This is a genomic window from Chelativorans sp. AA-79 (assembly GCF_029457495.1).
Lineage (GTDB): Bacteria > Pseudomonadota > Alphaproteobacteria > Rhizobiales > Rhizobiaceae > Chelativorans.
This window is the reverse complement of the sequence record NZ_CP120361.1, coordinates 2,175,605-2,288,728: the sequence shown is the minus strand read 5'-3', so window position 1 is coordinate 2,288,728 and position 113,124 is coordinate 2,175,605. Positions and strand designations below refer to the sequence as shown.

At 65.5% G+C, this 113,124-nt stretch carries 100 protein-coding genes, 1 tRNA gene, 2 other RNA genes and 3 pseudogenes (1 of these 106 running past the window's edge); 39 read left to right on the top strand and 67 right to left on the bottom strand.

Translation table 11 applies throughout. The annotated features are described in order from the left end of the window. Positions 1 to 88: 88 nt before the first annotated feature. Positions 89 to 799, bottom strand: a complete 711-nt coding sequence (locus PVE73_RS11045; protein WP_277366979.1) for a nitroreductase — start codon at positions 797 to 799, stop codon at positions 89 to 91. Positions 800 to 926: 127 nt separating this feature from the next. On the opposite strand from PVE73_RS11045, the gene PVE73_RS11040 reads away from it, so the two are divergent. Together PVE73_RS11040 and PVE73_RS11035 are read left to right on the top strand one after the other, a co-directional pair. Then, positions 927 to 1,526, top strand: a complete 600-nt coding sequence (locus PVE73_RS11040; RefSeq protein ID WP_277366978.1) for a helix-turn-helix domain-containing protein — start codon at positions 927 to 929, stop codon at positions 1,524 to 1,526. 108 nt (positions 1,527 to 1,634) lie between these two features. After that, positions 1,635 to 2,828 carry an aminotransferase class I/II-fold pyridoxal phosphate-dependent enzyme gene (locus PVE73_RS11035; RefSeq protein ID WP_277366977.1) on the top strand — a complete coding sequence of 398 codons (1,194 nt, stop codon included), beginning with the start codon at positions 1,635 to 1,637 and terminating at the stop codon, positions 2,826 to 2,828. A gap of 12 nt (positions 2,829 to 2,840) precedes the next feature. Here the strand turns inward: PVE73_RS11035 and PVE73_RS11030 are convergent, their stop codons facing one another. Then, positions 2,841 to 3,173: a hypothetical protein gene (locus PVE73_RS11030; RefSeq protein WP_277366976.1), complete on the bottom strand. Its 333-nt coding sequence runs from the start codon at positions 3,171 to 3,173 to the stop codon at positions 2,841 to 2,843. A gap of 107 nt (positions 3,174 to 3,280) precedes the next feature. Here PVE73_RS11030 and otsB point away from each other — a divergent pair, with 107 nt between their 5' ends. From otsB to PVE73_RS11010, 4 genes are all read left to right on the top strand, one after another. Continuing rightward, a complete protein-coding gene (gene otsB, locus PVE73_RS11025; RefSeq protein WP_277366975.1) occupies positions 3,281 to 4,099 on the top strand; it encodes a trehalose-phosphatase in 819 nt (272 codons plus the stop codon). Positions 4,100 to 4,116: 17 nt separating this feature from the next. Then, the gene (locus tag PVE73_RS11020; protein ID WP_277366974.1) at positions 4,117 to 5,898 is read left to right on the top strand and encodes a glycoside hydrolase family 15 protein; all 1,782 of its coding nucleotides are present in this window, start codon (positions 4,117 to 4,119) and stop codon (positions 5,896 to 5,898) included. After that, complete coding sequence (gene otsA / locus PVE73_RS11015; protein ID WP_277366973.1) at positions 5,895 to 7,289, top strand: alpha,alpha-trehalose-phosphate synthase (UDP-forming); 1,395 nt, start codon at positions 5,895 to 5,897, stop codon at positions 7,287 to 7,289. Before PVE73_RS11020 ends, otsA begins: the two co-directional genes overlap by 4 nt. A 91-nt stretch (positions 7,290 to 7,380) precedes the next feature. Next, positions 7,381 to 8,327 (top strand): IS630 family transposase gene (locus PVE73_RS11010; protein ID WP_277362644.1). Its coding sequence is split into 2 segments (ribosomal slippage): positions 7,381 to 7,717 and positions 7,717 to 8,327, totalling 948 coding nucleotides; the frame shifts between segments, so codons are not numbered across the junction. A gap of 97 nt (positions 8,328 to 8,424) precedes the next feature. Here the strand turns inward: PVE73_RS11010 and PVE73_RS11005 are convergent. Next, the gene (locus tag PVE73_RS11005) at positions 8,425 to 8,607 is read right to left on the bottom strand and encodes a DUF3008 family protein (protein WP_277366972.1); all 183 of its coding nucleotides are present in this window, start codon (positions 8,605 to 8,607) and stop codon (positions 8,425 to 8,427) included. Between the two features lie 120 nt (positions 8,608 to 8,727). On the opposite strand from PVE73_RS11005, the gene PVE73_RS11000 reads away from it, so the two are divergent. Further along, positions 8,728 to 9,579, top strand: a complete 852-nt coding sequence (locus tag PVE73_RS11000; RefSeq protein WP_277366971.1) for an SDR family oxidoreductase — start codon at positions 8,728 to 8,730, stop codon at positions 9,577 to 9,579. 66 nt (positions 9,580 to 9,645) lie between these two features. On the opposite strand, the gene PVE73_RS10995 is transcribed toward PVE73_RS11000, so the two are convergent. Beyond that, positions 9,646 to 11,772 carry a 3-hydroxyacyl-CoA dehydrogenase NAD-binding domain-containing protein gene (locus PVE73_RS10995; RefSeq protein ID WP_277366970.1) on the bottom strand — a complete coding sequence of 709 codons (2,127 nt, stop codon included), beginning with the start codon at positions 11,770 to 11,772 and terminating at the stop codon, positions 9,646 to 9,648. Continuing rightward, on the bottom strand, positions 11,772 to 13,160 hold the full coding sequence (locus PVE73_RS10990; RefSeq protein ID WP_277366969.1) for an acetyl-CoA C-acetyltransferase: 1,389 nt from the start codon (positions 13,158 to 13,160) through the stop codon (positions 11,772 to 11,774). Before PVE73_RS10990 ends, PVE73_RS10995 begins: the two co-directional genes overlap by 1 nt. Before the next feature lie 174 nt (positions 13,161 to 13,334). Between PVE73_RS10990 and PVE73_RS10985 the strand changes: the two genes are divergently transcribed. The 6 genes from PVE73_RS10985 (at position 13,335) to PVE73_RS10960 (ending at position 22,487) form a co-directional block, all read left to right on the top strand. Next, positions 13,335 to 13,592, top strand: coding sequence for a hypothetical protein (locus PVE73_RS10985; protein WP_277366968.1), 258 nt, complete (start codon positions 13,335 to 13,337; stop codon positions 13,590 to 13,592). After that, positions 13,589 to 14,101, top strand: coding sequence for a hypothetical protein (locus tag PVE73_RS10980; RefSeq protein WP_277366967.1), 513 nt, complete (start codon positions 13,589 to 13,591; stop codon positions 14,099 to 14,101). Before PVE73_RS10985 ends, PVE73_RS10980 begins: the two co-directional genes overlap by 4 nt. A 279-nt stretch (positions 14,102 to 14,380) precedes the next feature. After that, complete coding sequence (locus PVE73_RS10975; RefSeq protein WP_277367419.1) at positions 14,381 to 16,228, top strand: autotransporter assembly complex family protein; 1,848 nt, start codon at positions 14,381 to 14,383, stop codon at positions 16,226 to 16,228. After that, positions 16,228 to 20,841, top strand: coding sequence for a translocation/assembly module TamB domain-containing protein (locus tag PVE73_RS10970; RefSeq protein WP_277366966.1), 4,614 nt, complete (start codon positions 16,228 to 16,230; stop codon positions 20,839 to 20,841). Before PVE73_RS10975 ends, PVE73_RS10970 begins: the two co-directional genes overlap by 1 nt. Before the next feature lie 254 nt (positions 20,842 to 21,095). After that, on the top strand, positions 21,096 to 21,425 hold the full coding sequence (locus PVE73_RS10965) for a hypothetical protein (RefSeq protein ID WP_277366965.1): 330 nt from the start codon (positions 21,096 to 21,098) through the stop codon (positions 21,423 to 21,425). 204 nt (positions 21,426 to 21,629) lie between these two features. Next, entirely contained in the window at positions 21,630 to 22,487 is an 858-nt protein-coding gene (locus PVE73_RS10960; protein ID WP_277366964.1) for a lytic transglycosylase domain-containing protein, read from the top strand. 545 nt (positions 22,488 to 23,032) lie between these two features. Here the strand turns inward: PVE73_RS10960 and PVE73_RS10955 are convergent. From PVE73_RS10955 to PVE73_RS10945, 3 genes are all read right to left on the bottom strand, one after another. Beyond that, positions 23,033 to 23,108: transfer RNA gene (locus PVE73_RS10955), tRNA-Lys, on the bottom strand. Positions 23,109 to 23,305: 197 nt separating this feature from the next. Beyond that, the gene (locus PVE73_RS10950; protein ID WP_277366963.1) at positions 23,306 to 24,223 is read right to left on the bottom strand and encodes a PhzF family phenazine biosynthesis protein; all 918 of its coding nucleotides are present in this window, start codon (positions 24,221 to 24,223) and stop codon (positions 23,306 to 23,308) included. Positions 24,224 to 24,304: 81 nt separating this feature from the next. Further along, entirely contained in the window at positions 24,305 to 25,417 is a 1,113-nt protein-coding gene (locus PVE73_RS10945) for an endonuclease/exonuclease/phosphatase family protein (RefSeq protein WP_277366962.1), read from the bottom strand. A gap of 173 nt (positions 25,418 to 25,590) precedes the next feature. Here PVE73_RS10945 and PVE73_RS10940 point away from each other — a divergent pair, with 173 nt between their 5' ends. Next, positions 25,591 to 26,067 (top strand): BA14K family protein, encoded by a 477-nt coding sequence (locus tag PVE73_RS10940; protein ID WP_277366961.1) that lies wholly within the window; start codon positions 25,591 to 25,593, stop codon positions 26,065 to 26,067. A gap of 59 nt (positions 26,068 to 26,126) precedes the next feature. Here PVE73_RS10940 and ilvC read toward each other — a convergent pair whose 3' ends face one another. Next, a complete protein-coding gene (gene ilvC, locus PVE73_RS10935) occupies positions 26,127 to 27,146 on the bottom strand; it encodes a ketol-acid reductoisomerase (RefSeq protein ID WP_277366960.1) in 1,020 nt (339 codons plus the stop codon). 19 nt (positions 27,147 to 27,165) lie between these two features. Then, positions 27,166 to 27,837 (bottom strand): TetR/AcrR family transcriptional regulator C-terminal domain-containing protein, encoded by a 672-nt coding sequence (locus PVE73_RS10930; RefSeq protein ID WP_277367418.1) that lies wholly within the window; start codon positions 27,835 to 27,837, stop codon positions 27,166 to 27,168. A 267-nt stretch (positions 27,838 to 28,104) separates the two neighbouring features. On the opposite strand from PVE73_RS10930, the gene PVE73_RS10925 reads away from it, so the two are divergent. Further along, a complete protein-coding gene (locus PVE73_RS10925) occupies positions 28,105 to 28,758 on the top strand; it encodes a glutathione S-transferase family protein (protein ID WP_277366959.1) in 654 nt (217 codons plus the stop codon). 26 nt (positions 28,759 to 28,784) lie between these two features. Here the strand turns inward: PVE73_RS10925 and PVE73_RS10920 are convergent, their stop codons facing one another. Next, positions 28,785 to 29,198 (bottom strand): helix-turn-helix domain-containing protein, encoded by a 414-nt coding sequence (locus tag PVE73_RS10920; protein ID WP_277366958.1) that lies wholly within the window; start codon positions 29,196 to 29,198, stop codon positions 28,785 to 28,787. 139 nt (positions 29,199 to 29,337) lie between these two features. On the opposite strand from PVE73_RS10920, the gene PVE73_RS10915 reads away from it, so the two are divergent. Then, entirely contained in the window at positions 29,338 to 30,228 is an 891-nt protein-coding gene (locus PVE73_RS10915) for an SDR family oxidoreductase (RefSeq protein ID WP_277366957.1), read from the top strand. A gap of 30 nt (positions 30,229 to 30,258) precedes the next feature. Here PVE73_RS10915 and PVE73_RS10910 read toward each other — a convergent pair whose 3' ends face one another. Then, positions 30,259 to 31,011, bottom strand: a complete 753-nt coding sequence (locus tag PVE73_RS10910) for a pyridoxine 5'-phosphate synthase (RefSeq protein ID WP_277366956.1) — start codon at positions 31,009 to 31,011, stop codon at positions 30,259 to 30,261. Between the two features lie 108 nt (positions 31,012 to 31,119). Here PVE73_RS10910 and PVE73_RS10905 point away from each other — a divergent pair, with 108 nt between their 5' ends. Then, positions 31,120 to 31,530, top strand: a complete 411-nt coding sequence (locus tag PVE73_RS10905) for an STAS/SEC14 domain-containing protein (protein ID WP_277366955.1) — start codon at positions 31,120 to 31,122, stop codon at positions 31,528 to 31,530. Positions 31,531 to 31,539: 9 nt separating this feature from the next. On the opposite strand, the gene PVE73_RS10900 is transcribed toward PVE73_RS10905, so the two are convergent. The 4 genes from PVE73_RS10900 to PVE73_RS10885 all read right to left on the bottom strand — a co-directional run bounded on the left by PVE73_RS10900 (position 31,540) and on the right by PVE73_RS10885 (position 35,957). Next, positions 31,540 to 32,667, bottom strand: a complete 1,128-nt coding sequence (locus PVE73_RS10900; protein ID WP_277366954.1) for an ATP-dependent RecD-like DNA helicase — start codon at positions 32,665 to 32,667, stop codon at positions 31,540 to 31,542. 89 nt (positions 32,668 to 32,756) lie between these two features. Continuing rightward, positions 32,757 to 33,353, bottom strand: coding sequence for a LysE family translocator (locus PVE73_RS10895; RefSeq protein WP_277366953.1), 597 nt, complete (start codon positions 33,351 to 33,353; stop codon positions 32,757 to 32,759). Positions 33,354 to 33,521: 168 nt separating this feature from the next. Then, entirely contained in the window at positions 33,522 to 34,094 is a 573-nt protein-coding gene (ilvN, locus tag PVE73_RS10890) for an acetolactate synthase small subunit (RefSeq protein ID WP_277366952.1), read from the bottom strand. A gap of 60 nt (positions 34,095 to 34,154) precedes the next feature. Further along, positions 34,155 to 35,957 carry an acetolactate synthase 3 large subunit gene (locus PVE73_RS10885; protein WP_346772411.1) on the bottom strand — a complete coding sequence of 601 codons (1,803 nt, stop codon included), beginning with the start codon at positions 35,955 to 35,957 and terminating at the stop codon, positions 34,155 to 34,157. 262 nt (positions 35,958 to 36,219) lie between these two features. Here PVE73_RS10885 and PVE73_RS10880 point away from each other — a divergent pair, with 262 nt between their 5' ends. Then, positions 36,220 to 36,774 (top strand): GNAT family N-acetyltransferase, encoded by a 555-nt coding sequence (locus tag PVE73_RS10880; RefSeq protein WP_277366951.1) that lies wholly within the window; start codon positions 36,220 to 36,222, stop codon positions 36,772 to 36,774. Between the two features lie 9 nt (positions 36,775 to 36,783). On the opposite strand, the gene PVE73_RS10875 is transcribed toward PVE73_RS10880, so the two are convergent. Next, positions 36,784 to 37,464 (bottom strand): DUF924 family protein, encoded by a 681-nt coding sequence (locus PVE73_RS10875; protein ID WP_277366950.1) that lies wholly within the window; start codon positions 37,462 to 37,464, stop codon positions 36,784 to 36,786. A 157-nt stretch (positions 37,465 to 37,621) separates the two neighbouring features. Here PVE73_RS10875 and PVE73_RS10870 point away from each other — a divergent pair, with 157 nt between their 5' ends. Then, positions 37,622 to 39,403, top strand: coding sequence for a DUF87 domain-containing protein (locus tag PVE73_RS10870; protein ID WP_277366949.1), 1,782 nt, complete (start codon positions 37,622 to 37,624; stop codon positions 39,401 to 39,403). 16 nt (positions 39,404 to 39,419) lie between these two features. Here PVE73_RS10870 and PVE73_RS10865 read toward each other — a convergent pair whose 3' ends face one another. From PVE73_RS10865 to miaA, 3 genes are all read right to left on the bottom strand, one after another. Beyond that, positions 39,420 to 39,773 (bottom strand): ArsC family reductase, encoded by a 354-nt coding sequence (locus PVE73_RS10865; RefSeq protein WP_277366948.1) that lies wholly within the window; start codon positions 39,771 to 39,773, stop codon positions 39,420 to 39,422. A gap of 86 nt (positions 39,774 to 39,859) precedes the next feature. Beyond that, positions 39,860 to 40,639, bottom strand: a complete 780-nt coding sequence (locus PVE73_RS10860; protein WP_277366947.1) for a GGDEF domain-containing protein — start codon at positions 40,637 to 40,639, stop codon at positions 39,860 to 39,862. Positions 40,640 to 40,763: 124 nt separating this feature from the next. Further along, positions 40,764 to 41,642 (bottom strand): tRNA (adenosine(37)-N6)-dimethylallyltransferase MiaA, encoded by an 879-nt coding sequence (miaA, locus tag PVE73_RS10855; RefSeq protein ID WP_277366946.1) that lies wholly within the window; start codon positions 41,640 to 41,642, stop codon positions 40,764 to 40,766. Positions 41,643 to 41,669: 27 nt separating this feature from the next. On the opposite strand from miaA, the gene serB reads away from it, so the two are divergent. Beyond that, positions 41,670 to 42,557: a phosphoserine phosphatase SerB gene (serB, locus tag PVE73_RS10850; protein WP_277366945.1), complete on the top strand. Its 888-nt coding sequence runs from the start codon at positions 41,670 to 41,672 to the stop codon at positions 42,555 to 42,557. Positions 42,558 to 42,655: 98 nt separating this feature from the next. Here the strand turns inward: serB and PVE73_RS10845 are convergent, their stop codons facing one another. The 7 genes from PVE73_RS10845 to PVE73_RS10815 all read right to left on the bottom strand — a co-directional run bounded on the left by PVE73_RS10845 (position 42,656) and on the right by PVE73_RS10815 (position 48,681). Then, complete coding sequence (locus PVE73_RS10845) at positions 42,656 to 44,071, bottom strand: DegQ family serine endoprotease (protein WP_277367416.1); 1,416 nt, start codon at positions 44,069 to 44,071, stop codon at positions 42,656 to 42,658. A 393-nt stretch (positions 44,072 to 44,464) separates the two neighbouring features. After that, the gene (locus PVE73_RS10840; RefSeq protein ID WP_277366944.1) at positions 44,465 to 44,650 is read right to left on the bottom strand and encodes a DUF2065 family protein; all 186 of its coding nucleotides are present in this window, start codon (positions 44,648 to 44,650) and stop codon (positions 44,465 to 44,467) included. A 54-nt stretch (positions 44,651 to 44,704) separates the two neighbouring features. Further along, entirely contained in the window at positions 44,705 to 45,691 is a 987-nt protein-coding gene (locus PVE73_RS10835; RefSeq protein WP_277366943.1) for a protease modulator HflC, read from the bottom strand. After that, the gene (hflK, locus tag PVE73_RS10830; protein WP_277366942.1) at positions 45,691 to 46,815 is read right to left on the bottom strand and encodes an FtsH protease activity modulator HflK; all 1,125 of its coding nucleotides are present in this window, start codon (positions 46,813 to 46,815) and stop codon (positions 45,691 to 45,693) included. The genes PVE73_RS10835 and hflK overlap by 1 nt, the downstream gene beginning before the upstream one ends. Positions 46,816 to 46,961: 146 nt before the next feature. Further along, positions 46,962 to 47,465, bottom strand: coding sequence for a dihydrofolate reductase (locus PVE73_RS10825; RefSeq protein ID WP_277366941.1), 504 nt, complete (start codon positions 47,463 to 47,465; stop codon positions 46,962 to 46,964). Between the two features lie 29 nt (positions 47,466 to 47,494). Continuing rightward, positions 47,495 to 48,289, bottom strand: a complete 795-nt coding sequence (locus PVE73_RS10820; protein WP_277367415.1) for a thymidylate synthase — start codon at positions 48,287 to 48,289, stop codon at positions 47,495 to 47,497. A gap of 80 nt (positions 48,290 to 48,369) precedes the next feature. Further along, on the bottom strand, positions 48,370 to 48,681 hold the full coding sequence (locus PVE73_RS10815; protein WP_277366940.1) for a DUF2853 family protein: 312 nt from the start codon (positions 48,679 to 48,681) through the stop codon (positions 48,370 to 48,372). A gap of 122 nt (positions 48,682 to 48,803) precedes the next feature. On the opposite strand from PVE73_RS10815, the gene ssrA reads away from it, so the two are divergent. Beyond that, positions 48,804 to 49,185, top strand: a transfer-messenger RNA (tmRNA) gene (gene ssrA, locus PVE73_RS10810). A 105-nt stretch (positions 49,186 to 49,290) separates the two neighbouring features. After that, complete coding sequence (locus PVE73_RS10805) at positions 49,291 to 49,851, top strand: AAA family ATPase (protein WP_277366939.1); 561 nt, start codon at positions 49,291 to 49,293, stop codon at positions 49,849 to 49,851. A 50-nt stretch (positions 49,852 to 49,901) separates the two neighbouring features. Here the strand turns inward: PVE73_RS10805 and PVE73_RS10800 are convergent, their stop codons facing one another. After that, positions 49,902 to 51,110: a multidrug effflux MFS transporter gene (locus PVE73_RS10800; RefSeq protein WP_277366938.1), complete on the bottom strand. Its 1,209-nt coding sequence runs from the start codon at positions 51,108 to 51,110 to the stop codon at positions 49,902 to 49,904. A 154-nt stretch (positions 51,111 to 51,264) separates the two neighbouring features. Here PVE73_RS10800 and PVE73_RS10795 point away from each other — a divergent pair, with 154 nt between their 5' ends. From PVE73_RS10795 to PVE73_RS10780, 4 genes are all read left to right on the top strand, one after another. Further along, on the top strand, positions 51,265 to 51,948 hold the full coding sequence (locus PVE73_RS10795; protein ID WP_277366937.1) for a TetR/AcrR family transcriptional regulator: 684 nt from the start codon (positions 51,265 to 51,267) through the stop codon (positions 51,946 to 51,948). 136 nt (positions 51,949 to 52,084) lie between these two features. Beyond that, on the top strand, positions 52,085 to 52,615 hold the full coding sequence (locus PVE73_RS10790; protein WP_277366936.1) for an SspB family protein: 531 nt from the start codon (positions 52,085 to 52,087) through the stop codon (positions 52,613 to 52,615). A gap of 21 nt (positions 52,616 to 52,636) precedes the next feature. Further along, positions 52,637 to 52,825 carry a DUF4169 family protein gene (locus PVE73_RS10785; protein WP_277366935.1) on the top strand — a complete coding sequence of 63 codons (189 nt, stop codon included), beginning with the start codon at positions 52,637 to 52,639 and terminating at the stop codon, positions 52,823 to 52,825. Beyond that, the gene (locus PVE73_RS10780; RefSeq protein ID WP_277366934.1) at positions 52,822 to 53,061 is read left to right on the top strand and encodes a ribbon-helix-helix domain-containing protein; all 240 of its coding nucleotides are present in this window, start codon (positions 52,822 to 52,824) and stop codon (positions 53,059 to 53,061) included. Before PVE73_RS10785 ends, PVE73_RS10780 begins: the two co-directional genes overlap by 4 nt. A 2-nt stretch (positions 53,062 to 53,063) precedes the next feature. Here the strand turns inward: PVE73_RS10780 and PVE73_RS10775 are convergent, their stop codons facing one another. Both PVE73_RS10775 and PVE73_RS10770 read right to left on the bottom strand, forming a co-directional pair. Beyond that, positions 53,064 to 56,987, bottom strand: a complete 3,924-nt coding sequence (locus PVE73_RS10775; protein ID WP_277366933.1) for an AsmA family protein — start codon at positions 56,985 to 56,987, stop codon at positions 53,064 to 53,066. Between the two features lie 69 nt (positions 56,988 to 57,056). Continuing rightward, on the bottom strand, positions 57,057 to 58,469 hold the full coding sequence (locus tag PVE73_RS10770; protein ID WP_277366932.1) for an FAD-linked oxidase C-terminal domain-containing protein: 1,413 nt from the start codon (positions 58,467 to 58,469) through the stop codon (positions 57,057 to 57,059). Between the two features lie 237 nt (positions 58,470 to 58,706). Between PVE73_RS10770 and PVE73_RS10765 the strand changes: the two genes are divergently transcribed. Then, entirely contained in the window at positions 58,707 to 58,901 is a 195-nt protein-coding gene (locus PVE73_RS10765; protein WP_277366931.1) for a hypothetical protein, read from the top strand. A 21-nt stretch (positions 58,902 to 58,922) separates the two neighbouring features. Here the strand turns inward: PVE73_RS10765 and PVE73_RS10760 are convergent, their stop codons facing one another. Together PVE73_RS10760 and PVE73_RS10755 are read right to left on the bottom strand one after the other, a co-directional pair. Then, positions 58,923 to 59,798 carry a dienelactone hydrolase family protein gene (locus tag PVE73_RS10760; RefSeq protein WP_277367414.1) on the bottom strand — a complete coding sequence of 292 codons (876 nt, stop codon included), beginning with the start codon at positions 59,796 to 59,798 and terminating at the stop codon, positions 58,923 to 58,925. Positions 59,799 to 59,966: 168 nt separating this feature from the next. Next, positions 59,967 to 60,059, bottom strand: a pseudogene (locus tag PVE73_RS10755) (glyoxalase superfamily protein); the annotation flags it as partial. Positions 60,060 to 60,158: 99 nt separating this feature from the next. Here PVE73_RS10755 and PVE73_RS10750 point away from each other — a divergent pair. Then, on the top strand, positions 60,159 to 62,756 hold the full coding sequence (locus PVE73_RS10750; RefSeq protein WP_277366930.1) for a UvrD-helicase domain-containing protein: 2,598 nt from the start codon (positions 60,159 to 60,161) through the stop codon (positions 62,754 to 62,756). Positions 62,757 to 62,874: 118 nt separating this feature from the next. Here PVE73_RS10750 and PVE73_RS10745 read toward each other — a convergent pair whose 3' ends face one another. From PVE73_RS10745 to PVE73_RS10735, 3 genes are all read right to left on the bottom strand, one after another. After that, complete coding sequence (locus PVE73_RS10745) at positions 62,875 to 63,345, bottom strand: hypothetical protein (RefSeq protein WP_277366929.1); 471 nt, start codon at positions 63,343 to 63,345, stop codon at positions 62,875 to 62,877. 173 nt (positions 63,346 to 63,518) lie between these two features. Then, positions 63,519 to 63,977: a hypothetical protein gene (locus PVE73_RS10740; protein ID WP_277366928.1), complete on the bottom strand. Its 459-nt coding sequence runs from the start codon at positions 63,975 to 63,977 to the stop codon at positions 63,519 to 63,521. Between the two features lie 53 nt (positions 63,978 to 64,030). After that, positions 64,031 to 64,675 (bottom strand): DapH/DapD/GlmU-related protein, encoded by a 645-nt coding sequence (locus PVE73_RS10735; protein WP_277366927.1) that lies wholly within the window; start codon positions 64,673 to 64,675, stop codon positions 64,031 to 64,033. Positions 64,676 to 64,748: 73 nt separating this feature from the next. Here PVE73_RS10735 and PVE73_RS10730 point away from each other — a divergent pair, with 73 nt between their 5' ends. The 3 genes from PVE73_RS10730 to PVE73_RS10720 are packed head-to-tail and all read left to right on the top strand — an operon-like array spanning position 64,749 to position 66,439. Continuing rightward, positions 64,749 to 64,937 (top strand): hypothetical protein, encoded by a 189-nt coding sequence (locus PVE73_RS10730; protein WP_277366926.1) that lies wholly within the window; start codon positions 64,749 to 64,751, stop codon positions 64,935 to 64,937. Positions 64,938 to 64,970: 33 nt separating this feature from the next. After that, on the top strand, positions 64,971 to 65,549 hold the full coding sequence (locus PVE73_RS10725; RefSeq protein ID WP_277366925.1) for an SCO family protein: 579 nt from the start codon (positions 64,971 to 64,973) through the stop codon (positions 65,547 to 65,549). A gap of 17 nt (positions 65,550 to 65,566) precedes the next feature. After that, a complete protein-coding gene (locus tag PVE73_RS10720) occupies positions 65,567 to 66,439 on the top strand; it encodes a 50S ribosomal protein L11 methyltransferase (protein WP_277366924.1) in 873 nt (290 codons plus the stop codon). 50 nt (positions 66,440 to 66,489) lie between these two features. Here PVE73_RS10720 and PVE73_RS10715 read toward each other — a convergent pair whose 3' ends face one another. Beyond that, a complete protein-coding gene (locus PVE73_RS10715; protein ID WP_277366923.1) occupies positions 66,490 to 66,672 on the bottom strand; it encodes a hypothetical protein in 183 nt (60 codons plus the stop codon). 230 nt (positions 66,673 to 66,902) lie between these two features. Here PVE73_RS10715 and PVE73_RS10710 point away from each other — a divergent pair, with 230 nt between their 5' ends. Further along, complete coding sequence (locus PVE73_RS10710) at positions 66,903 to 68,726, top strand: aminopeptidase P family protein (RefSeq protein ID WP_277366922.1); 1,824 nt, start codon at positions 66,903 to 66,905, stop codon at positions 68,724 to 68,726. On the opposite strand, the gene PVE73_RS10705 is transcribed toward PVE73_RS10710, so the two are convergent. The 28 genes and pseudogenes from PVE73_RS10705 to PVE73_RS10570 form a co-directional block, all read right to left on the bottom strand. After that, positions 68,723 to 69,028, bottom strand: a complete 306-nt coding sequence (locus PVE73_RS10705) for an AzlD domain-containing protein (protein ID WP_277366921.1) — start codon at positions 69,026 to 69,028, stop codon at positions 68,723 to 68,725. The two genes, PVE73_RS10710 and PVE73_RS10705, sit on opposite strands and share 4 nt — an antisense overlap. Further along, positions 69,025 to 69,750 (bottom strand): AzlC family ABC transporter permease, encoded by a 726-nt coding sequence (locus PVE73_RS10700; RefSeq protein WP_277366920.1) that lies wholly within the window; start codon positions 69,748 to 69,750, stop codon positions 69,025 to 69,027. The genes PVE73_RS10705 and PVE73_RS10700 overlap by 4 nt, the downstream gene beginning before the upstream one ends. Positions 69,751 to 69,843: 93 nt before the next feature. Then, on the bottom strand, positions 69,844 to 71,955 hold the full coding sequence (gene ligA, locus PVE73_RS10695) for an NAD-dependent DNA ligase LigA (RefSeq protein ID WP_277366919.1): 2,112 nt from the start codon (positions 71,953 to 71,955) through the stop codon (positions 69,844 to 69,846). Between the two features lie 389 nt (positions 71,956 to 72,344). Next, a pseudogene (locus PVE73_RS10690) lies at positions 72,345 to 72,606 on the bottom strand (GIY-YIG nuclease family protein). A gap of 28 nt (positions 72,607 to 72,634) precedes the next feature. Beyond that, positions 72,635 to 74,308 (bottom strand): DNA repair protein RecN, encoded by a 1,674-nt coding sequence (recN, locus tag PVE73_RS10685; protein WP_277366918.1) that lies wholly within the window; start codon positions 74,306 to 74,308, stop codon positions 72,635 to 72,637. A 15-nt stretch (positions 74,309 to 74,323) separates the two neighbouring features. Further along, positions 74,324 to 75,190, bottom strand: a complete 867-nt coding sequence (locus PVE73_RS10680; protein ID WP_277366917.1) for an outer membrane protein assembly factor BamD — start codon at positions 75,188 to 75,190, stop codon at positions 74,324 to 74,326. A 184-nt stretch (positions 75,191 to 75,374) separates the two neighbouring features. Further along, positions 75,375 to 76,325 (bottom strand): UDP-3-O-acyl-N-acetylglucosamine deacetylase, encoded by a 951-nt coding sequence (gene lpxC / locus PVE73_RS10675; RefSeq protein WP_277367413.1) that lies wholly within the window; start codon positions 76,323 to 76,325, stop codon positions 75,375 to 75,377. Between the two features lie 314 nt (positions 76,326 to 76,639). Next, positions 76,640 to 78,285 (bottom strand): annotated as a pseudogene (ftsZ, locus tag PVE73_RS10670) (cell division protein FtsZ). A gap of 69 nt (positions 78,286 to 78,354) precedes the next feature. Beyond that, positions 78,355 to 79,668, bottom strand: coding sequence for a cell division protein FtsA (gene ftsA, locus PVE73_RS10665; RefSeq protein WP_277366916.1), 1,314 nt, complete (start codon positions 79,666 to 79,668; stop codon positions 78,355 to 78,357). Further along, the gene (locus PVE73_RS10660) at positions 79,665 to 80,564 is read right to left on the bottom strand and encodes a cell division protein FtsQ/DivIB (RefSeq protein WP_277366915.1); all 900 of its coding nucleotides are present in this window, start codon (positions 80,562 to 80,564) and stop codon (positions 79,665 to 79,667) included. Before PVE73_RS10660 ends, ftsA begins: the two co-directional genes overlap by 4 nt. Continuing rightward, positions 80,552 to 81,478, bottom strand: a complete 927-nt coding sequence (locus tag PVE73_RS10655) for a D-alanine--D-alanine ligase (protein ID WP_277366914.1) — start codon at positions 81,476 to 81,478, stop codon at positions 80,552 to 80,554. The genes PVE73_RS10660 and PVE73_RS10655 overlap by 13 nt, the downstream gene beginning before the upstream one ends. Positions 81,479 to 81,766: 288 nt before the next feature. Further along, positions 81,767 to 82,732 carry a UDP-N-acetylmuramate dehydrogenase gene (gene murB, locus PVE73_RS10650; RefSeq protein WP_277366913.1) on the bottom strand — a complete coding sequence of 322 codons (966 nt, stop codon included), beginning with the start codon at positions 82,730 to 82,732 and terminating at the stop codon, positions 81,767 to 81,769. Then, positions 82,729 to 84,126 carry a UDP-N-acetylmuramate--L-alanine ligase gene (murC, locus tag PVE73_RS10645; protein WP_277366912.1) on the bottom strand — a complete coding sequence of 466 codons (1,398 nt, stop codon included), beginning with the start codon at positions 84,124 to 84,126 and terminating at the stop codon, positions 82,729 to 82,731. The genes murB and murC overlap by 4 nt, the downstream gene beginning before the upstream one ends. Next, positions 84,123 to 85,250 carry an undecaprenyldiphospho-muramoylpentapeptide beta-N-acetylglucosaminyltransferase gene (gene murG, locus PVE73_RS10640; RefSeq protein WP_277366911.1) on the bottom strand — a complete coding sequence of 376 codons (1,128 nt, stop codon included), beginning with the start codon at positions 85,248 to 85,250 and terminating at the stop codon, positions 84,123 to 84,125. The genes murC and murG overlap by 4 nt, the downstream gene beginning before the upstream one ends. A 1-nt stretch (position 85,251) precedes the next feature. Then, entirely contained in the window at positions 85,252 to 86,406 is a 1,155-nt protein-coding gene (gene ftsW / locus PVE73_RS10635; protein ID WP_277366910.1) for a putative lipid II flippase FtsW, read from the bottom strand. Continuing rightward, the gene (gene murD / locus PVE73_RS10630) at positions 86,403 to 87,806 is read right to left on the bottom strand and encodes a UDP-N-acetylmuramoyl-L-alanine--D-glutamate ligase (protein WP_277366909.1); all 1,404 of its coding nucleotides are present in this window, start codon (positions 87,804 to 87,806) and stop codon (positions 86,403 to 86,405) included. Before murD ends, ftsW begins: the two co-directional genes overlap by 4 nt. Before the next feature lie 202 nt (positions 87,807 to 88,008). Further along, positions 88,009 to 89,091: a phospho-N-acetylmuramoyl-pentapeptide-transferase gene (mraY, locus tag PVE73_RS10625; RefSeq protein WP_277366908.1), complete on the bottom strand. Its 1,083-nt coding sequence runs from the start codon at positions 89,089 to 89,091 to the stop codon at positions 88,009 to 88,011. Positions 89,092 to 89,124: 33 nt separating this feature from the next. Beyond that, positions 89,125 to 90,558 (bottom strand): UDP-N-acetylmuramoylalanyl-D-glutamyl-2,6-diaminopimelate--D-alanyl-D-alanine ligase, encoded by a 1,434-nt coding sequence (locus PVE73_RS10620; RefSeq protein ID WP_277366907.1) that lies wholly within the window; start codon positions 90,556 to 90,558, stop codon positions 89,125 to 89,127. After that, entirely contained in the window at positions 90,555 to 92,006 is a 1,452-nt protein-coding gene (locus PVE73_RS10615; protein ID WP_277367412.1) for a UDP-N-acetylmuramoyl-L-alanyl-D-glutamate--2,6-diaminopimelate ligase, read from the bottom strand. The genes PVE73_RS10620 and PVE73_RS10615 overlap by 4 nt, the downstream gene beginning before the upstream one ends. A gap of 46 nt (positions 92,007 to 92,052) precedes the next feature. Continuing rightward, positions 92,053 to 93,783, bottom strand: a complete 1,731-nt coding sequence (locus PVE73_RS10610) for a penicillin-binding protein 2 (RefSeq protein WP_277366906.1) — start codon at positions 93,781 to 93,783, stop codon at positions 92,053 to 92,055. Beyond that, entirely contained in the window at positions 93,783 to 94,163 is a 381-nt protein-coding gene (locus PVE73_RS10605; protein ID WP_277366905.1) for a hypothetical protein, read from the bottom strand. Before PVE73_RS10605 ends, PVE73_RS10610 begins: the two co-directional genes overlap by 1 nt. Before the next feature lie 3 nt (positions 94,164 to 94,166). After that, on the bottom strand, positions 94,167 to 95,189 hold the full coding sequence (rsmH, locus tag PVE73_RS10600; protein WP_277366904.1) for a 16S rRNA (cytosine(1402)-N(4))-methyltransferase RsmH: 1,023 nt from the start codon (positions 95,187 to 95,189) through the stop codon (positions 94,167 to 94,169). Then, on the bottom strand, positions 95,186 to 95,653 hold the full coding sequence (mraZ, locus tag PVE73_RS10595) for a division/cell wall cluster transcriptional repressor MraZ (RefSeq protein ID WP_277366903.1): 468 nt from the start codon (positions 95,651 to 95,653) through the stop codon (positions 95,186 to 95,188). Before mraZ ends, rsmH begins: the two co-directional genes overlap by 4 nt. A 713-nt stretch (positions 95,654 to 96,366) precedes the next feature. Further along, positions 96,367 to 96,810: RNase P RNA component class A (rnpB, locus tag PVE73_RS10590), an RNA gene on the bottom strand. Positions 96,811 to 96,856: 46 nt separating this feature from the next. Next, entirely contained in the window at positions 96,857 to 97,516 is a 660-nt protein-coding gene (locus PVE73_RS10585) for a transglycosylase SLT domain-containing protein (RefSeq protein WP_277366902.1), read from the bottom strand. A 177-nt stretch (positions 97,517 to 97,693) separates the two neighbouring features. Beyond that, positions 97,694 to 98,458, bottom strand: coding sequence for an N-acetylmuramoyl-L-alanine amidase (locus tag PVE73_RS10580; RefSeq protein WP_277366901.1), 765 nt, complete (start codon positions 98,456 to 98,458; stop codon positions 97,694 to 97,696). Further along, a complete protein-coding gene (locus tag PVE73_RS10575; RefSeq protein WP_277366900.1) occupies positions 98,455 to 99,165 on the bottom strand; it encodes a DnaJ family molecular chaperone in 711 nt (236 codons plus the stop codon). Before PVE73_RS10575 ends, PVE73_RS10580 begins: the two co-directional genes overlap by 4 nt. Before the next feature lie 232 nt (positions 99,166 to 99,397). Next, positions 99,398 to 99,604 carry a hypothetical protein gene (locus tag PVE73_RS10570; RefSeq protein WP_277366899.1) on the bottom strand — a complete coding sequence of 69 codons (207 nt, stop codon included), beginning with the start codon at positions 99,602 to 99,604 and terminating at the stop codon, positions 99,398 to 99,400. A 253-nt stretch (positions 99,605 to 99,857) separates the two neighbouring features. On the opposite strand from PVE73_RS10570, the gene PVE73_RS10565 reads away from it, so the two are divergent. From PVE73_RS10565 to PVE73_RS10550, 4 genes are all read left to right on the top strand, one after another. Continuing rightward, positions 99,858 to 103,490, top strand: a complete 3,633-nt coding sequence (locus PVE73_RS10565) for a hydantoinase B/oxoprolinase family protein (protein WP_277366898.1) — start codon at positions 99,858 to 99,860, stop codon at positions 103,488 to 103,490. 91 nt (positions 103,491 to 103,581) lie between these two features. Continuing rightward, positions 103,582 to 104,829, top strand: coding sequence for a DUF3419 family protein (locus PVE73_RS10560; protein WP_277366897.1), 1,248 nt, complete (start codon positions 103,582 to 103,584; stop codon positions 104,827 to 104,829). After that, positions 104,826 to 105,488, top strand: a complete 663-nt coding sequence (locus PVE73_RS10555; RefSeq protein WP_277366896.1) for a class I SAM-dependent methyltransferase — start codon at positions 104,826 to 104,828, stop codon at positions 105,486 to 105,488. The genes PVE73_RS10560 and PVE73_RS10555 overlap by 4 nt, the downstream gene beginning before the upstream one ends. Positions 105,489 to 105,609: 121 nt before the next feature. After that, the gene (locus tag PVE73_RS10550) at positions 105,610 to 105,996 is read left to right on the top strand and encodes an ester cyclase (RefSeq protein WP_277366895.1); all 387 of its coding nucleotides are present in this window, start codon (positions 105,610 to 105,612) and stop codon (positions 105,994 to 105,996) included. A gap of 54 nt (positions 105,997 to 106,050) precedes the next feature. Here the strand turns inward: PVE73_RS10550 and PVE73_RS10545 are convergent, their stop codons facing one another. Then, positions 106,051 to 107,490: a serine hydrolase gene (locus tag PVE73_RS10545; protein WP_277366894.1), complete on the bottom strand. Its 1,440-nt coding sequence runs from the start codon at positions 107,488 to 107,490 to the stop codon at positions 106,051 to 106,053. 61 nt (positions 107,491 to 107,551) lie between these two features. Between PVE73_RS10545 and PVE73_RS10540 the strand changes: the two genes are divergently transcribed. Continuing rightward, positions 107,552 to 108,346 carry a GH25 family lysozyme gene (locus PVE73_RS10540; protein ID WP_277366893.1) on the top strand — a complete coding sequence of 265 codons (795 nt, stop codon included), beginning with the start codon at positions 107,552 to 107,554 and terminating at the stop codon, positions 108,344 to 108,346. 27 nt (positions 108,347 to 108,373) lie between these two features. After that, on the top strand, positions 108,374 to 109,552 hold the full coding sequence (locus PVE73_RS10535) for a lytic murein transglycosylase (RefSeq protein ID WP_277366892.1): 1,179 nt from the start codon (positions 108,374 to 108,376) through the stop codon (positions 109,550 to 109,552). Positions 109,553 to 109,609: 57 nt separating this feature from the next. Here PVE73_RS10535 and PVE73_RS10530 read toward each other — a convergent pair whose 3' ends face one another. After that, a complete protein-coding gene (locus tag PVE73_RS10530) occupies positions 109,610 to 110,830 on the bottom strand; it encodes an alanine racemase (RefSeq protein WP_277366891.1) in 1,221 nt (406 codons plus the stop codon). Positions 110,831 to 110,984: 154 nt separating this feature from the next. Here PVE73_RS10530 and PVE73_RS10525 point away from each other — a divergent pair, with 154 nt between their 5' ends. After that, positions 110,985 to 111,902 (top strand): DMT family transporter, encoded by a 918-nt coding sequence (locus PVE73_RS10525; RefSeq protein WP_277366890.1) that lies wholly within the window; start codon positions 110,985 to 110,987, stop codon positions 111,900 to 111,902. A gap of 367 nt (positions 111,903 to 112,269) precedes the next feature. On the opposite strand, the gene metF is transcribed toward PVE73_RS10525, so the two are convergent. Next, positions 112,270 to 113,124, bottom strand: partial view of a methylenetetrahydrofolate reductase [NAD(P)H] gene (gene metF, locus PVE73_RS10520; RefSeq protein WP_277366889.1) — the 3' portion only. It continues 63 nt past the right edge of the window; only the last 855 of its 918 coding nucleotides appear in the window; the start codon falls outside the window, past its right edge; the stop codon is at positions 112,270 to 112,272.

Below are 113,124 nucleotides of genomic sequence, written 5' to 3'. Positions count from 1 at the left end.
CAGGGAACGCATCTTTTCTGCCACGCAGCACATTACGGCATGCTTTCGGCAGAATTACATTTTGGTAAGGTGGACGGCGAACCGCCGTTCAGCGGAAGAATGCAGCCCATTCCTCAAGCGGCGCGCGCTCGGTCCGGAGCCGGTTCTCGGGCTTGGAGGTGTCCTCGTAGCCGAGCGCCATCCCGCACACCACCACCTCCTCCTCCGGGATGCCGAGGATCGGCCGGATGAAGCGGTGATAGGGGGCGAATGCAGCCTGCGGGCAGGTGTGCAGCCCCCTCGCCCGCGCCGCGACCATGATCGACTGCAGGAACATGCCGTGGTCGATCCACGAGCCCTTGTTGAGCCGGCGGTCGACGGTGAAGATCATGCCGACGGGCGCGTCGAAGAAGACGAAGTTGCGGTCGTGCTGGGCGCGCATCCGGTCGACCTCGCGCCGGCCGATGCCGAGCAGGCCGTAAAGCGCGTAGCCGACCGCACGGCGGCGCGAGAGATAGGGCTCGAAGAAGCTGTCGGGATAATACTTGTACTCGTCCCAGTCCGCTTTCTCGGCGCGGATGCCGGAGGAAAGGATGGCCTCCCCCATCCTGCGCTTGGTTTCTCCGGCCGTCACATAGACCTTCCAGGGCTGCATGTTCGTGCCGGAAGGCGCCCGTGAAGCGACGCGAAGAATGTCGCCGATCGTCTCCTCGTCCACTGGATCGGGCAGGAAGGCCCGCACGGAACGGCGCGAGGTGATGGCGTGATCGACCGCGGCTATGGCGTCCGCATCCGCTGATTTCTGGTCCGGTGCCAACATTTCGCCGTCCTTCGGAGGCTGGGATCGACCGGTCGCCGGAGGCTGTCGTCGTGGCCGGCGCGCGTGAAATTTAACTTGATTTTTTCATACAGGCAGGTTTGATGAATTTCCAGAGGAAAATTTCACGATGTCCACGTCTCCGTCCGAAAGCGCGGAAACCGACCTGAAAACGAAGGCGCTGCGGCTTCTGGCCGGCGATATCCGCCAGTTGCGCAAGGCGCGCGGGCTCACGCTCGCCGGCCTTGCCTCGCAGCTTGGAAGGTCCGTCGGCTGGCTGAGCCAGGTCGAGCGTGGGATATCCCTGCCGAGCCTCGCCGACCTGCGCGCGCTTGCCAATCATTTCAAGGTGCCGGTGAGCTTCTTCCTCAGCCCGGCCGCGCCGGACGAGAAGGAATCGCAGGTGGTCGTGCGCGCCGAGCAGCGCCGCAAGCTCGCAGCGACCCAGATGGGCGTGCAGGAAGAACTTCTCTCACCCGATCTCGGCGGTCGCTTCGAGATGATCCGCTGCGAGCTCGCCGGCGGCACCTCCCTCCCCCAGCCGAGAAGGCGCGCGGCGGAGGAGGCGGGCTATGTGGTCTCCGGCACGTTTGAAGTGGAAATCGCGGGCAAGTGGTACAGCCTCGCCGCGGGCGACAGTTTCTGTGTGCGGGGCGAGACCTTCCGATGGCGCAATCCGGAAGATGAAACCGCGGTCGTTCTGTGGGTCATTTCACCGCCGGTCTGCTGACACAAGCGTGACGGCAATGCGGTCGCGCGGGGCTTGACAATTTCCGCCGTGGAGACGACGCCTTGGCCGAGAAAACGGCGCAGGCGCCGCGCGGGAAAGAGAAGTTCCATGCCCAAGACCTCAGAACGCATCCTCGGAATCATGCCCTCCGGCAAGGACGGATGGGAGGTCCATTTCGCAGCCATGACGCGCAAGCAGGCGGGCGAGGACATCCTGATGCTCTCGGTGGGGGACCACGATTTCGACACGCCCGTCGAGACCGTCGCGGCCTGCGTGGAGGCGGTGCAGAACGGCTATCACCATTACATCCAGCTTCCCGGCCTGCCGCGGCTTCGCGAAGGTCTCGCCGGCCTTTCGACGGCTTGCACGGGCATCGACACCGCGCCCGAAGAGGTGATCGTCACGCAAGGCGGCCAAGGGGCGCTCTTCGCCGCCTGCCAGGCGGTGCTCGACCCCGGAAGCCACGCGATCATCATCTCGCCCTATTACGCCACCTATCCCGGCACCGTCCGCGCGGCGGGCGGGCGCTTCACCGAGATCGAGACGCGGTCACGAAACGGCTTCGAGCCGGATGTGGAGGCGATCGCGGAGGCCATCCGCCCCGAGACGCGGATGATCCTCGTCAACTCGCCGAACAATCCCACCGGTGCGGTCTATTCGCGTGCGACGATGGAGGCGATCGCGGAGATCTGCCGCCGGCACGATCTGTGGCTCCTTTCCGACGAGGTCTACTGGACCCTGCGCGCCGATCGCGCGCATGTCTCGCCGCGCTCCCTGTCCGGCATGAAGGAGCGCACGCTGGTCGTCAATTCGCTGTCCAAGAGCCATGGGATGACGGGATGGCGCGTCGGCTGGCTCACCGCCCCCACCGAGATCGTGCGGCACCTCGTCAGCCTCAACATCGTCTCGAGCTACGGCATGGTCGATTTCGTCTCCCGCGCCGCGATCGCGGCGGTGGAGAACGGCTTCGGCGTGGCGGATATCGCAGCGCGCTACGCCGGGCGCAGGAAGGCCTTTCTGGACGCGATCCGAGGTCTCGACGGCGCCGTGGTGCGCGGCTCGGAGGGCGGGATGTATGTAATGCTCGACATCTCGCAGGTGAGCCCGGATGCCGAGGCCTTCGCCTGGGGTCTGCTAGAAGCGGAGAAGGTGGCCGTCATGCCGGGGCCGAGCTTCGGCACCGCGGCCGAGGGCCATATCCGCGTCTCCATGTGCCAGGACGAGCCGGTGCTGCGTGAGGCGGCCGGGCGCATCCGCCGCTACATCGCCGCGCAGACCGAGAAGCAGCAGGCGGCCGAATGACCGCCCGTTGCCTCAGCGGTGCATGCGCCACCGGGGCTCGTCGTCCCAGGGTTTGAGCACGCATTTATAGCCGACATTGCAGGATTCGGTATCCGTGGTCGGGATCCATGCATCCTCGACGATGTGCCCGATCGGACAAAAACGTTCGCCCGCCACGTAGCGGTCATAGGTGTAGCGGCCCGTGGTGAAGACGACCGCGCCATTCTGCGCCACGATTGCGCGCGCCTCGCCGCAGGAAAGCCTGCGCGCATCGATACGCCCCTGCGCGAGCGCCGGGCCGGCCGTAAACGCCAGCAGAGCAAATGCCGCCGCCGCGCCGGCGATATATCTGTCAGGTCCTTGCATGTCCTGTCCTCAACCTTGTCGAACCGCCAAAATCCCTTTATCTGCCTCGCAGCGTGGCTGTCCGGCGTCCTGCCGGCAGCCGCTTACGAATCTGCGGCCACGATGGCATGATAGTGGCCGCCTTCCGCACTCTGATCCACCGTGACACCATGGCCGGCGAAGCAGCACCTCTCTCCTCCCTTGACTACGCCGGATTGAAACCGGCGGCTACGGCGATTTTCCTGGACTTCGACGGCACCCTGGCCGATCTGGCCGAGCGGCCCGACGAGGTTTCCGTCCCCGCCGCTACGCGCGCCGCGCTGGAGCGGCTCGTGGAGGCGACCCAAGGGGCGCTCGCCATCGTCACCGGGCGCCCGATCGATGACATCGACCACTATCTGGCGCCGTTGCGCCTGCCGGTGGCGGGGGTGCACGGGCTGGAGCGGCGGACGGCCGCAGGTGCGCGCATGACGGCTGCGGTGGATGAGGAGAAATTCGCCTCGGTCCGCGGCAGGCTCCAGGCCTTCGTCGATGCCCATCCGGGGCTGCTGCTGGAGACCAAGCGAGGCTCGATGGCGCTTCACTACCGCCAGCGGCCGGAACTCGGCGACGCCTCGATCGCCGCCGTGCACGAGGCCGTGAACGGATCGAAGGGCTTTCACCTCCTTCACGGCAAGATGGTGATCGAAGTGAAGGGTGGGAAAGCCACGAAGGCAGACGCGCTTGCGGCCTTCATGCAGGAGGAGCCGTTCTGCGGCCGCGTGCCGGTCTTTGCCGGCGACGACGTCACGGACGAGGATGCTTTTCGCCGAATTGCGGTTATAAAAGGGATTTCGATCAAGATCGGCGGCGGCTCGACCGCCGCCCTGTTTCGAACGGAAGGGACTGCGAGTTTTCGCGAATGGCTGGGGCAGTTGGCCGACAGCTTCGATTCCCGGGACTATTGAAGATAAGGATTTTTATCGTGACCACACTCAATCTCGGCGTTGTCGGCAATTGCACATTCTCCGCGCTGATCGATCCCAGGGGTCGGGTCGTCTGGTGCTGCCTGCCCCGTTTCGATGGCGATCCGGTGTTCAACGCGCTCCTGGCGGGGGAGGACGAGCCGACCGAAGGGCTCTTCTCGATCGAGCTCGAAGGCCTGGTGGAAACCGAGCAGAGCTATGACCAGAACACCGCCGTCCTGACCACACGGCTGCATGGCACGTCGGGCTCTCTCGAAATCACCGATTCCGCGCCGCGGTTCTTCTGGCGCGACCGCATCTTCCGTCCGCAGACCCTGGTCCGCCGCATCCGCCCGATCTCCGGCACGCCGCGCGTTTCCATTCGCGTGCGGCCCACCTTCAGCAACGGCACCGTGCGCCCGCAGATCACGCGCGGTTCGAATCACGTGCGCTATGTGGGTCCAGAGATGACGCTGCGGCTCACCACCGGCGCGCCGATCGACTACGTGCTCGACGAGACCTTCTTCAATCTCTCCGCCCCGATGGATTTCATTCTGGGGCCGGACGAGACGATCGATGGGGGTCTGGCGCACACAGCCCGCGAGTTCGAGGAGCGAACCGCGTCCTACTGGCGCCAGTGGGTGGCCAATCTCGCTTTGCCCTTCGAATGGCAGGACGCCGTGATCCGCGCCGCCATCACGCTGAAGCTGTGCACCTACGAGCCCACGGGCGCGATCATCGCCGCCATCACCACGAGCATCCCCGAAGCGCCTGACAGCGGACGGAACTGGGACTACCGCTTCTGCTGGCTGAGGGACGCCTTCTTCGTCGTGCGGGCGATCAACAGCCTCGGCACCGTGCAGACGATGGAGAACTATTTCCGCTATTTGATGGATATCGTCGCAGATGCGGACGGAGGCCATCTGCAACCCGTCTTCGGCATCGGCCGGGAGAGGCATCTGACCGAAGAGATCCTCGACAACTTCGCCGGCTATCGCGGCATGGGGCCGGTGCGATGCGGCAATCAAGCGTATGAGCATTATCAGCACGACGTCTACGGCAATGTGATCCTCGGCGCCGCGCAGATCTTCTTCGACCGCCGCATCGAGATGAAACCCTCCATCACGCATTTCCGGCTTCTCGAGCAGGCGGGCGAGCAGGCCTACCGGCTGCACAACACTCCGGATGCCGGCATGTGGGAACTCCGTTCCCGTTCGCGCGTTCATACATCTTCCAGCCTCATGTGTTGGGCGGCTTGCGACAGGCTGGCCCATATCGCCGCGCAACTGGGAGAAAGTGCGCGTGTTCGGCATTGGAGAGAACGTGCAGACGAGATCAAGGAGCGCATCCTCGCGGAAGCTTGGTCGGAAAAGCGGAAGGCTTTCGTGGAGAGTTTCGGAGGCGAGACGCTCGATGCGAGCGTACTTCTGATGGCCGAGGTGGGCTTCATCGATCCGCGGGATCCGCGCTTTGTCAGCACCGTGGACCAACTCGAGAAAGCCTTGGCGATCGGCGCCCACATGATGCGCTACGAGGCGGCCGACGATTTCGGCAAGCCCGAAGTGGCCTTCAATATCTGCGCCTTCTGGCGACTCGACGCGCTTGCCCGCATCGGCAGGCGCGACGAAGCCCGCGAGATCTTCGAGGCGCTGCTCAAGGCGCGCAACCCGCTCGGCCTCCTTTCGGAGGACACGCACCCCGTGACCGGCGAGATGTGGGGCAACTATCCGCAGACCTATTCGATGGTGGGCATCATCAACGGCGCCCGCCGGCTTTCCAAACCATGGGAGACAGTGGTGTGAACAGGCTTGTCGTCGTCTCCAACCGCGTCGCCGATCTGACGAGGACTTCCCAGGCCGGCGGCCTGGCCGTCGGCCTCGCCGATTCGCTGCGCCAGCGGGGCGGCGTATGGATGGGCTGGGACGGCCAGACGCTGAAATACGAGGAAGAGCCCGAGCCGCGCATCCGCAAGATCGGCGAGGTGACCCAGGCGACCATCCCGCTGACCGAACAGGACTATACCGAATATTACCTGGGCTTCGCCAACAGCGTGCTGTGGCCGCTCTTCCACTATCGGCTGGACCTGGTGGAATACAAGACCGCATTCCTGGACGGCTATCGGCGCGTCAATGCGAAATTCGCCAACGCGCTGGTCTCGGTCCTCAAGCCCGACGACATCATTTGGATCCACGACTATCACCTGATCCCGCTCGCGGCGGAACTGCGCGAGCGCGGCTGCAAGCAGCGCATCGGCTTCTTCCTCCACATCCCCTTCCCGCCGCCCGAAATCCTCGCCGCGGTGCCACGCCACCGTTGGCTGGTGGAGTGCCTCCTGAAGTTCGACGTCATCGGCTTCCAGACGCTTACCGACCTGAACAACCTGCTGCGCTATGTGGAGGACCATCTGGGCTGCGAACTGAAGCCCGATGGCCGCATCAAGACGCGCGAGCGGGAGGTGATCGCCGGCTGTTACCCGATCGGTATCGATGTCGACGCCTTCGTCGCCATGGCCGAGAAGCCCAACGACGAGGTGCAGATCGAGACCAAGCGGCGCGAGATCCTGGGCCGGCGGCAGATCATCGGCGTCGACCGGCTGGACTACACCAAGGGATTGCCCGACCGTCTGCGCGCCTTCGCCCGCCTCCTGGAGCTCTACCCGGAGATGCGCAAGTCCGTGGCGTTGATGCAGATCGCCACGCCGACGCGCGAGGAGGTGGAGGCCTATGTGGACATCCGCAAGGAGCTCGAAGCACTCTCGGGCGCCATCAACGGCCGCTTCGCCGATTTCAACTGGACGCCGGTGCGCTATATCCACGGTACGGTGCCGCGCGATGCTCTGGCCGCCCTCTACCGTGCGAGCCAAGTGGGGTTCGTGACCCCGCTGCGCGACGGCATGAATCTCGTTGCCAAGGAATATGTGGCGGCGCAATCCATGGACGATCCCGGCGTGCTCGTCCTTTCCAAGTTCGCCGGCGCTGCCGAAGATCTGCACGAGGCGCTGATCGTCAATCCCTATGATGTGGACGACATGGCGCGCAATCTGTGCCGGGCGCTGACGATGTCGCTGGACGAGCGGCAGGAGCGGCAACAGGCTCTCATGGCGCGCATCCGCAAGCACGACGCCGCCCATTGGCTGAACTCCTTCATGGCCGCGCTCGAAAAGGGCGAGGCGAAGAAGGAGGAGGAGCACTAGAGCGGTTCCGGTTGTGTCTGAATCGAAGGGGGATTCCGATTTCGGAGGTTTTGTGATTCAAGATGCTGGCTGGAGTGGAGGCCAGCATGGGATGACGCGACCTCTTTCGAATGATCTGCGTGAACGTGTTGTTGGGGCGGTCGAGGCCGGCGAGAGCTGCCGGTCGGTGGCGGCTCGTTTCGGCGTTGCCGTCTCGTCGGCGGTGAAGTGGTCTCAGCGCTACCGTGCGAGCGGGTCTGTGGCGCCGGGCAAGATGGGCGGGCACCGCAAGCGCGTGCTGGAGCCGCACCGTGCCTTCATCGCCGAGCGGATCAGCCAGACGCCGCATCTGTCGCTGCACAAGCTGAAGGAAGAGCTGGCGGCGCGCGGCGTGAAGGTGTCGCACGATACGGTGTGGCGGTTCCTGCGCCGCGAGGGGCTTCGGTTCAAAAAACGCTGTTCGCCCTTGAGCAGGCTCGTGCCGACATCGCCCGCCGGCGGCAACGCTGGCGTTCTTGGCAGTCCGGTCTCGATCCGACACGGCTGGTGTTCATCGACGAGACCTGGATCAAGACCAACATGGCGCCGCTGCGGGGCTGGGGACCACGCGGCAAGCGCCTGCGCGGCTTTGCCCCGCACGGCCACTGGCGCACGCTGACCTTCCTCGGCGCTTTGCGCCATGACCGGCTGACGGCGCCTTGCGTCTTCGATGGACCGATCAACGGCCAGTGCTTCCGCGCCTATGTCGAGCAGCAGCTCGTGCCGGTGCTTGAACCGGGCGACATCGTCGTCATGGACAATCTCGGCTCGCACAAGTCGGCCGCCGTCCGGCAGATGATCAAAGCCGCCGGCGCAAGGCTCTGGTATCTGCCCCCATACTCGCCCGACCTCAATCCGATCGAGCAGGCCTTCGCCAAGATCAAGCATTGGATGCGCGCGGCTCAGAAGCGGACCATCGAGGAGACATGGCGGCACATCGGCGGCCTCGTCTCCTTAATCCAGCCCAGTGAATGCAGCAACTACTTCGTCAATGCAGGATACGCTTCCGTCAAAACCTGAAAGGCTCTAGCAGGGGCCGTCGTCAGCCGCGCGCCCCGAGCCAAGGGCGGCACGCTCAGGACGGCCGCTTTCCCGAACCTTCTCGAAAGAGACGGCGTCAATCCTTCTTCTTCGGCAGGTTCTTCCGCTTCGTTTCGGCAAGCTCCTCGAGTTCCTTCTCGCTCATGGATCCCTCCATGTCGCGCGAGGCGCCCTTCAACTTGGACTTCGGCATGTCGCCGTGCTTGGCCGCAAGGGCCGCGCCGGCGGCCTTCTGCTGCGCTTTGGATTTCGCAGGCATGTTCGCCTCCATTGCTGATCTTCTTTGAATTCGCCCGGCCGCGCGAAAGTTCCACCTGGGCCGGGAACATGCGGCCGCGTCCGATGTTCTTTGGCCGAACGAGAACAGCGAGGCAGAACCATGTCCGAACACGCACTTCCCAAGCAGCACCAGGAGCACCAGCCGGGCAAGGAGCACGAGATGCGCCCGCGCCCCGAGCACACGCCGCGCTACAAGGGCTCGGACCGCCTCAAGGGCAAAGTGGCAGTGATCACCGGCGGTGATTCCGGGATCGGCCGGGCAACGGCGGTGCTGTTCGCCCGGGAGGGGGCGAAGATTGCCTTCCTCTACAAGGATGAAGAGCAGGACGCCGCCGAGACCGAGCGCCTGGTGGAGGAAGAAGGCGCGGAGGTGTTCTCCAGGGCGGGCGACATCGGCGACCACAAGGTCGCAGAGGATTTCATCAACACCGTCATCGAGCGGTTCGGGCAGATCGACGTGCTGGTCAACAATGCGGGAGAGCAGCACTATCAGAAGGAGTTGACGGACATCTCAGACGAGCAGCTCTACCGCACCTACCAGACCAACATCTTCGGCATGTTCCACGTCACGCGCGCCGCCCTGCCTCACCTGAAGAAAGGCGCCTCGATCATCTGCACGACCTCGATCACCGCCTTCAAGGGGCAGGAGGTGCTGATGGACTACGCTTCCACCAAGGGAGCCATCCTCGCCTTCGTGCGTGCGCTGTCGGGCAATCTCGCCTCCAAGGGCATCCGCGTGAACGCGGTGGCGCCCGGTCCGATCTGGACGCCGCTGATCCCGGCTTCCTTCCCCGCCGACAGCGTGGAGAGCTTCGGCGCGAATGTGCCGCTCGGCCGCCCCGGACAGCCGAACGAGGTGGCGCCCTGCATGCTGTTCCTCGCCTGCGAGGACTCCTCCTACATGACCGGCCAGACGCTGCATCCGAACGGCGGAACGCTGGTGGGTGGATGAATTTCTACGTCGTCCCGGCCGCCCGAAGGGAGAGCCGGGATGACGATCGTAGGCAGGCGCTGAACATCAACGTTTCAGAGCCTCCCACCCTTCATCCGGCGTGAACCGTTCGCCATGCTTCTCCTCGAACTGCCGCAGCTTGGCGACGATCCCATCGACGCCGCGCTCCCGGGCATAAAGAAGCGGGCCGCCCCGGAAGGGTGCAAAGCCGGTGCCGAAGATCATGGCGCCGTCTGCGACCTCCTCCTCCGCCACGATCCCCTCGCGCAGGCAGCGCACCAGCGTGTTCAGCATGGGCAGGATCAGCCGGTCGGCCATGTCGGCATCGGCGCGGGGAGCTTCGGCCCCCTCGGCCACCTTCACCTCGTCCTCCTTCTTAAGCTTTCCCTTCTCGTCATAGACGTAGAAGCCCCTGCCCGCCTTTCGGCCGGTCTCTCCGGCCTCCACCTTCTGCACGAGCCAGGACGGCACGTCCGGCATCGGATCGGACGACCCTTCCTGCAGCATCCGCGCCACCTCCAGACAGATGTCGAGGCCCACCCGGTCCGCGAGCTCGAGCGGCCCCATCGGCATGCCGAAATCCCTGGCCGCCCGGTCGATGACCTCCTTCGGAGCACCCTCGTCGAACATGATGAAGGCTTCCACCAGATATGGCGTGAGCGCCCGGTTGACGAGGAAGCCCGGCGCGCTTTTCACCGGCGCCGGCAGGCGGGAGATGTCGCCGCAGAAGGCGCGCGCCCGGGCCAGCGTCTCCTCGCTCGCGCCGTCGTGGGCGACGATCTCGACGAGTTCCATCCGCGTGACCGGGTTGAAGAAATGCAGGCCCAGGAAACGGTCGGGGAAAGGCAGCCCCTCGCGCAGGGTTTCCAGGGGAATGCTGGACGTGTTCGTGGCGAGGATCGCCCCCGGCTTCATACGCGGCGCGATCGTCCCGTAGACTTTCTGCTTTATATCCTCCGTCTCCGCGACCGCCTCGATGACGAGGTCGGCCTTGGCCACGCCCGCGCCGTCGAAATCGGGCATCAGCCGGTCGAGCGCGTCGCGGCGCTCCAGGCTGGAATGGAGCCGCTTGTCGAAGAAGGCCGAGGCGCGACCGACGGCACGAGCGATCGCTTTGGGATCGAGATCCGTCAGCGTCACCCGCATGCCGCGCGCCGCGCACCAAGCGGCGATATCGCCGCCCATCGTGCCCGCACCGATCACATGCACGCGTGAAATGCCGCTTTCGCCCTTGGCAAGCGACTTCAGGCGCTCACGCAGGAAGAAGACGCGGATCAGATGCTGCGCCGTGTCGCCGACCAGAAGTTCGGAGAAAGAGCGGATCTCTGCCCGCTGCATCGCCCGCGGGTCGCCGCCATGCTGCTCCCACAGGTCGATCAGGCGATACGGCGCCGGATAGTGCTTCTTCGGCGCATTCCTCTCCGCTTCCGCCCGCATCCGGCCAGCCGCCACGCGCCGCGCCGGGCCGAGGCCGAGGACACCGGCCTTCCAGCCGCCGCCGGAGGAGCGCTCTAGCTCTCCGGCCACTGCCGCCTTGACCGCCCCGCGCACATGCCGCTCCTCCACCACTTGATCGACGAGCCCGAGTGCTTTCGCCTTCCTGGTGTGCACCGTGCGACCCGTGAGCATCATGGTCATGGCCTCGACGGGATCGATGAGCGAGGTGAGCCGGAAAGTGCCGCCAAGCCCCGGATGGAGCCCCAGCAGGATTTCCGGTAAGCCGAAGCTCGCGCCGTCGACTGCGATGCGGTACTTGCAGGCGAGCGCCAGTTCCAGGCCGCCGCCCAGGCAATGACCGTGGATGACGGCGACGGTGGGCATGGAAAGCGCGGCCAGCCGGTCGATGATGTCATGCGCGCGCTGGATGCGTTTTTCCACTTCGCCCGCATCGCGGCTTCCCCGGAAATCACGGATATCCGCGCCGGCGGCGAAGCCGCCCTTCTTGGCGGAACGAATGACCAGGCCCTTCGCGTTGAGGGTCCGGAGATCCTCGAGCACGGTATAGAGCTCCGTCATCACCACTTCCGACAGCGTGTTGGCGCTCTCGCCCGCCCGGTCGAGGATGAGCCAGACGATGCCGTCCTCGTCCTTGGTGTAGCGCCAGTTGGCGAGAACCCGCGTCGGCTCCCCACCGGGGCCGAAGTCGTCATTGCGGTGCTCCAGCACCTGCCAGACCTTGCGTGAGATACCCATCACTCCACCTCCAGAAGCATGGCGCCGCCCTGCCCGCCGCCGATGCATTCGGTGGCGATGCCGCGCTTCAGGCCGAGCCGGCGCATGGCGTTGGCGAGGTGGAGCACGATGCGGTTGCCGCTGGAACCCACCGGGTGCCCCAGGCTGATCGCCCCGCCGTCGACATTGAGGCGGTCACGGTCGAGCGCGCCGAAAGGCGCCTCGAGCCCGAGCACCTCGCGGCAATACTCCTCGTCCTGCCACGCGGCGAGGCAGGCCAGGATCTGCGCCGCAAAGGCCTCGTTGATCTCCCAGAGATCGATGTCCTTCCGCGCCAGCCCGCGGCGCTGCAAGAGTTCCGTCGAGCAGATCGTGGGACCGAGCCCCATGACAGAGGGATCAAGCGCGGCCCACTCGCTGTCGACGATGCGCGCCATCGGCTCGAGCCCGTGCTTCCTGACGGCTTCCTCCGAGGCGATCACGACCCAGCTCGCGCCGTCGGTGATCTGCGAGGAGTTGCCAGGCGTCACCTTCCCGTGCGGGCGCTCGAAAGCGGGCTTGAGCTTGGCGAGCTTCTCCATGGAGGTATCGGGCCGCACGCCGTCGTCATGGTCGTAAAGCGTGCCGTCGCGCGCAACGGAGGCGATGACCTCGCCCTTGAGGAATCCTTCCGTCTGGGCGCGCGCGAGCCTTTGATGGCTTTCCAGCGCATAGGCGTCGGCCGCCTCGCGGGTGATGCCGAAGGCGTGGCCGATGATCTCGGCGGTCTGTCCCATGCTGAGATCCGTCACCGGATCGGTGAGCCCGCGTTCGAGGCCGATCACGGGCCTGACCATATCCGGGCGGAACGCGCCGAGCGCGGCCGCCCGGTCCCAGGCGGTCTTCGCCGTGGCGAACCGGGCGAACCATCCGGCGGCCTTTTGCGACAGCACGAGCGGCGCGTGCGAGAGTGCCTCCGCCCCGCCGGCCAGGATCAGGTCGGCCTCGCCTCCCTCGATCAGGCGGAAGCCCGTATCGATCGACTGCATGCCCGAGCCGCAATTGATCTGCACGGTGAAAGCGCGCATGGCCTCGCCCATGCCGAGCCGGAGAGCCGCCACCCGTGCCGGGTTCATCTCGTCGGCGATCACATTGACGCAGCCGAGGATGACGAGGTCGAACGCCTCGGGCGCGAAGGGCAGCCGGTCGAGAAGCGGCCGGCCGCATTGCACGGCAAGGTCCACAGGCGTGAACGGACCGGGCTTCCCCCTCGCCCGCAGGAAGGGCGTACGCGCGCCGTCCACGAGGTAGACCGGTCTCCTCGCGCCCTGCGCCGGCGGGCGGCTGCGCGGAGTGGCCGCGGAGGACGGCCGACGGCCGGTGCCGCGCCGCGGGGTCGGCTTTATGGTCTTCTTGGCTGGTTCAGGCATTCTTCACCCGTTTATCGTTGCGACAGGGCCCTCAGACAAAAAGAATAGAGACCTTTGCCGCGTTTGCCCACCGCCGAGCAGTGCAGACGCCTCTCCTCAAGGAAAATCCCTCGTCCAGGAAACCAGTTGGCCGCCCGGCGGTTAGGAAAAGACCTCGCAGAAAAGGAGAACGAGATGCCGGCAGAGAAAGCCAGCCAGGGCCAGGGGCGCAAGCCCAACGATTCCACCAAGGTGAAGGAGACGGATCTCGCCAACGACCGTATGGGCAGGAACAGCCTGCAGGGCGACGACCAGGAAAGCGTCCGCAACGAGCGGCACGCCCAGCCCGACAACCGGACGCACCCCGACGAGGTGATGGAGAGCTTCACCAAGATGGACAAGGACAAGCGCGCCCGCAGCGATCTCGGCAAGGGCAACAGGAGCGGAAAATGAAGCCGGCCGCCTTCGCGCTTTCGCTCGTCCTGGGCCTCGCCCTGCCCATCCTCCCCGGCCTTGCGCAGGACGAGGACGACCGCGGCGGTGCGCTGGGGCGCGCCGAGGACATCGATGAGGACGAATCCCCGGTGATCATCGAGCGCACTCCCGGTGCCGGCCCGGTGGAGGACCGGCAGATTCTCGAATCGGAGCGGGACGCCTTCGCCCAGATCCAGGGAGCCTGGGCCAGCGACCGGGCGGCCTGCGCTTCCGTCGACGACGACGGCGGCAGCGGGCTCTACCTCACCGACACCCTCATCCGCTGGGAAGGCACCACCTGCAGCATTCGCGACATCGAGGTCTTTGACGGAGAGGCCAAGATATACGCCCATTGCACGGTCGGCGGGGGGCGCGAGGACCGCACTTTTGAGCTTCGCGAAACGGGGGAAGACACCCTCGCCCTCACCGTCACCGCCGGGAGCCAGCCGACCGAGGTAGCGCTGAACCGCTGCCCGACCGGACAGTGACCTTATGGCAACCACGCCGGAAAAACCTCGGCAGAACTGCATCTTACCCGCTTGATGGCCTCCCATCTCTTGAGATAGAGCTTGCCCTGCCTGCCATTTGCAGCCAGCTTGTCGCTGTTGCTGCATGTGGCGGTGCGGCAGGCGGGGATTTCGAGGGAACTTGGACAGCGCGGTGTCTTCGCGCGGTCGGGAGGGATGTTGAGCAACCGCACTGCCGAGACCTGGCGACGATCACTGCGCCTGAAGACCGCGCTTCTTCTTTGCGCGGCGGCTCTTGCCATGCCGGCGCCGGCCGCTGCGCTGGAGATCTTCGGGCTGCGCCTTTTCGAGCGCGACAGGCCCGAGGAGGAGGTGATCGGCACACCGCAGCCCTACACGGTGGATTTTGTGGTGGCGGGCGGCGATGCGGATATCGAGCGCACGCTGCAGCGCGCTTCCCAGCTCTGGGGTGACCGTGAGGAGCCCGCTTCGGGAGCCGCCGGCCTCATCGCCAAGGCGCGCGGTGACTATCGGCGCCTGCTCAACGCCCTTTACGCGCAGGCGCGTTACGGAGGCACGATCTCCATCACCATCGACGGGCGCGAGGCAGCAAGCCTGCTTCCCGACGCGGAACTGGCGAGCCCGGCCGCGGTGCGCGTCGCGATCGATCCCGGCCCTCTTTTCCACTTCGCGGAAGCCGAAGTCGTCAATCAGGCGCCGCCGGCCACGAACCGCCGCGACGTGGTGGAAAGCCCGGCGCATGCGGGCTTCCGCCCCGGCGAACCGGCGCGCAGCGGTGTCATCATCGAGGCCGGCCGGCTTGCCGAGGAGGCGTGGCGGCACCAGGGCTATGCCAAGGCGGAGGTGATCGAACGGCGCGTGATCGCCGCCCACACCACGAACACGATCGATGCGGAGCTGACCGTGGAGCCGGGGCGCCACGCGGTGTTCGGACCGGTCACCGTTACCGGCACCGAGCGCATGGACGCGGCCTTCGTCGCCCGTCAGACCGGGATCGAGCCGGGTGTGGAGTACGATCCCGACGAGATTCAGGAGGCGCGCGACAACCTTTCGAGGCTGGACGTCTTCCGCTCGGCCCGCATCCAGGAGGCCGAGACGATCGGCCCCGACGGAAGCCTGCCCATCCAGGTGATCGTGCAGGAGCGCCTGCCGCGGCGCTTCGGGGTCGGGGGGTCCTATTCGACCGTCGACGGGCTGGGGCTCGACGCCTTCTGGCTGCACCGCAATCTGTTCGGCCGCGCCGAGCGTCTGCGCATCGAAGGCAAGGTGGCGGGCATCGGGGAAACGATCGATCCCGCGGACCTCACCTATCGCGCAGGCGTGACCTTCACGAAGCCCGGCATCTATACGCCGCGGACCGACTTCGTGGCATCGCTCATCGGCGACCGCGAAGTGCTGGATATCTACACAAGGACGGGCGTGACGGCACAGGCGGGCTTCACTCACCGCTTCACCGACCGCATCACGGGCCGGCTTTTCGCCAGTGGAGGCTATGCCGAATTCGAGGACGATTTCGGCACCCGTGACTTCGTCACCGCCGGCTTCCTGGGTGGAATCGCCTATGATTCCCGTGACAATCCCGCCGATGCCACCGAGGGCGTCTTCGCCGAGCTGGTCGTGGAACCTTTCTACGAGTTCAACTACGGCAATGCCGCCGCGCGGGTCACGGCCGAGGGCAGGGCCTATTACGGCTTCGACGAGGAGAACCGTTTCGTGGTCGCCGGGCGCCTGAAGCTCGGAGCCATCGTCGACCCGCCCCTGGAGGAGACAGCTCCCGACAAGCTGTTCTTCGCCGGCGGAGGGGGCTCGGTGCGCGGCTACGCCTATCGCAGCATCGGCGTGGAAACGCCGGAAGGCACGGCGGGCGGACGCTCGCTCATCGAAGGCTCGGCGGAGTTGCGCGTGCGCGTCACCCCGACGATCGGCCTCGTCGGCTTTGTGGACGCGGGCTATGTGAGCGAAAATGCGGTGCCCGATTTCTCGGAAGACTTGCGGATCGGCGTGGGCGCGGGGCTGCGCTATCTTACCGGCTTCGGCCCGATCCGGCTCGACGTGGCCGTGCCGCTCGACCCGCGCGAGGAGGATCCGGACGTGGCCTTCTATGTCGGCATAGGACAGGCATTCTGATGCGCTTTCTGGTCGCTCTCTTGCTGCTTCTCACCGCGCTGCCGGCACTTGCACAGGGCCCGGCGCAGCAGACGCCGGAAGAGGAACAATCGTTCTTCCTGTCCTTCATCGAGAACCGGCTCTCCACGCCCAACCGGCAGATCCGTATCAGCGGCATAGAAGGCGTGCTTTCATCCGAGGCGACGATCCGCGAGATCACGGTGGCCGACCGTGAGGGCGTGTGGCTGCGGATCACAAACGCCACGATCGACTGGAGCCGCTCGACTCTGATCCTGCGCCAGAGGCTGGAGATCTCCCGGCTGGCGGCGGATTCGATCGAGGTGCTCCGGCGGCCGCTGCCTGACGAAAACGCCCTGCCCTCGCCGGAAGCGCGCTCCTTCTCCATTCCCGAACTGCCGATTGCCATCGATCTCGGCAGTCTCGAGGTGCCGTCGGTTTCCTTCGCGCAGGAGGTGTTCGGTCTCGAGTCGGTTCTTTCCGTCGAGGGCCGGCTGCGGCTGGAAGGCGGCTCGCTCGACACCGCGCTCGACATCACCCGCCTGGACGGCCCCGGTGGTCAGTTGTCCCTCCAGGCCGCCTACGAGAACGCGACAGACCAACTCGATCTCGAATTCGCTCTTTCCGAGCCGCAAGACGGCGTCGTGGCCAACCTTCTCAATATCGAGGGGCGCCCGCCGCTCTCGCTGACGCTTTCCGGTTCCGGGCCGATCGACAATCTGGACCTGGCGATGGAACTCGCCGCGGCCGGCGAGCCGGCCCTTTCGGGCACGGCGCGTTTCCGCCAGAGGCAGGAGGGGATCGGCTTCACCGTGGATGTGGGCGGCCCCATCGCGCGGCTGATCCCGGCCCGCTTCCGTGGCTTTTTCGGCGAAGAGACCAGCCTGCAGGCGGCGGGCGTGGCGAAAAGCGGCGGCGGCCTGCTGCTCGACAATTTGAGCCTTTCCAGCGCGGCTCTGTCTCTCGAGGCGAGCGCGGAAACGTCTTCGGACGGCTTCCTGACCGCTCTCTCCCTCGACGCGGACATTTCCGAGGCGGCGGGCGGCCAGGTGCTTCTGCCCGTGAGCGGCGGCGAGACCTCGGTGCGCAGCGCCCAACTCACCGCGCAATACGGCGAAGCCGGCGGAGAGACGTGGAACGCCTCGCTCGACGTGGAGAACCTGCAGACCGGCAGCTTCGCCGCCGGGAACGCGACCCTGACGATGGGCGGCATCGCGGCCAATCTTTCCATGCCCGACCAGCGCCGCATCACCTATGAAGTCGACGGCGCCGTGACGGACATCACCGCGGAGCGGGCCGATGTCGCCCAGGCGCTGGGCGAGTCGCTCCGCTTCACCGCCAACGGCGGCTGGGAAGCGGGTGAGCCGCTCGCCATCGACAACGCGGAGCTTGTCGGAAACGATCTTGCGGCAACCCTGTCCGGCACCGTCCGCGACTATGCCTTCCGCGGCGATATCGGCCTCAGGGCAGCGAACATCGCGCCCTTTTCCGGGCTGGCGCAGCGCGAACTCGGCGGTAGCGTGGACCTCACCGCCAATGGCGAGGTGAGGCCGATCAGCGGCGCCTTCGACCTCACGCTCGATGGCACGGCGCAGGACCTCAGCCTCGGGATCGAGGCACTGGACCCGCTGCTTGCCGGCACGACCCGGTTGACGGGCGGGGTAGCGCGCACGACTGAGGGCTTCTCGGCCGACGATTTCCGCATCGCCAGCGACCAGATGCAGTTCACGGCCGGCGGCATGTTCTCCAGCGAGGCGGCCGATTTCCGCTTCGACACCGCCATCGAGGATCTGTCGCTCGTCACCGACCGCGCCGAGGGACGGCTGACGGCGAACGGCCGCGCCTTCGGCAGCGCCGGCGATCTGAGCCTGTCCCTGCTGGCACAGGTGCCGAATGGCAGCGTCCTGGAGAAGCAGCTCAACGACGCCCGCGTCAGCTTCGACGGCACGCTGCAGGACGAAAGACTGACGGGGCGTGTCTCGGGCGAGGCGTTCATCGAGGGCGCGCGGGCGGACCTGCAGGCCGAGATCGCCGTCGCGGACGGCGAAAGGCGGGTGAGCGATCTGGAATTCTCCACGCAGGGCGTCCGTCTCACGGGCGGGATCGCCTCGGACCGCGACGGGCTTCTGACCGGTGACATCACCCTCGACGCATCCGACATTTCAACCGCCGCGGCGCTGTTCCTGGTCGAGGCCCAAGGCGCAGTGAACGCCCGGCTTTCGCTGGAGCCCCGCGAGGACGAACAGCATGCGAGCCTGAACGCCACCGCTTCCGGCCTTTCGACCGATCAATTCTCGCTGGAAAGCGGCGAGGCGCGGGCGGAGGTCGACGACCTGTTCGGCGTGCCGGCGGTCGAGGGCACCCTGCAGGCAAGCGGCGTGAGCGCGGCCGGCATCGAGGTGGCGACGCTTGCCGCACGCGCGCAGACGCAGGGCGAAGCGACCTCCTTCTCGGGGGAAGCGACGCTGAGGAACCGCACCGACATCGTCACGCGCGGCTCGCTCGCCCCGCAGGAGGGCGGCGGCTATTCCCTCACACTGGAGGAAGCGTCCCTCACCCAGGCGGGCGTTTCGGCGCGGCTTTTACAGCCCGCGACGATTTCGGTGCGCGGCGACACGATCGATTTCGAGCCGGTGCGGCTCGACGTGGGCGGCGGGCAGATCACCGCCGAGGGAGAAATCGGCCAGACATTGGACGTGACGGCGGAGTTGCAGCGCGTTCCCCTTTCGATCGCCAACACGATCCGGCCAGACCTCGCCCTGGGCGGGGTGCTGGACGGGCAGGCGAGGATAACCGGCACGCGGCAGACGCCGCAGGCGAATTTCAGCCTCACCGGCCGTGACATCACTGCCACGGCCCTGCGGGAGGCGGGGATCGCCTCGCTCGCCGTCGAAGCGACCGGCGTGACGCGCGGCGAGACGCTGAATGTCGATGCCCGCGTGACGAGCCCCGGCGGCCTCAGCGCCACGGTTCAAGGCGACATACCTCTTGGCCAGGGGCAGATGGATGTCACCGTCGACCTCGGGTCCTTCCCGCTTTCCCTTCTGAACGCGCGCGTTCCGGGCCAGGATCTCGGCGGCACGCTCACGGGCTCGGCCCGCGTGACCGGCACACCGGCCGATTCGGCAGTGACGTTCACGGCGCAAGCCACGGGCCTCACCGCCAGCGCACTCGCTTCCGTCGGTGCCGGGCCGCTCAATGTCACCGCGTCCGGAAACTATGCCGGGCGCGCCGTCATGCTGCGCTCCCTGGAGGCCACGGGTCCCTCCGGCCTGTCCGTCACCGCAAGCGGGCAGATCCCGCTGGCCGGCAGCGGTCTGGCGCTGGATATCCGCGGCAGCGCGCCCCTTTCGCTCGCAAACCGGCTCCTCGCCGGTCGCGGCGCGCAGCTTGCCGGCACGGCCGTTGCGGACCTGCGGGTCACCGGCAGCCTAGCCAACCCGGCCGTCTCGGGAAGCCTTTCGACGTCGGGGGCCACCTTCATCGATCCGATGTCGAACCTGCGGCTCACCAACATCAATGTCGATGCCGCGCTGTCGGCCGACACCATCACGATCCGCTCGGCATCCGCGGCCTTCGCCGAGGGTGGCTCCGTCTCGCTCTCGGGAACGGTCTCCACCAGTCCGGCGGCGGGCTTTCCCGCCGATCTGGCGATCCGCCTGAACGAAGCGCGGTATGCCGATGGCGAGATGGTGACCGCCACCGTGAGCGGCAACCTGCGCCTGACGGGACCGGTCACCCGCGACCCGCTGCTATCGGGCACCGTCGAGATCAGCCGGGCCGAGATCCTGGTTCCCGACAGCCTCGGCGGCGGCGCGGCCGCCATCAACGTGCAGCACGTGGCGCCACCGCCGGCGGTGGAAAGGACGCTCGAGCGCGCCCGCGCGGATGACGGCACCCCCATGCCCAGCCAGCGGCCGAGCGTCATGCGCCTCGACGTGACCGTCAACGCCCCTGCCCGCATCTTCGTGCGCGGCCGGGGGCTCGACGCGGAGCTCGGCGGTTCGGTGACGGTCACCGGGCCGGTGACCTCCGTCCAGCCGGTCGGCGCCTTCCGCCTGATCCGCGGGCGCCTGTCCATTCTCGGCCAGCGCATCACGTTCGACGAGGGCACGGTGAGCCTTGTCGGCGACCTCGATCCGTTCCTCGACTTCATCGCCCGGTCGGAGGGCACCGACATCACGGTCTTCATCACCGTCCGCGGCCGGGTTTCGGATCTCGCGATCAATTTCTCCTCCCAGCCCGAGCTTCCGGAGGACGAGGTGCTCGCGCGGCTGATCTTCAACCGCGGCGTCGAGGAGCTGTCGCCGCTTCAGCTGGCGCAGCTTGCAGCGGCAGCCGCCGAGCTTGCCGGCGGCGACACCTCTCTGCTCGGCTCGCTCAGGAATGCGACGGGGCTCGACGAGCTCGACATCATCACGAATGAGGAGGGCAATGCCGCCGTGCGCGCCGGGCGCTATATTCAGGAAAACGTCTATCTCGGCGTCGAGGCCGGTGCCGGCGGGACGACGCGCGGCACCATCAATCTCGACATCACCGACAATCTGAAGGTGCGCGGCGGCGTGGGATCTGGAGGAGAGTCCGATCTCGGCATCTTCTATGAGAGAGATTACTGAGCCTCCGGCAACGGAGCTCTCCACCCTGCGGACAAAAAAATGCCGGCGCGTTAACGCCGGCAAACGACACGCAATTGTGGGGTTGGGGGGCGGGGGGAGTGCGTGTCGTCGACGGTACTAATGTCCCGCACGCCCGAAGGTTCCCGCAAGGTCGGAAAAAAACGTCCTCGAAGCGAAAATATTTTGCCCCGTCACGGCGGGGGAACCGCCCTGCCCCGTCGCGTGTTCGAAGACATGCGAGACGGAGAACATAAATGCCTGAGGAGCCATTGAAAATCTTCCGCCTGGTTCCCGATGCGGCGGCGACCGATCCCAATTGGGATCTGGCGCAGCCCGCGGGCGAAGTGGTGGTCCGTGCCCGATCGGCCGCCGATGCGCGTATCGTGGCAGCGGAAGCCGAGGTCGACTTCCTCGATACCGCGGCCAAGCCCGGCGACGGCGTGTCGACCAGCTTTGCAAGCGCCTTCCGGGACGAGAAGCTTTATCGCGTGATCGAGGAGGACGGCGCGGCATTTCCGGCGGAAGGGCCGCGGGCGATCCTGAGCGGCCTCGCGCGCCCGGACCCGGTGAAGCACGGCGGATGAGAAAGACGGCGCCGCATTCCTGCAGGTTGGTCAGTTCCTGACCGTTTAACGGCGGAACGAGAAGCCGGCAGAATTCATCAACGCTCCGCTATCCACCGGAGGAAGCAGCAGCCCTGACGGATGGCCAAGGCCGCAAAATGCGGTAGACTGGCAGGCGGTCCGGGTGGAGGCCGCTTGGGCTGAATGGTGCGATCCAGAGAGCAGATGGGCATTCACCGAGCCAGGGCCGTCGGCGCTTTGATGATTGTGCTGCCGGTTTTCAACGCATTTCCGGGCCACGCGGAGCCGGATGCGAAGGCGGATCACCTCGAGACGATCTGCCGGCTCATCGAGCAGCACGGCACCACTAACGGGCTTTCCCCCCATTTTCTCGCGCGCCTTCTATGGAAGGAAAGCCGGTTCGACCCGAACGCGGTGAGCCCGAAAGGAGCCGAAGGCGTGGCGCAGTTCATGCCGGCGACGGCATCCCTACGCGGCCTGGACGATGCTTTCGACGTGGAAAAAGCCATTCCCGCCTCCGCGAAGTATCTCTCGGACCTGAAAAGGAAATTCGGTAATCTCGGGCTGGCGGCGGCTGCCTACAATGCGGGAGAGGGGCGGATATCGCGCTGGCTTTCGAGAGGCGGTTTCCTGCCTCTGGAGACCGAGAACTACGTCCTCGACATTCTCGGCGCTCCGGTGGACGAATTCATCGAGAAGGGCCGCGAGGTCACCATACCGCCCCTAGAACCCGGAAAGCCCTTCGGCAGCGCATGCCGCAACCTGCCCGTCTCCGCCGCGGCCACGCTCGCCATGGCGCGTGTTCCGATCAAGCCATGGGGCATCCAGGTTGCCGGGCATTTCCAACGCAGCGTGGCAATCCGCAAATGGGAGCGCATCCGCAAGCAGGTGGGGGATGTCGTTGCGGGTGAGAAGCCCGTGGTCTCGCGCGTGCGCTCGCCGCGCGGGCGCCGTGGCCTCTACGCCGTCCGACTGGGCGCAGACACGCGGGAGCAGGCGGACCGGATCTGCCAGAAGCTGAAAAGCGCCGGCGCCGCCTGTATCGTGCTGCGCAACGGGTGAGCCCACACGGCCCTGAAACGAAAAAGCCCGCTGCCGGGAGGAGGAGAGGCAGCGGGCTGATTCGACATGCAGAGCGGGAGGAGGTGCTCCGCATTCGGCGTCGGCATCGCATCTGGGAGGAGTAGATGGCCGACAATTCAAAAGGTAAGACGTGCTGACCTAAAGCGCAATGTCGATTTGCGCATACCTGACCTGCGTTTGCTGCATTGCACAATCGCTGCGTCACAGCTTGGGTCGGCAGCGCGCGGGTTTTCATCCGCACAAAAAAAAGCGGGCCTGTGCGCCCGCTTCTCCTTCGCTACCGAGACACTCTCGCACTGCCAGTACATCCGTGGTCAGCGCAGCATCAATCGGCCAAATACAGCCCGCCTGCCGGTGGAGCCTCACAAACCATCTGAAAGGACGCCCTCACCGCCATGGCGGCTGATGGATACACATATGGGGCGCTTGAAATGAAAAGCAATGGCCGACGGGACAGATATATGCGGCCGCGGTAACTCACGTTAACCGCCCTGCCCTGCGTCTTTCACTAAGCCCTGAAATGCTGGTGGGTGATACAGGGCTCGAACCTGTGACCCGCTGATTAAGAGTCAGCTGCTCTACCAACTGAGCTAATCACCCGACCCGAAGTGAATTCAGGACTCTGCGTCCGCTTAGGGAAGCGGATCCCGGAACCCCTAGGCGATCACCTTCGGAATGCGGCGCTCATTAGCCTGTTTGACACGGGCATGCAACCCCTTCGAAGTCAGGAATGAAGGATGCCGCCACCACAGATCGCCGTTTCGCAATATCGGAGATGGGACCCGCTTGTGCGATTTTCAAAGAAGGAGCCTGCCCTCGGCGAGCTTCACCGCTGCGCCGCCTATACGGGCTGCCTCGATGGCGCCGCCCGCCGCCTCGATCTCGAGCCGGATGCGCGATGGCCTTCCCATCTCGATTCCCTGCTCGATCCAGTAGCTGTGCACGCCGTCCACCGGCTCGTCATGGGTCAGGATCGCGCCGGCGAAGGCCGCCGCGGCGGAGCCGGTGGCCGGGTCTTCGGGGATGCCCTGGCCGGGCGCGAACATGCGCGTGTGGAACGAGCAATCGTGGTTCACCGTCTCACGGCAATAGACATAGGGATCGCCGATCGCCGCCTCGTTCTGCAGGACGATCTCGTCCCAGAGCCCCGCATCGAGCCGCACCCGGCCGGCGACATCCAGATTGGCGACGGGAACGCAGGCGAAGGGCACGCCGGCCGACCAGGCGCTGACGAGATGATTCTCGAAACCGATCTCGTGATGCGAGATGCCGAGCGCGGCCGCCACGGCTTCCGCGGGTGCTTCGAAGGGGATCCGCTTGGGCAGACGCGGCAGGTCGAATTCGGCGAAGACCGAGCCCCTGTTCACCGAGACGGCGCAGCGTACCGGGCCGACATCCTCCTCCAGGACCACGATCGAGGCGCTGCCTCTGCCGCCGATCTCTCCCGTCCGCTCCAACAGGGCGATGGCGGTGCCCACCGTCGGATGGCCGGCAAAGGGCAGTTCGCGACCGGGGGTGAAAATCCGCACGCGTGCCGTGTGCAGGGGATTTTCCGGCGGCAGCACGAAGACCGTCTCGGACAGGTTGAACTCGCCGGCAATCTTCTGCATGCGTGTCTGGTCGAGACCATCCGCATCGAGGACGATGGCAAGCGGATTTCCCGCAAGGCCGGTCTCCGTGAAGACGTCATAGATGAGATATCGCCTTCCGTTCATCGCTGCGTTCTCCCGGTTTTCGGTGGAGTCGGCGCCGAGGCGCTCCGAAGCTCCTCATGATAGCGTATTGCGGCCGGGCGCTCAGACAAGGTCGAGCGATACCGCCACCGGGCAGTGGTCCGACGCCTTGGGCCGGTCCCAGCCCGTGCGCGGATACCGCTCCACCTCCTGGCCGGGCGGAAAGATCGTCCGCCAGGGCTGTCCGTTGCGGACGATCTCCGGCACCGCCTTTGTGTTCCCCTGCGCGAGCGCCGGCGAAAGCAGTATATAGTCGAGCTGGCAGAGATGCCTCTCCTCCGGCCCGCGCGTGTGATAGAGGGTCCAGCGGTCGAGTTCCGGCCGGCGCTCCACGACATTCTCGCAGAAGCCGCCGTTCGTGAGAACATCGACGCTCGACTGTGCCTCGCGGACGGGCTTGAAGTGATAGCCGGCATGGGCGTCGCCCGCGATGATCACCCGCTCCCTGTAGTCGTTGAGGTCCCCGCAGACGGCCCAGCGCTTTCGCGGCGCGCCCTGCGCCCCGAAACGGTCCGTGATGATCCGCCTGACGGCGGCAGCCTCGGCCGCGCGGATCGGCATGGAGGCAAGCCGCCCGTCGCGCCCGTTGCGCGGAGAGGTCATCGCCTTGAAATGCACGGTGTAGAGCGTGAGCGGCTTGCCGCCCACGAGAACGTCGATCTCCAGGCAGTCGCGCCGGAAGATCCGCTCGTCCGGCCCCACGCCCAATTCCGCCAGTTCCGGCGTGTGGAGCCCGAAATCCCTGAATGTGACGTGCGCATGCGTGGTCATGCGCTGAAATTCGATCGGCTCCCCGTCGGCCGTTTCGCGCCGCATCATGACCGCCACGTCGATGCCGCGCACGTCGTTGCCGGCGGAGGAGTATTTGTCGCGGTAGCCGGCCCCGACCATCTTGTAGAGATAACCGTATTCGAAGGCGTTCAGCGCCGCCTGGTTGTCCACTTCCTGAAGGCACAGGATGTCCGCGCGGGCGGCCGCGATGGCCAGCGCCGTGAGCTGGCGCGTGTCATCGGTATGGGCGATGGTGCGCGCCCGTTCCAGCTCCTGATACTCCTCCTCGCCCTTGATCTCGAAGAGCGCCAGCGAGCGATCCTGCTGCAACTGGTTGCGGAAACCGGAGAAATCGAACCGGTTCATGAGGTTCTCGACGTTGAACGTGGCGATCCGGATCGACATGGCGTTCTTTTGCCCCGCATAGGCGGTAAACACAAGCGGTCTCACGCGCAAGTGACGTCAGTTGCGGGGAACGCCCCCGTTCATGCCGCATTCATGCGCGATGAAGCACTATTTTCACCATCCAAGCTCGGCCGCATCTCGGCTTGCTTGTCTGAAGTACTGGAGTTGCACTGATGAAACGAGCACTCACCACCCTCGCCTTCTGCGCCTTCGCCGCCTTGGGCCTGAGCGCAACGGCACCTGCCGCCCAAGCCGCCGCCCTTTCGGCCGGCGCCGCCGCGAACGCGGCCCCCGTGACCACGGCACAGCCGGCGGATCTGGTCCAGGTGGATCACCGTGACCGCCGCCATTGGCGTCGCGGCCATGATCGCCGTCACTGGCGTCACCACCGCAACTGGGACCGGCGCCATCATTGGCGCCGCGCGCCCAGATCCGGCTTTACCTTGGAATTCGGCACGGGCGGCTACCGCTACGGCCCGCCGCCCTATTACGCACGGCCCCGCTATGTGGTGCCGCGCCGGGCCTACGGCCTGCCGGCAGCCCATGTGAACTGGTGTCATGCCAAATACCGGTCCTACCGGGCCTCGGACAACAGCTTCCAGCCCTATCACGGACCACGCCGGGCCTGCATCTCGCCCTACTGGCGCTAGGAAGTCCGGCAACGGCGGCGCCAGCCAGCGCCGCCGTTTCTTTTCGGGAAGACCCGGCTTCAGTTCTTGGCCTTGTCCACCAGCTTGTTCTTGGAAATCCACGGCATCATGCCGCGCAGCTTCTCGCCAACTTCCTCGATCTGATGCGAATCGTGGAGGCGGCGCGTCGCCTTGAAGCGAGCCGCCCCCGAATGCCACTCCTGCATCCACTCGGCGGTGAACCTGCCGGTCTGGATATCCTTGAGCACACGCTTCATCTCGGCCTTGGTCTCAGGCGTTATGATGCGCGGACCGGAGACATACTCGCCCCACTCGGCGGTATTCGAGATCGAATAGTTCATGTTGGCGATCCCGCCCTCATAAATGAGGTCGACGATGAGCTTCACCTCGTGCAGGCACTCGAAATAGGCCATTTCCGGCGCGTAGCCCGCCTCCACCAGCGTCTCGAAGCCGGCGCGGATGAGCTCGACCAGTCCGCCGCACAGCACCACCTGCTCGCCGAAGAGATCCGTCTCGCATTCCTCGCGGAAGGTCGTCTCGATGATACCGGAGCGCCCGCCGCCGACGCCGCAGGCATAGGAGAGCGCCAGGTCGAGCGCATTGCCCGACGCATCGTGATGGACCGCCACCAGGCAGGGCACGCCGCCGCCGCGCTGGTATTCGCTCCGCACCGTGTGGCCGGGGCCTTTCGGCGCGATCATCAGCACGTCCACCGTCTTCTTGGGCTCGATGAGGCCGAAATGCACGTTGAGGCCGTGGGCGAAGGCGATGGCCGCGCCGTCGCGGATATTGGGCGCGATCTCGTTGCTGTAGATGCCGGCCTGCAGTTCGTCGGGCGTGGCCATCATCATGAGGTCGGCCCAGCCGGCCGCCTCCGCCACGCTCATCACCTTGAAGCCGTCGGCTTCAGCCTTCTTGGCCGTGGCCGAACCCTCGCGCAGCGCGATCGAAACGTCCTTGGCACCCGAATCCTTGAGGTTCAGCGCATGCGCCCGCCCTTGGCTGCCATAGCCGATGATGGCGACCTTCTTCGACTTGATCAGGTTCAGATCGGCGTCGCGATCGTAATAGACACGCATTTCGTTTCCTTCCTTTGGCTCACACGGCCCGCACGCGGGGGGCCGCCTTCTCCTTCTCCCGTGCTCCGTAGAGCACGAAGAACTGCTCCACCGCCCGTTCCGCGCGAGCAGCAAAATCTTCCGGCTTCAGCGCGTCTTCCTCGCCCAGCAGCATGCGCACGTGCAGATCCTGCACGATGAGGCCGTAGAACGTCCGGTAAGCCTCGTCCCGGTCGCTGAAATCGATGTGGCCACGCCGCTTTCCCGCATCGAGAAGCGCGCCGGCGGCCTGGTCGATGCGCCGCCGCCCCTGCTCCACCAGAAGCCGTCCGAGCCGGCTTCCCTCGCGGCTGGCCTGCCCGATGGCGAGCCGGTTTAGCGCCAGCGACACATCGCCCGCCAGCACCTGCAGCAAGTCCTGCGCGAAGCCCACGAGATGCGCGCGAAACCGCTCGCCGTCCATCGGCCCGCCGTCATCGGAAAAGCCGCGAACCTTGCTGGCCTGGTGGGCGATCATCGCCGCCAGCAGCCCATCGCGGTCACCGAACCACTTGTAGAGGCTCTCCTTCGAGCAGTTCGCCGCCCTGGCGACTCCAGCCGTCGTCAACGCGCGTTCACCGCCCGCCACGAGCAGCTCAAGCGCCCGCTCCAGAACGGCGTGCTGCCTCGGCGTGAACTCCTGTTCGCGGCTTTGCTGCAATTCCTGCCCCATCAGTACCGTACGGTACGGTTCTGTCACGAGCGCCGACTTTTTTCAAGCTATCGTTCTCGCAAGGTTGCGATTTCGGCGGCGGTGCCTGCCGGATCAGGGGCAGCCAGAGGAACGAAGTCGCCAAAAGGAAACGAGGTGGATTGTCGGGAGACGCGCCGGTCATCCGTCCTGGAAGCAAAACGCAAGCTGGAGAGAGACCGTGAGACGGTTTATCGCAATTTCTCAAGTCCCGCTGAACGGCGTCACGCGATCACCCGGAGCCATCCAATGACCCCAACCATTACCGCCTTTGAACGGTCGCCCGATCGCGGCAAGGGTCTGGCGCGTGACATGCGCATTCGCTGGGCGCTCGAAGAAGTGCGCCAGCCCTACGACGTTCGTCTTCTTTCGTTCAAAGCGATGAAGGAGCCCGCGCATCTCGCGCTCAACCCTTTCGGGCAGATTCCGACGTATGAAGAAGGCGATCTCGCCCTGTTCGAGTCGGGGGCGATCGTGTTCCATATCGCGGAGCGTCACACTGGCCTGCTGCCGGACGACGCGAATGCCCGGGCGCGCGCGGTCGCGTGGATGTTTGCCGCGCTCAATACTGTGGAGCCGCCGATCTTCGACCGCAGCCTCGCCAAGATCCTTGAGCGCGACGAGCCTTGGTACGAGCAGCGCCTGCGTTTCCTCGAGGACAGCATCCGGAAACGGCTGGGCGCCCTTTCCGCTCGCCTCGGCGATGCCGAGTGGCTCGACGGCGGGTTCAGCGCCGGTGACCTTCTGATGGTGTCGGTACTGCTCAGGTTGAAAGCATCATCGGAAATTCTGGACGAGTATCCGAACCTCTCCGTCTATGTTGCCCGCGGCGAAGCACGGCCCGCATACAAGCGCGCTTTCGACGCTCAGTTGGCGGTTTTCACCGCCGCATCGAAGGGCTGATCCGCCCTAGGCTCAAATGGCGCAAATCACATCTCGCCGTCATCAAATCTTTGCCGCGCCTCGCGCACGGCCGGGTGGTTGCGCTCCGCCCAGCCTAAGAGATGGTTCAGCGCCTCGAACATGGAGCGGCCGAGATCGGTCAGGCTGTATTCCACACTCGGCGGCTTGGTGGGAAACACCTCGCGGTGCACATAGCCGTCACGCTGCAGGTCGCGCAGGGTCTGGGTCAGCATGCGCTGGGAGATGTCGGGCATCATGCGCCGCAATTCCCCAAAACGGTGCGGCCGTTCCGCCAGCGCAATCATCATCAGCGAGTTCCACTTGCCGTTGATGTTGGCGATCACGTCGCGCACCGGGCAGTCGGCCAGATTTCTGCCCTCGCCGCCCGCGGCACGGTAGATCTCGAGCTTGCGCCTCAGATCGATGGGCCGCACATCCATGATGTCGTCTCCCTGGTGGTTCCCTTTGCGTAACCAGCGGCTGAAAAACTGCCTTCTTTACGCATGTCGGTCAATTCCTATTTTAGCGCTGGTCTCATTTTGAGAGCATATTTCCGGCAGAATTTAGGGATTGAAATCAATGACCGACAAGATTCTCGTCACCGGCGCCTCGGGACATCTCGGCCGCCGCGTGCTCCATCACCTCCTCGAAACGGAAAAAGTGCCGGCGGGACGCCTTGTTGCGACCACTCGCGAGCCCTCGAAGCTCGATGATCTGTCGGCCAAGGGCGTAGCCATACGTGCGGCGAGTTTCGATGACGAAGCAGCACTCGCAAAGGCTTTCGAAGGCGCGGACCGCGTGCTGGTCATCTCCACCGACTCCACGGACGTGCCGGGCAAGCGCATCCGCCAGCACGAAACGGCGGTGTCGGCGGCGGTGAAAGCCGGCGCCGGGCACGTGGCATACACCTCCATGCCGAAGCCCGAACCGGGCAATCCTGTCCTCTTCTCCCCCGATCACTACCGCACCGAACAGGCGATCGAGGAGAGCGGGCTTGCCCACACGATCTTCCGCAACAACTGGTACCAGGAAAACCTGATGATGGCGCTGCCTCAGGCGCTGAAGACGGGCAAGTGGTACACGTCGGCAGGCAGCGGGCGCACGGCACATATCGCGCGCGACGACGTCGCCCGCGCCATAGCGGCTTCGCTCGCCTCGGGAACCGGCGAAAGCGCCACCTACACCCTGACGGGCCCGGAGGCACTGACCAATGGCGAAATCGCTGCTCTCGCCAGCGAAATCACCGGCAAGCCGATCGAGGTGATAGACCTTTCGGACGATGCGCTTGCGGAGGGAATGAAGGCCGCCGCCGTGCCGGAGTCGGTCGTCCCGCTCCTCGTTTCCTTCGATGCGAATACCCGTGCCGGCGGCCTCGCGGAGGTGACCGGTGACGTGGAAAGGCTCACGGGGCGCATGCCGCAGCCGCTCGGGGCCTTCCTGGAGGCGAACAAGGCAGCGCTCCTCGGCTGAGCCGACGAAGCGAGGCGAATGGAGCCTGCGTCAGGCCGGCCGCCCGAGCGCGGCCAGATAACGCCGCACGGTCTCGGCCATACCGAACTCCAGGGCATCGGCCGTCAGCGCATGGCCGATGGAGACTTCCGCGAGCGCCGGGATGCTCGCCGCGACGGCGCGCAGATTGGCGACCGTCAGATCGTGGCCGGCATTCACACCGAGCCCGAGGCGGGCTGCACATTCGGCGGTCTTCTTGAGCTTTTCCAGCTCCTTGGCGGCTTTTTCGGAATCGTCGTGGCAAGCGCCGTAGGGACCGGTATAAAGCTCCACCCGGTCGGCCCCCACATCCCCGGCGATCGCAAGCGCTGCCTCGTCCGCATCCGGATCCGCAAAGAGCGATACGCGTGTGCCGAGCCGCTTCAGGCGCGCAACGACTGCGGTCAGGAAATGCACGTGCTCCTCGAACCGCCATCCGTGGTCGGACGTGGCCTGGGACGGGTCGTCGGGCACGAGCGTCACCTGCTCCGGCTCGGCCTCCTCCACCAGCCGCAGGAAGGCCTCGGACGGGTAGCCTTCGATGTTGAACTCGCGGTCGGGGAACTCGTCGTCGAGCAGCGCACGCAGGTCCGGCAGGTCGGAAAAGCGGATGTGCCGCTGGTCGGGCCTTGGATGGACGGTAAGCCCGTGCGCGCCGGCAGCAAGGGCGATGCGCCCGAGCCCGGTGACGCTCGGCCACGGCAGGTCCCGCCTGTTGCGCAGCATTGCGATGGCGTTCAGGTTGACGGAGAGCTCGGCCGGCATGTTGATACCCTGCGACGACTTGCACCTGACTTTCCCTATATGCTTTCGCCGGGAACCGACAGGGCCAATCGGTGTTGTCGTGATGAACAGCCATGACGGGCAAGAAAAATGCTCATCAATGAGACACCGCCCAGCGTTCGCCGTATCGACACGGATCGCGCCGACGCCCTCGCCTTCGAGATTACCGGGCACATCGCAAGCGCCGATATCGAGAACATGTACGGGCTCCTGGAAGGCGCTTACGCGTTGCATGACAAAATCGACGTGATCGTTCTCATCCATGATTACGAAGGCGCCGACTGGAGCGCAGCGCTACGCGGGCAGAACCTCCTCGGCAGAACGCGTACGCTCAAGCATATCCGCAAATATGCCGTTGTGGGCGCTCCCACCTGGATGAAAGCGACGATCAGCCTCGCGAAGCCGTTCTTCTTCTCGGTGCAGATGAAACATTTCGACCTGGAGGAGGCGGATGCCGCGTGGACCTGGATCGGCGCACGGCCCCTGCCCGGCCCCGCCTAAGCGAAACCTTCAGCGGACGATGGTGAGCCGCTCGGCCGCTCGCGTGATGGCGGTATAGAGCCAGCGCTGGCGCGTGTCGCGGAAGGCGTAGCTTTCGTCGAACAGGACGATCTCGTTCCATTGCGAGCCCTGCGCCTTGTGCACGGTGAGCGCATAGCCGAAATCGAAGTCGTCGTATCGCTTCTTCGTCTGCCAGGGGATTTCGGTCTCCGGATCCTCGAAGGCGGCCTTCAGGAGCTTGATCTTGGCCACGCCCCGGTCGGGATCGTCCTCCTCGGGCGAGACGAGGAGATTGATGCCGGGCTTCACCGTCTCGCGCGACGAGGTCATCACCTTCCACAGCGAACCGTTGAGCAGGCCCTTGGCCGGATCGTTGCGCAGGCACACGAGCTTGTCGCCGGCCTGCGGAAAGAGCGCCTCGAACCCCTTCAGTTCCCGCAGGCGCTGATTGTAGCGCCGCCGGGTGCGGTTCACGCCCAGGAGAACCTGATCGGCGGCCAGGACCATATCGCTGTTCACCTCGCCTTTCGAGATCACCTTGGCCGTGCCGTAATCGCCATAGATGAATTCCCGGCCCTCCCGCACGTCGAGCGCGAGGCGGACGATCGGGTTGTCGCGGGCCTGCCGGTGAATTTCGGTGAGCAGGAAGTCCGGCTCATGCTCCGTGAAGAAGCCGCCTCCGGAGATCGGCGGAAGCTGGCCGGGATCGCCCAGCACGAGGATCGGCGTGCCGAACGACATGAGGTCGCGGCCAAGCTCCTCGTCCACCATCGAGCATTCGTCGATGATGACGAGCTTCGCCTTGGCGATCGGGCTCTGCCGGTTGATAGAGAAGGTGGGGGAGATGAGCGTCTTGCCGGTCGCCTCGTCCTCCACCTGCTCCTCGCCGCGCGGACGGTAGATGAGCGAATGGATGGTGCGCGCGTTGGACGCCCCCTTGGAGCGCAGGACCTGCGCCGCCTTGCCGGTGAAGGCGGCGAACTGCACGTCGCCGTCCACATGCTCGGCGAAGTGCCGGGCAAGCGTCGTCTTGCCGGTTCCGGCATAGCCGAAGAGACGGAAAAGCGGCGAGTGGCCGCTCTTCAGCCAGCGCGCGACGGCCTTCAGGGCCTCGTCCTGTTGCGGTGAAAACTCCATGCGCCCAGAAACCAGATTCTGGGCGGGCTGAACAGAGCCGCTTCGTCCATTCCCGTCAAAGCACGATGCCGCCGGCACCTGCCGGAAGGTCAACGCATCATCGGCCAGAGCGTGACGGCGAGCGCCAGCCCCATCGCGATGTTGAACCATTTGAGCCGCACCGGATCGGCCAGGAAACTGCGTAGCGCCACGCCGAAGCCGGCCCAGGCCGAAACGCTGGGAAGGTTCACCAGGGCAAAGGCGAACGCCACCAGCAGGACGGAGAGAAACGGAGAACGCGGGTCCGTGTAGACCGCCATGGCCGTGACCGCCATGACCCAGCCCTTGGGGTTGACCCATTGGAAGAGCGCGGCCTGCACGAAGCTCATGGGCCTTGCGCCGTCCTCCCGGTCGTCCGCCAGGGCGCGCGACGTGGCGATTTTCCAGGCGAGATAAAGAAGATAGGCGCCACCCAGGATTTTAAGGGCGAAGCCCAGTTGCGGATAGGCGGTCAGCAGAGCGCCGAGGCCAAATCCCACCGCGAGCAGGAGTGAAACGAAGCCCGCGCCGATGCCCAGCATGTGCGGGATCGTGCGCACGAAGCCGAAATTCACGCCCGAAGCGAGCAGCATGAAATTGTTCGGCCCCGGCGTGATCGAGGACACGAAGGAAAAGACCAGGAGGGCGGCAAAGACGTCGAGCGGCATGGCTCAACTCCATTCGAAACATCTTAGGTCAATAAGATTGACCTATATAGCGCCGCTTCCAAGAGCCAGGATGTGCCGGCGACTGGCTCAGCCGATCTGCAGGAGTGCGGGCGCTATCCCGCCTCCGTACACGAAGTATATCGCCGCGGACACCACTTCAAGGGGAGCCTACATCCCCTCCGGCCCGCGATTCATCGCGGCAGCGCCCGTGCGGCAGACCTCCACCAGCCCGAGCGGTTTCATGATGGCGATGAATTGCTCGATCTTCGACACGCGCCCGGTGATCTCGAAGATGAAGTGCTCGGTATTGGCGTCGATCACCTGCGCGCGGAAGGCATCCGCAAGGCGGAGGGCCTCGACGCGGTTATTGCCCGTTCCGCGCACCTTCACCATGGCAAGCTCACGCTCCAGCGGGCGCTCCTGGCCGCGTTCATGCGCCGTCGTGGTCAGGTCCACTACCCGGTGAACCGGCACGATGCGCTCGACCTGATGCTTGATCTGTTCGAGCACATGCGGCGTGCCGCGCGTGACGATGGTGATGCGCGAGAGATGCCGCTCGTGCTCCGTTTCCGAGACGGTGAGACTGTCGATATTGTAGCCGCGGCCGGAGAACAGGCCGATGACGCGGGCGAGTACCCCCGGCTCGTTGTCGACGAGCACCGCGAGCGTGCGCGTCTCGGCCTTTTCCGTTTCCTTGGTGATGAAATAGGCCGAACCGGTCGGCTGAAGCTGGGCGTTCATGGATGAATCTCTTTGCGAACTCTTTTGTCTTAAACTCTGATTGCAAACAGGTTCTGCAACCTACACCAGCGCCCTTCCCTTCGCGTCGATGGCGTTCGCCACCGCCTCGTCGGTCGCCTCGTCCGGAAGCAGCATCTCGTTGTGCGCCTTCCCCGACGGGATCATGGGGAAGCAATTGGCGAGATTGGCGACCCGGCAGTCGAAGATGACGGGCTGCTTCACCTCGATCATCTCGCGGATCGCATCATCCAGATCGCCCGGCTTCTCGCAGCGTATGCCGTGGCAGCCGTAGGCTTCCGCCAGCTTCACGAAATCCGGCAGCGCCTCGGTGTAGGAATGCGACAGCCGGTTGCCGTGCAGAAGCTGCTGCCACTGGCGCACCATGCCCATATACTGGTTGTTGAGAATGAAGATCTTGATCGGCGCATTGTGCTGCACCGCCGAGCTCATCTCCTGCATCGTCATGAGCACCGAAGCGTCCCCGGCAATGTCGATGACCAGCGCGTCCGGATGCGCGATCTGCACGCCAAGGGCGGCCGGCAGGCCATATCCCATCGTGCCGAGGCCGCCGGAGGTCATCCAGCGGTTGGGCTCCTCGAAGCCGAAATGCTGGGCCGCCCACATCTGGTGCTGCCCCACCTCGGTGGTGATGTAGACATCGCGGTCCCTGGTCAGCTCGTAGAGCCTGTGGATCGCATATTGCGGCATGATCACGTCGTTGCTGGGCTTGTAGGCCAGCGAATGGCGCGCGCGCCACTTCTCGATCTGCCCCCACCAGGGTGCAAGCGCGGCCTTGTCCGTCCTGGCGTTCGCGCGCCACAGCCGCACCATATCCTCCAGCACGCGGCCGGCATCGCCGATGATAGGGATGTCCACATGCACGTTCTTGTTGATCGAGGACGGGTCGACATCGACATGGATCTTGCGCGAGTCAGGCGAGAAGGCATCGAGCCGGCCGGTGATGCGGTCGTCGAAACGCGCGCCGATGCAGACCATCACGTCGCAGTCGTGCATGGCCATGTTGGCCTCGTAGGTGCCGTGCATCCCCAGCATGCCGAGCCAGTTCTTGCCCGAAGCGGGATAAGCACCGAGCCCCATCAGCGTGGACGTGATCGGAAAGCCGGTGAGTTCCACCAGTTCGCGCAGCAAGTGGCTGGCCTCCGGCCCGGCATTGACGACCCCGCCGCCCGAGTAGATGACGGGCCGCTTCGCGCCGGCCATCAGGGCGATCGCCGCGCGGATCTTCTCCTGGTCGCCGGCGACGGCCGGATGATAGCTCGTGCGGGGCGCCGTCTGTGGCGGCGTGTAGATGCCCTTGGCGAACTGGACATCCTTCGGGATGTCGACCACCACCGGCCCCGGCCGCCCGGTCTGGGCGATGTGGAATGCCTCGTGCAGGACGGCGGCGAGCTCGTTCACGTCCCGCACCAGCCAGTTGTGCTTGGTGCAGGGCCGCGTGATGCCGACCGTATCGCACTCCTGGAACGCATCGGAGCCGATCAGCGACGTCGGCACCTGACCGGTGATGCAGACGAGCGGGATGGAATCCATGAGCGCGTCCTGCAGCGGCGTGACGGCGTTGGTGGCGCCCGGACCGGAGGTCACCAGCATGACGCCCGCCTTGCCGGTGGAGCGCGCATAGCCCTCCGCCGCATGGCCGGCGCCCTGCTCGTGGCGAACGAGGATGTGCTGGACCTCCTCCTGCTGGAACAGTTCGTCATAGATGGGAAGCACCGCACCGCCCGGATAGCCGAAAATGTGCTCGACGCCGTTGTCCTTCAGCGCCTGCACCACCATCTCGGCACCCGTCATCTCCTGCCTGCCCGCTTCGCGTGCCTTCGGCTCTGCCGCCCGCTGTTCCATCGTTCTTTTCCCGTGCTGCTGTATCGTTTCCGGCCAATAAAAAAGGCCCCCGGAGGGAGCCTGACATTCGCACATGAGTGGCTGTCGCCCGGCGGCTACGCCGCCCTGCCCATGTGCCTTCCTACTACGAGAATGATCCTGATCATCATGGGCGCGGACAATAAGGGGGTATGGTAGCCGGTGTCAACGCCATTCTCTCAAGCGGCTGGCCTTCCTCCGCCTCCGCGTCTAATAAACTTTCCGCAATTCGGAGATGAGGCCGATGAAGATCGTCACGGAACGTCTGATCCTGCGCCCCTGGGAGGACCGCGACCGCGCGCCGATGGCCAGGATCCACGGCGATCCCCACGTGCGGCGCTTCTATCCCAGGGTGCTGACGCCGCAGGAGGTGAACGCGGATATCGACCTTGCGATCGAGCGTGCCCGCACCAACGGCTTTCATTTCCAGGCGGCCGAACTGAAGGAGGACGGCAGGCTCATCGGCCTGATCGGAACGGGCTTCGCGCCCGATGTGATCCGAGCGGCCATCCTAAGCAATCCCGAGGTCGAGATCGGCTGGGTGATCGGCAAGGAGTTCTGGGGGCGCGGACTGGCGCCCGAGGGTGCACGGGCATGGCTCGATTATGCCTGGTCCATCGGCCTGCCTGAAGTGGTCGCCTTCACCGCGCGCCTCAATCTTCCCAGCCAGCGTGTGATGCAGAAGATCGGGATGACCTACGATCCGGACGACGACTATCGCCATCCAAGGATTCCGGAAGGCCACCCGCTGCGCCCGCACGTGGTCTACCGCATTCGGAATCCATCGCTCCGTGGGTGACCGTCGCCCTTAGGATAGGGCCTGCGGCATGCGGAGATGGGGAAAGCGACCTTTAGCGATATAAGCCGCTTCCTCAGGGGTAGACTCCCTGCCGAGCACCGCGTTGCGGTGCGGATGACGACCGAAGGCGGCAATCACCTTGCCCGCTTCCACCGGCTGTTCGGCAGCGAATTGGTAGCCCGGCTTGAGATGCGCCGGGGCGTCGGAAAGAATTTCCTGCGCAAGCCCGATCGCCCTGGCGACTCGCTCCAGATGATCCGGCCCTTCGCAATGGACCAGAGGCAGGTTGTAGACCGTCTTGTGCCAGGGCGTCTCCAGCGCGCCGTAGTGGCCGTTTTCATATCCCTCCAAGGCCAAGGTGAGCGCCTTCCCGTCCTGTGCGAAGGCGCGCGGCGTATCGCGCCAGAGCGAGCGAGGAAACTGGTCCAGCACGATAATGAGGGCGAGCCTGCCGTAGGGATCGTCCGCCCAGTGTTCGAAATCTCCACGTACCGCACTCTCCGTGACTTCCGGAAAGCGAGCGATGATCTCGGCATCCGCGCCGCCGCGCATCCTCCACATCCAGTATTCGTTATGGATCGTGGCATCGATGCTAAGGTCGCGCCCCTCCGGAAACCAGAAATCCAGCACCACATCCCATTCGCGCAGGGCGGCCGATGCGCCGTCCGTCGAGGCATCCATAGGGGACATAACCGCTCTCCCACCTGAAGCGGGGATTTTAGCAGGTTTCACCGCCACCGGCATCGTCGACGTGGAATCCGTTAACCGTTCCTCAACCCTCCCATCTCACCCCCCCTTAACTCCACCCGCGATAGCGTGCATCGCTGCGGCAATGGGGGTCTTTGACATGTATGCTGGCGGAAACAGCGTTCCGGGTGAGACGACGCCGCAGGAGCGGCGGGCGGCGGAGCAGCCGCGGTCCCGCGCGCTCGGCCATGTCGTCCAGTGCGACGGCGCCCGTGCCGTCATCGCCGCCAGGATCGGCAAGGAGGAAGCCTCCCTCGCCGGGACTTGGACCGTCGGGAAGCTGATCTCCATCAATCTCGGAGCCATCCGGACCGTGGGCCTCGTCTATGCCATCGAGCGTCCGCAGCGCCGCTGGGAGGAACAGGAGGACAATCCCCTCGCGATCTCCGTCGAGCTCATCGGCGAGGTGCGCGACCAGGAGGGCGGCTCGGTTTTCGATCGCGGCATCACCGAATATCCGCATGTGGGCGCGATCGCCCATCGTATCCGCGCCAGTGACCTGCGCGCCATCTACGATCTCGGCGGCCGCCGCTCCGCCGCCATCGGGCGCCTGTCGCAGGACAGTTCCATAGAAGCCTGCCTGGCGGTGGACGAGACGCTCAACCGCCACTTCGCCGTGGTGGGCACCACGGGCGTGGGCAAGTCGACCGCGGTCTCCCTGTTGCTGCGCAAGATGATCGCGGTCCGCCCGGACCTGCGCGTTCTCATCCTCGACCCGCACAACGAGTTCGCTCCGTCCCTGCCGGAATATTCCGTACGCATCGATACGAACGCGCTCGACCTGCCTTTCTGGCTTTTCCGGCTGGAAGAGCTCGTGGAGGTGCTCTATCGCGGGCGCGAGGCGGTGGCGGAAGAGGTGGACCTCCTGCGGGATCTGGTCGCCTCGGCCAAGCATCTTTACCGCAATCCCGGCGGCGGCGTTCTGAAACGGGCAGCCGATGCCGGCGGCATCACGGCCGACACGCCGGTCCCCTACCGCGTGGCCGATGTTATCCGCGAGATCGACGACCGCATGGGCCAGCTCGAAGCCAAGAACGAGCGCCCTTTCTACCGCCAGCTGCGCGCGCGCATCGACGCAGCCGTCAACGACCCGCGCTATCGCTTCATGTTCGCCTCGCGCCTGATCGAGGATTCGATCCACGAGACCATCGGCCGCATCTTCCGGATCCCCAGCGAAGGCCGGCCGGTGACCTGCTTCGAGATGGCCGGACTGCCTTCGGAAGTGGTCAATTCCGTCTGCTCCGTTCTCGCCCGCCTTGCCTTCGACCTGGCGCTGTGGAGCGAGGGAAAGCTCAAGCTGCTCCTCCTCTGCGAGGAGGCGCACCGCTACATGCCGGCCGATCCCCGGCTGGGCTTCGCACCGACCCGTCACGCCCTTTCACGCATCGCCAAGGAAGGCCGCAAATATGGCTGCTATCTCGGCGTGGTCACGCAGCGCCCGGGCGACCTCGACCCGACCGTGCTGTCACAGTGTTCGACCGTCTTCGCCATGCGGCTTGCCAACGAGCAGGATCAGGCAATCATCCGCTCGGCCATCCCCGATTCCTCCGCTTCCATCCTCAATTTCCTCTCGGCCATCGGCCAGCGCGAGGCGATCGCCTTCGGCGACGGCGTCGCCACCACCATGCGCATGAAATTCGAGCAATTGCCGAGCGAGCTTCTTCCAGGCCTCAAGGAGGACGCCGGCTGGGGCGGCGATGCCGGGGCTTCCGCCGGCGACGTCGATCTTGCCTCGGTCGTGGATCGCATGCGGGATACCGGCCGCCGCGGCCGGGCATCCTCCCTGTTCGGTACGGCAAGCAGCATACCGGGCGAGGCGCTCAGCCCCATACGGGAGAGCGATACCTCCTCGGCCACGCCCGCCAGCCGCCTTTTCCGCTGAGCGAACCCGCCGCGGCTCAGTGCGCGCCCAGCCGGGCCTCGTATTCGGCCGGCTTGAAGCCGACGAGAAGGATGCCTTCCGCTTCGAGCACGGGCCGTTTGATCGCGGTCGGGTGTGCGAGCATCAAGGCGATCACCCTGCTTTCCGTGAGGCCGTCCTTCTCGCCCTCCGGAAGCTTGCGGAAGGTCGTGCCCGCCCGGTTCAGCAGGACCTCCCAGCCGACTTTGCGCGCCCAGCCTTCCAGCCGGGTGCGATCGATGCCCTCCGCCTTGTAGTCATGGAACGCGTAGGCGACCCCCTGCGTGTCCAGCCAGGCGCGGGCCTTCTTCATCGTATCGCAGTTCTTGATGCCGTAGATCGTGACCGCCATCACTCCCATCCGTCCATGATGCTTCCGGCCCCGCTATCGCATCCGACGGGATGTCTCAAGGGCGAATGCAAACCGGTTCTGCCGGCCTAGGCACAAACGCGGTTCCGCCCCATCCGCTTCGCCCGGTACAACATGCGGTCGGCACGGCGGTAGAATGCCTCCGCGTTTTCTTCGCCGTCCCATATGGCAACCCCCACGCTCGTGGAGACGCCGACCCGCAGATCGCCGATATCGAGGACAAGCGCGGAAACGGCAGCCCGGACGCGCTCGCCCAAGAATGCGAGCCCGTGCTCCGTCATGTTTGGCGCGATGATGGCGAATTCCTCTCCGCCCAGCCGCGCGACCACATCGTGATGACGCATCAGCTCCTGCAGGCAAGCGGCCACCTGGCGCAACACCTCGTCGCCCACATCGTGGCCATATCCGTCATTGATTTGCTTGAAATGGTCGAGGTCGAGCACGATCAGCCCCACCGGCCTTTGGATGCGGCCGAACTCGCGCAGATACTCCTCGAGTGCATCATCGAAATAGCGGCGATTATGCGTGCCGGTCAGGCTGTCCGTATAGGCGGCATATTCCAGCGTTTCCGACCGTGCGCTGAGCGATTCCGTCATCGCCCTGAGCTTCCCCTCCTCCTCGACCTGCGTGCGAATGAGCGGGTAGATGAAGAACATCCCGAACGTGATGGCGGTGGCGAGCAGGACACCGGTTACGAACAGGAGCAGGGTGAATTCATCGAACCCGCCGGAATGCAGGAGATGCGTGTTCCTGCGCATGACGCCATAGGATGCAAGGAGTGTCACCCCCGCCCCGAAAACCATTGCAATAAAGACGAAGAAAGCGGATTCCGCTTTATGAAAACGCATGCCCCCACCACGCAATTTACATCCGCTAGTTGTTCCATAGGCTCCTTACAGGAGGTTAATCGAAAGCGGAAGATTGCCCGCGTCCTGCACAATTCCACAGGACTGAATCCGCCCGGCCTCGCAATCACGATGTCTTGTGTTCCCAATCCGGGCCCAATTGATGACGGAACCAGGTCATCTGCCTCTTCGCATATTGGCGCGTGGCCGCCTTGGCGCGCAAAACCGCGTCTTCCATGCCGATCTCGCCGGCGATCGCCGCCGCCAGTTCGCGCACGCCGATGGCCTTCATGGCAGGCATGGAAGGGGCGAGGTCGAGCTTTAGCAAGGCCCTCACCTCCTCGACGGCGCCAAGCGCGATCATGCGATCGAACCGCTCCTCGATCCGGCGAACGAGCGTTGCCCGCTCCGGCGTCAGCACCATCTTGCGCGTGGAAGCGATATCAACCAGGGGGCGTGACGCTTCCGCTTGCCATGCGCTGATCGGTGCGCCGGAGGCGTCAATCACTTCGAGCGCCCGCACGATGCGCTGCCCGTCGGACCGGCGGATGCGGGCGGCCGAGATCGGATCGAGCTTCGCGAGACGTTCATGCAGCGCCACCGCCCCCTCCTCCGCGAGGCGGCCGCGCCAATGCGCGCGCACCGGACCGGGAATGTCGGGCATGGGCGCGAGCCCCTCGGTCAGCGCCCGGAAATACAGCCCGGTCCCGCCGACGAAGATCACCGGCTTCCCCTCCATCTCCTTCGCCTGGATCAGATGCTCCACATCCTGCAGCCATCGCCCGGTGGAATAGGCTTCGTCCGGTGGCACATATCCGTAAAGGCGATGCGGGGCAGCCGCGAGTTCCGCCGGGCCGGGCCGCGCGGTCAAAAGCGAGAGCACCTCGTAGACCTGCATGGAATCCGCGTTGACGATGACGGCGCCGCTCCTTCGCGCGAGATCGAGCGCCAGAGCCGACTTGCCGCTGGCGGTCGGCCCCGCTATCAGAGTGGCGCCCTTCAGCATTGGTCCTTCACCTCCAGCGGATGTTCCATGGCCCTCGTTGCAACGCTCATCTCCGATCCGCGGTCACCCGCGCTGAGCCCGTCCATTGCGAATATGGCGAGCCGCGCCGTCGGCGCAAGCGGGACCGCATGGCTGGCCGAAGGGATCGCATGCGATCTGGCGCTCGCCGACGGGATTGCGCAGGATGAGGCCGAAAAAGCTTTGCGTGCGGCAGTGGCCGATGCTCCCGTCGATGTCGCGATCCAGCCGGCCGAAGGCCGGCGCAAGAAGATGCTGATCGCCGACATGGATTCGACCATGATCGACCAGGAGTGCATCGACGAGCTGGCGGACGAGATCGGCGTCAAGGAGCATGTCGCCGACATCACCGCCCGGGCGATGAATGGCGAAATCGCCTTCGAACCGGCGTTGCGCGAGCGCGTCGCGCTCCTCGAAGGGCTGGAACTGGCGGTGATCGAGCGGGTGATCACCGGCCGCATCACCCTTGCCGCCGGCGGGCGCGAGCTCATCGCGACCATGCGCAACGCTGGCGCCTATACGGCGCTGGTGTCGGGCGGCTTCGATCTCTTCACCGGCCGCATCGCCGCGGAGCTCGGTTTCCACGAGCATCGCGCGAACCGCCTGATCGAAAAGCAAGGCAAACTCGCCGGTACGGTGGTGGAGCCCATCCTGGGCCGTCAGGCGAAGGCAGACGCGCTTCTGGAGATCGCGGCGCGGCTGAAGCTCGACCCGAGCGAGGTCATGGCGGTAGGCGACGGGGCGAACGATCTCGGCATGCTGAACCTCGCGGGCGCCGGCGTGGCGATCCACGCCAAGCCTTCCGTTGCCGCCCAGGCCCGCATCCGCATCGACCACGGCGACCTCACGGCGCTGCTTTATGTGCAGGGCTATCGACGCGAGGAGTTTGCTGTTTAGGGTCGCAGGGCAACAGCAAGAAGCCGATGGGGCCTGTCGATCGTCTAGACAAATAGACAACAAGGCGGCAGGGGGAACCTGAACCCAGTCCCGATTCCCTAGCTCATCCTCAGCGTCACGAACCGCAATTCCCCCGATTTGGAGGCGAGCATGAGGAGAGCGTTCTTGCGCCCCTGCTCCTTGAGCTGCCCCACCTGGTCGAGCACATCCTGCGGTGTGGAGACCGACTTCAGCGCGATCTCCACGATGACGTCACCCGGTTGGACACCCTGCTCCGCCGCCACGGAATTCGCCTCGACTTCGGTGACCAGAACGCCGTTCACATCCTCCGGGATTTCGAACTGGCTGCGGCTTTCCTCGTCGAGCTCCTCGATGGTCATGCCGAGCACCTGCGCGCTCGCCACCGGCGCCTGCTCGTCTTCCCCGGTCGCATCTCCGGAAGCGGCCGTGCTCTCCCCTTCCTCAAGGCGCCCGAGCGTCACCCTTACCGTTTCGCGATCGCCCTTGCGCAGGATCTCGAGCTCGACCTCCTTGCCGACGCCGCTTTCGGCGACGATGCGGCGAAGCTGGCGGTCGTCGGTGATCCTGGTCCCGTCGAAACCGACGATGATATCGCCGGCCTGCAGACGGCCGTTGTCTGCCGGCCCGCCCTTCTCGATACCGCTCACCAGCACGCCGGCGGTCTCGTCCAGGCCGAGACTCTCTGCGATCTGGTCGGTGACCGGCTGGATGCGGACGCCGAGCCAGCCGCGGCGCGTCTCGCCGAACTCGCGCAACTGGCCCACCACGTTGAGCGCAAGGTTGGAGGGGATGGCGAAGCCGATACCGATCGAGCCGCCGGAGGGAGAGATGATGGCGGTGTTGATGCCGATGACCTCACCAGCCATGTTGAACAGCGGCCCGCCGGAATTGCCCCTGTTGATGGCGGCATCCGTCTGGATGTAGTCGTCATAGGGCCCGGAGCCGATCTGCCGGTTGCGCGCCGAAACGATGCCGACCGTGAGAGACCCGCCGAAGCCGAAGGGATTGCCGATGGCCATCACCCAGTCGCCGATTCGCATGGCATCGGAATCGCCGAAATGAACCTCCGGCAATGTCTCGCCCTCGGGGTCCACCTTGAGGACGGCGAGGTCCGTCTTGGTGTCGACGCCGATGAGTTCGGCCTTGCGCGCGGTTCCGTCGGCGAAATTGGCCGTGATCTCGTCCGCATCCGTGATGACGTGGTTGTTGGTGACGATGATGCCTTCCTCGCCATCGATCACGAAACCGGAGCCGAGCGAAGAGCCCGGACCCGGCATGCGCGGCTGGCGCTCATCCTCGTTAAAGAACTCGCCGAAATACTCCTCGAACGGAGAGCCTTCGGGCAGTTGCGGCATCGGCACGCGCCCGCCGGTCCCGGCTTCGCCATTCTGGGAAGTGGAAATATTGACCACGGCATCGAGCAGGTTCTCCGCCATGTCCGCGACCGATTCCGGGCCGCGCTGCGGCTGGATGCCCCTCCGCGGCGCGCGCATTCCCTGGGTCCCCAAGTCGGGGACAGGCAGAAGCTCCGTCTCCGGTCCCGGCTCCGCTGGCTGCCCGGGCTCTGCCTCCGGTCCGCCCTGGCCGGTATCCGGCTGCGCGGGCTGTTCGGGCACGGGCAGCGGTTCCTGCGGAGCGGGCGATTGCTGCTGGCCCGGCTCGATGACCGTATCGCCGTCCGATTGCGCCCATCCGGTCGCGGGCATCGCCGCGATGGCAACCGGCAGGGCCACGGCCATCAGGATTCGGCAGGTGGCGCGAGGGAGGTCGAGGGGCATGGCAATGTCTCCGGTGGCCAGATGCTGGCACGCATGATCGGGCGCGAATGAGGCACGTTTGCGGCCAGTTATATAGCCTGGCGCAGCCATCGCGCCAGCCCAAGAAGATCAGCTCCGCACGAGCCACACGATGAACACGCCGACGGCCATGACCGCGAGCCCGACGGCCCGCATCAGGCCCTCGGGCATCTCGATCACATCGGCCGCCATTCTCTTGGCAAGCCGCGGCAGGCCGCCATAGAGGAGGCCTTCGAAGACGAGAACGAGGCCGAGCGCGGCGAGAAAATCACTCACCGCGACCGGCGCCCCTTGGAGGAAAGCGATGCATGAAGCGCGACGATCCCCAGCCTACTGCGCCGGTTCCGGCGCAGTCACGCGCGGCCCCGGCTGGCTCTCCTGCTCAGGGGTGACCGCCCCGGTCAGCGGCCCGGACTCGCCGCCGCCATTGCCGCGCGTCGTTCCTCCAGCATCGTTGAAGAAGCGGAAGAACTCCGAGTTGGGCGTCAGGAGCATGGTCGTGCCCGAAGGATCCAGCGCCTGACGATAAGCGGCCATCGAGCGGTAGAACTCGAAGAAGTCCTCGTCCCGCTGGAAGGCGTCGGCGAAGATTGCGTTGCGCTCCGCCTCGCCTTCACCGCGCAGGATCTCCGCCTCACGCTGGGCGGCGGCGAGAATCTCGACCACCTCGCGATCCGCGCGGGCCCGGATGCGGGCCGCGGCCTCGCGTCCGCGGGCACGCAGGCGCTCGGCCTCGGCAAGGCGCTCGGCCTTCATGCGGTCATAGGTCTGCTGCGAGACCTCTGCCGTCAGGTCCGTGCGCCGGATGCGCACATCCCTGATCTCGATTCCGAGCGAGGCGGCATCGGGACGCAACTGCTCGGCCACTTCGCGCATCATCGATCCCCGCTCTTCAGACAATGCGGCCTCGAAGCCGCGCAGACCGTAGACGCGGCGCAGGGCGGCGTCGAGGCGCGTGCGCAGACGCTGTTCGGCGAGCGGAATGCTGCCGGAAACGGCCTGGCGGAAGCGGCTCGGATCACTGATCGAGTAGGCGACGAAAGCATCCACCTCGTAGAATTTGCCGCCGGAGACCTGCACGCGGATGTCGTCGAGATCGAAGCGCAGGATACGGTCCTCGATGATCTGTACGTTGTCCGCCTCCACGAAGGCGAAGGGCAGCTTGAAATACAACCCCGGATCCCGTTCGACACGGACGATCTCGCCGAACCGCAACACGATCGCCTGCTGCCGCTCGTTCACCACGAAGACGGACGAGTAGAGGAGGAAGAGAACGATAGCGGCGAGAATAACGAAAAAGGGAAGACGGTTCGACATCAGTTATTTCCCCCTTGCGTCTGCGCGCCGAGCTGGTTCGGGTTCTGGGTACCGGCGGGCGCGTTGCGCCGCAGTTCCGGGAGGGGCAGATAAGGCAGCACGTCTTGTCCCGCGCCCTGCTCCAGGATCACCTTGTTGGAGCCGCGCAACACGTTTTCCATCGTTTCCAGGAAGAGACGCTTGCGGGTCACCTCGGGCGCCTTGGCATATTCCTCGTAGACGGAGATGAAGCGTTGCGCCTCACCTTCGGCCTCCTGCACGACGCGGTTCTTGTAGGCGGCCGCCTCCTCACGGATCTGCGCAGCCTCGCCGCGCGCCTGGCCGAGCTGCTGGTTCGAATACTGGTTGGATTCCTCGACGAAGCGGTCTTCGTCCTGTTCGGCCCGCTGCACTTCGTCAAACGCGTCGGCGACCTCCCGCGGCGGCGCCGCATCCTCGATCGAAAGCGCGTTGATGCGCATTCCCGCGCCGTACTCGTCAAGCGTATCCTGGATGATGCTCTGCACGTCCTGCGCGATGCCCTGGCGGTCGTCGCGGAAGATGTCCTGGGCGGGGCGCCGGCCGACCACCTCGCGCATGGCACTCTCGGCCACCTGACGCACCATTCCGTCCGGATCCTCCACATTGAAGAGATAGGGCGCCGGCTCGGCGACCTGATAGGCCACCGAAAACTTCACATCGACGATGTTCTGGTCACCGGACAACATCAGACCGGACGAACTGCCGCCGCGTATCTCGCCGATATCCACGAGCCTTTCCGCGATGGACACGGTGTCCACGGTCTCGATCGGCCACCAATGGAAGTGAAGCCCGGGCTCGGAAAGCTCCTGCTTCGGCTCGCCGAAGCGCAGTTCCACGGCGATCTGGTCGGGCTGCACCGTATAGATGGACTTGAAGAGCCAGAACCCCACCAGAGCGACGATGATGATGGCGATGATCGCGGGATTTCCGCCACCACCGCCGGGCAGAGCACGCCGCAGCCTGTCCTGGCCGCGCCGGATGATCTCCTCCAGATCGGGGGGCGAGGATTGCGGCCCGTTCGGACCACGTGGACCCTGGTCCCAAGGCCCCCCACTGTTTCCTCCGCCCCAAGGGCCACCGCCACCTTGATTGTTCCAGGGCATTATTGTTCCTTTTCCTGAGCCGCCAACCGACCGGCCGCCGACATTGCCTTACGGCCTGTTATAGGTGTCGGGAAGCGCGCTTTCAACGCGAAGCCGTGCGAACTTGCCGCCGCACCCGTCAAACGCCTGCGTCGCTCGCCGCCCACTCAGCCCGACTGCCGCCGTTCGTAAATGAGATACTGCGTGGGATAAACATCCTTTTCGCCGGCAGGAACGCTTTCCCTGGTGACAACCTTCCAGGCATCGTCATCGATTTCGGGGAAATAGGTATCCCCCTCGATTTCGGCCTCGACATGGGTGACATGGAGGCGGGTCGCTCGCGGCAGCGCCTGGCGGTAAACCTCACCGCCCCCGATGACGCAGATCTCGTCACCCGCGCCTTGCCCCTGGGCAGTCCTTATCGCCTCGTCGAGGCTGCCGGCCACCGCCGCACCTTCCGCCGGATAGGCCGGATCGCGGGAAATCACGATGTTGAACCGCCCGGGCAGGGGCTTGCCGATGCTTTCCCAGGTTTTCCGGCCCATAACCACGGGCTTTCCCATCGTTATGGCCTTGAAGCGTTTCATGTCCGTCGACAAACGCCACGGCAAGCCGCCCGCGCGGCCGATGACCCCATTCTTCGCCATGGCGACGACGAGGGAGAGTTCCATGTCACGCTCCTCGGCTCTCTGGAAGGGTCTCAAACCGCGATAGGCGCGCGGATCGTGGGATCGGCAGCATAGCCTTCCAGCCGGAAATCGTCGTAGCGGAAGGCGAAGAGATCGCGCACATCCGGATTGATCCACATCGTGGGCAGCGGCTTCGGCGTCCGGGTGAGTTGCTCGCGCGCCTGCTCGAAGTGGTTCCTGTATAGATGCGCGTCACCCAGCGTGTGGACGAAATCGCCGGGCCTGAGCCCGGTCACCTGCGCAACCATCATGGTGAGCAGCGCGTAGGAGGCAATATTGAAGGGGACGCCCAGGAAGATATCCGCCGAGCGCTGGTAAAGCTGGCAGGAAAGCCGCCCCTCGGCCACAAAGAACTGGAAGAGGCAGTGGCAGGGCGGCAACGCCATTTCATCGATCTCGGCCGGATTCCACGCCGTCACGATGTGACGTCGCGAATTAGGGTTTTCCTTCAGCCCCTTGAGAAGATTCGCGATCTGATCGATGTGCCGTCCGTCCGGCGCGGGCCAGGAGCGCCACTGCGCACCGTAGACAGGCCCCAGATCGCCGTTTTCATCGGCCCATTCGTCCCAGATAGTGACACCGTTCTCCCTGAGATAGCGGATATTGGTGTCGCCCTTGAGGAACCAGAGGAGCTCATGGATGATCGACTTCAGATGCAGCTTCTTCGTGGTCAGCACCGGAAAGCCGGCACCCAGATCGAACCGCATCTGATAGCCGAAGACGCCACGCGTGCCCGTGCCGGTACGGTCGTCGCGATCGACGCCGTTTTCGAGGACATGGGCAAGGAGGTCGAGATATTGGCGCATGGGCAGGCCGAATCGGAACTTCTTGTGGCCGGGACAGATCGCACCGGCGGGCGGCAAAATGCCCACCGGTGCGTTGGCTCTCAGAGAGCCGCGACTTTTCCGAGATGCTTGGCGACCAGATAGTAGAAGGTCACCCGGGCCTTGGTGTTGTCCGCGGACATGGTCTCGCAAACCTTTTCGATGACCGAATCGCAACGCGCCGCGTCGGTCTCGCCGAGCTTCTTCATGCACCACTTCTCGCGCACGCGCTCGAGTTCTTCCGGGTCGCTGCAGGATACCAGCGACGCATCGCGGCTGCGCAGCGCGATGCCCAAATGCTTGACGATCTTGTCCACCGCAGCCGCGTCGGCTGTCGCATCGTATTTCTGCACGTCTGCGAGATAGTCGGTCATCTGTTCCTTCCTCTCCTTGCTGCATGCCCGTCAGCACCATAGCCGAGCGCTACGGAGCCCCGCTCGAACTTCGGCGCAAGGCCGCGGCAAGTCAACGAAAAATGCCGCGAAGTTCGCTCCATCCCCTTTCATTGCGAAACCGTCGCCCCTATATTGAGCGCGTCGGTTTCGGCCGACTATGGCGATAAACGGCCGATGCAATAAGCCATTCGGACCCGGGGGCGGTACCCGGCGCCTCCACCAGAAACCGCCGGCCAGCCCTCGATTGGGAGGGCGACACGAAGGGCGGCTTCTGATGGGGGCGAAACAGGATCGACGAGGGTGTAAAGATCGGACTTTCGCTCGGCATGGTACCACCGTTATCGGGCTAATCTTATAGTTGCCAACGACAACTATGCGGAAGCACGTCTCGCCGCGTAAGCGGTGCGACAGCTTCAATTAAAGCCTCAGGCCGTCGCAGGTCTGAGCGGGGTTCGGAGGCACCTGGCAACAGAAGCCTCCACTTCTCCCCCCAATTTCCCAATTCTCTCAACATCTCGACCATGTGGCGCAATGCATGCCGCCGACGCGGCGCATTGCCCGCGGGCGACGTTTACATGGAGCTCTTTCATGCTGCCTGAACGGCCGAAATCCCCTTGCCGCCTGTTCGTCGTCACCGGAGGTCCCGGTGCCGGCAAGACGACGCTTCTCGAAAGCCTTGAGGAAACGGGGGCGGCAATCGCGCCGGAAGCGGGGCGCGCCATCATCCGCACCCAGCGCGCGATCGGCGGCGCTGCCGTGCCCGACCGCGATGCGGCGCTTTACGCCGAGTTGATGCTTTGCTGGGATCTGCGCTCCTACCATGCGGCGGAGCCGTCCAGGACCACCTTCTTCGATCGCGGCATTCCCGACACGGTCGGTTATCTCCGGCTCATCGGCCGGCCCGTTCCCGCTCACATGCAGAAGGCGGCTGAGACGTTCCGCTATGCGGATACGGCCTTTATCCTCCCGCCCTGGCCGGATATCTTTACCGGAGACGCCGAACGCAGCCAGACGCTCGAAGAGGCTGAGCGAACATTCGAGGCGATCCGGGCGGTCTACCGGGAACTCGGCTACACCTTGCTTCCGGTCCCACGCCTTTCGGTGGAGGCGCGCCGCGACTGGGTGCTGAAAGCGATCGACCGCGCATGAAAAGAGGGCGCGGCCATGCCGCGCCCTCGGCCATTCTTGGGCTGCTACCGCTACTCCGCCGCAGCCCGCGAAGCCAGTTCACGGCCGCGCCCAAGCGTGAGCTGCGTCAGCCCGAAGGCGATGACGGCGCACGCCGCGATCGCGGTGACCATCGAGAGCGGCTTGCCGTCGAAAAACAGCCCCGCCACCGCCATGGCCCCGGCACCGGCGGCGAAATGGAGGGTGCCCATCAGCGCCGATGCGGTTCCGGCGATCTCGCCGTGATCGTCCATGGCGAGCACCGATGTCGTGGGGATCACCAGCCCCAGGAAGCCGTAGCCGACCAGAAGCAGCACGGCCAGCACCCATAGCGGCTGGAACCCGGAGGCCATGACACCGAGCAGGGCGATCATGGCGGTGGTGAAGCCGAAAACGGCCACGCGCACCACGCGCCTCAACCCGTACTGCTCCACCAGCGTACCCGTAAGCTGCGACATCGCGAAGAAGGCCACCGCGTTGATGGAGAAGAACACACTGTAGAGCGATGGCGACAGGCCGTAATGGTCGATCAGCACGAACGGCGAGTTCATCAGATAGACGAAGAAGCTCGATATCCCGAACCCGCCGATGAAGGTGAGGCCCAGGAATTTCCCGTCGCCCAGGAGATAGCGGTAACCGGCGAGCGCGGTGCGGAAGGAACTGCCCACGCGCTGCTCGGCCGGCCGCGTCTCCGAGAGCGAGGTGGAGATGAGCACCAGCCCGACCAGGGCCGCGACCGTCACGGCCCAGAAGACGGCACGCCATCCGAATGCCGCGATGACGATGCTCCCGGTGAGTGGCGCCAGGATCGGCGAGATGGAAAAGACGAGCATCAGCAGGGACATGAGCCGTGCGGCCTCGTTTCCGGTGTGCAGATCACGCACCACCGCGCGCGGCACGACCATCCCCGCCGAGGCGCCGAGCCCTTGCATGACGCGGAAAGCGATGAGCCATTCCACGCTCGGCGCCAGCGCCGAGCCGATGCTGCCCGCGATGAAGAGCAGGAGCCCGAAATAGAGAGGCGCCTTGCGTCCCACCATGTCCGAGATCGGTCCGACTGCGAGCTGAGCAAAGCCCATCGAAAGGAAGAAGACCAGAAGGCTCAGTTGAACGGCAGTGGTTCCCGCGTTCAGGTCGGCGCCGATGGTGGGCAGCGCCGGCAGATACATGTCAATGGCGAAGGGACCTATGGCCGACAGAAGTCCGAGCACGACCGCGGTGCGGAAAAAAGCAGCTGACATCAGTTGTTCTTTCGAAAAAATGGAGGACGCCGGAACGGCGACCGTCTGAACGACGTTTCATCCGAAAGGAATCCGACACTCCTCCAATCGGATTCCCCGGCCACTATTTTTGACAACCTTGTCTAATTCGTCAATCAGTTTTATATAGGAGTCGATGAGACACCGTAACTGTCCTGACATTCTCCCGCCACGCGGCCACGCCGCCAAACGCCGGTCGATTATCGACGCGGCTGCGGCCGTGTTCTGCCGCGAAGGATTTGCAGGCGCCAACATCGACATCATCGCGGCGGAAGCCGGCGTTTCCCGCCAGACGATCTACAACCATCACGGCGACAAGGACAAGCTTTTCGCCACGGTGCTGCGCGAGATCACCGAGCGGACGAACGAGCGCGCCTTCGCCATCCTCGACACCTTCCCGGACCAGCCGGACGATCTGGAAGCGGATTTGGTGGCTTTCGCGCTGCGCTTCAACAAGAACTGCATCTGGGGCCGCGAAGGAACGGTCCTGCGCAAGATGCTTATGGCCGAAGGCGAGCGGTATCCGGAGCTCTATGAAGTCTGGCGCCGCGAAGGGCCGGGGAAGATCGAGTCCGCCCTCGCCTCCCGCCTGGCGCGGCTGGCGCATGCCGGCTACCTCGATATCGACGACCCGGACATCGCGGCACGCCAGTTCATGGCGCTCAACAACGCCGAAATCAACATGCCCTCCATGTTCGGAAGGTCGCTGTCGGACGACGAACTGTTGACCGCGGCGCGCCGCGCGGTCCGCACTTTCCTGCGCGCCTTCGGCCGCCGGACTCCCCGCGCAGACCGCGCCCAAGCGGTGCAGGAAGCCTAGAGCGGGCCTGACCTTCTCCTGACGCCGCGAATGGCCGCCTTTTTGCGCCGCTCTGTCTTTAACTGATTTACGACGGCGCCAAGCTTCATTAGAGCTAGGCACAGGACTGCCGTCGATTCAGGATTTTGCAATACCCATGCCCGAGGACCGCATTCGCTACGACATTCTCGTCCAGGAAGCCCTGCGCGGTGTCGTGCGCAAGGTGCTTCAGGAGGTCGCCCAGGCCGGGCTGCCCGGCAACCACCATTTCTTCATCCGCTTTCTGACAAATGCCCCGGGCGTCAGGATTTCGAGCCGCCTGAAGGAGCGTTATCCGGAGGAGATGACGATCGTCATCCAGTACCAGTACTGGGATCTGAAGGTGAGCGAGAAGGGTTTCGAGGTCGTCCTGTCCTTCTCCGACATTCCCGAGAAGCTGGAAATCCCCTTCTCCGCGATTCGCGGCTTCTACGACCCCTCGGCGAGCTTCGAGGTGGAATTCGAGGTGAAGGCCGATGTCCAGGCGGAGCCGGCCGAGCCGACGCCTTTGAAGGAGGAGAGCGCCCCCGCGGCAGCCAAGCGCAAGCCGGCGGGCAAAAGCAAGGCCGCGGACGAGGAAGACGCGGAAGAGAAAGCCGATGGCAAGGGCGCCGAGGTGGTCTCGCTCGACGCTTTCCGAAAGAAATAACGTGGGCCGCAAGAAGTAGCGATGGGCGAGGTCGTCAATCTGCGCCTCATGCGCAAGCGCAAGGTGCGGGCCGACAAGGAGCGGCTTGCGGAAGAGAACCGTGCCCGCCACGGCCGCACGCGCGCCGACCGCGAGGCGGAGCGTCTGAACAAGGCTTTCGGTACCGCCCGGCTGGAGGCACATCGCCGGGCCGACAAGGACGAAGGATGAGCGCGCCGAAGAAGCGCTCCGTCACCATCCGCGGCCACCGAACGAGCTTTTCCCTCGAAGACGCTTTCTACGCGGAGCTGGAAAGCATGGCGGCAGCACGGGGAAAGCCGGTCGCGGCCCTGATCGCTGAAATCGATGCCTCCCGCCCGCCGGAAACCAACCTCTCTTCCGCTCTCCGCCTTTATGTGTTGGAAGAGCTGAAACGGCTGAGGGCCGGGTCGCGCACCGGGAACTGAGCCTACTGCTCGGACCGATCGAGCATCTCGAGCAGTCTTTCGACCGTCAGTTCATGGGGCTGCAGGACCGGTTGCAGGTCGAGCCCGGGAGGATCAGGCAGATCTCCCTGCGTCCTGGGTGCCGTGGGCGTGGCAGGCTCCATTCCCTGCGCGGGCGGCGGCGGCAGGGACCGGCGTTCGATGGGCGAGCCCGCCCCCTCCTCCTCCGCCGCCGGCCGGTCCGCGGGAGACTCCGCCGGAGCGGTCTCGCCCGGCCGCACGTCCGAAGGAGCCGTCTCTTCCGGCGGTCTTCCCGCCTCCTGCCCAAGCGCTTCTTCCTCGGCCCGACGCCGCGCCGCCTCTTCTGCAGCCTGGCGCGCCGCCTCTTCCGCGGCCTGCCGTCTGGCCTCCGCCTCCTGCCTGCGGCGCTCCTCCTCCGCTTGGCGCTGGCGTTCGGCTTCGGCCTCGAGCCGGACGCGCTCCGCTTCCGCCGCGGCTCGTTCCTGCGCTTTCGCCTCGAAGTAATTCGTCTCCCGGCGCAGCCGCTGACGTTCGAGCAGCAGGGCCTGCATATGCTCCACGCGCGCCTGCTCGCGTTCGAGCGCCCTCTGTGTGAGGAACTGCGCCAGCGGGTCGGTGTCGAGTGTCAGCGCCTCCCGCCCCAGACCGCCGCGATAGGCGAAACGCACCACAGGCTCCGATCCCGTCACCGCCTCCCGCCCCGCATCATAGGTGATGCCTCCGGTGGCGGAGACGGTGCGGTCCTCGAGGTCGGCTGCCGCCTCCACGCTCATCCGGGCGGCCCGGCTTTCGAGTTGCACGGGTGGCATCCGCGCCACGCCGTTCGCCACCGTGAAGGCGAAGTCGACATCGCCGGCATGAAAGCGCCCGTCGCGCACGAGACCGGGCGCGAAGGAGGCCACCTTCTGCGCGTCGATGTCCACTCCGAACTCGTCGGCCGCAGCAATGATGGGGGTGATGGCGGACGGGCTGATGCCCGCGATCTCCAGCCCTTGCACGGAGGCTGATCCGGAACCTGCAAGTGCGGCCACCATGGCGTTCATCGACTTACCGCTCGCCGTCACGCCGGCGCTGACATCGGACCGGCCGGAAAGGCCGCTTTCCGGCAGCAGCGACTGGAGCGGTGCATCGCGCAATGAAAGCTGCGCCGAGAACAGCCCCGTGCCGTCGTCGTTGCGAAACTCAGCCAGGCCCTCGACAGTACCGCCATAGATCCGCCCGGCGAGCTCGGAAATGGCAAGACCGCGCGCATCGAGCTTCAGCCTCAGGCGGGCGTCCTCGACAGTGGCGGCGTTTCCGAGCCACAGGCGGTCCGCGCTGAGTTCCACATCGGCGGAAAAGGGGGCGGCGGCGCTCTCGCGGAACGGCGCTCGCGGCCAGGCGCCTGCTTCAGCCGCCTCGAACGCCTCACTTCCCGCCACCATCTCCGCCGCCAGTGCCGGATCGAGACCGCTGAGGGCGAGTGAACCGGTGAAATGCGGTAACCCGTCGCGAAGCTCTGCGTTGAGATCGCCGCGCACATCGCTGCCTGCGACAGTCCCCTCCAGATTGCTGACGACAACAGGACCGCCGCCCGCATCGACCGCCGCCGAAAGCCTTGCCGGCAGGCCGTAGCCGAAGCCGGGCAGCGAGATGCCGGCGGTGGCGAGCCAGGGTTCCAGGTCATCGCTCTCGAGCCACGCATTTCCCTTGAGCGTGAAGGTCTCCCCCGCGCGCACGAGTTGCCCGTCGAAGGTGGAGGCAAGCCCCTCCCCGAAGAAGCGGAAATGCGTGTTCATGCCCTGCGCGAGGGATCCTTCCGCGGAAAGCTCGGCATCGGCCGTCCCGGTAAGACCCAGTGGCAACGCAGGGAGGCCGAACAGGGCATAGAGCGCGGACGCATCTTCGTTGTGGGCGGAAAACGTGGTGTTGAGCCGGGCCTCGGCAAGATCGGCGAAAGATCCCTCGCCCGAAATGGAAAGATTCAACGCCGTACCGCCCGCCGTACCGCCGAGACTGGCGGACAGACCGCCCTGGCTGCTGGCCACGACGTCGAACGCGCTGTCGGCGAGGAGGCCCGGATAGGCGGCAGCGTTCCGGTCGAGCGCCGTCAACGGCGCGACATCCGGAAAGCGCTCGGCGAGAAGATGCACCAGCGGAGCCAGATCGACGGCCACCACCGAGGCATCGAGGCTTCCGGACGGCTCCCCGCCGATATCGCTGATCGTGCCCGTGGCGCTGACATTGGCATCGGCAAGCCCAGTCACCGTCAGCCGGTCGATTTCCAGCGTGCCCTCGCGCAGGCGCATGGCGGTGTCCAGGCCCTCCGCCGTCAACCCTTCCGCCGAGACAGGACCGGCGGTGACGTCCAGGTCCACGTCATGGCCGGCGAATCTGTTGCGTCCCGCGTCGTTGACGAACAGCGAGGCAAATGCCCTCATCCCGTCGAGGTCGAGCCGGTCGCCGTTCAAGCTCAGCATCAGCGAGGGCCGTGCGCCGGCGGGGCTGCGCCGGTCGATCGCGCCGCGGAAGCGAGCGTCACCCAGGACGAGTTCCAGATTATCGAAGCGCTGCCGCTCCTCCGACAGCGCCACGTCGGCGCTGAAGCCGGCCGCGGGGAGCCTGCGGATCGCCTCGTCCACGTCCCGCGCGAGCCAGGCCGCGAAGCCCGAAGGCTGGCTCACCGCGAGGAGTATCTTCCCGTCGAAGGAAAGGGCGTCGCCGGTGGCGAGCATACCCCCGCCCTCGAAACGGGTGCGGCCGGGCAAAGTCGCGGCGATGGAGGCGACGTTCCAGCCCTCCTCCGCCGGCTGCGCCTCGACATGGATGTCGCGGATCGTCGTGTCACCCACGATGATGGCGGGCAGGTTCACGGCGATCGTGCCGGGAATGGAGGGTTTGGGCAGTTCGGTGATGAACGCCGTCAGCGCCGCCAGCCGTTTGTCCGCCGAAAGGCCCGATATCGCGCCGCCATCTGCCTCGTCGTCGAGCCGGATCTGCGCGCCGTCGGCGGTGATGGAGAAGGAGGGATCGGCACCGAGTTCGATCACCGCGCTCCCGTCCGCCCTGTAGGGGTCCCGCTCCGGCCCGGTCTCGAACCGGAATTCGTCGATAGCGAGCCGCTCATGGTTGAGCGTGAAATGTCCGGCCACCCGATTGCCCGGATTCTCCGGCTTCGCCGCCGCCGGCTCCGCCTCGCCATCTGCCGTGGGCTCGACGGCCGCGAAACGGAACGTTCCCGTATATATGCCTTCTTCATCCTCCAGGCGGGCACTGCCGTCCGTTTCGATCACGAGGGGATAATCGCGCGGCCGGGCGGATATCCGCACGCGCATCGCCCCGTCGGCCACGGCACCCGTGGCAGCGGTGAGATCTATCGGGATGCCGTCGATATCGAGCGATCCCGCCACGCGCCACGGACCGGCCAGGCTGCGGGCCGATATATCGGTATCGATATCGTCAAGCGTGATCGTGCGGCCGCTCGCCTGCTGGTGGATCGTGATCGCGCCGTCGGAAATCGTCATTTTCTCAAGCGTCACCTGGCGCGGATCGAATGGGGAGGACGGCCGCACGGCCCAATCGATCCGGCCCGACGGGCCGATCTCGATCTGCATGCTCGGCCGCACGAGACGCATGTCGAAGATGAGCAGTTCTCCGCTCAAGAAGGGCGCAAGCTCCGCATCCATGGAGAATTCGTCAACCGTCATGGCGGGCTGGCCCGGGTCCGCACCGGCCACCACGACATCCGTGAAGGTGACCGATGGGAAAGGGAGAAGCCGGGCACGCGCCGTGCCCTGCACCTGCACGTCACGGCCGAGAACGCGTCCCGCCTCCCGCTCGAAGGAGGAGCGGTAGGACGTCCAGTCGATGAAATAGGGCGCCACCAGTGCCGCCGTCAGCACCAGAACCACAAGTCCCCCGACGATGACGAAGAGTCGCGCCAGCATTACCTCCTTTTGCGCATCGAATGCTCCGGCAAAGGAGCCTCACTATCCCTATGATCCATGGTCCGCACGCTATGTATCAGCCGGAACAAGGATTTTCCCAGGATTCATGATCCCCTGTGGATCGAGCGCCTGCTTGATGGTGCGCATGACGTCAACCCCTGCGCCATGCTCCTGTTCCAGATAGCGCATCTTCCCCTGGCCGATGCCGTGCTCGCCCGTGCAGGTGCCTTCCATGGCCAGGGCCCGTCCATTGAGCCGGGAAACGAAAGCTTCCGCCCGCGCGATTTCGGCCGGGTTTCCGGTGTCCATCATCACCGCCACGTGGAAATTGCCGTCGCCCACATGGCCGACGATAGGAGCGACGAGACCGCTTTCCTCGATGTCGGCTTCGGTCTCCATGATACATTCGGCCAAGCGCGAGATGGGCACGCACACATCCGTCGACAAGGCCTTGGAACCCGGACGGAGGACGAAGCTTGCCCAATAGAAATCGTGCCGCGCCTTCCACAGCTTCTGTCGCTCCTCGCCGGCCGCCGTCCAGACGAAGGGGCCGCCGGAGAACTCCGCCGCGATCTCGCCGAACATCTCCGCCTGCTCGGCCACGCCCGCCTCGCTGCCGTGGAATTCGAGGAAAAGGCACGGGCTTTCGGGATAATCGAGCTTGGAATAGGTGTTGATGGCGCGCATGCCCAGCGTGTTCACGAGCTCGATGCGCGCCACCGGAATGCCCATCTGGATGGTCATGATGACGGCATTGCAGGCGGCCTCGACGGTCGGGAATGGGCAGACGCCGCCGGAGATCGCGGGCGGGATGCCATGCAGCTTCAGCGTCAGCGAGGTGATCACGCCGAGCGTGCCTTCCGAACCGACAAGAAGCCGTGTGAGGTCGTAGCCGGCGGAGGATTTGCGCGCCCGCCGCGCCGTCGTGATGGCTCGTCCGTCGGCAAGCACCGCCGTCAGCGAAAGCACGTTCTCGCGCATCGTGCCGTAGCGGACCGCATTGGTGCCGGAGGCGCGCGTGGCCGCCATGCCGCCGAGACTCGCATTTGCGCCGGGATCGATCGGGAAGAACAACCCCGTGTCGCGCAGATACTGGTTCAGTTCCTCCCGCGTGAGACCGGCCTCGACGGTGCAGTCGAGGTCCTCCTGGTTTACGGCGATGACCCGCTTCATCCGCGACATGTCGAAAGAAATGCCCCCCGCAGGCGCGTTTACATGGCCCTCGAGGGACGAGCCCGTGCCGAAGGGGATGACGGGCACGCCAAATTCGGCGCAAAGCCGCACGGCCTCCTGCACCTCTTGCAGCGCTTCGGGATAGAAAACGCCGTCGGGCGCCTGATTGCGGATGTAGGTCGTGGTATGGCCGTGCTGCTCGCGAAGCGCCCTGCCCGTCTGCAATCGTTCGCCAAACCGCGCGCCGAGCCTTTCCAGCACGGCCACGATCCCGGCTTCGTTGCGCTGCGCCGCTGCGGCAATATTCATCTCTCTCCTCCGGAAAGCGCTCCTCAAGGGGACCGAAGCGTCCCCTCAGCCCCAATGTTCAGCAATTCGCCGCCTTGTCCAGTGGCCGAGCGCGCTTAACCTTTGGTTTACCATAAGGGTCTTTGCACAGTTTACCCATCCCCTCTTCCTTGAAGCTTCCGGGAGGAGCTTCAGAATTTCCCCGACTCCGATGATGATTCGTCGGCCAGGGGCCGACGTCACCGCAGGGAGGCCCGGTTGAGGGTCGACGTGAAGCAGATGTCCGAAAGGCTGGCCCGGGACCCGGGCATCAGCGACTACGACTTCTGGCGCGCATTGAAGTCGGTGGACGATGAGCTCTTCCGCATCAGGAGTTCGGACGACCCCATTCCCATCGATCTCGTCTTCGCGCGCGCCATCCTGCGGCGCGCGCAACAGGAGCGGGAGCGGTGACGCCGCCCCCTTGATCCCGCCTCAGGCAAGATTCTCCTTGAGGAAGTCCACCGTCCGCTGCCACGCGAGATCGGCCGCCTCCTTGTCGTAGCGCGCTTCCGAGGTATCGTTGTTGAAGGCGTGATTGACGCCTTCGTAGACGTGGATGGTGTATTCCTTTCCGGCAGCATCGAGCGCGTCGCGATAGTCCTCGATGCCCGCATTGATGCGCTCGTCGAGCCCTGCATAGTGCAGAAGCAGCGGCGCGCTGATCTGGTCCACCTCCTCCGCATCGGGCTGCGCGCCGTAATAGGCCACCGCCGCATCGAGTGCGGGCGCGTTGACGGCCAACTGGTTGACCATGCCGCCGCCCCAGCAGAAGCCGACCGCGCCCACCCTGCCGTTCGTGCCGTCATGATCCTCGAGGAATGCGACCGTGGCCACGCCGTTCGCCACTGTCTGGTCCCTGTCGAGCTGACGGAACATCTGCCGCGCCTGGTCCTCGTCTTCCGGCGTGCCGCCCAGCGGCGAAAGGAAGTCGGGCGCGAGCGCCACGAAGCCTTCGAGCGCCATGCGGCGCGCCACATCGCGGATATGCGCGTTGAGCCCGCGGTTTTCGTGGATGACGATGACCGCACCGAGCGGTCCCTGGGCGTCGGCGGGGCGCGCGAGATAGCCCTTCATCTCCGCATTCTCGCCGGGATAGGTGATGTCTTCGGTGTGAAGCCGGGTGTCGTCCTCCGGCACGATCGCCGCCCGGGCGCTGTTTGCAGCAAGCAGCGGTGCGATGGCGGCGGCCGCGGCGCTGGTGCCGGCAAGCTTTGTCAGCTTCTCCATGAAGCCGCGGCGGTCGAGGGTGAGGTGGGTGTATTCGTCATAGGCGTCGATCATCGCCTGGGTGATCTGCGGTCGTGACATAGGCTCGCTCCCAAGTTTGATTTCGGCGACCCCCTTCCCCATGGGAAGCATGACGGAGACGCCGGCCCCGGTCCAATCAAGCCGCCGTGAAAACAAGGCGGCCGATCGTTGCAGGCCGGCGCGCGAAACCTGGAAATAGAGGGGGAAGTTGTCCCCGAAGCGACGCTCCCAGTCGATCGTGAAGCCGAGAAAGCCCAGATAGAACTCGCGGGCCTTCTCGACATCGAAGATGCGCAGCCGATGGGACGAAAAGGTCAACACGCTGTTTCCCCACAGGCTGGCCCTTGGCCCACGAGCCGCAAACCGGTACAAACAGAAAACGCTTGGGCCCAAGGCCGCGAATCACCATATGCGAAGGCAATGCCAGGTTCCCCGGACGATCTGCCGTTCTTCGGCGACGATGAAGCACCCCGCCCCGCCCAGCCGCGCGAGGGCGGGATCGCCGCGCGCGCCATGGCCGCGCGGCAGACGCAGGCACCGCGTTATCTGGATGCGCTGAATCCGGAGCAGCGCCTCGCGGTGGAGACCACCGAAGGGCCGGTCCTCGTGCTTGCGGGCGCCGGCACCGGCAAGACCCGTGTGCTCACCACGCGGATCGCGCATATCCTCGCCACCGGCCGCGCCTATCCCTCCCAGATCCTCGCCGTCACCTTCACCAACAAGGCCGCCCGCGAGATGAAGATGCGCATCGGCGTTCTGGTCGGCGGAGCGGTCGAGGGGATGCCCTGGCTCGGCACCTTCCATTCGATCGGCGTGAAGATCCTGCGCCGCCACGCGGAACTTGCCGGCCTCACCTCCTCCTTCACCATCCTCGACACGGACGATCAGATCCGCCTCATCAAGCAGATCATCCAGGCCGAGGGGCTCGACGACAAGCGCTGGCCGGCGCGCCAGTTCGCCATGATGATCGACGGCTGGAAGAACAAGGGGCTCGGCCCCGCCGACATCCCCGAGGGCGACGCCCGCGCCTTCGCGAACGGCAAGGGCCGCGCGCTCTATGCGGCCTACCAGGAGCGGCTGAAGACGCTGAACGCCACCGACTTCGGCGACCTGCTCCTGCACCCGATCCGCATCTTCCGCGAGCACCCGGACGTGCTTGCCGAATACCACCGCAGGTTCCGCTATATCCTGGTGGACGAGTATCAGGACACCAACACCGCGCAATATATGTGGCTTCGGCTGCTCGCGCAAAGGCCAAAGACTCCGGCCGAAGGCCGCGCGCGCGACCGCGCGCCGGGCGACGTTTCGCCCGCCCCCGCGGAGGCCGGCGAGCGAAGCTCTCACTCGGCCGTAAGCGCAGACAGGGTCAACATCTGCTGCGTCGGCGACGACGACCAGTCGATCTATGGCTGGCGCGGGGCGGAGGTGGACAACATCCTGCGCTTCGAGAAGGATTTCCCCGGCGCGACGGTGATCCGGCTGGAGCGCAATTATCGCTCGACCGCACATATCCTGGGTGCCGCCTCCCATCTGATCGCCCACAATGAAGGCCGCCTCGGCAAGACGCTGTTCACCGAACACGCCGACCCGGACGCGCCGAAGGTGAAGGTGCATGCGGCCTGGGATTCGGAGGAAGAAGCGCGCGCCGTGGGCGAGGAGATCGAGGCGCTGCAGGCCAAGGGCCATGCGCTCAACAATATGGCGATCCTCGTTCGCGCTTCCTTCCAGATGCGCGAGTTCGAGGATCGCTTCGTCACCCTCGGCTTGAACTACCGCGTTATCGGCGGTCCCCGCTTCTACGAGCGGCAGGAGATCCGCGACGCGCTGGCCTATTTCCGCGTGGTGGCGCAAGGAGCGGACGATCTCGCCTTCGAGCGCATCGTCAACGTACCGAAACGCGGCCTGGGCGAGGCTGCCGTGCGGCAGATCCACGACGTGGCGCGCATGCGCAATACGCCCCTCCTCCAGGCAGCGCGTGATCTCGCGGGAACGGAGGAACTGAAGCCCAAGCCGCGTGCCTCGCTTCGCAACCTTGTGGAGAGCTTCGAGCGCTGGCAGGGCCTTCTCGACCGCACCAAGCATACGGAGCTTGCCGAGCAGATCCTCGAAGAGTCGGGCTATACCGACATGTGGAAGAACGATCGTTCGGCCGAGGCGCCGGGCCGGCTCGAAAACCTCAAGGAGCTGATCCGCTCCATGGAGGAATACGAGAGCCTGCGCGCCTTTCTCGAACACGTCGCCCTGGTCATGGATGCGGAGCGCGACGAAGAGCACGACGCCGTCAGCCTGATGACGCTGCATTCCGCCAAAGGGCTGGAGTTCGACACCGTCTTCCTGCCCGGCTGGGAGGAAGGCCTTTTCCCGCACCAGCGGTCGCTGGACGAAGGCGGACGCTCGGGGCTGGAGGAGGAGCGGCGGCTCGCCTATGTCGGCCTCACACGCGCGAAAAAGAACCTGCATCTCTGGTTTACGTCGAACCGGCGTATCCACGGGCTGTGGCAGTCGACCATCCCTTCGCGCTTCCTGGACGAACTGCCGGAAGCGCATGTGGAGGTGGTGGAGGACGGCAGCGCCTATGGCGGCTATGGCCGACCGCTGGGCGACCGGCAGGCGGGCCGGCCCAATCCCTACGGGGCCTCGCGGTTCGATACGGTGGGCGAGGTGTTTACAAACAGCTACGCCACGCCCGGCTGGCAGCGCGCGCAGAAGAACCGCACCGAGGCCACGGCGAAGAACTGGGGCACGCGCTCCGGCCATCAGGTGGAGCGGGTCGGCTATGGCGAGCCGGATTCGGGCTACGGCGCGGGACGCGGTTCGGTCAAAGGCCGCGTCATCGAAGGCGAGCTGGTTGCCAAATCCGTCTCCGACAGCCCCTCGGCCTTCAAAGTGGGCGACCGCGTCTTCCACATGAAATTCGGCAACGGCAACATCGCCGCCATAGACGGGAATAAGCTCACCATCGATTTCGACAAGGCGGGCCAGAAGCGCGTTCTCGACGGTTTCGTCGAGCGGGTTTAGACCCGCCGCGTCACGCGATGCCGTGCGACGAAAACAAGGCAGCAGCTCGAGCCCGGGGATCCATGCCAACGCTCAGCAAATCCAGGCACAGGCTGTCGGCACAGCCGGCCGGCAATGCCTACTTGTGGTAGACGTAGTTTCCTTCCTCGTTCTTCTCGCGCTTGAGTACGCCCTTCTTGGCAAGGCGTGAAAGCGGTCCGGAGAATGCATTCGACCTGTAATGCGCGCCGAACTTGTCCTGACACTGCTTGACGATGTCGCCGATCGTGCGCTTTTCCTTGAAATAGTTGCCCTCGACGAGTTGAGAAAGCGCTGCCACCGCACCGCTTGCCGTCGCCCCGCCGGCATCGGGCCGGGATTCGCTCGTGGAAGATGTGGTCCTGGTCCTCGCCGCGCCGTTGCCGCGCCGCGCGCGGCTGGGCCCCGGCTCATAAGCCTCGCCCTCCGGCTCGAAGAAATTCACGCCCCCTCTGGCCTGATCGAAGAGCAGTTCGACGATCCGCAACTGCACGGCTTCGGATTCGAACTTGTTGATCGTTTCCGACAACTCGGCCAGTTGCCTTTTAAGCTCCTGAAACTGTTTCTGCATGACCTCGCCCCGCTGCGGCTTAGCCGCTTAAGCTAAACTATTATTCTAACCGAATAAATAGCATATGAAAGTCAATATAGCGTGAAATACGCTATATTACGGGGGTCTCAATGAGTAAACACACTGTTCACGTATCCGGTCCGGAATCGGCCCGGATAGCGGTGCTCGCCGTACTAGCGCACATAAACGACCAATTGGCCGTCGATCTCGGCGGCAGCGACGACGTCGTCATCGCGAACCTGCTGCTGCCGGAGCTTTTCTGAAAGGGCTTCATTGGCTTTGACGGCAGATCGGAGCGCATCGACCTCGCTGCGATTCCTCGCAAGCGCGTTTTCCAACGCGCCGGCACTCCCGCCCTCGGTGATGTCGCTCACCCGGATGATCTCCACCCGGGACGCATCGGTCAGGCCCTCTATCTCGTCGGCCATTTCGCCGCTCGTCTGGATGGCCGAGACGACGGTGCCGAAATTGGTCTTGCCGCCGATGACATCCGTCACGCTTTCGTCGGCTGCGGCGCCGCCCTGCATGCCGGTATCGGCGCTGCCTCCCGCCCCCATGTCCTCCGCCAGCGTGGTGCCGGCGATAGCGACGGAAGCGATGAGAGGCACGGTCAATGCAAGAATGCGTTTCATGACTCGCTCCTCGGCTTTCCTGCAATCTTCCAGCCAACCCAACGGCCTGAAGGTCAGGGAGTTCCCGGGAGTCGACCGTCCGCCCATCTCCGCAGGAAGTCCTCGATGGACAACGCCTGCATGTCGGGCACGGCCTCGAAGAGCTGGTCGAGCGGCCAGTCCCACCACCGCAGTGCCTGGAGCTTGGCGGCGATCTCGGGTTCAAAGCGCCTTCGGATGACCCGCGCCGGAACGCCGGCCACGACGGTATAGGGCTCCACGTCACGGCTGACGACCGCATTCGCTCCGACCACCGCCCCGTCGCCGATGCTGACGCCGGGCAGGACCACCGCTCCATGGCCGATCCAGACATCGTTGCCGATGGCGACATGCTTCGCGCGCCTGCCCTCCAGAAAGGCCGAATCGAGGCCGCGGTAGCGGAAATACTCGTTCGGGCGATAGCTCACCTTATGCGTTGTCACGCGCTCCATCGGATGCTCCAGCGCGTTCAGCCGCGTGTTTGCCGCAATGGAGCAGAACTTGCCGATATGCGTATAGATGCTCTCGGCATGTCGCTCGAAATAGCTGAAGTCGCCCACCGTGACCTCACGCAGGATCACACGCTCTGCGATGGCTGTATAGCGGCCCAGCCGGCAGGACTTCAGTTCCGCCGTGGGATGGATGCGAGGCTCGGAATCGGTGAAGCGCAGATCGTCCATTGCGTTCCTGTATTCCCCAGCCCCGGCCCGGGCAAGATGCAGGCCCAACGCTTGCGACAGTTTGCATCTTTGCTTGGCCGCCCACGAGGACTATTCTCTGTCCATGAGATCGGCGCCCGTGAATTATCCGGTTCTGTTCAAGTTTGCCGCCGCAGGAATGTTGCTGGCGGGGATCGGCGGCCTTGGCGTTGCCATGTGGGTGGAAAATGGGGCAGCGCTCTTTCTTTCCCTCGCCGAAACCGGCCTTGCCTGGTGCTTTTAGCCCCGCCCCCGAGTTCCTACGCCTGGTGAACCCATGATGCGCTATATCCTGGTCGGCATTCTTGCCTTGATGGTTCTCGCCGTCGGCTTGCTCTCCTTCGAATGGTATCGCGGCCAGAACCAGGCCGTCGCTTTCGGCGCTCCCTTCGAACTCGTCGACGACAGTGGCCAGCCGATCACGGAGAAAGCATTCCAAGGCCGTCCAACCGCCCTGTTCTTCGGCTTCACCCATTGCCCTGACGTCTGCCCCACAACCCTTTTCGAAATGGAAGGCTGGCTGGATGAACTGGGTGAGGAAGGCGAGGACCTGCAGGCCTTCTTCATCACCGTCGACCCCGAGCGCGACACGCCGGAGGTGATGAAGACCTATCTCGGCAACTTTTCCGACCGGGTGACCGGCATCACCGGCGATCCCGAGAAGGTCGCCGCGATGGCCAAGGCCTTCCGCATCTATTCCCGCAAGGTCGAGCTCGAGGACGGAGACTACACCATGGACCACACCGCTTCGGTGATGCTGCTCGACCGGAACGGCGATTTCTTCGGTACGATTTCCTATGAGGAGAACGCCGAAACGGCTGTCGCGAAGCTGCGTCGGCTGATAAACGAAGGCTGACCCTCGGTTCGGCTCTGATGCCCCAGACACGTCTCTTTTTCCGCCTGAGCGGCCCGCGCGCGAAACACGCCTATTCGCTGCTGGAAAACGCCTTCGATGATGAAGGCCTCCCGCTTTCGATTATGGAGATCGACGAGGCTGAGGACCTGCACGAGATTTCCGTTTACGCTCCCGACGAGCCGGAACCGGTCGCCACGCGCATGCGGGACCTGCTTTCCCCGTTCCCGGTATCGGCGGAAATCGAATCGGAAGTGTTGCCGGACATCGATTGGGTTGCGCACGCGCTGGCCGGCTTGAAGGCCGTTCGCGCCGGCCGCTTCTTCGTGCACGGCTCCCACGAACGGGGCGAGGAGCACGCCGGCGAAATCCCGATCGAGATCGAGGCGAGCCTGGCCTTCGGCACCGGCCATCACGGCACCACCTCGGGCTGCCTCGAAATGATCAGCCGCCTTGTCCCGCGCGAGCGTCCGCACAACGCGCTCGATCTCGGTACCGGCAGCGCCGTGCTTGCCATCGCCATCGCACGGCTGGCGCATATTCCTGTGCTTGCCACCGATATCGATCCCGTGGCCGTGCGCGTCGCGCGCGGGAATGTGCGTCTCAACAGGGCCTCGGAATGGGTGGAGACGGTTGCCGCGCCGGGTTTCCATCATCCGGCTTTCGCAAAGAGGAAACCGTTCGACCTGATCGTGGCGAACATTCTTGCCCGCCCTCTGATGTCGCTGGCACCGGCCATGGCGGCCCACCTTGCGCCGGGCGGCTCGCTGATTCTATCGGGCATCCTCGCGCGCCAGCGCTGGCCGGTGATCGCCGCCTATGCCGGCCAGGGTTTCCGCCATGTCAGCACCCTCCACCGCGAGGAGTGGGTGACGATCCATATGAAGCGCTGAGCACAAAAAAGGCGGCCGGGTGGCCGCCTTCTCACCCCCGCAGGTGAAACTCAGTACGTGTAGGCAGCGCCCTTGCGCTGCAACTCGTCACGGTTATAGCCGTATGTCTTGAGCGTCTCGTCGTCGAGCATCAGGAGCGCGCCGTTGACGTAACGGGCGGCCTGCCGCTGCCGTGCAGCGATCAGCGCGTCCACCGCACTCCGGAAATACCCGCGCCGTTGAACTTGTGCCATGTGAAGTCTCCTTTGCACCCATTGGCAATCTGTCCTCCACGACAAGAAAGGTAAGCAGTGCTGACCCGTTCGACCAGCGCCCTTTGCGCATAACTGCCATTCATTTTTGCAGATGCGAAAGGGAATGATGCGATGCACAATGCCCTGATCTGAATGCGACGCCCGATCCGTTGCCTGCGCCGCCAAGGCCGTCTAGGGTCCCGCCATCTTCCTGCGACGAGGCGCAAGCAATGTTTCAGTCCTTCGACAGCAAGTCCGATCCCGCCCAGGCGAAACCGAGGATCGAGCGCCTGCGCGCGCAGATGGCCGCGGTGGGCATCGATATCCTTCTCGTCCCCCACAGCGACGAGTATCAGAGCGAATATCTTCCCCCGAGCGCGGAACGCCTTTCATGGCTCACCGGCTTTACCGGCTCGGCGGGCGCCGCCGTCATCCTGCGGGAAAGGGCCGTCCTGTTCGTGGACGGGCGCTATACGCTCCAGGCACGCGAGCAGACGGATCCCGCCCTGTTCGAGATCGACAGCCTGATCGAGAACCCGCCGCCCGAATGGCTGAAAGCGAACGCCTCCAGGGGTGCGCGCATCGGTTTCGATCCGTGGCTGCACACAATCGAAGAGGTGCGCGGACTGCGCAAGGCCGTGGAGAAGTTCGGCATCGAGCTCGTGCCGCTCGACCGCAACCTCGTGGATGCCATATGGGAGGACCGGCCCGCGCCTCCTGCCGAGCCCGTCCGCATCCACCCCCTGAAATTCGCGGGCGATCCGGCGGAGGAAAAGCTGAAGCGCATTTCCGGCAAGCTGGCGGATGAAGGCATCGACCACACGGTGCTGACCAACGCGGCATCGCTGGCCTGGGCCTTCAACATCCGCGGCGGCGACGTGGCGCATACGCCGCTCGCCCTCGGCTTTGCCATTCTGTCGGCGTCCGGCCGCCCGAAACTGTTCCTGGACCCGAGGAAACTCGCGGGTGAAGCCAGGACCCATCTCGCCGGACTTGCTGACCTCCACGCGCCGGAGGCATTGGAGCCGGCGCTCGCGTCTCTTGCCGAAGGCAGCAAGCTCGGGCTCGATCACGGCCTTGCGCCCGAGCGCCTGCGCCTGCTGGTGGAAGAGAGCGGCGGTTCGGCGGTGGAGTTCCCGGATCCCGCCGCCCTGCCCCGCGCCACCAAGAACGAGACCGAGCTGAAGGGCGCACGCGCCGCCCATCTGCGCGACGGCGCGGCTCTTGCCCACTTCCTCGCCTGGGTGGACGAGCAGACGCCCGAAAGCCTGGACGAGATCACGGTGGTGGAGCGGCTCGAGGCGTTCCGCCGCCGGGTGGGCGAGGAAGCGCAGATGCCGCTGCGCGACATCTCCTTCGACACCATCTCCGGATCCGGTCCGAACGGGGCGATCGTGCATTACCGGGTGACCGAGAAGAGCAACCGCCGGCTTTCCGCCGGAGAGCTTCTGCTGATCGATTCCGGCGCCCAGTTCGAGGACGGGACGACGGATGTCACCCGCACGGTGGCGCTGGGCGAACCGACGGACGAGATGCGCAACCGGTTCACGCTGGTCCTGAAGGGCGTGATCGCGCTCTCGATGCTGCGTTTCCCGCCGGGCACGCGCGGCATGGACATCGACGCGCTTGCCCGCGTCAACCTCTGGCAGGCCGGCCTGGACTACGGCCATGGCACCGGCCACGGCGTCGGCTCCTATCTCGGGGTGCACGAGGGGCCGCAGCGCATCGCCAAGAGCGGCAAAGAGAAGCTGCTGACGGGCATGATCCTCTCCAACGAGCCGGGTTATTACCGCCAGGGGCATTACGGCATCCGCATCGAGAACCTGATCGTCGTCTCCCCCCCGGAGCCGATTCCCGGCGGCGAGATCGACATGCACGGTTTCGAAACGCTGACGCTCGTGCCGATCGACCGGCGGCTGATCGACCCGGCCCTGCTCTCACCCCAGGAACGGGACTGGCTCAACGCCTACCACAAGCGGGTCTTCGAAGCGATCGGTCCGCTGGTCGATGGGCCGACCTCGGCGTGGCTGGAGAAGGCAACTGCGCCGCTCTAGCCCAAGACGTGCCTTAGCGCGATCAGCACCGCGGCGGAGGAGAAGAAGATCGTCATCATGCCGCCGCCGAGGAGCGAGATGGCGGCACCGGTGACGAGGGCCGCGATCTCCGCCGGCCCGCCTTCCATAGCGGCGGGCGCCACGAGTGTCGTCAGCACCGCTGCGGGCACGGCGTTGAGCCCGGCTTCCACGCGCGGGTGGATGCGCTCGAAACGGGAGAGCACGAGGTGGCCGCCTGCCCGCGTGAGATAGGTGAGGACAGCGCCGGCGATGATGATCCAGAACGTCGTGGTGGCGCTCACGGCTTCTCCTCCTTGGACGTCGAAGGCGCGAGCAGCGCACCGAGGAGGACGCCGGCAAGCGCGCCTATGGAAACGTGCCAGGGCGAGCCCACCGTCCGATAGGCGATGATGGAGACCACGGCGCTGATGCCCACCACCGGTAGCCACAAGGGGCGTTTGCGGAAGCTCATCACCATGGCGAGAAAGTAGATCGGCAGGATGAAATCGAGGCCGAACGTGCGCGCATCGGGGATGAAGCGCCCGAAAAGCGCGCCGAGCCAGGATTCGGTGACCCAGCAGAGATAAACCGGAAGCGCGAGCCCCATATACCAGGCGAAGCTGACCGGCTGACGACGCTCGACACGCTGCTCCGCCTCGGCGAACTGCGGATCGACGAGGAAAAAGAAGCCGACCAGACGCTGCAGCGGCGTCCAGTGTGCGAGATGCCGGCCGATGGTGGCCGAATAGAGCACGTGGCGGAAATTGACGGCGACGATGGAGAGCACAATCACCCACGGAGCAATCTTCGTGCCGAAGAGATCGATGCCCACCATCTGGCTGGCGCCGGCATAGATGGCCGCGCTCATCAGCACGGCCTCGAAGGTGGAAAGCCCATGCTCCAGCGCCAGCGCGCCGAAAAGAAGCCCGAACGGCACGACCGCCAGCACGACGGGAACGCTTGCCCGCGCACCGGCGAGGAAATCGTCCGACGGTCGCGGCTCGGCAAAGCTTTCTGCGGTCATGGAAGCCTCCAGTGCGGATACATAGGTCAGCAGCGCTGACCCGTCACATCAATTTCCTTGAGGGAAGGATGAAAGTGGCTGATGGTTCGGCGATTACCCGCCGATCCGCCGGAACCACGCATCCTCGTCGATCACCTCGATGCCGAGTTCAGCCGCCTTCTTGAGCTTTGAACCGGCACCGGGGCCGGCCACGACGAGATCGGTCTTGGACGAGACGGAGCCGGCCACCTTGGCACCCAGCCGCTCCGCCATATCCTTGGCCTCGTCGCGCGACATGCGCTCGAGCGCACCGGTGAACACGATCGTCTTGCCCGCCACGGGCGAATCCGTGGCGGGCCGCTCGGCTTCGAGCACATTCACCTGCGCGGCGAGCGCTTCCACGAGCCTGCGGTTGTGCTCCTCGGCGAAATAGGTGGCGATGGCGTCGATGACCGCGTCGCCGATATCCTCCAGCGCGTCCATGTCCTCGCGCGCGCCAAGATCGCCGCCCGCGACCGCAAGAGCGGCATCGTGGAACGACTGCCACGAACCATAGGCACGCGCGAGCGTGACCGCGGTGCGATCACCCACATGGCGGATGCCGAGGCCGTAGATCATGCGGTCGAGCGGGATGGTGCGCCGCGCCTCTATCGCCGCGAAGAGATTGCCGGCCGAGACCGTGCCCCAGCCGTCCTTGTCCTTGAGCTTCTTCAGGCTGCGCTCGTCGCGCCCGGCGAGGGTGAAGATGTCGGCCGGGCTTTTGACCGGCAGGTCGGGATCGTGAAAGAAGAACTCGATCTGTTTCTCGCCCAGCCCCTCGATGTCGAAGGCGCGGCGGGAGACGAAGTGGCGCAGATGCTCGATGCGCTGGAACGGACAGGCGAACTCGCCCGAGCAGCGCCGCACCACTCCCTCCCCTCCGCCTGCCGTGCCCTCGCGCACGACGGGCGTCTTCAACTCGCAAGGGCAGACGGTGGGGAAGTCGAATTCCCTTGCGTCCGGCGGACGGCGGTCCTCGGCGTAACCAAGGATCTGCGGGATGACATCGCCCGCGCGCTGCACGATCACCGTATCGCCGATCTTGATGCCGAGCCGCTCGATCTCCTCGGCATTGTGCAGCGTGGCGTTGGTGACCACCACGCCACCCACCGTGACCGGCTCCAGGCGCGCCACCGGCGTCAGCGCGCCGGTGCGGCCCACCTGGATGTCGATGCCGCGCAGGATGGTGAAGGCCTTCTCGGCCGGGAACTTATGCGCGATGGCCCAGCGCGGGCTGCGGGAGACGAAGCCGAGGCGCTGCTGCAGCGCCAGGTCGTTGACCTTGTAGACGACGCCGTCAATGTCGTAGCTCAGAGTGGCGCGCTGCTCCTCTATGGCATGGTAATGCTTCAGGAGTTCCTGCGCGCGCTCGCAAAGGCACATCAGCTCGTTGGTGGGGAAGCCGTAGCTCTTGAGCGCCTCGACCATGCCAGTTTGCGTGGTGGCGGGCATCTCGCTCACCTCGCCCCAGGCATAGGCGAAGAATTTGAGCGGGCGGGCGGCGGTGATCGACGGGTCGAGCTGGCGCAGCGAGCCTGCCGCCGTGTTGCGCGGGTTCACATAGGTCTGCTTGCCCTCGGCCTGCTGGCGCTGGTTGAGCGCCAGGAAGTCGCGGTGGGTCATGTAGACCTCCCCGCGCACTTCGAGGATTTCAGGAAAGTCGCCGGAAAGCACATTGGGGATATCGGCCACCGCGCGGGCGTTGGCGGTGACGTTCTCACCCACTTGCCCATCACCGCGCGTGGCGGCGGAGACCAGCCGGCCATTCTCATAGCGGATCGAGAGGGACAACCCGTCGATCTTGGGCTCCGCCGTCATGGCGATAGGCGCATGCGGCTCCATCTTGAGGAAACGACGGATGCGCCCCACGAAATCGACCACGTCCTCGTCGGTGAATGCGTTGTCCAGCGAGAGCATCGGCACCTTGTGCCGCACCTTCTCGAACTTCTCGGTGGCGGCCACGCCGACCCGACGCGACGGCGAATCCTCGCGGACGAGCAGTGGAAAGACCTGCTCGATGGCGAGATTGCGCCGGCGCAGCGCATCATATTCGGCATCCGAGATTTCCGGCGCATCCTCGGAAAAGTAGAGGCTGTCGTGCTTGGCGATCTCGCTTGCGAGACGGGCCAGCTCTTCCTTGGCTTGCTCCTCCGTCAGCTCGTCGACGGGGATCATGGCTGTGGTCATGGGTGGCGATCCGGATTCGTTGGGCCACCACCATATGGCTTTTGGGGCCGGCCGCTCAAGCCGCAGGTAACCTCTCTCCCGCCATCCGATGGCATGTGATTGTCTCCAGGCAAGCACCATTCTTGCCACGCCCGCTTTCGCGTCTGGCCATTGAAGGGGATTGGGAAGCGGGGCGCACCGTTCACGCCACAAAATTAAAAAAGGCGCTCCCAATGCGTCCCGCCGGCGTCTGTCCCGACTACCTATGACTCTCTTCCTCGACCGCTGGTGAAGTTTCGATGTTCAGGCATGGATCCTCGGGTCAAGCCCGAGGATCCATGCCTGAACAGTAATCATGGTCGCCGGCGCTCCCGGCCCACTCCGGAGGCCAGTCGCAACGCCCAACAAAATCACCACCCGATCCCGCGCATCGGCTCGTGCCATTCGGGATTAGCGCTCTCGATCAGTCCGACCTTCCATTGGCGCGGCCAGCGCTTGAGGGACTTTTCCCGCTGGATCGCATCGCGGATATCGAAATGCTCCACATAACAGACGAGGTGCTGGACGCCATGTGAAACCGGAGCCTTCGCCAGACTTGTGCTCGAAAACACGCCGGCTGAAGTCGTTTGTGACCTCCGTGTGGATCGGGCCGCGCTTCTGGCTGACGGTCATGCGGCATGGCCAGCCGCAAGAGCCGCCGCTACGCAAGAGCCGCGTTTTCGCGCAGGAGGCGTTCGGCGGCGGCGCGGGCTTCGTCCGTCACGGTGGCGCCGGCGAGCATGCGCGCGATCTCCTCCTGCCGTTGGGCCGTATCCATGACGGCAATCCCGGTGGTGACGCGGTCGTGGCCACCGGATTTGGCGATGAGGTAATGCGTGTTGGCGCGGGCGGCGACCTGCGGCGCGTGGGTGACGGAGAGAACCTGGATGCGCTGCGCGAGCCGTGCAAGCCGCTGGCCGATCGCATCCGCCACCGCCCCGCCAACGCCGGTATCGATCTCGTCGAAGACGAGGGTGGGCGCGGAGCCGCGGTCGGCGAGCGCCACCTTGAGGGCGAGCAGGAAGCGCGAAAGCTCGCCGCCCGACGCCACTTTCATGATCGGACCGGGCCGCGTACCGGGATTGGTCTGCACCCAGAATTCCACCCGGTCGATGCCTTCCTCCGCGCGGTCGTCCGGCTCGCTCTGGATTTCGACGATGAAGCGCGCGCGCTCCAGCTTCAGCGCAGGCAACTCGGCCATGACCGCATCGGCCAGCACCTCGGCGGTCCGCCGCCGCTCTTCGGAAAGCAGTGCGGCGACCTCGTCATAGGCGGCACGGCGTGCCTTCGCCTCCTTTTCGAGGCGGCCGAGCCTCTCCTCGCCGGCGTCCAGATCGGCCAGATCCGCATCCATACGGTCGCGCAGCGCGGCGAGATCATCCACCATCACATTGTGCTTGCGCGCGGCGGCACGCAGCGCGAAGAGCCGCTCCTCGGCCTTCTCCAGCCGGTCCGGATCGAACTCGCTGGCCCGCATGGCGGCATCCACGGCATCCTGAGCGGCGTTGAGCGACAGAAGCGCCTCGTCGAGCGAGGTGACGATCTCCTCGAGCAGGCCCGGCGCCTCCTGCGCCTTGCGCTGGAGCCGGCGCAGCAGGCCGGCGAGCGCGGGGACCGGCGAACTGTTGCCGGACAGCACCTCCTGCGCATCGGAGATATCGGCGGCGATCTTTTCGGCGCGCATCATGCGCGCGCGCTCTTCCGCCAGCTCCGTCTCCTCGCCCGGTTGCGGATCGAGCTTCGACAGTTCATCGACCGAAGCACGCAGGAAATCGGCCTCGCGTGCAGCCGCGTCGACCCTGGCGCGGTGGCGGGCCAGGTCCTGCTCGGCCTGGCGCCAGTCCCGCCAGGCAGTGCGCACCGCCGCGGCCCGGGAGCCGAGCCCGCCGAAGGCATCGAGCAACGCCCGGTGCGCGGTGGTGTCGACAAGCGCGCGCTCGTCGTGCTGGCCGTGGATTTCCACCAGTGTCCGGCCGATCTGGCGCATGAGCGCCACGCTCGCCGGCTGGTCGTTGATGAAGACGCGCGTGCGGCCATCCGCCGTCTGCATGCGGCGCAGGATGACATCGCCCTGGTCGTCGATCGCGTTGTCGCGCAGGATCTCGCGCGCCGGATGCGCCGTCGGCACGTCGAAGACGGCCGTCACATGCCCCTGTTCGGCGCCGTGGCGCACGAGCGAGGCGTCGCCCCGCGAGCCGAGGGCGAGCGAAAGCGAATCGAGCAGGATGGACTTGCCGGCGCCGGTCTCGCCGGTCAGCACCGAGAGCCCGGCCGAGAAGTCGATGTCGAGCCGTTCGATCAGGACGATATCGCGGATCGAAAGGTGCGACAGCATCGGCGCGCCCGGCGGCTAGCTCCCTACGATGGCGGAGGCGGCCCTGGAGATCCAGGAGCCCCTGTCCTCGCGCGGCTCGAGCCCGCCCGACTGCAGCAGCCTGTAGGAATCCTTGTACCACTGGCTTTCGGGGAAGTTGTGGCCGAGCACCGCGGCGGCCGTCTGCGCCTCAGAGGAGATGCCCATGGCGAGATAGGCCTCGACCAGGCGCGCCAGCGCCTCTTCCACATGGCGGGTGTTGGCATAGTTCTCGACCACGCCGCGGAAGCGCCTGATGGCGGCGATGTATTCGCGCCGCTCCAGATAGTAGCGGCCGACCTGCATCTCCTTGCCGGCGAGCTGGTCGCGGGCGAAGCGGATCTTGGTCTGCGCGTCAGCCACATATTCCGAATCGGGCCAGCGGTCGACCACCTGCTGCATGGCCTCGATGGTAAGGCGGGATTCGCGCTGGTCCTGCGTGACGTCCTTGATCTGGCGGAAATAGCTCATGCCGATCAGATACTGGGCGTAGGCGGCATCCTCGCTCGTGGGATAGAGCGTGACATAGCGCTTGCCCGCGCTGATGGCGTCCGTGTACTTGCCCTGCCGGTAGTTGGCGAAGGTGTTCATGATAAGCGCCTTGCGGGCGAACTCCGAATAGGGATGCTGGCGGTCGACGGCCTCGAACTTCGCCACCGCCTCTCTCCAGCGGCCGGCGTTGAGATTCGCCAGTCCCTGATTGTAGAGGACGTCGGCCGGCTCGGTCTGCTCGACAAAGGCGGACAGGTCCACATCCTTTTCGGCGTTGCAGCCAGCCAGAAAAAGGGGGGCGGCGAGCGCCGCGAAAGCCAGCGTATGAAGCCGTGGCCGGCGGGCACTGCTGGCGGGACTATTCACAAACATTCGCAGTCCGTTCCTCTGGAATGGCGGAACCAAGATGTGCACGCAGTCATAGGCATAAAGCAAAGACGCGGCAACGCTATCCGGCCTCATTGGCACATTTTTGTGGCGAAGAGACAGCAGCGCCAGCCGGGCTGTGGATCGCCGCTCGGGAGCCAGGCACCACGGATGAGCCGGATGCCGGATCTCAGATCACCCAGGGGGCATAGAGCGGCGCGTTGACCGCGATCATCTCAGCGCCGCGCCCGCCGCCGCGCCGTGCGGCCTCGACGATCTCGAAGGCCGAACGGTCGGTGAGCAGGTTGCGAAGTGCGGCCGCATTGATGCGGTGGCCGCCGCGATAGGAGCGGAAGCAGCCGATGAAGCGCGCGCCGGCGAGCGCAAGGTCGCCCACGGCATCGAGCATCTTGTGGCGCACGAACTCGTCCGGGTAGCGCAGGCCTTCCATATTGATGACGCGATGATCCTCGCCGATCACGACCGAGTTCTCGAGTGAGGAGCCGAGCGCGTAGCCCGCCGCCCACAGCCGCTCCACATCCTTGATGAAGCCGAAGGTGCGTGCCCGCGCGATCTCCTTCGCGAAGGTTCCGGACGAAAAATCGGTGGCGAAGGACTGGCGGCCGATGGCCGGCGTCTCGAAATCGATCTCGACCTCGAATCGCGTGCCGTCGTAAGGCTGGAACTCGGCCCACGAGCTACCCGATTCAAAGCGGACGGGCTTGACGACCCGGATATAGCGCCGCTTCTCCAAAAGCTGGACGATGCCCGCCTGCGCGAAGGCCTCGACGAAGACCGATGCGCTGCCGTCCATGATGGGAACTTCCGGGCCGTCGATCTCGATCGCCACATTGTCGATGCCCATGCCGATCAGCGCGGCCATGAGATGCTCGACGGTGGCCACATGGTCACCCGCCGGATCGCCGAGGCCGGTGCAAAGGTCCGTCGCGCCCACATCCGACGCGAGCGCGCGGATGACCTTGCCGGAGGCGCCTTCGTCGATGCGCTGGAACACGATGCCCGTATCGGGCTCGGCGGGGTTGAAATGGATGGAAACGGCCTTGCCGGTATGGACGCCGACGCCCGACAGCGTGAAACGCGACTTGAGAGTCGTTTGATATTCGAGCAATTGTACCCCCAGCGGTCCGGCCAACGGCTTTCGCTTGTTTTCCATTCTCGCGGCCCGGCTCTTGCAGCAGCAGGCCTGCCGAGGCACCCTGCTCAAATCCGCAGGGAAGATAGTGATCCGGCAGGCCAGCGCCAAATCACGCTTTCTTACCCCGTGTTACCGAACAGTCGGCCTGATTCCCAGCTCCAATCCCTTGTTTCCAAAGCTTTTTCGAAAACAGGAACGGGCGCTGCCGCGCCCGTTCCCCGACCATCCTTCAAAGCAGTTCCATCTCTTTGTCTCTGCCGCATTCGTGCAGTACCGGGTGATTCCGGCTGCAGGATGCTTCAGTTCGCCTGGCGCCGCAGGAAGGCGGGAATCTCGAGCTGGTCGTCCTCCTGCGACGGCCGCTGCTGCACGACCCGGCCGTGGTCGTCGAGCTGGCCGCGCCGCGGCGCATAGATGTTGTCGTCGGGCGCGGCGCGGCGCGGATCGGGCTGGCGCAAGCGCGGCTCCGGCGGCTGGGCGGCATGCGTGTCCTCCTCGCGGCGCGAGAGACCCGTCGTAAGGCGCTTCAGGAGCCCCATCGGCCCGCGCTCCTCCTGCTCCGGGGCGACCTCCCGGGGGCGCTGGCCTGGATCTCGGCCTGCACCACCGGCGGGAAATCCTCCACGCGCGGCATGCGCGGCGCAGGCGCGGGCTCCACCCTGGCAGGCTGCGGCTGCGGCTGCGGCGCGGGCTGCCGGAGAACCGGCTCCGGCGCGGGAGCGGCGGGCTTGAAGAGCTTGCTCTGCGGCTGGAAGCCTGCTGACGGAGCGGCCGCGCCGCCATGGCCCGCCGCGCGGATCGCGTCGGCCACCGCATCATGATGGGCGTCCACCTGCTCGTCCTGGACCATCGTCTCCGCGGGCGCAGGCTGCGGGGCCGGAGCGCGCGTCTCGAGCCCCGCCGAGGGCTTCGGCTGGACCGGGGCGGCCGGACGCGGCGGCTGGCGGATCGCCGAGGGCGGCGAGGAGATCTCATGCGCCGACTTGTCGATGCCGGTGGCGACCACCGAGACGCGGATCACGCCTTCCAGTTCCTCGTCGAAGGTGGCGCCGAGGATGATGTTGGCTTCCGGGTCGACCTCCTCGCGGATGCGGGTCGCCGCCTCGTCCACCTCGAAGAGGGTGAGGTCGCGGCCGCCGGTGATGGAGATGAGGAGGCCCCGCGCGCCCTTCATGGAGGTCTCGTCGAGGAGCGGGTTGGCAATCGCGGCTTCGGCCGCCGCCATCGCCCTGCCCTCGCCGGACGCCTCGCCCGTGCCCATCATGGCCTTGCCCATCTCGCGCATCACCGAGCGCACGTCGGCGAAGTCGAGATTGATGAGGCCTTCCTTGACCATCAGATCGGTGATGCAGGCGACGCCCGAATAGAGCACCTGGTCGGCCATCGCGAAGGCGTCGGCGAAGGTGGTCTTGTCATTGGCGATGCGGAAGAGGTTCTGGTTCGGGATGACGATGAGCGTATCGACGCATTTCTGCAGCTCCTCGATGCCCTGATCGGCGATCTTCATGCGCCGCTGGCCTTCGAAGTGGAACGGCTTGGTGACCACGCCGACGGTGAGGATGCCCTTTTCGCGCGCCGCGCGCGCCACGACCGGGGCCGCACCCGTGCCCGTGCCGCCGCCCATGCCGGCGGTGACGAAGCACATATGCGTGTTCGACAGATGATCGAGGATCTCGTCGATGCACTCCTCGGCGGCGGCCTGGCCGACCTCGGGCTGCGAGCCGGCGCCGAGGCCCTCCGTCACGGCGGCGCCGAGCTGGATCAGCCGTTCGGCCTTCGCCATGGTCAGCGCCTGGGCATCGGTGTTCGCCACGACGAACTCGACGCCGCGAAGCCCGGCCGTGATCATGTTGTTGACTGCGTTTCCGCCTCCGCCACCGACGCCGAAGACGGTGATCCTCGGCTTCAGCTCGGTAATATCCGGCTTCTTGAGATTGATGGTCATAGTCCTCGTCCTTTCCGCCTTTCCCGCCCCCGCGCCGCCGCGGTGACTGTCAGTGGGGCCCTTCCCCCGTCAAAAACTGTCTCGCAACCACTGGCCGACACGATGCAACCTGCCTCCTGTCCCCGTGGAGCGCATGAAAATGCCGCCCTTGGCCGCCGCCCGGCTCTCGAACTCCGCCACCTGCGGATAGATCAAGAGACCGATCGGGGCCGCAAAGGCCGCCCCCTTCGCCGCCTCAGGCAGGCCCGCCACGCCAAGCGGCCGACCGAGGCGGACATTCCGCCCCAGAAGCCGGCGTGCGGCTTCCGGCAAACCCGTGAGCTGGCTTGCGCCGCCCGTGAGCACGACACGGCGACCGACCAGGGCGCCGTATCCAGAACGATTGAGCCTGTCACGCACCAGTTCCAGGATCTCTTCGATGCGTGCCCGAACGATGCGCGTCATCACCGAGCGGGGCACCTGCAGCGGCTGGTCCACGTCCTCGCCGCCGATCGGCTGGATCGACACCATGTCGCGGTCGTCGGCGGCACTCGCCGGCAGCGCCGAGCCGTGCATCACCTTGAGCCGCTCCGCATCGTCGAGCCGGATGGACAGCCCGCGCGCGAGGTCCATCGTCACGTGATTGCCGCCGATGGGCAGGCCGTCGGCATGAACGAACTTCCCCTCCACGAACACGGACATGGTGGTGGTGCCGCCGCCCATGTCGATGCAGGCCGCCCCCATCTCCGCCTCGTCGTCGACGAGTGCAGCAAGCCCGCTCGCATAGGGCGTGGCCACCATGCGCTCCACCGAAAGATGCGCGCGGTTGATGCAAAGCTCCAGATTCCGGAGCGGGACGGCATCGGCCGTCACCACATGCATGTCGACGCCGAGCGTGTCTCCCATCATGCCCCGCGGGTCGCGGATGCCGCGCTCCAGATCGAGCGTGAAGCCCACGGCCAGCGAATGCACCACCTCGCGCTCGGCGCGCAGCGCCTGGCGCGCACCGGCAAGCAGCACCCGCGCGATGTCGGCATTGGCAACCTCGTGCCCGCCGAGATTGATGGTCGCGGACGCCCCCTCGCTGCGGATGCGCCCGGCCGAGACATTGACGATGAGCGAATCGACGGTGAGCCCCGCCATACGCTCCGCCGCGTCCACGGCGAGCCGGATGGCCTGCTCCGCCCGGTCGAGATCGATCACCACGCCCGATTTCAGGCCCTGCGACTTCTGATGGCCGATACCGACCACCTTGATCCGATGGGTCCTGTGCGGCAGCGCGCGCATGTTCTCGTCCGGCAATAGCCTGGCGATGATGCAGCACACCTTGCTCGAGCCGACGTCGAGAACGGTGATGATGCCCGAACGCTGCGCCGCGCCACGATTACCCAGGAACCAGCTCATATCCTGGCCCCTTTCCTGCGACGCTTCTCCATCTCCTCGAACGCTTTCTGGTGCGCCTCCGCGGCCGCCGGAGCGAGCGCCACCGTCAACCTGTCGGAAAGACGCAGGTCGATCGCCGTGATGTCACGGGAGAACAGCGAATACTCGGCGTCGAGGCGGGACGCTTCGGCCAATGCTTCCTCCACGCCCTTCTCCGGCAGCTTGATCGTCACGCCATTGTTCAATCTGAGATCCCAGCGCCGATCGGCAATACGGATATAGGCCCGCACGCGCCCCTTAAGTCCGCGCACTTTTTCCACGGAGGCGATGAGCTCCGGCCCGGCCTTGTCGGCACCCATGCCGATGACCAGCGGCAGCAACGCATGGCGCCCCCCGTCGAAAGGCGCGATAATGTCGCCGTTTTCTTCGATGATGACGACCGCGCTGCCCTGCTGCCACAGCGCAAAAGGCCTCTTTTCGACCATGTCGATGGCGAGCGTCGCGGGATAGACCTTGCGCACCGTCGTGCTCTCGACCCAGGGAAGCTCGACGATGCGCTCGCGCGCCTCGCGCACATCGAAGCCCACCATCGAGGTCCAGCCGTCGAGCCCGACCTGCTGCAGCACGTCGATCTCGGAGGTCTCACGATTGCCGGAGATCTCCACATTGTTGATGGCGAAGCCGACGCGGGAGGTCATGGCCTGGAGCACGTCTTCCGAATGCCCCCCTTCGATCACGCCATAAACGCCTGCGAGCGCGAAGAGAACCGCCGTTGCGCCGCTCGTGGCAAAGCGCGGCGGTTCGGCTTCGCCCAGCCGCATGCGCTGGACCATGCGCGCCGGCTTGCGCAGCCAGCGCGGCAATATGATGCCGGCTTCGCCGGAACGCCACTTCTCCACCGCGTTCAACGCGAACAAGACGCGTCCTCCACCATCCAACTCAACAGTGCCCCAAATTCGATCCCCGCCTGCGCGGCGATATCCGGCACCAAGGAGGTCGGCGTCATGCCGGGTTGCGTGTTGATCTCAAGCCAGACGATCCCTTCTTCCCCTGGAAGTCGGTCGTCGAAGCGGAAGTCCGAACGGCTCACACCCCGGCAGCCAATCACTTGATGTGCCTTAAGCGCCAGTGTTTCTATTTTTTGGTAAATATTCGGTGAAAGTTCTGCCGGACAAACGTGTTTTGACCCGCCCGGGACGTATTTCGAATCGTAATCATAGAAGTTGTGCCCCACGGGCACGATCTCGCAGATCCCGAGCGACCGATCGCCCATCACCGCGCAGGTAAGCTCGCGCCCGTGCATGTAGCGCTCCACCATCACCCGCTCGCCATAGGCCCATTCGGCGGCCCCGAGGATCTGCGGCGGGTTCGCCTGCCCTTCGCGCACGATCACCACCCCGAAGCTGGACCCCTCGGCGACGGGCTTCACCACGTAAGGCGGCTCCATCGGATGGTCGTTTCCGATCTCGAAGCGATTGATCACGAGCGAAGGCGCAACGGGGATGCCGGCCGATCGCGCGACGATCTTGGCGAGCTCCTTGTCCATTGCAAGCGCGGAGGCGAGGACACCCGAATGCGTATAGGGGATTCCGAGAAATTCCAGCACGCCCTGGACCGTACCATCCTCGCCATAAGGCCCATGCAGGGCGTTGAAGGCGACATCGGGCTTCAATTCGGAGAGCACGCGACCGATATCGCGCGAGACGTCGACACGCGTGACGCGATATCCCTCCGCTTCAAGTGCATCGGCACAGGAATTGCCCGAGGACAGCGAAACCGGCCTTTCGGACGAAAACCCGCCCAGGAGCACAGCCACGTGCTTCTTCGTCATTACGACGCCCTTCTCCTGCCGCGACACGCGCAGCATCCGCAAAGTTCAAACCCGCCACTTGGATAAACGCCCCCGGCTGTAAACGCGCCGACTCAAATCAAGAAACGCTTCCCCCTAAAGAATCAGAGAGTTGATTCCGTGGCAAGGCCTTGAGATTCCGTAGGATTCAAATTTTGCGAAATTTCGTCAAAAGTGATCGGAAGCAGGACCTCTCCCGAACGCGGCAAACATGCCCAGGCCGGTTTAGGGCAACGGACCGATAAGGCCTGCCGGTATTTTCCGAAGGACCTAAAGCAACTGTCCCAGGAAGGGATCGATCGCATGGCCCAGCTTGAAATCGCCCAGGCGCTTGATCTCCCATTCGAGCTTGATGCCGGAATTCTCCAGCACCCGCGCGCGCACCGTCTCGCCGAGATATTCCAGGTCGTAGCCGGTGGCCGTGCCCGTGTTGATCATGAAATTGCAGTGCATGGGCGACATCTGCGCGCCCCCGATCACAAGCCCGCGGCAGCCCGCCTTGTCGATCTCCTTCCAGGCAGACGTGCCTTCCGGGTTCTTGAAGGTCGAACCGCCGGTCTTCTCCCGGATGGGCTGCACCGTCTCGCGGTGGTGCTGGACGGCATCCATCGCGGCGCGGATCGCCTCGCGGTCCTCCGGATAGCCTTCGAGGACGGCAGAAGTGAACACGAGATCGGCCGGAGCTTTCGATTTGCGATAGGAGTAGCCCATATCGGCATTGGAGAGCACGTGCAGCTCGCCCTTGCGGTCGAGCGCGCGTACCTCCACCACGCGCTCGCGCGTCTCCACCCCGTTGGCGCCGGCATTCATCCGCAGCGCGCCGCCGAGCCCGCCCGGAATGCCGTGATAGAAATGGAAGCCGCCGATACCCGCTTCGAGCGCTGCCGCCGAGAGCCGCTTGTCGGGAATGGCCGCCCCTGCCCTGATGCGCGTTGGCGAAACGACTTCCGCATTGCCGAAGCCCTTCGCCGACAGGCGAACCACGAAGCCACGGATACCCCCCTCGCGCACCAGGAGGTTGGAGCCGATGCCGACGATGGTGACGGGAATCTCCTCCGGCACCGCCTTCAGGAAGGCTGCAAGATCCTCCTCGTCCTGCGGCTGGAAGAACGCATCCGCCTCGCCGCCGGCGCGGAACCAGGTGATCTTGTCCATCCCGGCATCAGGCGTCAGTCGCCCGCGCAGGCCGGCAAGGCGATCGCCGAGCCTTTCGAGAAGTGCGGCACCGCGGGTCACGAAGCGAGCTCCTTTGGCAGCGCATAGGCCCACTGGGTGATGTTGCCGGCGCCGAGAAAGACGACGAAATCACCCTCCCTGGCGGTCGCGCGCACGATGGGCGCGACGGCCTCCGGCCCTTCGATATAGCGCGCGTCACGATGGCCGGCCGCCCGCAGCCCGGCCACCAGAGTCTCGGACGAAAAACCCTCTATGGGCGCCTCGCCCGCCGCATAGACCGGCGCCACCATCACCGTGTCGGCATCGTTGAAGCAGGAGGAGAAGTCGTCGAAGAGGTCGCGCAGGCGCGTATAGCGGTGCGGCTGGGCAATGGCGATGATGCGTCCCGCGCTGGCCTCGCGCGCGGCGCGGAGAACGGCACGGATCTCCACCGGGTGGTGGCCGTAATCGTCGAAGATGCTGACGCCGTTCCAGGTGCCCGTGAGCGTGAAGCGCCGCTTGACGCCGCCGAAAGCCGAAAGCCCCCGGCGGATCGCCTCCTCGCCGATGCCGAGTTCGTTGGCGACCGCGATCGCCGCGGTGGCGTTGGAGACGTTGTGCCGGCCCGGCATGGGCAGCCGCAGGCCCTTGATCACCCTCGCGGCGTCGCTCTTGCGCGCCCGCAGGACGATGTCGAAGACCGAGACGGCGCCATCCATGCGGTGGTTCTCGAAGCGCACGTCGGCCTGCAGGTTCTCGCCATAGGTGACGACGCGGCGGTCCTCGATGCGGGAGACGAGCGCCTGCACCTCCGGGTGGTCGATGCACATGACGCCGAAACCGTAGAACGGCACATTCTCCACATACTGGCGGAAGGCCTCGCGCACGCGGTCGAAGGAGCCGTAATGGTCGAGATGCTCGGGGTCGATATTGGTGACGACGGCGATCTCGGCGGGCAGCTTCAGGAACGTGCCGTCGCTCTCGTCGGCCTCCACCACCATCCAGTCGCCCTTGCCCATGCGGGCGTTGGTGCCATAGGCGTTGATGATGCCGCCATTGATGACGGTGGGGTCGAGTCCGCCGGCCTCGAGCAGGGCCGCGACCATGGAGGTGGTCGTGGTCTTGCCATGCGTGCCGCCGATGGCGACCGCCTGGCGGAAGCGCATCAGCTCGGCCAGCATCTCGGCGCGGCGCACGATGGGCAGCAGCTTTTCGCGCGCGGCCACATATTCGGGATTGTCGCGCTTGATGGCGCTGGAGATCACGACCACCTCGGCATCGCCCAGATTCTCCGCGGCATGGCCGATGAAGGCCTTGATCCCCTTTTCGCGCAGGCGCGCGACATTGGCGTTCTCGGCCTGATCGGAGCCCTGCACCTTGTATCCCAGCGTGTGCAGCGCCTCGGCGATGCCGCTCATGCCGATGCCGCCGATGCCGATGAAATGCACCACTCCGATTGTCTGCGGCATTTTCATGCGCTTCTTCTCCGTTCGATTTCGCCGGGCGTCGTTCCGGAGGCAATAGCCTCCGCGAGATCGGCAAGCAATCGCGCCGCGTCCGGCCGCCCGACGCTTTTTGCGGCGGCAGCCATCGCGGAAAGCTTTTCCGGCGCGTTCATGGCGACGTCGAGAAGCCCACGCAACCGCTCGGGCGAGAGCTTTTCCTGCGCCACGATCTCCGCGCCGCCCATCCGCTCGAGGGCGGCGGCGTTGGCCGCCTGGTCGTGATCGAGCGCATAGGGATAGGGCACGAGGAAGGCCGGCCGGCCGATGACCGCGATCTCCGAGACCGTGGACGCGCCGGAGCGGGAGATGATGAGATGGGCATCCGCGATGCGGCGGGCCATGTCGGTGAAGAAGGGCGAGACCTCCGCGTCGATGCCGAGTTCGGCATAGGCCGCGCGCACCGCCGCCTCGTCCTCCGGGCGCGCCTGCTGCACGATCGCGAGGCGGGAACGCGCCGCTTCCGGCAGGAGGCGGACCGCTTCGGGGACCGCCTGGGAAAAATACTGGGCGCCCTGGCTGCCGCCGAAGACGAGCAGGCGGAAGCTCTGTCCCGGTGCCGGCGATGCGTAGGGTGTGGCCGCCGCCTCGATGACCGCCGGGCGCACCGGATTGCCGGTCACCACCGTCTTTGAGGCGAAGGGACCTTCGCCGTTTGGCAGGAAGCCGCCGGCGATCGCCGTTACGCGGGCTGCGAGCGCCTTGTTGGCGCGGCCCATCACCGCGTTCTGCTCGTGGATCAGCGTGGGCACGCCGCGCCGTGCGGCGGCATAGAGCGGCGGCACGGTGGGATAGCCGCCGAAGCCGACGACGACGGCCGGCTTCATGCGGTTGATCAGCACGCTCGATTGCTTGAAGCCGCGCCAGATCGCAAAGCCGCTCCTCGCGAGGGCGAGCGGATTGCGGGAACCGAAGGTGGCCGACGAGACCGCATGGATCCCGTCGGCGGGAAAGCTGCCGGCGAAGCGCGAGGCCCTCTCGTCCGTGGCGAGATGCACCGACCAGCCGCGCGCCCGCAATTCATGCGCGAGGGCTTCGGCTGGAAAAAGGTGTCCGCCGGTGCCGCCCGCGCTCAGGAGGATCGCCTTTCCCGCCATCTCAGCCGGTTGCCGCCGCCCGGCCGGAAATGGCGGAGAAGCTCACGGGACGCCGCTTCTCCGGCCGGCGGCGCGCCAGCGCCAGCACGAAGCCCATGGAGATGGCCATGGCGACGAGCGAGGAGCCGCCGTAGGAAATGAAGGGCAGCGTCATGCCCTTGGCGGGCATCATGCGCACATTCACCGCCATGTTGATGATCGACTGGAAGCCGAAGAGCACGACGAGGCCCGAGAGTGCATAGCGGGTGAAATCGTCCTCCTGCCGGCGGGCGATCACGAGGCCCCTGAGCACGACGAAGGCGAAGAGCGAAAGGATCAGCAGGCACATGACGAGGCCGAACTCCTCGCCGGCAACGGCGAAGACGAAATCCGTGTGGCTGTCGGGCAGGATGCGCTTCACCGAGCCCTCGCCCGGCCCCTGGCCGAGCCAGCCGCCGCGCGTGAGCGCCTCAAGGCTCATATCCACCTGATAGGTGTCGCCCTCGCCGGTGACGAAGCGGTCGATGCGCTCGGCCACGTGCGGGAAGGCCGAATAGGCGGCCACCGCCCCGCCGACGCCGAGCGCGCCGAGCACGGCGATCCACAGCCACGGCATGCCTGCGATGAAGAACATGGCGCCCCAGGTGCCCAGCACCAGCATGGTCTGGCCGAGATCCGGCTGGGCGACGAGCAGCGCCACGACCAGACCGAGGAGCAGCATGGCGAAGAGGTTGCCGGGGATCTCCGGCTGCCGCGCATGCTCGGCGAAGAGCCAGGCGCAGATGACCACGAAAGCAGGCTTCAGATATTCCGACGGCTGGATCGACAGGCCGAACAGATGGAGCCAGCGCCGCGAGCCCTTCACCTCCATGCCGATGAAGAGCGTGGCGACCATGAGGACGAGCGCCAGGCAGAGCATGGCCAGCGCCATCCGCCGCACCTGACGGGGATCGAGGAAGGAGACGCCGATGAGCACCGCGACGGCCGGGATCATGAAGATGATCTGGCGGGTGACGAAATGGAAGCTTTCGAGCCCGATGCGCTCGGCCACCGCCGGGCTTGCCGCGAAGGAGAGCACGATGCCGAGTCCCATGAGGAGAAGGAAGGCGGCGAGGAACCATCGGTCGACGGTCCACCACCAGTTCGCAACCATGCTGCGGTCGGTACGGCTGATCATCCCCTCGTCTCCCCAATGCGTTCGATGCCCGGCAGGGCGCGCACCGCTTCGCGGAACGCCTCTCCCCTTACCTCGAAATTCCTAAACTGATCGAAACTCGCACAGGCCGGCGACAACAGGACCACCACTTCGCCCGCGGGATCGTCAGCCGCATCCCGCGCTGCGTGCTCGACGGCGGCAGCGATGGTACCCGAAATCTCGTAGGCTGTCGCCTCCCCGATGGTGGCGGCGAAGACGGGCGCGGCCTCGCCCACGAGATAGGCCTTGGCGATGCGCGGGAAGAAGGGCTTGAGGCTCTCGATGCCGCCCGCCTTGGGCAGCCCGCCCGCGATCCAGTAGATCCGCGGGAAGGAGGAGAGCGCAGGTGCTGCGGCATCGGCATTCGTGGCCTTGGAATCGTTGACGAAGAGCACGCGGCCGCGCCTGCCCACCTGCTCCATGCGGTGCGCGAGACCGGGGAAGCTCGCAAAGCCTGCCTGGATCTCCGCCTGCGAAAGGCCGCAGGCGAGGCAGGCAGCCGCCGCGGCAAGCGCGTTCTGCGCGTTGTGCCGCCCGCGCAGCGAGCCGATGCCTTCGAGCGAAAGGAGCGGTTCCGCCCGGCCTCTTTCAGCGCGCATCAACTGCGCGCCTTCCGCGAAGAAGCCCTGCTCGAGCCTTCCGGTCACGGAGATCCGCTCCACCTTGCGGCCAGCCCTCTCCAGCCGATCCGCGATCGCGCGGCAATGATCGTCGTCCACGCCGATGATGGCGGTTTCGCTGCCGGCGACCAGCCGCTCCTTGATGGCGGCGTAGTTCTCCATCGTGCCGTGCCGGTCGAGATGGTCGGGGGTCAGGTTGAGAAGCACGCCGGCGGAAGGATCGAGGGAAGGCGCGAGATCGATCTGGTAGGAGGAGCATTCGACCACGTAGTGGCGGTCCGGCGACGGCGGATCGAGCGTCATCACGGCACGTCCGATATTGCCGCCCATCTGCGTGTCACGCCCGGCGGCTGCAAGCACATGGGCGATGAGCGCCGTGGTGGTCGACTTGCCATTGGTGCCGGTGATGGCGACGAACGGCGCCCGCGGCGCATGCGCACGCCGCTCACGCACGAAAAGCTCGACGTCGCCGATGATCTCGGCCCCCGCCGCCCGTGCAAGCTGCGCGCTCCAGTGCGGGCGTGGATGGGTGAGCGGGACGCCGGGCGAGAGAAGCAGCGTTCCGACAGTGCTCCAGTCGGCGTCGCGCAGATCGCCTGTCGCGATGCCGTCCGCCTTCGCCTTCGCAACGCTGTCGGGATTGTCGTCCCAGGCGAGGACCTGCGCTCCGCCCGCCACGAGCGCATGAGCCGTGGCCAGTCCCGAGCCACCGAGGCCGAAAAGCGCGACCTTTTTCCCGTTGAAGGTGGTGGCGGGGATCATTGGGGAAGCCCCACGTGAACACCCCCCTCTGGGCTGCCGCCCATCTCCCCCTCAAGGGGAGAGATTATGCCTGCCGCAATGTTGCCACCCATCCTGCGACGCAGGCGATTGGCGAAAGCTTTCGTGATAGACAATCTCCCCTCTGAGGGGAGATGCCCGGCAAGACAGAGGGGGTGAGGAAGCCACGACATTCCAGGAATCCTCACCGCAGCTTCAGCGTCGACAGGCCGATCAGCGCGAGCACGACGGCGATGATCCAGAAGCGGATGACGACCTGGCTCTCGGTCCAGCCCAGCTTCTCGAAGTGATGGTGGATGGGCGCCATGAGGAAGACGCGCTTGCCCGTCATCTTGAAGACGGCGACCTGGATGATGACGGAGAATATCTCGATCACGAAGAGGCCGCCGATGATGGCGAGCACGATCTCGTGCTTGGTCGCCACCGCCACGGTGCCGATAAGGCCGCCGAGCGCCAGCGACCCGGTGTCGCCCATGAAGATGGCGGCGGGCGGCGCGTTGAACCAGAGGAAGCCGAGCCCCGCGCCGATGACGGCCCCGAGGATGACGGAAAGCTCGCCGGTGCCGGGCACGAAATGGATCTGCAGGTAGTCGGCGAAGATGGCGTTGCCGGAGAGATAGGCGATGACGCCGAAGGAGGCGGCCGCCACCATCACCGGCACCGTGGCGAGCCCGTCGAGGCCGTCGGTAAGGTTCACCGAATTGCCCGCGCCCACGATCACGAAGGCGGCGAAAGGTATGAAGAAGATGCCGAGATTGAGCAGCAGCTCCTTGAAGAAGGGAAAGGTGAGCGAAGAGGAGAACGGCGCTTGCCCGGTGCGCATGATCACCCAGGCGGCAAGCCCTGCGATCAGGAATTCCAGCACGAGACGGAACTTGCCGGAGAAGCCCAGATGCGACTGCTTGGTGACCTTGAGGTAATCGTCATAGAAGCCGATCGCCCCGAAGCCGACGGTGACCATGAGCACCACCCAAACATAGACGCTGGAGAGGTTCGCCCACAGAATGGCCGAGCCGAGAATGCCCGAAAGGATCATCAGCCCGCCCATCGTCGGCGTGCCGGCCTTCTTGAAATGGGTCTGCGGCCCATCGGCGCGGATCGGCTGGCCGCGCCCCTGGCGTACGCGCAGGGAGTTGATGATCGTCGGCCCGAAGAGGAAGACGATGAATGCCGCCGTGATCAGCGCGCCGCCGGTGCGGAAGGTGATATAGCGAAAAACATTGAGCGCCGAGAATTCGTCGGCGAGTTCTACCAGCAGCATCAGCATCAGAAATGGTCCCCGCGCAGGCTCATGCCTACCTCAAGCCTGCGTCGGCTGGTCCGCCGCCGCCGGAAATGTCTGCAGAAAAGCATCGACGAGCTTCGAGAAGCCGATGCCCTTGGATGCTTTGATCATGATCGTGTCTCCCGGCCTCACCGCATCGAGAAGGAGAGGCTGCAACTCCCCGACGCTTTCCCGGTACTCGACCGGAAGCTCCGCCGGCGGGTTGTCCGCCAGCGCCTTCATTTCCGCGCCCGCAAGGAAAAGCAGATCGGTCTTGGTCGCCGCGACGATGTCGGCCAGGGCCTCGTGCAGCTTCGCGGAATGGACGCCCAGTTCCAGCATGTCGCCCAAGACGGCGATACGCCGGCCCTCGCCCGTGACAGGGCTTGAATCCAGAAGCTGCAGGGCAGCCTTCATGGAGGCGGGATTGGCATTGTAACTCTCGTCGATGAACGTGAAGCTTCCCCCGCCGACGCCGAGGCGGTGGCGTTTGCCCCGTCCCGCCTCCACCGAGAAGTCGCCCAGCGCCAGAAGCAGCTTCGAAACGTCCGCGCCGGCCAGATAACCTGCGCCGATGACGGCGAGCGCGTTCTGCACCATGTGCCGGCCGGGCGCACCGATCCGCCCAACCAGTTCCTGGCCCGCAATCTTGATCGTCACGGCCGAGTGATCGTCCTGCGGCTCGTACTGGGCGAGGCGGAAATGCGCGCGCACATTCTCTCCGAAGCCCCAGATATTCTTGACGCCGGCCTCCGTCGCCATGTTCGAGAGAAGCTTGAAGCGCTGGTCGTCGCGATTGATGATCGCATGCCCGCCACGCACCACGCCCGCGAAGATCTCGCCCTTGGCCTCGGCAATCTCGTCGAGGCTCTTGAAGGCGCCGAGATGGGCGGCGGCGATCATCGTGACGATCGCGACATGCGGCTTCACGATCTGCGTCAGCGGCTCGATCTCGCCGGGGTGGTTCATGCCGATCTCGAAGACCGCGTAATCCGCGTCGGCCGGCAGGCGGGCGAGCGAGAGCGGCACGCCCCAGTGATTGTTGAAGGAGCGGTCGGCCGCATGCACGCGCCCGACGCTTGAGAGCGCGTGGCGCAGCATCTCCTTGGTCGTGGTCTTGCCGGCGGAGCCGGTGACAGCGATAACCTTGGCGCCGCTGCGTGCGCGCGCGGCCGCGGCAAGGCTTCCGAGCGCCTCCAGCACATCCGGCACCACGACCTTGGGCACGGTGAGGCGGCCGAGCGCGGGGAGCTTGTCCTCCGAGATGACGAGCAGCCCCGCGCCCGCCGCCATGGCGGCGGTGGCGAAATCATGCCCGTCGAAGCGGTCGCCCTTGATGGCGAAGAAGGCCTCGCCGCGCTTGAGCGTCCTCGTATCGATGGAAATGCCGGTGACGCCTTCGGGCAGCGTCCCGAAATGGCGGCCGCCGAGCGCGGCCACCAGGTCACTGGAAGTCCATAGAAGCGTCACGCGCCCTTCTCCCTCAGCGCCTGCCGCACTTCCGCGTGGTCGGAGAACGGGAATTTCCGGCCGGCGATCTCCTGGCCGATCTCATGCCCCTTGCCCGCGACGATCAGCGTGTCGCCCGACCTGAGCATAGCGACGGCGGCGCGGATCGCCTCGCGGCGGTCGCCGATCTCCGTCGCCTCGGGCACCGCTTCGAGGATCGCCCGGCGGATCGCGGCGGGATCCTCCGAACGCGGATTGTCGTCCGTGACGATCACCACGTCGGCAAGCTGCCGCGCGATGTCGCCCATGATGGACCGCTTGCCCGGGTCACGGTCTCCGCCGCAGCCGAAGACCACGATCACGCGGCCGGTGGTGAAGGGCCGAACAGCCTCAAGCACGTTCTTCAGCGCGTCGGGCTTGTGCGCGTAGTCGACATAGACCTGCGCGCCGTCCTCCGTCGCGCCGGTAAGCTCCAGGCGGCCCGAGGCGCCCTTCAGATGCTCGAGCGCGGCGAGCGCATCGTCCGCCGCAAGGCCCGTGGCGATGGCGAGCCCCGCCGCCACGAGCGCATTGGAAACCTGAAAATCGCCGGCAAGCGGCAGCACGATCTCGTGGATCTTGCCTTCGTGCTCGATCTCGGCACGCTGGCGGTGGCGCTCGTGCTCGACGCGCTTCAAGGTGAGGAAGGCGCCCTTGCGGCCGACGGTGCGCAGATCGAGCCCTGCCTTGCGGGCCGCACTTTCCGTGGGCTCGGACCAGGGATCGTCGGCGAAGATGACCGCCGGCGCGCCCCTGGGGAGCAGCGTGTCGAAAAGCCGCATCTTGGACCGGTGATAGTGCTCGACCGTGGGGTGATAATCCATGTGGTCGCGGCCGAGATTGGTGAAGCCGCCGGCGGCGAGCCTCACGCCGTCGAGCCGGCGCTGGTCGAGCCCGTGGCTCGACGCCTCCATGGCGGCGTGGGTGACGCCCGCATCCGCCAGTTCCTTGAGGAGATGGTGCAGCGAGAGGGGGTCCGGCGTGGTGAGCTCGCCATATTCGTCACGGCCGGGAGCCACGACGCCCGTGGTGCCGATCGAGGCGGCGGCGAGGCCCGCCTGTTCCCAGATCTGCCGCGTGAAGGAGGCGACGGAGGTCTTGCCGCTGGTGCCGGTGACGGCCGCCATGGTGGCGGGCTGGGCACCATGCAAACGGGCGGCAGCGAGCGCCAGAGCACGCCGCGGATCGTCGACGGCAATGACGGGAACGCCGATCTCGGCCATCGTGCCGGGCCGGGCGACGACCGCCACCGCACCGCGCCGCACAGCCTCCGCGGCGTAGGTCGCGCCGTCCGCCTTGGAGCCTTGCAGCGCGAAAAAGACGTTCCCGGCAGCAACCCGCCGGGAATCCGATGCGAGACCGGAGATTTTCACGTTGGTGTCCACGGGTCCGCCTTGCGGCAGGATATCGGCAAATTCGCCCAGCTTCATCGCATCCCAGTATTCTCTGCGGTCCATTCCGCCTCGTTTGCGGGAATCACCGGTAGGAGACCAGCAAAGCGTCACTTTCATGACCGAAATCCGGCTCCACGCCAAGTAACGGTGCGGTACGGCGGATTATGTTGCTGACGGTCGGCGCGGTGTTGAGGCCCGAAGTGGCGGACATGCCGGGCTTTTCCCCCTTGGGCTCGTCCAGCACCACCGCCACCACATATTGGGGATCGTTGATGGGATAGGCGGCCAGGAAGGCATTGAACCGCTTGTCGTTGGAATACCGTCCGTTGACCACCTTCTCGGCCGTGCCCGTCTTGCCGCCCACATAATAGCCGGGCACGTCGGCGCGCGAGCCGGATCCGCCGGTGCCCTTCTGCACGTTCAGGCGGAAAAGATAGCGGATCTTCGAGCTCGTGTCGGGGGAGATCACCTGGGTCGCGACCGCATCCGCCTCCTCCTGCGTGCGCGGCAGGAAGGTGGGCGGGATGAGCTTGCCGCCGTTGATCATGGCGACGGCGGCGGCGGCGGTCTGCAACGGGGTGGTCGCCATGCCGTGCCCGAAAGAGATCGTGACCGAGTTGATCTTCTTCCACTCCTTGGGCTCGGTGGGCTGGGCGACTTCCGGAAGCTCGGTCTGCATCCTGTCGAGGAGCCCGATCTTCTTCAGGAAGGCCCGATGGCCTTCCAGGCCCACCACGTCGGCCATCTTCGCCGTGCCGATATTGGAGGAGTAGATGAAGATCTCCGGCACCGAAAGCACCCGGCGCTTGCCATGGAAATCGTGAATGGTGAAGCCGCCGATGCGGATCGGCCGGGTGGCGTCGAACGTGTCGTCGAGATCGACCTTGCCGGAATCGAGCGCCATGGCGGTCGTGAAGAGCTTGAAGGTGGAGCCCATCTCGAACACGCCGGCCGACATGCGGTTGAGCCGGTCCTTCTCGAGCGCGTTGTAGGGATTGTTGGGATCGTAGTCCGGCAGCGAGACCATGGCGACCACTTCGCCGGTGCGTGCGTTGAGGATGACCCCGCCGGCCGCTATGGCATGGTAGCGCTCCATCGATTGCGAGAGCTCGTCATGCAGGATGTACTGGGCTCGCAGATCGATGGAGAGGCGCACGGGCTTGAGCGTGTCCGGCCCGGCAAGGCCCAGCGCCTGGAGATCCGCGAGGCCCTGGTCGTCGACATATTTCTCCATGCCGGCGATGCCCTTGTTGTCGATGTTGACGAGGCCCAGGATGTGCGAGGCCGTCGCCCCGCCCGGATAGAAGCGCGTCTTCTCCGTGCGGAAGCCGAGACCGGGAACGCCGAGCGCCAGAATATCGCTCTGCTGGCCCGGGGAGAGCTGCCGGCGCAGCCAGACGAAACCTGCATCGCTGTCGAGCTTGCGATAGGTCTGCTCGTAATCGAGATCGGGCAGGACCGTCTGCAGCTTCTCGATCGCCTCGTCGATATCGATGATGTGGCGCGGCTCGGCGAAGAGGGAGGCGGTCTTGATGTCGGTGGCGAGCACCTCGCCGTTGCGGTCCAGAAGGTCCGGCCGCGAGGCGGTGGGGCGGCTTTGCGGCAGGTTCACCTGCGGCTCGTCGGCAAGGCCGAGATGCACGAGGCGCGCGCCGATCGCACCATAGATGCCGAAGAGCACCGCCATGGCCATGACGATGCGGCTTTGCGCGCGGCCGCCGGTCGCCTTGCGCCGGCCCTCGACCACGATCGCGGACGACTCAGCCTCCGGTGCCGACGCAGGCCTTGATTTCCAACGGGTTCCGAGCCTCATCACCGCACACCTCCGGTAACAGTGGGATCGGTCTTGGGGTCGGGCTGCAGACCGCCGATCTCGGCGATCAGGTCGCCCACATTGTCTTCGGGGAACGGGATGCTGCGCAGCGCGTCGTAGCCGACGATCTGCTGCGGCTGCAGGATGCCGAGGCCGAGTTCGGATTCGTAGGACCGGGCGAGCGTCTGCATCCGGCCGGGCTGGGTGAGCAGGCTCCAGTCGGCCTTGAGCACGTCGATCGTGTCCTTCTCGAGCTGGACCTTGGTTTCCAACTCGCCGATGCGGTCCATCATGGCCTCCGCATCATGCTTGGTCTTGTAGGTGAAGGCGGCTGCCGAGAGCATGACCGCAATCAGGATGACGTCGCTGGTCCGAAACATGGCCTACCTTGTCTTCTCGCCGAGCTGCTCGGTCACGAACAGCGCGGGAACACCGAGCATCTTGAAATCTTCCGGACCGGCCGGATGGGCCGTCCGCCGTGCGGCTCTGAGATGCGCCGAGCGGGCGCGCGGGTTCTGTGCCGTCTCAGCCTCCCCTGGCGAGACGGGCCTCATCGGCTTGTCGAAAGCCGGGCGCGGGGCCGCGGCTTCCGGCAGATGCCGCGAGCGGGCCTGCGGGCCGGAGCGGGCCACGAGGAAGCGCTTCACGATGCGGTCCTCGAGCGAATGGAAGGTGACGACGGCAAGCACGCCACCAGGCTTCAGGACACGCTCGGCGGCAAAGAGCGCGCGGGCGAGCTCGCCCAGCTCGTCGTTGACGAAGATGCGCAATCCCTGGAAGACGCGGGTGGCCGGATGGATCTTGTCGGTCGGCCTGTGGCCGACGACGCGTTCGACCAGTTCCGCCAGATCGCCGGTCGTCCGGAACGGCTTCTCCGCCCGCCGCTTCTCGATGGCACGGGCGATGCGGCCGGCGTGGCGCTCCTCGCCGAGCAGGCCGAAGATGCGGGCGAGGTCCCCCGTCTTGAAGCGGTTGACGACATCTGCCGCACTCGGGCCCTCCCGGCCCATGCGCATGTCGAGCGGCCCTTCCCTGCGGAAGGAGAAGCCGCGCTCGGCCTGATCGAGCTGCATGGAGGAGACGCCGACATCGAGCACCACGCCGTCGAGCATCTCGCCGGCAATGGCCTCCATATCGGAAAAGCGGCCGCGCTCCAGCCGCAGCCTGCCGGCGAAGGCCTCGGCGAGCGGCCGTCCGCCCTCGATCGCGTCGGGATCCTGGTCGATGGCGATCACGCTCGCGCCGTGCTCGATGAGCGCCCGCGTGTAGCCCCCCGCCCCGAACGTGCCGTCCAGGATCAGCCTGCCCTCGGCCGGCCGGAGGACGTCGAGCACCTCGGCCAGAAGAACCGGAATGTGACGGGCCGGTCCGCCACCGGCATCTCCCGTGCCGTGACCCGCCATCATTCCGCGCTCGCCGCGGCCCGAGCCTCCGAGGCCTGCTGCCGCAGTTTGAGGAGCCTTGCGCGCACGTCCGCCCCATGGGCCTCGAGCCGCTGCGGCTCCCACATCTGGAAGAAGAGCCCCCGCCCGACGAAGGCGACCTCCGCCGTGATCCCCGTATGCTCGCGAACGAAATCCGTGATCGTGATCCGCCCGTCCTGGTCGAGCTTCAAAAAGCTGCCGTCCCCATGCACGAAGAAGGACATGTCGTCGGCCGTCTGCAGGAAGGGGTCCTCCAGCGCGATGCGCTGCTCGTAGCGGTCGAGCAGGTCCGGACCACCCACATCCATGGCCGGCACGTCCAGCGCGCGCAGCGCATAAAGGTCCGTGAAGCCGCGCTTCTGGACGACAGACCGGAAATGGGCCGGCACCGACACCCGCCCCTTCGTGTCGATCCTGTTGATCGCGCTGGATAAGAACCGATCCATGATCTGCGACGGCCGCTAGTGCCCTGCCCCTCTGCATTGCTCCGACCGCAGAAAACCGCGGCTCCTTGATGGCTTGCCCGCCCCCGCGCGCAAACACGTCCCTGCACCCCGCCCGAACCACGGGCGACGACACCCTCAAAAGCCTGACTGAAACGAGAACTGATCTGTTCAATGGGATACCATGGGACAATATGGGCGTCAACGGGAATAAGGTCCACAACGGGCCTAGGCAAGCTCCCTCCCGGGCTTCTTCGGGCCATCCACGGTTATGCGCCGTTAACGCTAACAAAGGGTTGAGAACTGCGCTGGCGTCCCGCGGAGGGCTCGCCGCCCTCCGGCGGCAACCGGGGCCTTATTCCGGTCGCCGGCGGGACGTCGACGTTCAGGCATGGATCCTCGGGTCGAGTCCGAGGATGACGAGGAGGAGAGGTTCTCCGCAAATCTCAACGCTGGCGATTGGCGAAAACGCCTCACGCGTTCGTCATCCTCGGGCTCGGAGGATCCATGCCTGAACAGCTCCACCAGCAAGACACATCAGGGTGTGGGGGAACGGCATGGGCTTTTCCGCCAGTCGCGTTCGGGATCTGCGGAGACCTCACCACTTCGTCCTCGGGCCAAGCCCGAGGATCCATGCCTGAACGGTTCCACCAGCGAGGTATGAGGAATATGAATCCCCTCGCGAGCGAACGCCCACAAGCAACTGAAAAGATGGAAATACCAGCCGGTCTGTAAGCCGGGTTCTGTATGGCCGCGCCGCCGAAGCGGCGCGACGTGACGGCCATTCCTCTGCGACCGATGTCGCCATCGGCCTCGTGCAACCTACCCGAACGGCTGGGCCGGAAAATGCCCTGAAGGTTGCCCTTCGCGCCGTTCCTATTCGGTCTTGCTCCCGGTGGGGTTTACCGTGCCGCTTCTGTTGCCAGAAGCGCGGTGGGCCCTTACCCCACCCTTTCACCCTTACCCCGCCGGTATTTCGGTTCCGTTTGCCGGATTGCGGCAAGCCGAGCCGAAATGCCGGCGGGGCGGTCTGCTTTCTGTGGCACTTTCCCTGGGGTCACCCCCGCCGGGCGTTACCCGGCACCGTATTTCCGTGGAGCCCGGACTTTCCTCACGCGCGGCCTTTCGGCGCTTGCGCGTGCGGCCGTCCGACCGGCTGGTGCCCCGTATAAAGGCATTCCCGAGGGAAAAGGCAATGGGGCCCGGTCATTTCCCCCCGATCAGGCGCTTCACCTTCTTGCAGTAGGCGGAAGAGATCGGATTCATGCGCTTGGCGGCATGACCGGCATTGTATTTGAGGATGGCCGAGCACGTGTTGCCGCCGCCGAGCTTGAACGCCTTGCCGAGATACTTCATGCCGTATTTGATATTGGTCTCGGGCTCGTACAGTCCCTTGGCCGATCCGCTGTAGCCCATCATGCGGGCCGTGGCGGGCTTTATCTGCATCAGGCCGATCTCCCCGGCGCTGCCGCGTGCCGAGGGACGGTAGTTGCTCTCCACCGAGATCACCGCGTGGGCGAGCACAACCGGCACGCCGTTTTCCGAGGCATAGCGGGAGATGATGGAATGGTAAGGACGTTCGGTGCCGCCCTTCTTGCCCGGCGCCTTCGTGGCGCCCGTCACCATCTTGTCCACGCCCATCTTGTCGAGATCGGCGCTCGCCGCGCCGGGCCCCAGGCTCGCCACTTCCGTTCCGTCCGCCTCCCCGGCCCGCAGCGCCCGCTTCAACGCGTCGCCCAAAGTGCTCGGCGTCGCTTCAGCATTTGCCGTCGCCAATTTTTCCCGGGAAGAAGCATCGTCTGCATGCGAGGCAATAGTCATCGCTCCGGCAGCAACGGCTGCCGCAATAAACACACTGATTTTCATAATTACCCGTTTGTTATTGCCGCCGTTTGGACTTTCGGCGGTTCATGGTTGCACTTCGCGGGGTTCGGTTGAACCACCCGCCCTCGATGGAAAGGCGTTTCGCAATCGAAGATGAACCAAAAAGGGCCGAGCCGATAAAAAAACATGACCGGCCGTAACATTTAAAGAAAAATCGCCTCAAACCCGCGTTTGCGGCAGGCTTGCGATCAGCGTTTCCAGCGTCTGGCGCGTGGAGGAATCAGCCGCGCCATCAATGCGCGCGGGGCGGAAGTGGCGCTGGAAAGCGGCAACCACCGTCTCCGTTCGAGCGTCATAGATCCCGGTGATTTCAACGCCGTAGCCATAGGCGGCCAAGCGGCGTTGCAATGCCGCGACGGCTTCGCCCCGGTTGCCCACCGCAAGCGCCTCCCCCTCCGCGATGGGTTCGGGCGCGACATAATGGCCGACGCCGTTATCGGCCAGCACTTTCCAGGGAAACTTTTCGCCCGGATCCACCTTGCGCCCGGGTGCCGTATCGGAATGCGCGAGCACTCTTTGCGGCAAGACCGCGTGGCGGCGGCAGATGTCACGGCAGAGCGCGATGACCCCCTCCACCTGCACCTGCGGAAAATCCCGGTAGCCGTACTGGTGACCCGGATTGACGATCTCGATGCCGATCGAGAAGGAGTTGACGTCGCTTTCGCCTTGCCAGGACCCGCTCCCCGCATGCCAGGCGCGGGCGGCCTCCGGCACCATCTGCACGATGCGCCCATCCTCATGGACGAGATAGTGCGAGGAGACCTCGCTGACGGGATTGCAGAGCCATTCCTCCGCGGCCGCACCGCTGCTCATGCCGGTATAATGCAGGATCAGTGCATCCGGTCTTCGTCCTCCCCGCCTTTCGCCGAAATTCGGCGACGGGCGGACGACCGCCCCAGAAAAATCGGGCGAAAAGCCCGTCATGCGGGAAGCCAGCCCTTCTCGATCTGCTCGAAGGCGGCATTGATGGCCGCAAGCCTGGCATTGGCGAGCGCGAGGAACTCCGCGGGCACGCCACGCGCGAGCAGCCGGTCGGGGTGGCTTTCCATCACGAGCTGGCGATAGCGCCGCTTGATCTCCGGGAAAGGCATTTCGGGATCGACGCCGAGAAGGATGTAAGGGTCCGCCTTGCCGCCGGCTGCATGGCGCGCCCTGATGGTGGCGAAGCGGCTTTCGCTGACGGAGAAGATCTCGGCCACGCGCGCCAGGAACGTGTCCTCCCGCTCGTGAAGCACCCCATCGGCCTTGGCGATGTGAAAGAGCCCGTCGAGGATGTCCTCGAGCATCGGGCAATTCGCGTGTCCCGAGCCGCACAGTCCCGCCATCTGGCCGGCATAGGCCTCGAAGCCCGCCACGTCCTTCTTGGCCAGGTCATAGAGGCGCATCACATTGCGCATCTCGCCCGGCGGGACGGAGAAGATCTCGTGGAAGGCTCGAATTTCGTTGGCTGTGACGATGCCGTCGGCCTTGGCCATCTTGGCGGAAAGCGCGATGATGGCGATGGAGAAGGCGACGCGCTTTCGCAACTGCGGGTCGCCCTGGAAAGCCGTTCGCACCGCCTCCACGAGCGTGGAGAGCGCACTGCAGGAGGTGCGGGCGAGGAGTTCGGAGATGCGGAGAAAGATCGACATTTGACCCGCATCTCTAAACCGATTTGGACCCGATTTCGAGATAGCTTTTTCGTCGCAGGGCGGAGATCGAGAAATTCCCGACCCATTCCGCGGCGGACGGGATGCCGCATGCGCAAAAGAGAAAGGCCGGGCACTCCCGGCCTTTCTGCTTCCCGAAGCCCGATCCGAGTCTTGCTCGATGATCGTTCCGCCGGCTGTGAGCCCGGCGGAGCTTCGTGGCACTTTCACGTGTCTACTGAGCGGTGCCGGTGTCGGCCCCGCCGCCAGCACCCGTATCGGCCGGCGGCGTTGCGGCCGGAGGTGTGGCCGGCGCGGTCTCCGGCGCCGTCTGCGTCGCATCGGGTTCCACGCTCTGCGTGGTGGTGTCGTCGGTATCGCCACAGGCGGCCAGCCCCAGAAGGGCAGCGCCGGATACGAGACCAATCAGAAGCTTGTTCATCGAGTTCTCCCTTTGCCTATGGAGCCCAGTTGGGCAGCCGCATCGGAAATGCATTGAAACGGCGGCGGTTTCCTCACATTGGATGACAGACTGTCATGGTTTGCGGACGTTTCGCGCGGCCGGAGCAGGGCCGCGCGACACCACCGGCATTCACCGGCCAAATAGGACATGCTGATAATATGTCGATAAATTATTGACGTCTTCACCGTGACGTGGTTGCTGCTACTCTGCTTCATCGGTGTGGAGAGGATGCATGACTTGCGGCAAATGGGATTTCTGGATCGATCGCGGCGGCACCTTCACGGACGTGATCGGCCGCGACCCGGAAGGCGGGCTGCACCAGCGCAAGCTCCTGTCGGAGAATCCGGAAGCCTATCGCGACGCCGGCATCCAGGGCATCCGCGACCTTCTGGGCGTAACCCCGCACGAGCGCATTCCCTCGGAGATGATCGGCGAGGTGAAGATGGGCACGACGGTGGCCACCAACGCGCTTCTGGAGCGTAAGGGCGACCGGGTGCTGCTTCTCATCACGAAGGGTTTCCGTGACGCGCTGAAGATCGCCTATCAGGCGCGACCGGACATCTTCGCCAAGGAGATCATCCTGCCCGAGCAGCTCTACGAGCGCGTCATCGAGGTGCCGGAGCGGGTGCGGGTCGACGGCGAAGTGGAGACGGAACTCGACCTGGAGGGCGTGCGGCACCAGATGGAGGCCGCACGGCATGACGGCATCGATGCGGCGGCCATCGTCTTCATGCATGCCTGGAAACATCCCGCGCACGAGCGAAAGGCGGCCGAACTCGCCCGCGCGATCGGCTTCACGCAGATTTCGACCAGCCACGAGATCTCGCCGCTGATCAAGCTCGTCGGGCGCGGCGACACCACCGTGGTGGACGCCTATCTCTCGCCGATCCTGGCGCGCTACGTGCAGCTGGTGGCCGGGGAGCTCGGAATCGAATCCGCCGATGCCGCCGGCCTGCCCCGCCTCAAATTCATGATGTCCTCGGGCGGGCTGACAGCGGCCGACATGTTCCAGGGCAAGGACGCGATCCTGTCGGGTCCGGCCGGCGGCGTGGTGGGCATGGTCGAAACGGCGCGCATCGCCGGCTTCGAAAAAGTGATCGGCTTCGACATGGGCGGCACGTCGACCGACGTCGCCCATTACGACGGCGCGTATGAGCGCGCTTTCGACACGGAGGTTGCCGGCGTGCGCATCCGCGCGCCGATGATGCGCATCCACACGGTGGCGGCGGGCGGCGGCTCGATCCTCCATTATGAGGACGGACGGCTGAAGGTGGGCCCGGATTCGGCCGGCGCCAATCCGGGCCCTGCCTGCTATCGCCGGGGCGGGCCGCTCGCCGTGACCGACGCCAATGTGATGCTGGGCAAGCTGCAGCCCGACTTCTTCCCCGCGATCTTCGGCCCGGAGCAGAACGAGGCCCTGGACGTCGGCATCGTGCGGGAACGCTTCGCCCAACTCGCCGAGAGGATCGGCGGCGGCCGCAGCGCGGAAGCGGTGGCGGAGGGCTTCATCACCATAGCCGTGGAGAATATGGCCAATGCGGTGAAGAAGATTTCCGTCCAGCGCGGCTATGACGTGACGCGGTATCTTCTCAATTGTTTCGGCGGCGCGGGCGGGCAGCATGCCTGCCTGGTGGCGGACGCGCTCGGTATGGAATCCGTGCTGATCCATCCCTTCTCGGGCCTGCTGTCGGCCTATGGCATTGGGCTTGCGACCGTCTCGGCCTCGCGCCAGAAGGCACTGATCAAACCGCTGTCGCAGGGCGCCCTGGGCGAGATCGATGCTATGGTCTCGCAACTCAAGGACGAGGTGGCGAAGGAGCTTCGCGATCAGGGCATCGAAGCAGGCTCGACGGAATGGCGCCTCCGGCTCGAAATCCGCTACGACGGCACGGACACCACGCTCTCCATCCCCTTCGACGACCGCTCGGTGGACGAGGCGAAGACGCGCTTCGAGGCCGCGCACAGGGCGCAGTTCGGCTTCGTCTATGACGACAAGCCCATGGTCGTGGAGGCGGTAAATGTGGAGGGCGTGGACGCCCGGTCCGCCGCACCGGAAGAGCCCGTCCTGCCCGTAAACGACAACGCGCCCTCGCCGCATGTCGCGCGGCAAATCTTCTGCGAGGGCGAGTGGCGGGATGCGGACGTGTTTTTCCGCTCCACGCTCTCGCCCGGCAACCGCATCGCAGGGCCGGCCCTCATCATCGAGGACAACCAGACGATCGTGGTGGAGCCCGGCTGGCAGGCCGAGATCACCGCGCGCGACCACGTGCTGATGCGCCGGGTGGAGAAGAAGCCGCGCCAGGCAGCGCTCGGCACCGAGGCGGACCCGGTGATGCTGGAGGTCTTCAACAACCTCTTCATGTCCATTGCCGAGCAGATGGGCGTGACGCTGCAGAACACCGCCTATTCGGTGAACATCAAGGAGCGGCTCGACTTCTCCTGCGCCGTGTTCGACCGCACCGGCGCGCTGGTGGCGAACGCCCCGCACATGCCGGTGCATCTCGGCTCCATGGACCGTTCGGTGGAGACCGTCATCCGGCTGAACGAGGGCGACATCCATCCGGGCGACGTCTTCGCGCTGAACGCGCCCTACAACGGCGGCACGCACCTGCCGGACATCACCGTCGTCACCCCGGTGTTCGACGATGAAGGCAAGACCATCCTGTTCTACACCGCCTCGCGCGGGCACCATGCCGATGTGGGCGGAACGGCACCCGGCTCCATGACGCCGCTCGCCACCACCGTGGACGAGGAAGGCGTGCTGTTCGACAATTTCCGTCTCGTGGAGCGCGGCCGGTTCCGCGAGAAGGAGCTCCAGGAGCTTCTCACCAACCACCCCTACCCCGCCCGCAACCCGCACCAAAACATCGCCGACCTGAAGGCGCAGATCGCCGCCAACGAAAGGGGCGTGGCGGAACTCAGGAAGATGGTGGCCGATTTCGGGCTCGACGTGGTCGAGGCCTATATGGGCCATGTGCAGGACAACGCGGCGGAAGCCGTGCGGCGTGTTCTGGAGCGCCTGCCGGACGAATCAGCCTCCGAATACCCCACCGACACCGGCCAGGCGATCAAGGTGAAGATCACCGTGGACCGGGAGAAACGCGAGGCGACGGTCGATTTCACAGGCACCTCGCCCGTGATGAAGAACAATTTCAACGCGCCGGAACCGGTGGCGCGCGCAGCCGTGCTCTACGCCTTCCGCGTGATGGTCGAGGGCTCCATCCCCATGAATGCCGGCTGCCTGCGGCCGATCAGGATCGTCATTCCCGAAGGCTGCATGCTGCGCCCCTCCTATCCGGCCGCCGTGGTGGCGGGCAACGTGGAGACCTCGCAGCATGTGACCAACGCGCTCTTCGCCGCCATGGGCGCGCTCGCCAATGCCCAGGGCACGATGAACAATCTCACCTTCGGCAACGAGACGTACCAATATTACGAGACCATCTGCTCCGGCTCGCCGGCCGGCCACATGAACGACGGCCGCGGCTTCGACGGCACGTCGGGCGTCCACACCCACATGACCAATTCGCGCCTGACGGACCCCGAGATCCTGGAGCTGCGCTTCCCCGTACTGCTCGAGGATTTCCACATCCGCGAGGGGTCCGGCGGCAAAGGCAAGTGGAATGCGGGCGACGGCACGAGGCGCACGCTCCGTTTCCTGGAAAGGATGGAATGCGCGATCCTTTCCTCCCACCGCAACGCGCCGCCCCGCGGCATCGCAGACGGTGGCGACGGGCAGGTCGGCAAGACCGAGGTGCGCCGCAAGGATGGACGCGTCGAGGTCCTGAAAGCCTGCGACCAGACGGTGATCGAGGCCGGTGAGGCCGTGATCGTGACGACGCCCACCGCGGGGGGATTTGGGCGCTGATTCACAGCGCCGTCACACAACGTCATACGGTCTTCAACCAACTGTCATCGACATGAGCTAGCCCCTTGGAAAGGTCCAAGGGGATTCTGCCATGACCGATCTTTCCGCCGATATCGGCCTTTCTTCGCGCCGTCATATCGGCAATGCCGTCTACCAGAACAGCATCCTGTCGAAGGATGGGCTTTCGGAGCGGCTGTTCGCGCTGCTCTTCTCCGGCCTCGTCTATCCGCAGATATGGGAAGACCCCGAGGTGGACATGGCGGCGATGGAACTGGGCGAAGGCCACCGGGTGGTGACGATCGCTTCCGGCGGCTGCAACATGCTGGCCTATCTCACGCGCTCGCCCGCCCGCATCGACGTGGTGGACCTCAACGCCGCCCATGTGGCGCTGAACCGGTTGAAGCTCGCGGCCTTCACCGCGCTTCCCAACTACGAGGACGTGCTGCGCTTTTTCGGAGAGCCCGGCCACAGCGCCAACGTGCCGGCCTATGACCGCTTCATCGCCGGCAAGCTCGACGCCCGCTCGCGCCGCTACTGGGAAGCGCGCGATCTCGTCGGTCGGCGGCGGATTTCCGCCTTCACACGTGATTTTTACAAGACCGGACTGCTCGGCTTCTTCATCGCCATGGGCCACCGCGTGGCAAAGCTTCACGGCATTGATCCCGCGGAGATCATGCAATCGGCCAATCTGCGCGAGCAGCGGCGCTTCTTCGAGGAGCGGCTCAAGCCCCTGTTCGACAAGCCGCTGGTCTGCTGGGCGACCTCGCGGAAAGCGTCGCTCTTCGGCCTGGGCATCCCGCCCGCGCAGTATGATGTCCTGCTTGGATCCGGCAACGGCACCATGGCCGAAGTGCTCTCGGCACGGCTGGAAAAGCTCACCTGCCACTTTCCGCTGAAGCAGAACTACTTCGCCTGGCAGGCCTTCGCCCGCCGCTATCCGCGCGAGGGCGAGGCGGAGTTGCCGGCATATCTCCAGCGCGGGAACTTCGCGACGATCCGCGCGAATGCCGGCCGCGCGCATATCCACCACGCCAACTTCATCGAGCTCCTCGCGGCCAAGCCTGCGGACAGCGTGGACCGCTTCGTCCTCCTCGACGCCCAGGACTGGATGAGCGACCAGCAGCTCAACACGCTCTGGACCGAGATCACCCGCACGGCGGCACCCGGCGCCCGCGTCATCTTCCGCACCGCGGCCCAGCCGACCCTGCTGACGGGGCGCCTGTCCGATGCCCTGCTCGGCCAGTGGCGCTATGAGTTCGCGCGCTCGCGCGAACTTTCCGCGCGCGACCGCTCGGCCATCTATGGCGGCTTTCACCTTTATGTGAAGAAAGACGCATGAGCGCGGCGGCCGACAGCCCCTCCCATGCACGCCTGATGGACGGCGTCTACCGCCGCCAGCGCCACTTCTACGACCTCACCCGCAAATTCTACCTACTCGGCCGCGATCGCCTGATCGACGGGCTCGCCGTGCCGCGCGGCGGGACAGTGCTGGAACTCGGCTGCGGCACGGGCCGCAACCTGGCGCTCGCGGCGGATCGCTACCCGAAGGCGCTCTTCCACGGTCTCGATATCTCAAGCGTGATGCTGGAAACGGCGCAGAAGCGGCTGCGCCGAGAGCATATCCACGACATTGTGCGGCTGGCTCAGGGCGACGCTTCCGATTTCAACGCGCGCGTGCTCTTCGGCCGCGAGCGCTTCGATCGTGTGTTCCTCTCCTATGCGCTTTCGATGATCCCACCCTGGGAACAGACCATCGCCGGGGCACTCGATTGCCTGGAGCCCGGCGGCTCGCTGCATATCGTGGATTTCGGGCGGCAGGAGCGCCTGCCCGGCGGGTTCCGCTACGGCCTGCGCCGATGGCTTGCCGCCTTCCATGTGAGCCCGCGTGATTCGCTGCGCGAAGTGCTTGAATCCGAATGCGAGAGGCGCGGCGCAACACTCTCATTCGACTCAGCATTTCGCGGTTACGCGGTGCATGCGGTGATGAGGGTGGCCTGAGTAGAAGGACCCGGAAAACCCCGGTTCACTTGTGCCGCAACGCGGGCGCTGATTCCGGCGAATTGCACGCTGTCCGATTTCCTTTAGGGTGGCCTTCTGGATTTGGAAACAGGAAGATTCCATGACTCGCGACGAGCTGTGTGAGATCTATCGCGGTTATATCGATTGCCTGAACGGGCAAGACTGGAACCGGCTCGGCCGGTTCGTTGATGACGCGGTGGAATACAATGGAACCCCCGTCGGACTGCCAGGCTATCGCGAAATGCTGGAAGGCGACTTTCGGGCAATTCCGGATCTCCGCTTCAGGATCGAGCTCCTGACTTCGGACCCTCCTCGCATTGCAAGCCGTCTGCATTTCGACTGCACGCCGCGCGGCATGCTGTTTGACCTTCCCGTCAACGGCAAACGCATCAAATTCGCAGAAAACGTGTTCTATGAATTTTCCGGCGGGCGAATTCGGAACGTGTGGTCGATCATCGACAAGGCAGCGATCGCGCAACAGATCTGAGATCTTCGACCGGCAGCAATGGACTCGAAGCAGTGGTCTGACGATTTCCTCAACTCATCGATCCCTGACCCCAGACCAGCCGCCCTCCTCCTCCGCGTCCAGCGCCTTCACCACCGCCTCCACCAGCGCCTGCGGCCTGTAGGCGAGCGTCCTGGGTGTCAGTCCCATGCGCACCACGACAAGCCGGCGCGAGGGGATGACCGTGATCGTCTGTCCGTCATGGCCGATCATCCAGTAAGCATCCTCCGGCAGGTCGAAGCCCGCGTCCGGATCGGGCATCGGGTAGAGCCCCACGCGCGGCCCGTGCAGCCAGATGCCGCGGCCGTATTCGCCGCCGGATGCTTCGGTGGGCGTGCGCATCCATTCGACCCAGCCCTCCGGCAGGATGCGCTGCCCCTTCCAGACCCCGTCCTGCAGGAGAAGCTGGCCGAAGCGCGCCCAGTCGCGCGTGGAAGCATAGAGATAGGAGGAGCCGACGAAGGTGCCGCGTGCATCCGTTTCGAAGACCGCCGTGTCCATTCCCAACGGGCCGAACAGAGCCTGACGAGGCCAGGCGAGCGCCTCCTCGGGATCGTCGAAGGCGTTCTGCCAGATGCGCGAGAGCATCACCCAGGTCCCGCTCGAATAGGTGAAGCGCTCGCCGGGCCGATAAAGCAGCGGCTGGTTGGCGGCAAAGGCGGCCATGTCCGGCTCCAGGAAGAGCATGCGCGTGACGTCGCTCACGCCGCCGTAATATTCATTGAAGGCAAGTCCGCTCTCCATACCGAGCAGATGCGCGACGGTGATCCTTGAACGGCTGTCGCCAGACCATTGGGGCAGAAGATTGCTCTGGTCGACCGAGAGCTTCCCCGCCTGTACGAGCGTGCCGATGATGGCGGCCGTCACCGTCTTCGTCATGGACCAGCCGAGTAGAGGCTGGTCGTATTGCTGCACGCCCGGTCCGAACCGCTCGCCGATGATGCGACCATCGCGCACGATGACGATGGCGCGCATGCCGGGGCCGGTCAAGGCGGGATCGTCCAGGACTTCCGTTATCGCCGGATTCTTCGACGCCTCCATGCGGATGCCGTCGGGCCACATTTCCATGTCCTTCGCCGGCGTGTCGGCGGGCGGGGACGGCATGACCGCGAGCAGGCGGAGCACTGCGGCCAGATCGCCGTCGGGAACCACCGTGCAGCCGGTTGGGCCCAGAAAGACGGCTTCCCCGTCGCCCATCGAGCCGAAAAGCCCGGTGCGCACGACGGCATGGGCGGCATCCACCCGCGCCCGCATGAGCCTCAGGAGCCGATTGCCGGGTGCCTGCACGTCGTCCTCCAGCACCTCTTCAGGGTCGCGGTTGGCGAGGTACACGTTTGAGCAGACGATCTTCGCGGCATAGTTGGAACCGACGCGGATCAGTTCCGGCGGTGCGATCCAGAGCCATGATACGGCCACAACCAAAGCGAGGATGACGAGTGCCGGAAACCACTTGGCGATGGAAAGAGCTCTTCGCATATCCTATCCCGCAAGAACAACGTCACGATAGCGATTCGTCTGCCCGGAGGCTCCCACTAACATGCGCCTGATGGCAATTTTGCTGGCGTCGCTCCTGCTCGCCGGCTGCTCCAGCGTAAGCTACGACTTCTCGGACGTGGTTTCCCCCACTTCCGCCCGCATGGCGGGCGGTCCGCGCTTCGCCGACAGTGACCCGCATGAATGGGATGGCCGCGCGCCCTGGCACTATCCCATCCACGGCACCGACGTCGCGAAGTACCAGCGCGAGGTCGACTGGCATGCCCTCAGACGAGGCGGCATCCACTTCGCCTTCATCAAGGCGACGGAAGGCGGCGACCGGGTGGACGAGATGTTCCACCGCAACTGGCATGGGGCCAAGGCGGCGGGCATTCCGCGCGGCGCCTATCATTTCTACTATTTCTGCCGACCGGCGATCGAGCAGGCGCGCTGGTTCATCCGGCACGTCCCGCGGGACAGGTCCGCCCTGCCGCCGGTGCTCGACATGGAGTGGAACCATCTCTCCCCCACCTGCAGACTGAGGCCGCCGGCAGAGACCGTGCGCGCCGAAATGCAGGTTTTTCTTGATACGGTTGAGAGCCATTACGGCAAGCGCCCTATTATCTACACATCTATCGACTTCTTCGACGAAAACGGCCTCTGGCGCTTCAAGGGCTATCCATTCTGGCTGCGCTCGGTCGCCGGCCATCCGGACGAGAAGTATGAAAACCATCCGTGGATATTTTGGCAGTATACGGGAACGGGGGTTCTGCCCGGGATCGAGGGAAATGCGGATATCAACGTGTTCCACGGCAGTGCCGAAGCATGGAAGGGCTGGCTCAAGGCCCATGCGAGCTGACGGTCCCGTTCGACCAAGGAGATAAGGATGCATCTGAGAACCACACTGGCAGGTCTCGTGCTGGCGCTGTCCCTGCCTTCGGCGGCGCTCGCCCAGCAGTGCGGCGGGGATTTTGCCGCCTGGCGCGCGGACTTCGCGGCGCAGGCGCAGGGCCGGGGTGTCGGCCCGGCCGGGCTTTCGGCCCTCGAAGGCGCCAGGCTCGACGACCGCGTGCTGGCCCGCGACCGCTCGCAAGGCGTCTTCACGCAGACGTTTCGTGAGTTCGCAAACCGCATGATCAGCCGCGACCGGCTGCAACGGGGCACGGCGAATCTGCAGAGATATGCCGACGTGTTCGACCGCGCGGAGCGCGAATACGGCGTACCCGGCCCGGTAATCGCCGCTTTCTGGGCGCTGGAAACGGATTTCGGCGCCGTGCTGGGCGATTTCGACACGCTCGACGCCCTGGCGACGCTGTCGCACGATTGCCGCCGGCCGGAACTCTTCCAGCCCGAGCTCCTCGCCTTCGTGAAGCTCGTGGACCAAGGCATCGTCTCGACCGACATCACCGGCGCCTGGGCGGGCGAGATCGGCCAGCTCCAGGTCCTGCCGAGCGATTATCTGGAGAAGGGCGTGGACGGGGATGGCGACGGCCGCGTCGACCTGAAGGGCAGCGCGCCCGACGCGATCCTGACGGCGGCGAACAAGATCAGCCAGCTCGGCTGGAAGCCCGGCGAGCCGTGGCTCGACGAGGTTCGCGTGCCGGAGAACCTGAACTGGGCCGAGACCGGGCGCATCAACAAGATCCCGCGCTCGCAATGGGCAGCAATGGGCGTCACGCGTGCCGACGGCAGCCCCCTGCCCGCGGACGGGCTGATGGCCGGGCTCGTGCTGCCGATGGGCCATAAGGGACCGGCTTTCCTCGCCTATGACAATTTCGACGTCTATCTCGAGTGGAACCAGTCGCTGATCTACACGCTGACGGCCGCGCATCTGGCCGCCCGCTTTGCCGGCGCGCCCGGCTTCGATCCGCGCAATCCCGAACAGGGCCTCGCCCCCGAGACGATGAAGGTGCTGCAGCAGAAACTCCAGGCCCGCGGCTACCATGTGGGCGAAGTGGACGGCATCCTCGGCTTCAACACGCGCGAGGCGGTCCGCCAGGAGCAGCTCAGGCTCGGCCTCCCCGCCGATGGCTGGCCGACGCCGGCGCTGTTGACGGCCCTGTGAAGCGAATAGGGAGTAGCGAGTAGGGTCCAACTTTCGCCCTACTCGCTGTTCGCTCGCTCAATCCGCCATCGTCTCCAGGCTCGCCAGACCTTCCGGCGCCGCACCTTCGTCGAAGGGCGTCTGCACCTCGACGAAGGTGTCGGGATAGAAGCCGTTGAAGCGGGTCCTGAGCGCCATGGAATAGGCGCCGATATGGCCGATCTCGATCCAGTCGCCGGTGTCCACCGTCTCCGGCAGCCAGAAGGGCCGAGAGAGGATATCGACCGAATCGCAGGTCGCCCCGCAGACGCGGAAAGGCACGATGTTCTCGGCCCTGCCGTTGCGGCTGCGGATGGCGGGATCAGGGATGAAGCGGGCGGGCAGCGTGATCTTGCCCGTCCATGAATCCGAAAGCGAAGCCCAGATGCCGTCGTTGATGTAGAGCCGCCTGCCCTTGCGCAGGAGCACGCGCACAAGCAGCGAAAAGGCGCGCGCCACGATCACCCGGCCGGGCTCGGCCACCAGCGGCAGCGTGTCGAACCCCCACTCGGCGATATCGGCCCGCAGCCGCGCCATGAGTTCGTCGAGCGAGGGCATTTCCCGCTTCCGGCGGTTGGGATCATGGCCATACTCGGCCGGGAAGCCGCCGCCCACATCGAGAGCGGCGAGCGGCAGGCCCGCCCTGCCCCGCACCCAGTCCGCCGAGGCCAGCGCCCGCTCGTAGGTGTCCGGGTCCTCGATCTGGCTGCCCACATGGAAGCAGATGCCGACCTTGTAGCCGTTGCGGTGAAGCCGCTGCAGCAGTTGCACCGCTTGAGCTGCCCCGGCACCGAACTTCTTGGACAGTTCGTAGGCGGCGTGGCCCTTGGTCTGGATGCGCACGAAGACGGTGAGCGTGCCAGGATCGATGTCGAGCGCGCGCACGACGCGCGTGAGCTTCGTCACTTCGTCCTCGTGGTCCACGGCGATCACGCGGATGCCGTAGCCTTCGAGCGCCAGGCGGATGTCCGACTGCGCCTTGACCGGGTGCATGTAGAGCATCTCGGCGGACGGCGCCACGGCGCGCACGGCGGCGAACTCCGCCGGCGACGCCACGTCGAAGGCGGTCACGCCGGCCTCGGCCAGCGTCTTGAGCACGAGCGGCTCGCCGTTGGTCTTCACCGCATAGGCCGTCTTGCCGGGGAACATGGCCATGAAGCGCCGCGCGTCCGCCTTCAGAACGTCCGGACGGAAGCAATAGACGGATTCGTCGGGGCGCATGTTCAAGGCGACGTCGCGGGCGGTCTCGAATCGCTGCATGGCGAACCTCCGTGCGTGGGAAACTAGTCCGCGGCGGTCGCCAGGGAAACCGCCGCCGCGCGTTCCGCCAGAAAAACTCGCGCTTTGTGCCAGGAGCACGAAACGGGTGGCGCATCCGGCAAGCGATGTTAAGGAAGGCCGACAGGAGCGTTTCATGGCCGTCAGCGCAAGCACCGTCCAGGCCCGGCAGATCTCGATGCGGGATTGGGCGCTCATCGTCCTGCTCGGCGCCATCTGGGGCGGCTCCTTCTTCTTCGCCCGCATCGCCGTGGCGGAGATACCGCCCTTCAACCTGGTGATGTTCCGGGTGGTGATCGCCGCCCTGGTGCTTCAGCTTTGGCTGGCGTTCCGGGGACCGGGCTTCAGCCTCGCCTTTCCGATGGCGGGCAGCTTCTTTATCCTGGCGATCCTCAACAACGTGATCCCCTTCTCGCTGATGTTCCTGGGGCAGACCGAGCTCGGCGCGGGGCTCGCCTCCGTCCTGAACGCGACGACGCCCTTCTGGACGGCGATCCTCGCCAACATGCTGACGGCGGACGAGAAGCTCTCGCGCGCGAAGGTCACAGGCATCCTCTGCGGCATCGCCGGCACGGCGGTGATGATCGGCCCGGGGCTTCTGACCGGGCTGGGCGGACCGATCTGGGCCAAATTCGCCCTGGTGGGCACCGCCCTCTCCTACGCCTTCGCCTTCATCTTCGCCCGCCGCTTCCGCGACATCCCGCCGCCGGTGGTGGCAACCGGCCAGCTCACGGCTTCTTCCGTCATCATGGTCCCGCTGGTGCTTCTCCTGCACGGGCCCGCCGGCCTGTTTTCGGCAAGCGCCCATGTCTGGGCGGCCGTCCTTGCGCTTGCCGTACTCGCCACGTCTTTCGCCTATATCATCTATTTCCGCATCATCGCCTCGGCCGGCGCCACCAATGCCTCGCTTGTGACGCTGATCGTGCCCGTAAGCGCCATCCTGCTCGGCACAGCCTTTCTCGGCGAGCGGCTGGAAGCCTTTGAGATCGCTGGAATCTTCCTGATCGGCACCGGCCTCGCCATCATTGACGGCCGCGTGTTCAGGCGTCGCTGAAGCCGTTCACCTTCATTAAGGACGGACGCAAGATCACCGTCGTAAATATATTGTGAAACCGGCCGCTTTCCGCTGGGAAATCAAGCGCAAAGGCGGCAGGCTTGGAATCTTATTTCACATATTTGCTGCACTGCAACAAATAATCCTCTTGGCAACGGATTATTAATTTCTAGAATCCGGTCCTCCAGTCAGCAGAGGAGGCTTTGCTTATGGGACTGACACGGCCACTCAACGCGCTCGTGATTTGTGCGGCTTTCGCATTCGTCGGTGCGCTCATCATGGGGGTCCTGCCGTAAGCAGCTTTAAAGCCACGAAGAGCCAAAGCTGAACAAACAGGAAGGCCGGGTGAAAACTCGGCCTTTCTCATTCAGGCGGCAGCCCGCCGGGCCTGTGTCCGTTCCACGGGGCGGATGCCGATCAGATGGCAGATCGCGAAGGAGAGATCTGCCCGATTCATCGTATAGAAATGGAAATCGTTGACGCCCCGCTCGACGAGATCGAGCACCTGTTCGGCAGCCACCGCCGCCGCCACGAGCTGATGCGTGACGGGATCGGCTTCGAGGCCCTCGAAGCGCTCGGCGAGCCAGGCCGGCACATGCGTGCCGCAACGGCCGGCGAAGCGCACCATCTGGGTGAAGCTGTGAATCGGCAGGATGCCGGGCACGATGGGCACGTAAATGCCCGCGCGCCGCACCCGCTCCACATAGCGCTCGTAGACGTCGTTATCGAAGAAGAACTGCGTGATGGCTCGCGTGGCGCCGTTGTCCACCTTGCGCTTCAGCATCTCGATGTCGGTTGCGAAGTCCGGGCTTTCGGGATGCTTCTCCGGATAGGCCGAGACGGAAATATCGAAATCGCCGTGGCGGGCAAGCGCGCCGACGAGCTCCGCGCCGTTCGTATAGCCGTTGGGATGGGGCATATAGGCCGCGCCGGCCCCTTCCACCGGATCGCCGCGCAGGGCCACGAAGCGCTTCACGCCCATGGCCGCGAATTCGGAGATGACGGCATCCACCTCCTCGCGGTCGGCATCCACGCAGGTGAGATGCGCCGCCGGGGTGAGATCCGTCTCGCGCAGGATGCGCCGCACCGTCTGCGACGTGCGCTCGCGCGTCGAGCCTCCGGCGCCGTAGGTGACCGAGACAAAGTCGGGCTTGAGCGGAACGAGCCGCTCCACCGTCTCCCACAGCTTCCCCGCCATTTCGTCGGTCTTGGGCGGAAAGAA

Coding starts and splice junctions, on each gene's coding strand:
- PVE73_RS11045 (WP_277366979.1), bottom strand. CDS start 799: ATGTTGGCACCGGACCAGAAATCAGCGGATGCGGACGCCATAGCCGCG.
- PVE73_RS11040 (WP_277366978.1), top strand. CDS start 927: ATGTCCACGTCTCCGTCCGAAAGCGCGGAAACCGACCTGAAAACGAAG.
- PVE73_RS11035 (WP_277366977.1), top strand. CDS start 1,635: ATGCCCAAGACCTCAGAACGCATCCTCGGAATCATGCCCTCCGGCAAG.
- PVE73_RS11030 (WP_277366976.1), bottom strand. CDS start 3,173: ATGCAAGGACCTGACAGATATATCGCCGGCGCGGCGGCGGCATTTGCT.
- otsB (WP_277366975.1), top strand. CDS start 3,281: ATGATAGTGGCCGCCTTCCGCACTCTGATCCACCGTGACACCATGGCC.
- PVE73_RS11005 (WP_277366972.1), bottom strand. CDS start 8,607: ATGCCTGCGAAATCCAAAGCGCAGCAGAAGGCCGCCGGCGCGGCCCTT.
- PVE73_RS11000 (WP_277366971.1), top strand. CDS start 8,728: ATGTCCGAACACGCACTTCCCAAGCAGCACCAGGAGCACCAGCCGGGC.
- PVE73_RS10995 (WP_277366970.1), bottom strand. CDS start 11,772: ATGGGTATCTCACGCAAGGTCTGGCAGGTGCTGGAGCACCGCAATGAC.
- PVE73_RS10990 (WP_277366969.1), bottom strand. CDS start 13,160: ATGCCTGAACCAGCCAAGAAGACCATAAAGCCGACCCCGCGGCGCGGC.
- PVE73_RS10985 (WP_277366968.1), top strand. CDS start 13,335: ATGCCGGCAGAGAAAGCCAGCCAGGGCCAGGGGCGCAAGCCCAACGAT.
- PVE73_RS10980 (WP_277366967.1), top strand. CDS start 13,589: ATGAAGCCGGCCGCCTTCGCGCTTTCGCTCGTCCTGGGCCTCGCCCTG.
- PVE73_RS10975 (WP_277367419.1), top strand. CDS start 14,381: ATGCCGGCGCCGGCCGCTGCGCTGGAGATCTTCGGGCTGCGCCTTTTC.
- PVE73_RS10970 (WP_277366966.1), top strand. CDS start 16,228: ATGCGCTTTCTGGTCGCTCTCTTGCTGCTTCTCACCGCGCTGCCGGCA.
- PVE73_RS10965 (WP_277366965.1), top strand. CDS start 21,096: ATGCCTGAGGAGCCATTGAAAATCTTCCGCCTGGTTCCCGATGCGGCG.
- PVE73_RS10960 (WP_277366964.1), top strand. CDS start 21,630: ATGGGCATTCACCGAGCCAGGGCCGTCGGCGCTTTGATGATTGTGCTG.
- PVE73_RS10950 (WP_277366963.1), bottom strand. CDS start 24,223: ATGAACGGAAGGCGATATCTCATCTATGACGTCTTCACGGAGACCGGC.
- PVE73_RS10945 (WP_277366962.1), bottom strand. CDS start 25,417: ATGTCGATCCGGATCGCCACGTTCAACGTCGAGAACCTCATGAACCGG.
- PVE73_RS10940 (WP_277366961.1), top strand. CDS start 25,591: ATGAAACGAGCACTCACCACCCTCGCCTTCTGCGCCTTCGCCGCCTTG.
- ilvC (WP_277366960.1), bottom strand. CDS start 27,146: ATGCGTGTCTATTACGATCGCGACGCCGATCTGAACCTGATCAAGTCG.
- PVE73_RS10930 (WP_277367418.1), bottom strand. CDS start 27,837: ATGGGGCAGGAATTGCAGCAAAGCCGCGAACAGGAGTTCACGCCGAGG.
- PVE73_RS10925 (WP_277366959.1), top strand. CDS start 28,105: ATGACCCCAACCATTACCGCCTTTGAACGGTCGCCCGATCGCGGCAAG.
- PVE73_RS10920 (WP_277366958.1), bottom strand. CDS start 29,198: ATGGATGTGCGGCCCATCGATCTGAGGCGCAAGCTCGAGATCTACCGT.
- PVE73_RS10915 (WP_277366957.1), top strand. CDS start 29,338: ATGACCGACAAGATTCTCGTCACCGGCGCCTCGGGACATCTCGGCCGC.
- PVE73_RS10910 (WP_277366956.1), bottom strand. CDS start 31,011: ATGCCGGCCGAGCTCTCCGTCAACCTGAACGCCATCGCAATGCTGCGC.
- PVE73_RS10905 (WP_277366955.1), top strand. CDS start 31,120: ATGCTCATCAATGAGACACCGCCCAGCGTTCGCCGTATCGACACGGAT.
- PVE73_RS10900 (WP_277366954.1), bottom strand. CDS start 32,667: ATGGAGTTTTCACCGCAACAGGACGAGGCCCTGAAGGCCGTCGCGCGC.
- PVE73_RS10895 (WP_277366953.1), bottom strand. CDS start 33,353: ATGCCGCTCGACGTCTTTGCCGCCCTCCTGGTCTTTTCCTTCGTGTCC.
- ilvN (WP_277366952.1), bottom strand. CDS start 34,094: ATGAACGCCCAGCTTCAGCCGACCGGTTCGGCCTATTTCATCACCAAG.
- PVE73_RS10885 (WP_346772411.1), bottom strand. CDS start 35,957: ATGGAACAGCGGGCGGCAGAGCCGAAGGCACGCGAAGCGGGCAGGCAG.
- PVE73_RS10880 (WP_277366951.1), top strand. CDS start 36,220: ATGAAGATCGTCACGGAACGTCTGATCCTGCGCCCCTGGGAGGACCGC.
- PVE73_RS10875 (WP_277366950.1), bottom strand. CDS start 37,464: ATGTCCCCTATGGATGCCTCGACGGACGGCGCATCGGCCGCCCTGCGC.
- PVE73_RS10870 (WP_277366949.1), top strand. CDS start 37,622: ATGTATGCTGGCGGAAACAGCGTTCCGGGTGAGACGACGCCGCAGGAG.
- PVE73_RS10865 (WP_277366948.1), bottom strand. CDS start 39,773: ATGGCGGTCACGATCTACGGCATCAAGAACTGCGATACGATGAAGAAG.
- PVE73_RS10860 (WP_277366947.1), bottom strand. CDS start 40,639: ATGCGTTTTCATAAAGCGGAATCCGCTTTCTTCGTCTTTATTGCAATG.
- miaA (WP_277366946.1), bottom strand. CDS start 41,642: ATGCTGAAGGGCGCCACTCTGATAGCGGGGCCGACCGCCAGCGGCAAG.
- serB (WP_277366945.1), top strand. CDS start 41,670: ATGGCCCTCGTTGCAACGCTCATCTCCGATCCGCGGTCACCCGCGCTG.
- PVE73_RS10845 (WP_277367416.1), bottom strand. CDS start 44,071: ATGCGCGCGCCGCGGAGGGGCATCCAGCCGCAGCGCGGCCCGGAATCG.
- PVE73_RS10835 (WP_277366943.1), bottom strand. CDS start 45,691: ATGTCGAACCGTCTTCCCTTTTTCGTTATTCTCGCCGCTATCGTTCTC.
- hflK (WP_277366942.1), bottom strand. CDS start 46,815: ATGCCCTGGAACAATCAAGGTGGCGGTGGCCCTTGGGGCGGAGGAAAC.
- PVE73_RS10825 (WP_277366941.1), bottom strand. CDS start 47,465: ATGGAACTCTCCCTCGTCGTCGCCATGGCGAAGAATGGGGTCATCGGC.
- PVE73_RS10820 (WP_277367415.1), bottom strand. CDS start 48,289: ATGCGCCAATATCTCGACCTCCTTGCCCATGTCCTCGAAAACGGCGTC.
- PVE73_RS10815 (WP_277366940.1), bottom strand. CDS start 48,681: ATGACCGACTATCTCGCAGACGTGCAGAAATACGATGCGACAGCCGAC.
- PVE73_RS10805 (WP_277366939.1), top strand. CDS start 49,291: ATGCTGCCTGAACGGCCGAAATCCCCTTGCCGCCTGTTCGTCGTCACC.
- PVE73_RS10800 (WP_277366938.1), bottom strand. CDS start 51,110: ATGTCAGCTGCTTTTTTCCGCACCGCGGTCGTGCTCGGACTTCTGTCG.
- PVE73_RS10795 (WP_277366937.1), top strand. CDS start 51,265: ATGAGACACCGTAACTGTCCTGACATTCTCCCGCCACGCGGCCACGCC.
- PVE73_RS10790 (WP_277366936.1), top strand. CDS start 52,085: ATGCCCGAGGACCGCATTCGCTACGACATTCTCGTCCAGGAAGCCCTG.
- PVE73_RS10785 (WP_277366935.1), top strand. CDS start 52,637: ATGGGCGAGGTCGTCAATCTGCGCCTCATGCGCAAGCGCAAGGTGCGG.
- PVE73_RS10780 (WP_277366934.1), top strand. CDS start 52,822: ATGAGCGCGCCGAAGAAGCGCTCCGTCACCATCCGCGGCCACCGAACG.
- PVE73_RS10775 (WP_277366933.1), bottom strand. CDS start 56,987: ATGCTGGCGCGACTCTTCGTCATCGTCGGGGGACTTGTGGTTCTGGTG.
- PVE73_RS10770 (WP_277366932.1), bottom strand. CDS start 58,469: ATGAATATTGCCGCAGCGGCGCAGCGCAACGAAGCCGGGATCGTGGCC.
- PVE73_RS10760 (WP_277367414.1), bottom strand. CDS start 59,798: ATGTCACGACCGCAGATCACCCAGGCGATGATCGACGCCTATGACGAA.
- PVE73_RS10750 (WP_277366930.1), top strand. CDS start 60,159: ATGCCAGGTTCCCCGGACGATCTGCCGTTCTTCGGCGACGATGAAGCA.
- PVE73_RS10745 (WP_277366929.1), bottom strand. CDS start 63,345: ATGCAGAAACAGTTTCAGGAGCTTAAAAGGCAACTGGCCGAGTTGTCG.
- PVE73_RS10740 (WP_277366928.1), bottom strand. CDS start 63,977: ATGAAACGCATTCTTGCATTGACCGTGCCTCTCATCGCTTCCGTCGCT.
- PVE73_RS10735 (WP_277366927.1), bottom strand. CDS start 64,675: ATGGACGATCTGCGCTTCACCGATTCCGAGCCTCGCATCCATCCCACG.
- PVE73_RS10725 (WP_277366925.1), top strand. CDS start 64,971: ATGATGCGCTATATCCTGGTCGGCATTCTTGCCTTGATGGTTCTCGCC.
- PVE73_RS10720 (WP_277366924.1), top strand. CDS start 65,567: ATGCCCCAGACACGTCTCTTTTTCCGCCTGAGCGGCCCGCGCGCGAAA.
- PVE73_RS10715 (WP_277366923.1), bottom strand. CDS start 66,672: ATGGCACAAGTTCAACGGCGCGGGTATTTCCGGAGTGCGGTGGACGCG.
- PVE73_RS10710 (WP_277366922.1), top strand. CDS start 66,903: ATGTTTCAGTCCTTCGACAGCAAGTCCGATCCCGCCCAGGCGAAACCG.
- PVE73_RS10700 (WP_277366920.1), bottom strand. CDS start 69,750: ATGACCGCAGAAAGCTTTGCCGAGCCGCGACCGTCGGACGATTTCCTC.
- ligA (WP_277366919.1), bottom strand. CDS start 71,955: ATGACCACAGCCATGATCCCCGTCGACGAGCTGACGGAGGAGCAAGCC.
- recN (WP_277366918.1), bottom strand. CDS start 74,308: ATGCTGTCGCACCTTTCGATCCGCGATATCGTCCTGATCGAACGGCTC.
- PVE73_RS10680 (WP_277366917.1), bottom strand. CDS start 75,190: ATGTTTGTGAATAGTCCCGCCAGCAGTGCCCGCCGGCCACGGCTTCAT.
- ftsA (WP_277366916.1), bottom strand. CDS start 79,668: ATGAGCTGGTTCCTGGGTAATCGTGGCGCGGCGCAGCGTTCGGGCATC.
- PVE73_RS10655 (WP_277366914.1), bottom strand. CDS start 81,478: ATGACGAAGAAGCACGTGGCTGTGCTCCTGGGCGGGTTTTCGTCCGAA.
- murC (WP_277366912.1), bottom strand. CDS start 84,126: ATGAAAATGCCGCAGACAATCGGAGTGGTGCATTTCATCGGCATCGGC.
- murG (WP_277366911.1), bottom strand. CDS start 85,250: ATGGCGGGAAAGGCGATCCTCCTGAGCGCGGGCGGCACCGGCGGACAC.
- ftsW (WP_277366910.1), bottom strand. CDS start 86,406: ATGATCAGCCGTACCGACCGCAGCATGGTTGCGAACTGGTGGTGGACC.
- murD (WP_277366909.1), bottom strand. CDS start 87,806: ATGATCCCCGCCACCACCTTCAACGGGAAAAAGGTCGCGCTTTTCGGC.
- mraY (WP_277366908.1), bottom strand. CDS start 89,091: ATGCTGATGCTGCTGGTAGAACTCGCCGACGAATTCTCGGCGCTCAAT.
- PVE73_RS10615 (WP_277367412.1), bottom strand. CDS start 92,006: ATGAAGCTGGGCGAATTTGCCGATATCCTGCCGCAAGGCGGACCCGTG.
- PVE73_RS10610 (WP_277366906.1), bottom strand. CDS start 93,783: ATGAGGCTCGGAACCCGTTGGAAATCAAGGCCTGCGTCGGCACCGGAG.
- PVE73_RS10605 (WP_277366905.1), bottom strand. CDS start 94,163: ATGTTTCGGACCAGCGACGTCATCCTGATTGCGGTCATGCTCTCGGCA.
- rsmH (WP_277366904.1), bottom strand. CDS start 95,189: ATGATGGCGGGTCACGGCACGGGAGATGCCGGTGGCGGACCGGCCCGT.
- mraZ (WP_277366903.1), bottom strand. CDS start 95,653: ATGGATCGGTTCTTATCCAGCGCGATCAACAGGATCGACACGAAGGGG.
- PVE73_RS10585 (WP_277366902.1), bottom strand. CDS start 97,516: ATGAAAATCAGTGTGTTTATTGCGGCAGCCGTTGCTGCCGGAGCGATG.
- PVE73_RS10580 (WP_277366901.1), bottom strand. CDS start 98,458: ATGACGGGCTTTTCGCCCGATTTTTCTGGGGCGGTCGTCCGCCCGTCG.
- PVE73_RS10575 (WP_277366900.1), bottom strand. CDS start 99,165: ATGTCGATCTTTCTCCGCATCTCCGAACTCCTCGCCCGCACCTCCTGC.
- PVE73_RS10570 (WP_277366899.1), bottom strand. CDS start 99,604: ATGAACAAGCTTCTGATTGGTCTCGTATCCGGCGCTGCCCTTCTGGGG.
- PVE73_RS10565 (WP_277366898.1), top strand. CDS start 99,858: ATGACTTGCGGCAAATGGGATTTCTGGATCGATCGCGGCGGCACCTTC.
- PVE73_RS10560 (WP_277366897.1), top strand. CDS start 103,582: ATGACCGATCTTTCCGCCGATATCGGCCTTTCTTCGCGCCGTCATATC.
- PVE73_RS10555 (WP_277366896.1), top strand. CDS start 104,826: ATGAGCGCGGCGGCCGACAGCCCCTCCCATGCACGCCTGATGGACGGC.
- PVE73_RS10550 (WP_277366895.1), top strand. CDS start 105,610: ATGACTCGCGACGAGCTGTGTGAGATCTATCGCGGTTATATCGATTGC.
- PVE73_RS10545 (WP_277366894.1), bottom strand. CDS start 107,490: ATGCGAAGAGCTCTTTCCATCGCCAAGTGGTTTCCGGCACTCGTCATC.
- PVE73_RS10540 (WP_277366893.1), top strand. CDS start 107,552: ATGCGCCTGATGGCAATTTTGCTGGCGTCGCTCCTGCTCGCCGGCTGC.
- PVE73_RS10535 (WP_277366892.1), top strand. CDS start 108,374: ATGCATCTGAGAACCACACTGGCAGGTCTCGTGCTGGCGCTGTCCCTG.
- PVE73_RS10530 (WP_277366891.1), bottom strand. CDS start 110,830: ATGCAGCGATTCGAGACCGCCCGCGACGTCGCCTTGAACATGCGCCCC.
- PVE73_RS10525 (WP_277366890.1), top strand. CDS start 110,985: ATGGCCGTCAGCGCAAGCACCGTCCAGGCCCGGCAGATCTCGATGCGG.